This is a genomic window from Mesorhizobium sp. M0816, assembly GCF_040320005.1.
GTDB lineage: Bacteria > Pseudomonadota > Alphaproteobacteria > Rhizobiales > Rhizobiaceae > Mesorhizobium.
In genome coordinates this window covers 1-114,078 of the sequence record NZ_JAMYOT010000014.1, presented here as the reverse complement: position 1 = coordinate 114,078, position 114,078 = coordinate 1, and the positions used below count along the sequence as shown (strand labels likewise).

Genomic DNA, 114,078 nt, shown 5'->3' with positions numbered 1-114,078 from the left:
CGACACCAGATGCATGGCGATCGTGGTCGAGCCGATATCGCAGGCAAGTCCGTACGCCTCGTTCTTGAGGCCGGGCCACAAAGCGATGACCCGTGCGGTCTCGCTGTCGGTGTCCTTGTGGATGGCGGCGGTCGCGGTCCAGTTGCCTTTGCGCAAAATACCTTGCACCTGCGGCAACAGATGGAAGTCGAAATCGAGGCTCTTGAGGCCCCAGTCCTTCATCAGCGCGATCTTCAGACGGTCGAGGTCGCCGAGCGGCTTGTGCATGTCGGGTTCTTCGATCTCGACATAGCACATGCGGATTGCCGCATCGCGGGCGATGACCCTGGTGTCGGCGTCCTTGCGGATGGTCTGCGCGTTGATGACGGTGTCCTGCGGCACGTCGACGACGAGATCGCCGAGAATCTGCGCCGAGCAGGACAGCCGGCGGCGCTCGGGCAGGCCGCGTACGCGCTCGTAGCGCTCTTCCTTGGCGCCCTTGGGCGAGAGGTGATCGTTGGAGGAAACGATCTTGTGCTTGGCGAAATTGCCTTCCTGCACCTCGATCTGGCAACGCCCGCAAGTGGCACGCCCGCCGCACACGCTCTCGACATAGACACCGAGCTGGCGCGCGGCATCCAGAACCGGCGTGCCGACCGGAAACCGCCCGCGCTTGCCCGACGGCATGAACAGCACGAGCGGATCGGTGATGTTGACGGGAGAGTTCATACGTTCCAGACTTTACTTTCTACGCAGCTCGGGTCTTGGCTACGGCAGCGATGCCGCTGTGTCTCGGTTCCTCCCCAGTCCTAGGCCCCATATCGTGTCGGCCAAGACCTGGCTCAACCCCGCGCCATACGCGCTTCGCGGCCGCCGCGCCTGCGTCCGCCATTGCCATTGCCATCGCCCGGCGCGTTGACCTGCGTCCGGGCGGCAACGGCCTGGCCGCCTTCAGCAGGCTTGTAGTCCTTGTAGGTCCTGATCCAGTTGGTGCAGTTCTCGTCGGTGCCGTTCAGCACGTTGGCGCCGCGCACCGCTTCCATTTCCTGCGGCCGCACCGGGTTCATGATCGCCGAGGTCATGCCGGCGCCGATCACCATCGGGATGAAGGCGGCGTTGATGCCATGACGGTGCGGCAGGCCGAACGAGATGTTGGAGAGGCCGCAGGTGGTGTTGACCTTGAGCTCCTCGCGCAGCCGGCGTAGCAGGGCAAATACCTGGCGGCCGGCATCGCCCAGCGCGCCGATCGGCATGACCAGCGGGTCGACGACCACATCATGCGCCGGAATGCCGAAGTCGGCACAGCGCTGAACGATCTTCTTGGCGACGGCGAAGCGCACATCGGGGTCCATCGAAATACCGGTCTCGTCGTTGGAAATGGCGACGACGGGAACGTTGTATTTCTTGATCAACGGCAGGATGGCTTCGAGCTTTTCCTCCTCGCCGGTGACGGAATTGACCAGCGGCCGGCCCTTGGCGACCTTCAGCGCCGCTTCGATTGCCGCAGTCACGGAGGAGTCGATCGACAACGGCAGGTCGACCAGGCCTTGCACGATCTCCAGCGTCTGCACCAGCAGCGCCGGCTCGGTGGCGTTGGGATCGACTGCAGTGACGCCGGCATTGACGTCGAGCATGGTCGCCCCACAGGCGGCCTGCTCCAGCGCATCCTTGATGACGGTCTCAAAATTGCCGGCGATCATTTCGGCGGCCAGTTTCTTACGGCCGGTCGGGTTGATGCGCTCGCCGATCACGCAGAAGGGCTGATCGAAGCCGATGATGATTTCTCGTGTCGCCGAGGCGACGATGGTCCGGGTCATGAAATCTCTCCATCGTGATATAAAGAGTTCTTTATATCGTTATCTGTTTCTGATCAAGCGAATGCTGACGATTCGCGCTGTCAATGCGCGGTCTTGACCATGTCGACCTGGGTTTCAGTGAGGTCGTCATGCAGTATGTGGTCGAGCCGGTCGGCAACGAGCTGGTCGTCGCGGCGGATTTCGCGTTTCCACGGCCGGCGACCCTTCAGCACGCCGGATTCGTCGACGATCTCGGCGACGTATTCTTCCTGGCGGTAGGCCATCACATGGACGCCGGATACACCGGGAATTTCCTTCACCTCATTGATGATGTCGATGCAGAGCTGCTTGCCTTCCTTCTTCTGATCCTGGGCGCCTTCCAGGCGCTTGACGATCTGATCGGGAATGTGAATGCCCGGTACGTTGGAGCGGATCCATTTGGCCGTCTTGGCCGAGGCCAGCGGCCCGACGCCGCACAGGATGAAACATTTCTCGGTATAGCCGAGATCGCGGACCTTCTGCATGTAGGTGCGGAACATCGGTACGTCGAAGCAGTACTGGCTCTGCACGAACTGTGCCCCGGCGGCGATCTTCTTGCCCAGCCGATAGGGCCGGAAATCGATCGGCGGCGCGAACGGGTTGATGGCCGCGCCAAGGAAAAGCTGCGGCGGCGTCGTGAGTTTTCGGCCGGACAGGAATTTGCCGTTATCGCGCATAACGCGGCAGGTTTCGAGCAGCGACATGCAGTCGAGATCGAACACCGGCTTGGCGCCGGGCTGGTCGCCGGCCTGCACGCCGTCGCCGGTCAGGCACAGCATGTTGGCGACGCCCATCGCAGCACCCCCAAGCACGTCGCCCTGGATGGCGATGCGGTTCCGGTCGCGGCAGGCGATCTGCATGATCGGGGCATAGCCCATGCGGGTCAGCAGCGCGCAGATGCCGACCGACGACATGTGGCAGTTGGCGCCGGAAGCGTCGACGGCATTGATGGCGTCGACCCAACCGTCGAAAATCCTGGCGCGGTTGTAGACGTCTTCCGGATCGGCGCTGTCAGGCGGATTGAGCTCGGTCGTCACTGCGAACTCGCCGCGCCTGAGGACGCGTTCCAGCCGGCCACGCGAGGTGTGGCCGGGCAGGGGATCGAGCGGCAAATGGATGCCGGCCGGATTCTCGTCTGGCTGACGGCCGATCATGCCGACGCTCCGGTCTTCGTAGTATTCCGGGCCGCATTGCGGGCGGCCGCGGCCTGCGCGGTGACCCGCAGCCACGCGGAGGTTTCGCGCAAGGACTGATCCACCGGCTTCTGCACTTCCAAAATCTTGTCGCCATGCACCATGTTCCGCGAACCTTCCCAGGCTTTGACCCAGACGCAAGGCATGTCAGGCTCGACCTCGCAATTGCCGTTGGCGCGGACACCGCCGCAAGGGCCGTTGCGCAATTGCTTGGGGCAGTTCATTGGGCACGACATGCCGGTCGAGGAAAGGATGCACTGGCCGCACATGCGGCAGTCGAACATGAAACCCTTGACGCGCTTTTCGACGAATTTCACAGGCCCTTCGACACGGCTGTAGCCGATGCCCTTCCACAGCGGATGGAGGAGCAGGAACATGTCGGCGAATTTGCCATAGAACCATTCGAGCAGCCGCGAATGCCGCACAGACCAAAGGCGCACCGCGAAAGAGCGCTGCACACGCCGCTGTGGCGACACGTCGGCCGGCTTGTAGTCGGATTTCGGCGCCGCCTTCTTGACGATGGTCGCCTGGGTCACGCCGGCTTGAGCCGTCGTCGCCGGCATTGATTGGGGATCAGACATTTTCTTTGCCCCCCGCCTTGACCAGAGCGACCAGCCGCTCACGGTCGTATTTCGCATCAAGTTCCTGAAGAGCCTTCTCGGCCTCGGCTTCAAGATCGTCACTGACCGGGAGGGGTTCTGCCTTGCGCCATTCGGCAAGATAGTCGTCGGTGCCGCCAGCGCCGGTGCGCATGGCGCACATGTCGATCGCCTCGGTGAAGCGCAGCGGCAGTTCGCGCTTGGCGTTCTGCCGGCCCTTCTTGACGATGACCTGGGCGGGGATGTCGCGCCAGTAGACGACGATCAGATCGGCCATAATTTCCTGCTCCTGCAGAGCGCCGTGCGTCCAATCGGACGCACAAACGATGCTCTACCATTTAACTCCGCTGCATCGTGCTCTCCGAAGATCGATTCCGATCTTTTGGCCAATGCAGTGGTTTCGAGCATTGCCGGAAGCGCTGTTGGGCTGCTTGTTATGGGACGACGCGGGGGCCTTCAAAAGCGACGCAATCGACGGCCGCGGTTGAAAGCGGAGTTTCTTCCAGCACTGGTCAGCCGGCGCGGCCATCGTAGCTGCCGACCAGCTTCCTGTGGAAGCGCACGTAACCTCGTTCGGTCGTGCGTAAATGCTCCGCGACGATGTCATGGAAGCGCGGCAGGCGGTGGAAGGGAACGGCCGGATAGGAATGGTGCTCGGAATGGTACGGCATGTTCCAAGCCACGAAGCGCACCAGCCTTGTGGTGAAGGTGGTGCGGGTGTTCTCGAGCATGTTGGCGACATGCGGGCACAACGCGTGCTCGGCCAGCAGGTAGGCACGCAAAAACGGCTGTCCGACCAGCACCGGCAAGATCCAGACCCACAACAGCAGCGCCGACTGCGCGGCGAGCGATGCGGCCAGCAATGCCGCATGGCCGATCAGGAACAGCCGTGCTTCGGCAACCACCTTGCCGCGGCCCTTTTCCGGCACAAAGCCGTCGCGGTTGCGGCCCGCCGCATTGGTTGCGATCACACGGCCCATGGCGATCCAATAGGGGCCGCCTGACAGATAGCGCAGATATTGGCTGATGGTCTCCGGCTTCGGGGCCATCAGTTCGGGGTCGTTGTCCGGGTCGTGCGTATGGCGGTGATGGGCGAAATGGAAATAGCGGAACCATTCCGGCGGCAGCAGGATCAGGAAGCCGGCCACGGCGGCAACAGCGCGATTGAGCCACGCCGTCCTGAACGCCGTTTCATGGATGGTCTCGTGCAACAGCGTGAAGAAGAAGACGATCAGGATTCCCTGCGGCAAGACGAGCAGCGGCCAGAACGGGATGCGGGCGGCGATCAGCGCGCCTAGCAGGATAACCAGCCCGGCATGGACCGCCAGCCGGACAATGCCTGGCCGGTCAACCCTGGCGGTGAGGTCGCGACGGTCCTCGACCGAAAGGCCGGCAATGATGGTGCGGTGGTCGATGTCGCTCATGATGCAATGTTAGTGGCGGGTGGCTGTCCGGTAAATCGGCGCGTCACCAGACGCCGTTCCTTATCCCCGTCCAGAGATAAAACCATACCGTCGGATGATACCATTGTTTCGAAGGCAGGCCGGGATCCACCGTGCCGACCTTGCCGGCCAGCGCATCCCTGACCGCTTCGACGCAGATGTCGCGCGAGAAGGCCGCCTGCCGCAACGCGTAGCTTGAAATTGTGTCGCCCGGCTGCGGTTTGCCACGCGTCTGCCGCAGCACGCCGCCAGTGTCGACGCCGGCGTCGACCAGATGTACGGTGGTGCCGAAGTTCTCCGCATCGCCTGAAGCCAGCGCCCAGTAGCCGCCGTTCATGCCGCGATATTTCGGGGCGATGCCGGCGTGGTAGTTGAGGACCGGGCAAGGGATTTTCGCCAGCGTCTGCCGCGACAGCAAGCGGCAGCCGGCGAGCAGCACCACACCCGGCTGGATTTCCGCGATCGCCTGCAGGCACTCCGGCGCGTTGGCCGACGAGACATAAATGATCTTTTGCCCAGGCTTCGGTTCGGTTTGCAGCTTCTGCCCGGCGGCAAGCCGTGCTGCGTGGCCGGCGAAGAAGCGCTTGCCGAGGCGCGTCAGCACCATCGTGCCGAGTTGACCGATGGCCGAGGTCCAGCCTTGCCGCCGCGCCCGCGCGAGAAGCAATTGCTTTTTGGATTCAGGAGCTTCGAGGATGACGCTGACCGGGCCGAGTTGATCGGCGACGGCGTTGACGATCGCCCAGATATGCGGGCCGCCTTCGGTGACGACGACGATCGGCCGTTGGTTTGTTTTCGACAGTGCCATGCTCTGCGACCCCCCCCCGCAAAGAACCTGTTCTTTGCGCGCGAATGCTAGGCTGACCGGGTTAACCCCTGGTGATCGGGGCTCAGCGCTTGAATTCGAGGATATCGAGCTTCGATTCGTAATAGGGCGCCGGGAACTCGATGCGCCATTCACTGGCGCTGTTGCGGAAGGCATAGCCGACCTGATCGCTTTCCGGGCCGCTGCCGTAGGGCTTTGCCGGATCGTCGTTGACGTGGAAGGAACCGAGATAGATCGCGCGTTTCTCGCCATCGTCGAAGAAGCGGCCCTTGGTGCGCTGCGAGCCGGTGATCTTTTCCAGTCTCCAGCCGGAGCCGTCGTCACTCACCTTGCATTTGAACCAGCCATAGATGACGAGCGGGCTCAATCCGCCGGCCTTGATGGTGCGGCATTGCCATTTGCCGGTCAGGTCCCTGTCAGAGAAGGGAACCAGCGGCTTTGCCAGCAAAGCGTCGAGCTGCTTGACCTCGGCGGGATCGCCGGCCTTCGCCTCGTCAAGCGCTGCCTTGCGCGTCTCGCCATATTTGTTGAGCCGCGCCTTGTCGGCAGCCGTTATCAGCTTCTGCACCTCGCCATCGGCCAACGCGGGCATGGTCAAGCAGAGGACAGTTGCTGCGGCAAACATGAGGCGAGCGATCATCGGTGGCGTTTCCCTTTTGTTGGCTGGAGCAGGCTGTTTTCTTGTCTGGCGCATACCTTAATGTTTCGCCGCGTTCTGTCATCCGTGCCTGAGCATCGACAGCAGAAACGAGGTGCAAAAGAATGCGGATCTTGCTGACGGGATCGTCCGGTTGGCTGGGCAGCGCCTTGGCGCCGCGCCTGCGGGCTCTTGGTCATGACGTCACCGGCCTCGATCCCGTCCCATCCTCGGAAACGCGAATCGTCGGCTCAGTCGCCGATCGCGACCTGGTCATGAGGGCGGTCGAGGAGAACCGCATCGAGGCCATCATCCATAGCGGCGCGCTGCACAAGCCTGACATCGAACGTCATCGCAACGAGGATTTCGTCGAGACGAATGTGCGCGGCACGCTCAACCTGCTCGATGCGGCAGCAGCTTTTGGCGTTCAGCGCTTGGTGTTTACGTCGACGACATCGCTGATGATTTCCGAGTCCATACGCACCGGCTTCACCGGCGGGGCGCGCAAGGCGGCATGGCTGACGGAAGACATGTCGCCTGAACCGCGCAACATCTATGGCGTCACCAAGCTTTCAGCCGAACAGCTCTGCCGGCTCTATCATTTGCAGTTCGGCCTGCCGGTGATCGTGTTGCGCACCGCCCGGTTTTTTCCCGAGGCGGACGACATGGCGCACGTGATCGAACAGTCGGATGCCAACACCAAGGCCAATGAGCTGTTGTTCCGCCGGCTGACGGTGGAGGACGCAGCCGACGCCCACATCGCTGCCCTGGAGAAAGCGCCGCAATTGGGCTTCGACACTTTCATCATCTCGGCACCGACGCCTTTCCAGCCCGAAGATTGCGCGGCCTTGATCGCCGACGCGCCGTCGGTCGTCGCGCGCTATTTTCCGGATTATCCGGCACTCTACACGAAGAAAGGCTGGACGATGTTTTCGTCGATCGACCGGGTCTACGATGCGTCGCGGGCGAGGAAGCGGCTGGGTTTCGTCTGCAAGACGAGCTTTGCCGATGTGCTTGCCGCCCTGGCGATCGAATAGAAGCGCGGCTATCATCGCAAAACGTTTGCGCGGGGAGGTGCATGTTGGGGGTGACGATCCATTTTGAGGGACAGCTGCGCGAAGACGAGCACTACGCTGTGCTATTGCGGGAAGTGGAGGCGTTTGCTGTCACTCGAGGCTGGCCGTTTCGGAAAATAGACGAAGCCGAAATGGTTCTCCATCGGGTCGTTGATGAACGCAGCGTGGACTATCTCGGCCCGGTTATAGGAATAGAGCTTCTGCCGCATCCCAAGTCGGAGCCCCTTCGGTTCGAGTTCGACAGGCACCTCTTCATGCAGCAATTTTGTAAGACCCAGTTTGCCGGGTCGGACGCGCATATCGAAATCATCGAGCTGCTCCGCAAAGTTGCTCCTCTTTTCGACAAGCTCGATGTCTTTGATGAAGGCGAGTACTGGGAACTGGGCGACTCCTCAATTCTGCAAGTCAACCTCGACACCGTCGAAGCCCTGATTGCAGAGGCGTTGCGCAAGGATCCAACTGCAAGGGGACCGATCCGGTTAGAAAACGGCCGCGTTGTCGATTTCGTGTCGGATCCGCAACCGGCGAGCAAATAATCCGAAGCGGGGCGTCTAACGGACGTCCTCCGGATGTGAGGCCACCCGCTTAAGTTCGCCCGTCAGGTCACCATAGCCGGTCGAGCGCCGCTCATAAGCGAGGCCGAGCATTTTCGCCGCCTTTTCGGCGACCTTGTCGAGTTCCGGGTCGTCGGTCTGGGCGATATAGATCAGCTTCTCGTAATTGCCGAAATAGTCCTTGATCAGCTCCGGGTGCTTGTCCAGACCGAGCGGCTTCATGAAGAAGGCATCGAATTGCCGGCAGAGGAAATCGGTCATGTAGAACGACATCATGTCGTCATCGGCGACCTTCGCATAGGCATCCATGCCCTGGTAGAAGGCAAAGCAATGCGGCCCGGCCATACGCTCGACGCCGTGCTTCTCGCAGATCCGGTCGAGCAGGCCACCCGTGCCGCAATCGGCATAGCCGACGAATATGTGTCTGTAGCCGTCGGTCTTGGCCTTCTCGATAGCCTTGTCCATGGCCGGCGCGATGCGGTCCGGATAGAAATGGAACTCCGCCGGCAAGCAGGTCAGGTCGAGATGGTCGAGCCCGAGCTGCTCCTTGACCGCCAAAACTTCGCGCGCAATCATCCCGCAGGCGATGACGAGCAGCCTGTCGCCTTGATCGGATTGTTGTTTTCGCGCGGTAGTCATGGAACCAGTCTAATCCATCTTCGTTGCTGTCCAGCGAATTTATATCCTGAGGGAGACACCATTCATGAAATTGTTCCGCGTCGCGCCAATCGCTATTCTCGCCTGCGCCTTGGCTGTTTCGGCCTGCGCCAACACGGTGCGCGGCGTCGGTAAGGATATCAAATCCACTGCGAAGGCTGTTGACGATACCGTCAAGAAACCCTGATCCGCACGGCTCTAAATATTTGGGAATAAAAAAGCCGCACTGCAAGGCGCGGCTTTTCTCGTCGGTGCCGGACTTATTGGCTCAGGCCGAAGCGCGGACGTTGTGCTTGCGCTTCATGAAGTCCTTGGCGGTCTCGACCGCCACCGCGGCGTCGCGGCAATAGGCGTCGGCGCCGACGGCTTTGCCGAATTCCTCGTTGAGCGGTGCGCCGCCGACCAGCACGACATAGTCATCGCGAATGCCCTTTTCCTTCATCGTATCGATGACGACTTTCATGTAAGGCATGGTCGTCGTCAGCAGCGCCGACATGCCGATGATGTCGGGCTGGTGCTTTTCGATGGCATCGAGATATTTTTCGACCGCATTGTTGATGCCGAGGTCAATGACATCGAAGCCGGCGCCTTCCATCATCATGCCGACCAGATTCTTGCCGATGTCATGGATGTCGCCCTTGACGGTGCCGATCACCATCTTACCCTGCTTCGGCGCGCCGGTGGCGACAAGCAGCGGACGCAGGATGAACATGCCGGCCTTCATCGCGTTGGCCGACAGCAGCACTTCGGGAACGAACAGGATGCCGTCGCGGAAGTCCTCGCCGACGATGCGCATGCCCTCGACCAGAGCCTCGGTTAACACCTTGTAAGGCGCCCAGCCGCGCTCGAGAAGGATATTGGTGCCTTCCTCGATTTCTTCCTTCAACCCGTCATAAAGATCGTCGTGCATCTGCTGCACCAACTCGTCGTCGGAGAGTTCCGAAAGGATGATCTCGTCGTCGGCCATTTTTTCTCAGGCTCCTTGCCGGCTACAACTGTTGCGGCAGCTTAAAAATATCGCGTCAATACCTAACCCGCACGGGCCGGTTGTCCATAGCTGATTTGCGACTTCCCGCAAAACGAAAGCGACCGTAAATCTCTTGGAATTCTTGTCGATTTTGCGACAGGCGTTGGCGCTGGCGGGCCGTTTCGAATAGGGTGCATGGCTACGATCCGGCCAGAGACCGCAATATGCGGCCGCAAACGGATTTCAGGCCGGTGCAAGAGCCCGGCCGGAGTAAATCAGGCCAGAACGAAAGCCAGGGAAGAACGATTATGAGTGAGAACGCGCCGGTCGATCAGGAAGCGTCAAACGCACGGCGCGGGCGCGCTGCCAGCGGTGGCGCCGCAGCCCGACGGGCTGCACGTTCGGGCGGCGGCCCCGGCACACAGCTCACCTATATCAAGCGCAAGATCAACGTCTATGAAGTGCTGGACGAGGAAGGGCTGGCGCTGATCGAAAAGAACACCGACACGGTGCTGGAGGAGATCGGCATCATCTTCCGCGACGACGCCGAGGCGCTGCAGCTTTGGAAAGAGGCGGGCGCCGACGTCAAGGGCGAGCGGGTGCATTTCCCCAAGGGCCTCTGCCGCTCGCTGTTGAAGACCGCTCCGTCCGTCTATACCCAGCACGCCCGCAACGGCGAGCGCTCGGTGCAGATCGGCGGCAACGCGACAGTGTTCGCGCCGGTCTATGGACCGCCCTTCGTGCGCGATCTCGACGGCGTCAGGCGCTATGCGACGATCGAGGATTTCCGGAATTTCGTGAAACTCGCCTATATGGCGCCGTCGATCCATCATTCGGGCGGCACGGTTTGCGAGCCGGTCGACGTGCCGGTCAACAAACGGCATCTCGACATGGTCTACAGCCATATCAAATATTCGGACAAGCCGTTCATGGGCTCGGTGACCGCGCCCGAGCGCGCTGAAGATACGGTGGCGATGGCCAAGATCGTGTTTGGTGACGATTTCGTCGAGAACAACACGGTGCTGACCAGCCTGATCAATGCCAACTCGCCGATGGTCTTCGACGAGACCATGCTGGGAGCGCTGAAGGTCTATTCGCGCCACAATCAGGCCTGCATCGTCACGCCGTTCATCCTTGCCGGTGCGATGAGCCCGGTGACGGTCGCCGGCACGCTGACCCAGGTTTTGGCCGAGGTTCTGGCCGGGGCGTCGTTCACACAGCTGATCCGGCCGGGTGCGCCGGTGCTGTTCGGCACCTTCGCCTCGTCGATCTCGATGCAGTCGGGCGCGCCGACCTTCGGCACGCCGGAGCCGTCGCTGGTCTCTTATGGCGCGGCGCAGCTCGCGCGCCGGCTCGGCCTGCCGTTCCGCACCGGCGGTTCGCTCTGTGCTTCAAAAATCCCCGATGCGCAGGCGGCCTATGAAAGCGCCAACACGCTGAACTCGACGATCCTCGCCGGCACCAATTTCGTGCTGCATTCGGCCGGCTGGCTCGAGGGCGGTCTCGCCTCCTGCTACGAAAAGTTCATGATGGATATCGACCAGCTCGGCATGACGCAGAAGTTCTCCGAGGGTGTCGACCTGTCGGAAAACGGCCAGGCGATGGACGCCATCCGCCAGGTCGGCCCGGGCAGCCACTATCTCGGCTGCGATCACACCCAGGCCAATTTCCAGACCGCGTTCTACCGTTCCAACATCGCCGACAACAATTCCTACGAGCAGTGGCTGGCGGAAGGCGAAAAAACCGCACCCCAGCGCGCCAACGAGCTCGCCCGCCGCTGGCTGGAGAGCTACGAGGCGCCGTATCTCGACCCGGGCATCGACGACGGGCTGAAGGACTTCATCGCCAGGAAGAAGGCGTCGATGGCCGACGCCTTCACCTGAAAGGAGCCCGAATCAGGCGGGGCTAAAGTCGCCAACATCATCCACAAGGAAGTCTGGCGGAGTGCCTTCTCCGACCCGGACAAGAAGGGATGATCCCGAGCGCGGCATGACTGAAACAATCGCGGCTGCGCTTTCCGCCCACGGCCTTATGCTTCGCGGCGGCTTCAATTTTGCAGGTGGTGAAGAAACACCCTCCGGTCTCTCCGGCGCTGCCGCCAGATCCGTTCTGCTGGTGGGGCAGGCGGGCGCTGCGCCATGGCCGCATTTCCTGCGCTGGCTGGAAAGACAGTCACAGCCGATCGACGATCCGCTCGACAGATGGTCTCGCGAAGTGATCGGCGCGGTGGCCGGAAAATTCGGGGCGCGCGCCGTGTCACCGTCCGACAGGCCTTATCTGCCGTTCCAGCAATGGGCGATACGTGCGGAGGGGCTGAAGCCGTCACCGCTCGGCATTCTCATGCATCCGCAATACGGGCTCTGGCATGCCTATCGCGGCGCGCTGCTGTTCGAAAATGAGATTGCGCTCCAAGAACCCCACGACGTGATTCACCTTTGCGATACATGTTTGGAAAAACCTTGCCTGAAATCCTGTCCGGTCGAGGCTTATTCTGCGAATGGTTTTGCACATGAAACCTGTCTGGCCCATGTGCGCGGGCAAAACGGCGCGCCCTGCCGGACCGGCGGCTGCCTCGAACGCAACGCCTGTCCTTACGGTACCGATTATCGCTATCCGGCCGAGGTTCAGGCCTTTCACATGGCAGCATTCGCGCGTCTGTAGCGTCGCCGAATGCCGCACGAAATCTTGAAGCAGATCGCCTCATTACAGCTTGCCGCGACGGTCACCGCGGGTATCTATCGCACGTCAGATCAACGGAGCGGATGATGGCCACGCAAGCGATGCAGATCAAGACAAGCGACGGCATTGCCAAGGCCCGGCTGTTCCGTTCGGCGGCCCCAGCCAAGGCAGCGATCATCCTCTACATGGACGTTTTCGGTCCGCGACCGGCGCTTGATCAGATGGCGGAGCGGCTTACGGGCGAGGGCTATGCGGTGCTTGTGCCGGACCTTTTTTACCGCAACGCGCCCTACGGCCCTTTCGAAGCCAAGACTGCGTTCAGTGACGAGAGGAGCAAGGCCGCAATCACAGGTCTCGTCGGCGGCACGACCCAGGAGATTGACGATCCGCGACAGCGGCGCTTTCCTCGATGCGCTCGCTGCGCAAGGCCTGACCGGGCCGGTCGGCATTGTCGGCTACTGCATGGGCGGAGCGCGGGCGCTGAACGCCGCGGCCACCTATTCCGACCGCATCGCCGCCGCTGCCAGTTTCCACGGCGGCAATCTGGCCGGTGACGCCGCCGACAGTCCGTACCGGAAGGCAGCGTCAATCAAGGCAAGGATCTATATCGGCACTGCCGGTGTGGACCGCAGCTTTCCGCCGGAGCAATCGGCGCGGCTCGCCGAAGCACTGCGCGCCGCCGAGGTCGACCATGTCATAGAGAACTATGCCGGTGTGACGCATGGCTGGTGCATGCCGGACCATAGTGCCTTCGATGCAGCCGGCGCCGAACGCCACTGGAAGCGGCTGACGACGCTGTTTGCGGAGACGCTCGGCCAAGGCACGCCAACCATTACGACGTGACCGCCCGCCAAAAAATTCTTTCCATCGCCCCAAGGAACCGCCATTAGCCTTCGTCCAACAGGCAAATGATGGCGATGATGCTGGACGAAAGCGAAGCCTCCGACGCCGAACTGATCGGACGGGCGAAGGGCGGAGACCGGGGTGCTTTCGGCAAGTTGCTCGAAAGGCACTATGGTTTCGTCTATCGCGCCGCCTATCGTTGGTGCGGGAAAAAGGCCGACGCCGAGGACATCGCCCAGGAAGTCTGCGTCCGGCTCGGGCGGGCGATCCGCGACTATCACGGCAGCGGTGCCTTCACGACGTGGCTCTACACCATGACGCTGAATGCGGCGCGCGACATGATGCGCAAGACCGCCCGCGAGACGGTCAAGACCGAGGCCTATGGCGCCTATGCGCTGATTTCGGGGGAAATCTCGGCTGAGCCGGAAGACCCGGCCGAGGCGCTCTGGGCAGCGGTGCGCAAGCTGCCGGACAAGCAGCGCGATGCGGTGCTGCTGGTTTATGGCGAAGGGCTGAGCCACGCCGCCGCCGCCGAGGCGATGGCGATCTCGGAGACGACGGTTTCCTGGCACATCCATGAAGCGAAGAAACGGCTGAAGACGCTGATGCGTTCAGCCGGGGAAGTGTGACCATGGTCGACGACAACGAACTGAACAGACTGCGCGACATCGCAGCACCGGCGCCGGACGCGGACGCAAAGGCGCGTGCCCTCCAGGCCGCGCTGCGCGCCTATGACATGGAAGAAAAAACTTTGCCGGGCGCCCAAGGATCGGTGAGCGGGCTTCGTCTCACAGAGCGAGCACAAAGGCTCTGGAGCGAAATCATGCAAAAGAAACTCTTCGCCACGCCGGCCATTGCCGGGCTCGTTGCCCTGCCGATCGCCGGATACGCTACCATTTATATGCTGGGGGAATCCAAATTCGGCGGGCCCGAATTCGGCGGGGATAAGATCACCGAAACGCTGGCTGACAAACCGGCGACCGTCAAACCGCCGGTCGTTGCCGAAGCGGACAAGCAGAAGAAGGCGGACGCCGACAGTGAAAGCCGAGACACCGGCGAGGCGCTTGTGGCGCCGACATCGCCGCCGAAGGCGGAATCGACCGCGGTCGGCGGGCTGACGCAGCAGGATGTGCTCAGCCGCAATGCACCCGAACCGGCGCAGAGCGGCGAGTTCGCGTTGGATGGGGGTGCAAGCTCCGCGGCTCCGGCAGTCGATGGCGGCGCGCGGGTCGGACGCATGCCTGGCACGGTTGCCGAGCCCAAGCTGATGGCACAGCAGCCCGCCGCTGCGCCGGCCGACCAGATGCTGCCGCAAGAGGAAAACCGCGACCGTGTCGAGAATTTCAAGACCAACCCCGTGCATGCCGCACTTGAAGACCCGGTCTCGACCTTCTCGATCGATGTCGACACCGCTTCCTATTCCTTCGTCCGGCGCTCGCTGAAGGAAGGCTTTATCCCGCAGGCCGACACGGTTCGCGTCGAGGAGATGGTCAACTACTTCCCCTATGACTGGAAAGGCCCGGACTCGACGCCGTTCAACTCGACCGTCAGCGTCATGCCGACGCCGTGGAACGAGCACACCAGGCTGATGCATGTCGCCATCAAGGGTTTCGACGTGAAGCCGGCCGAGCAGCCCAGGGCCAATCTGGTCTTCCTGATCGATGTGTCGGGCTCGATGAACGAGCAGGACAAGCTGCCGCTCCTGCAGTCGGCCTTCCGGCTGCTGGTCAACAAGCTGAGACCTGACGACACCGTCTCGATCGTCACCTATGCGGGCGATGCCGGTACCGTGCTGGAGCCCACCAAGGCTTCGGAAAAGGACAAGATCCTCGCTGCCATCGACAATCTGACATCCGGCGGCTCGACGGCAGGCGAGGCCGGCATCAAGGAAGCCTACAGGCTGGCGCAGAAATCCTTCGTCAAGGACGGCATCAATCGGGTGATGCTCGCCACCGATGGCGACTTCAATGTCGGCCAGACCGACGACGACGACCTGAAGCGGCTGATCGAAAAGGAGCGCAAGACAGGCGTATTCCTGTCGGTGTTCGGCTTCGGCCGCGACAATCTGAACGACCAGATGATGCAGACCATCGCCCAGAACGGCAATGGCACTGCTGCCTACATCGATACGTTGGCGGAGGCCGAGAAGGTGCTGGTCGAGGATGCCTCCTCGACACTGTTCACCATCGCCAAGGACGTGAAGATCCAGGTCGAGTTCAACCCGAACAAGGTCTCGGAGTACCGGCTGATTGGCTACGAAACCCGCGCCTTGAACCGAGAGGATTTCAACAATGACCGGGTCGATGCCGGCGAGATCGGCTCAGGTCATTCAGTCACCGCGATCTACGAGATCACGCCTAAGGGCAGCGGCGGCGAACAGATCGACCAGCTGCGCTACGGCCAGGCCTCGGTGAACAATGGCGGTGTCGCCAATGCCGACGAATATGCTTTCGTCAAGATCCGCTACAAGCTGCCGAACGAGGACACCTCGAAGCTGATCACCACGCCGGTAACGTCAGCCAACGAGGTGGCGTCGTTCGACCAGGCCAGCACCGACCAGCGTTTCTCCGTTGCCGTTGCTGCTTTCGGCCAGAAGCTGCGCGACGAGGATGCGACCGCGAAGTTCGGCTACGACAAGATCATGGAGATTGCCACCGCCGCCAGAGGAGCCGACCCGTTTGGATACCGGTCCGAGTTCCTCTCGCTTGTGCGCCTTGCCTCGGCGCTCGGCGGTAACCGGTAGTGGCAATGACGGCCGGTTTCTTTCAGATGGGATCGTTCTGATAGGGGGAGCCGGCCTACGGGCGGGTGAGGCAGGCCGGCGAGGGAAACCTTGCCGGCCTTTTTTCGCGGCCGCACTGCTTCGCGCGGACTATGTCGCAGACGAAAGCGTCAGGCGCGTCCGCGGCGCCGCTCGCGGCGGGCTTCGCTGGTCTCGGCGGCATTGACCGTAGCCTGCTTGTTGCGCATCGGGCCGATGCGTTCGACGATCTGCTCGACGGTCGGGCGATCCGACTTGGTGTGCGCATCGAGCGCCTTGCGCATGGCGGCGAGGTGCTGGAACGAGGTGCCGCAGCAGCCGCCGACGATTTTGGCGCCGGCATCGACGGCGAGGCGCACATAGTCGGCCATCAGCTCGGGTGTGCCGGAATAGTAGATCTCGGCACCGCGAAATTCGGGAATGCCGCAATTGCCCTTGACGATCACCGTTGCTTCCGGCTTCGCCTCGGTCATGTCGAGCAGCGACGCGAGAATGTCGGAGGCGCCGACACCGCAATTGGCGCCGACACCGAGCGGTGTCTGCGACAGGCCATCGACGACGCCGTGGATGTCCTTCGGCAGCAGTCCCATCATGGTGCGGCCGGCGGTGTCGAAGGAGCCGGTATAGGTATAGGGCAGGCCGACGCGGATGGCGGCTTCGGCGGCGGCGCGGATTTCGTCAGGCGCCGACATGGTTTCGATCCAGGCGACTTCGGCGCCGCCGGCCTTCAGCCCCTCAATCTGCTCGGCAAAGGCTTCGACCGCCTCGTCATAGGTCATGGCGCCGAGCGGCACCAGCAGCTCGCCGGTCGGGCCGACGGAGCCGGCCACGATCACCTTGCGGCCAGCGTTGCCGGCGACGGCGCTTGCGATCTCGGCCGCGCGCTTGTTCAGCGCATAGACGCGGTCCTGCGCGTGGTGCAGCTTGAGCCGATGGCGGGTGCCGCCAAAAGAGTTGGTCAGGATGATGTCGGCGCCGGCATCGACAAAGTTCTGGTGCAGGCTGGTGATGGTGTCGGGCGCGGTCTCGTTCAAGAGCTCGGGAGCCTCTCCGGCCTCAAGGCCCATGGCGAACAGATTGGTGCCGGTGGCGCCATCGGCGAGCAGGACGCCCTTTTCGGCAAGCAGAGCGTCGATCGGATTGGTCATGTGAAATACGCCTTCGCGGAAGAATAACTGAGATAAGGATATAAAGAATTCTTTATGTGCCGTCAATGTCGGCGCGTAGAGCAACCGGTCAAAATCGCATCTCCGCCAGCTTTCGTGTGAAGCTGGCCGCTTCATGCGCGTTGACGTCCGCGGCACGGATCAGATTGTCGAAATGGCTGGTCAGGATGCGGATCGGCTGCGTGGCGTTCAGCACCAGATACATGTCGCCGACGTAAATGGCGGCGCGATAGGGTCCAAAGATGGTGTATGGGATCGAATAGCGCATCCGCCCGTCATAGAGAAACAGGCGGAAGGTGGGATAGAGGTCGTCGAGCAGCGTCGCCATATGGAGGAGCTGCTGGTGGCGGTCGGCCTCCGGAAAGCGGTCCCACACGCCCAGCCCACGCGAGAAGATCTCCAGCGTGTGGCGCGGCATACAGACTTCCATGTCGGTTTCGGGCCGGCGGTTATAGTCGATGCGGTACTGCGTTTCGCCGGCCTGTGCCTCGCGGCTCTTGTTGGCGATGACGGCTTCGTAGTCGACAAGCGCCTCGGTGCGCAGAAGGTCGGGAATGCCGGCCGGCACGTAGCGGATTTTCGTTCCCGCCGCCTCGGCATGCCAGCGAGCCAGCAGCGTGCGGTCGAAGCCGTCCGGCGCCTCCTCGATCTCAAGGCTCTCGCGGATTTCACCGGTGACGCCCTCATCGTGGCTGAGGCCGAGCAGCCAGTCGAGCGAGACTTTGAATTCGGCGGCGATGTTGAGCAGCGTTTCAGCACGGGGAAGGCGGGTCGAGGCGCCGGAGAGCAGCTGCGACAGTGCCGAACGGTCGATGCCAACCGCGGCGGCGAAGGCCGACTGGTTCAAATCGGACCTTGTCAAGAGCATTTTCAGGCGCTCGCGAAAGATCGTCGACAGGTCGCGCTTGTCCAAATCCCTACTCTCCCTACGTGAGCAAAATTTTGCGCCGAAGCGGTCTACATGGCGTTTCGAGCGTAAATGAATCTACGAGCTTGTTTACAATACATAACATATGCAGCTGAAAATGCGCAATCGCAACAGTTTGTGCGCTTTATCGCGTTGCGCCGACGCAACGCTCCTGACACAATGTTGTCAGGAATCAAACGGGTTCCGGCGACTGGAAGGCAGTGGTCGATAGCATGACGAGCATGGGCAACAGGCGACACGGCGCAGCGACCATCGAATGGCCGACCGTATTTCTCGCACTTCTATGCTACGGCGGCTGGCTCGCTGCCGGCTTTCTGCTCTGGCCATCCTACCCGCTGCTGGCACTCGCCTTTCTGACCCTGATTGCGGCGCTGCAATCCTCGCTGATGCACGAGGTCCTGCACGGCCACCCAACCCGGAATGCGCGGCTCAACGAAGCCTTTGTGTTCCTGCCGATTGGCCTTGTCTGGCCGTTTCGCCGATTCAAGACCATTCACCTGCGCCACCATGCGGACGAGCGCCTGACCGATCCGCTCGACGATCCCGAAAGCTATTACAAGGCGCTCTGGCAGCACGAGGAGCTGCCGTCGGCGATGAAATTCCTGCTGAAGGTCAACAACACGATGATCGGGCGTTTGGTGCTAGGCCCGTGGCTTTCCTGCATCGGCTTTTTCATCGACGACGCCAGGCAGGTTGCCGCGGGCGACAATTCCATCCGCAAGGCATGGCTGCTGCATGCGATCGGCCTCGTCGTGGTGCTGCCTGTCGTGCAGTTCGGCTTCGGCATGCCGTTGTGGCTTTACGTTCTGGTGCCGGTGTGGCTTGGGCAGTCGCTGATTTCGATCCGCACCTACGCCGAGCACCAATGGTCTGAACATCCGGAAGGCCGCACGATCATCGTCGAGCGCTCGCCGCTGTCCTTCCTGTTCCTCAACAACAATCTGCATTTCGTCCATCACAAGAGCCCGACGGTGGCCTGGTACAGGCTGCCGAAGGTGTTTCGCGACCGCCGTGACGAATGGCTGCGGATGAACAATGGCTACGCCTATCCGAACTATTTCGCGCTGCTCAAGGCCTATGCCTTCAAGGCGAAGGAGCCGGTCGTCCATCCCGTGCTGCGGCGCATGCCGGAACCAGGACGCGCATTCAAGCCGCGCGTCAGGGCACGCAGCCTCAATGGGCTTGGCAGCGCACCGGTACCCGCCGAGCCGCCGAAAGAATGATTCTTGCGTTGTTGCAGGCGGTGCCGCGCGGACGACGCTTTCCTGACCTTGTCAATTTCCCCGCATAACGGTCAAATCCCGGCATGAGTGAATTCATTGCGGCTTTGCCGATGTACGACTGGCCGGAAGCGCGGGACGATGTCGACGCGCAATGGGCGCGGCTGCGCGATGCTTTCAGACAAAAAGGCATCGATGCGCCGGAGACGATCATCCGCCGCACCGGCGATTTGCCCCCCGTGCCTGGCGGTATTCGCGATGATCAGGGAAAACCCATCGCGCCCGATCCGGCGACATTGCCGCCGGACGAACTGGATTTTCACCAGCTCTGGCTGCATCCGGCGCTGCTCTTTGCGCAAACCTGCTGGGGACCGATGGAACTCGGCCTGTCGCAGCGTGTCCAGCTCGTCGGCCAGCCGCGTTACGACGCCTTCGAGGGTGGACAGGGCGAACTCTATTCGAGCGCCATCGTCATGAGGGCGGGCGAGGCACCGCCGGCAAGGGCGCCGGCCGACGGCGGTGCCGTCATTCCGCTCGATCAGCTTCGCAGCAAGCGCTTCACCTTCAACAGCCTCGATTCCATGTCGGGCATCATCGCGCCAGCCCGCGACCTGCAAGCATTGGGCGAGAGTTTGGATATCTTTTCCGCGCTGAGCGAAAGCTGTGGGCACCGTGCTTCGATCGTTGCCGTTGCCGAGGGCAGGGCGGACGTCGCGGCGATCGATTGCGAGAGCTGGGCGCTGGCGCAGAGTTTCGAGCCGGCGGCGCAGAAGGTGACGGTCGTCGGCTGGACAAGGCGGCGCAAAGGCTTGCCGTTCATCACGGCCAGGACAACGCCGGAAACGATCGTCGCTGCGATGCGCGAGGCGATCGCCGCGCTCGCATAAAGCGCGTCGCGTTCGGTCGGCCTCATGCGACGCGCTTTAGATTCTTGTTTTATGCATGTCGTTTATCGCAAAGCCGCTGCACACTTTTGCGCGACATGCATTAGCGTCGCTCAGCCGCCAAGCAGCCGATTGTCGAGCGGGTAGGTCGAAAGCTTCTCGTTGCCGGTTTCAGTGATCAGGATCTGTTCTTCGATCTTGACGCCTTCGTAGCCGCCAAGCCGACCGATATAGCTCTCGACGCACAGCACCATGCCAGGTTCGAGCACTCCGTCCGGTGTGTCGTCGGTCCAGTCGCTAGCATGCGGCAAAGTCGGGTATTCGTCGGCAAGGCCGACGCCGTGATAGAGCACCCCGTAACGGGCCGGGAAGCAGTCTCCCGGTGGCACTGACGAGCGCTCGACGAGGTCGCGGAACGATATGCCCGGCCGCATCAGCTCCGTGTTGTGGGCGATCTGGTCGGCGGCGATGCGGAACAGGTCGCGCTGCTCCTGCGACGGCGGCGCGTCACCGCAAAGCCAGGTGCGCGAAAGGTCGGCGCAGAAGCCGTAAGGACCGATCAGGTCGGTGTCGAAAGCGACGAGCTCGCCGGCCTCGATCGTCCGCGACGAACACTCCTGGAACCATGGATTGGTGCGCGGACCCGACGACAGGAGCCGGGTTTCGATCCATTCGCCGCCGCGCGCGATGTTGCCGCGATGGAGTTCGGCCCACAATTCGTTCTCGGAGATGCCAGGCCTCAGCGCCTTCTCCATCTCGCCCATTGCCGCCTCGCAAGCGGCGATCGCCCGGCGCATGGCAAGGATTTCGTCGGGCGATTTGATCAGCCGCGCATTTTCCATCACCGCCTCGCCATTGCCGGTCGAGATGCCGAGGCGGGCGAGCTCTTCGATGCCCTCGGGATTGATGTGGTCGACTGCGATGCGGCGATTGCCGCCGCCATGTTCCAATACCAGGTCGGCGATGCCGGCTGCCCAGCGGCGGACTTTTTGACCGGTCAGCTCGCCGCTGTACAGATAAGCCCACGACACCGCCGGCCGCACCTCGTCGACGACGCCGGAATGATCGGAAAGGTGCTCGCAGGAGAAATAGTCGAACAGCACCACCGGGCCATCGGTGGCAACGAAACAATGCCTGGTCCGATTGTGTGCGACCCAGAGCTGCATGTTGGTTGCGTCGGTGGCATAGCGGATATTGACCGGATCGTAGAGCAGGGCTCCCGCATAGTCGCGGCGCTTCAGCTCGGCGCGGATGCGCTCGAGCCGGTATCGGCGCATGGCGGGCAGGTCAGGAGCAGCAATGCCCGCCGCCTGCCATTCGGCTTCCGCCAGCGCTCCATAGCCCAGCGCATGCTGGTTGAGTTCAGCGGCCTTCAGCTGCGATTTTTTGCGCAGCACATCATTCGAGCCGTCGGGCTCGAACGGCATGATCTTGCGGTGATGACGGGGCCGGTCAGTCGGGTTCCTGTCCACCCTCGGCTCCTCCGCTAACGCCTCCCTTGGGCGCCGTGGCTTCTCCCACCGCCATTCTCTTCAATCTTACATAGGCGCCGGCCCGGGCGGACTTGCCGGTGCCGCGCAACAGCGGAACCATCATTTGCCGTGGTTGGCCGTCCGGCTCATAGCCGGCCGCTTTGAGCTGCTCCAAAATGACCGGACGCGGATCGTCTCGGTCAAGCCAGACGAGTACGGCCGGCTCCTGCATCAGCGTTTCGAAATTAGGCACTTCCTGGTCAAGTGCGAGCAGTTTTTCGTCGACCAACCGCAGGTTTCCGACCCATGCACCATCAGATATTGCGGTTTTGACCGGTCCGTCCGCAGTCAGTTGGCGATAGAGGGCGGGGTAATCCACGCGGATCATCCGCGAGAGGCCACTGGTCCCGTTTATCTGGACGTACCAGGTGGCGGGCGCGAGCAGCACGGCGATGATCGCTCCAGCCGCGATCACCAGGAGCTGCGCATTCCTGCCCCGCGGCGCCAGCCGTTCCATAGTGGCGACGATGGCCAGCGGCAACATGAACAGGACCGGCAGCAGCCAGCGGTCCTTGACCACCGTCACGCCGGTGGCAAGTACAAGTATTGCCAGCATGGCCAAGCCGAGCGCCAAGGTACGCCACAACAGAATTTCCCTTGCCGGACCTTTCGGGAGCCGCTCCGAGAAACGGAACTTCGCCAGCCAGAAAGCCAGGGCGGAAACGAGCACCGGCAAGACCGCGAAATTGAAGGTGCCCATGATAAACTTGCCGGCGCCGACAAAGGCCGCCGCCACGCGCCCTTGTTGCGCGTCTATTCCGAACTTCTCGCCTCTCGACAATAAATCGGCGGGATGCATGAGGCTCCAATAGGTGGTCGGCGCCAGCACCAATATCGCGACCGCTATGCTGATGGCGAACTTCGGATCGAGGATCGCGCTGCGCCATTCGCGCAGCGACAGCACGGCCGCAACAAGGGCCACCACGAGGAAGACATCATTATATTTGGCAAGAATTGCCGCCGCGGTGGCCAGGCCAAACGCCGCATAGGCGATCATGCTTCGCCGCTCGAGAAGATAGGCCATGGCCAGCAGGAGCAGCGAGCAGAAGCCGACGACGGCGACGGAATGCGACAAGGCGCGCTGCGATTCCCAGACGATCTGCGGGATCGTAAACAGGCCGAACATGGCCGCCGCCGCTGTCGCTTTGGTGTAGCCGAACCGCCGCATGGCGGCGAACACGCTGCAGGCGGCAAGGAACAGCACGGAGTATTTGACGAGCTTCAGCGTGAAGATACTGGTGCCGAAAACATGCGCGGCCAGCCAGTTGATCCAGGTGTACAGGGGTGGTTGCGAGCCGCCATATCCAGCCCAGAGATACGGAACATAGATCAGCTGCTCCGCATCATCGATGCCGACGCCGGTTCCCGCCCAAGAGCTCAACAGGGACAGTATGATGGTCTGCAAGGCAAAATAAGCCGCGACCATGACGATCGTTGCCGGGAAGGGGCCGATCCGTCCCTCGGCCAGCCACTCGGCCCATCTCAGATTGTACTTCAATGAAATCTCATCGCCCTTGCCAGCAGAGTGTTGCCGGCTGCGCTAGCATGAAGAGTATGCTCCGCACAATGCGACCGGCTGGCTGCGCCTACGTCCTCATCTTTTCGCCGCTCGGGTCGAAGGGCGGTTCGACATTGATGCGTGCGGGACGCCGGTGCCCGAGGATTTCGATCTCGAACAGGCCGGCGCTCTCGTTCTCGGCAAGCGCTGCCGGTACATAGCCTTGCGCCATCGACTTCTCGACATAATGCGCATAGCCGCCGGAGGTGACCCAGCCGACCACCCGCCAGTCGCCGTCGACAATGCCGCGCACGGCAGACGCGCCTTCGGCGGCGTTCGAGCCGCGCACTTCCTTGCCGCCCGCGTCGAAGCGCGGCGCGCCATAGCCATGCGGCTTTTCCACGGTGCCGTAATCCTTGCCGCCGACCTTGGCCCAGATCGGCTCGTCGCCCATGACGTCTGCATCCGCGGCATCGACGATGAAGGAGACACGGCGCAGTTTCGGCCCTTCTGCCTGTTCCTTGGCCGCTGCTTCCCGGCCGATGAAGTCGTTCTTCTCCAGCTTGATGAAGCGGTCCATCGAGCCTTCGAACGGTCCGTAGATCGGACGTAGCTCGCGGAACCAGGTCGGGAAGTTCTTCTCAAGGCGCATAGAGAGCAAAGCCCGCATGCCGAAATCGACAAGCCCAAACTCTTCGCCAGCCTCCTTGATCGCCTTGTAGACCAGGCGCTGGTAGGCAGGCGCCATCCATATCTCGTAGCCGAGGTCGCCGGTGTAGGTGATCCGATTGACCATGCAAGGCGCGCCGCCGACCGCCATCTCGCGGAAATCCATAAAGCGGAAGGCCTTGGTCGAGATGTCGACATCGACCAGTTTCTGCAGCAGGTCGCGGGATTTCGGCCCGGCGATGGAGAGACCGACCAGCGTCTGGTCGAAGCGGTGGATGCGGATGCTTCCATCCTTTGGCAGATGCTTCTCGAACCAGCGCATGTGGTATTTTTGCGCTGCCGAAGAACCCCAGATCATGAAGCGGTCTTCCCCACCCCTTGGGCCCGCCTTGGCGATGGTGAAGTCGCCGATCAGTCTGCCGAACTCGTTCAGCATCGGCGTCAGCACGATGCGGCCGGTCTTCGGCATGCGATTGGTCATCAGCCGGTTGAGAAAGTCCTCGGCCCCCGGTCCGGAGACTTCGTATTTGGCGAAGTTGGCGATCTCGGTGACGCCGACCTTCTCGCGGGTGGCGCGCACCTCCTCGCCGATCGGGCGGAAATCATTGGAGCGGTGGAAGGACACGACGTCGTTCGGCTCCGAGCCTTTCGGCGCGAACCAGAGCGGGGTTTCGAGACCCCAGCTGTCGCCCATGACGGCGTTGTTGGCCAGCATGGTGTCGTAAAGCGGGGTCGTCTGCGCTGGTCTTGCCGCCGGTAATTCCTCGTTGGGAAAGCGGATGGAGAAACGGCGCGAATAATTTTCGCGGACCTTTGCGTTGGTATAGCGCAGCGTTGCCCATTCGCCGAAGCGCGCAACGTCCATGCCCCAGACGTCGAAGCCGGGGTCACCATGGACCATCCAGTTCGACAGCGCCAGGCCGACGCCGCCGCCCTGGCTGAAGCCGGCCATGACGGCGCAGGCGCACCAGAAATTGGTCAGGCCCTGCACCGGGCCGACCAGCGGGTTGCCGTCCAGCGCGAAGGTGAAGGGGCCGTTGATGATCTGCTTGATGCCGGCCTTTTCGATGCCGGGGAAATGCTTGAAGCCGATCTCGAGCGACGGCGCGATGCGGTCGATGTCTGGCTGCAGCAGCTCGTGGCCGAAATCCCAGGGCGTGTTGACCGGCGACCACGGCTTGCAGGCCTTTTCATAGGTGCCGAGCAGGATGCCGTTGCGTTCCTGGCGGGTATAGATTTCGCCCTTGAAATCGAGCACGCCAATCATCTCGCGGCCGGTCGACTTGTTGAATTCCTCGACCTCCGGCATCGGCTCGGTCAGGAGATACATGTGCTCCATGGCCAGCACCGGCAGTTCGACGCCGACCATGCGACCGATCTCGCGCGCCCACAGGCCGCCGCAGTTGACCACATGCTCGGCTTTGACTGTGCCTTGCTCAGTGACGACGTTCCAGGTGCCGTCGACCTCCTGCGTCAGTTCCACGACGCGGTTGCGCAGTACGATCTCGGCGCCTAGCTTCCTGGCGGCCTTGGCATACGCATGGGTGGTGCCGGAAGGGTCGAGATGGCCCTCGACTGGATCCCACATGGCGCCGACGAAATTCGTCTCGTCCATCAGCGGGAACATCGCCTTGGCTTCGGACGGCGTGATCAGTTCGGTGTCCATGCCGAGATAGCGGCCCTTGGCGTGGGCGAGCCGCAAGAAGTCCATGCGCTCGGGCGTGTCGGCCATCATCACGCCGCCGGTCAGGTGCAGCGAGCAGGATTGGCCGGAAATCTCCTCGATCTCCTTGTAAAGCTGCACCGTGTAGGCCTGCAGCTTGGCGACGTTGGGATCGCCGTTCAGCGTATGGAAGCCGCCCGCCGCATGCCAGGACGAGCCGGAAGTGAGCTCCGAACGCTCGATCAGCATGATGTCGGTCCAGCCAGCCTTGGCCAGATGATAGAGCACCGAGCAGCCAACGACCCCGCCGCCGATGACAACCGCTTTTGCATGAGATTTCATGAAGATAGATCCGTTTTTGAAGAGATTGAATCGAGTGAGCGGGGCGCGAAAACAAAGCGGAGATCGGATACAGCGATGTTTCCGGCCAGCCTGCCATCAAGACGGAGTGGGGGTCGACTACTCATCAGATGATCAGAAATCGGTCGGCGCGCCGCCTTCGGCCCGGCGCTTGTCGACGAAAGCGTTGAGCTCCTCCCGGATTGCCGGATCCATGTAAGGCTCTTCATAGGACGCCAGCCGTTCCTTCCACACGCGATTGGCCTTTTCGAGTGCCGTCGGCGACCCGGCCTCCGCCCAACTCTCGAAATTGCGCCAGTCCGAGATAATAGGCGCATAGAACGCGGTCTTGTAGCGGTCCTGCGTGTGCTGGGTGCCGAAGAAATGGCCGCCGGGGCCGACGGACTGTATGGCGTCGAAACCGAGTGCTTCCTCGGAAAGATCGAGCGGCGTCAGGAACTCGGCGACCATCTGCAACAGGTCTATGTCGAGGATGGTCTTCTCGTAGGAGCAGCGCAGGCCGCCTTCGAGCCAGCCGGCCGCATGCATCATCAGATTGCCGCCGCCCTGGATGGCGCCCCACAGTGAGAACACGCTTTCATAGGCGGCCTGCGCATCGACCGTGTTGGCGGCGCAGGTGTTGGAGGTGCGGTAGGGGATATTGTAGCGGCGGGCGAGCTGCCCGCCGACCAGCTGCGCCTTCATATATTCCGGCGTGCCGAAGGCCGGCGCGCCGGACTTCATGTCGACATTCGAGGTGAAGCCGCCGTAGCCGACAGGCGCGCCCTTGCGCACCATCTGCGCGAAGGCGATGCCTGACAGCGCCTCGGCATTCTGTTGCACCAGCGCGCCGGCAATCGTCACCGGCGCCATGGCGCCGGACAGGGTGAACGGGGTCACGATGACAACCTGGCCCTTGCTCGACATCTGGATGATGCCTTCCATCATCGGCACGTCGAGCTTGAGCGGCGAATTGGTGTTGATGATGGTGAATACCGACGGCTCTGCAAGCAACTGTTCATGGCTGATGCCGCGTGCGATCCTGGTGATCTCGATGCCGTCGACGTTGCGCTCCTTGCCGAGCGAATAGATGTGGAACATCTTGTCGGTCAGCGTGGCGAGGTCACGGATGCATTCAAGGTGGCGGACGGACGGATGGATGTCGATCGGCTCGACCGGATAGCCGCCCGTGCAGTTCAATATGTTGTGCATCTGCGCAAGCTTGAGGAAGTTGCGGTAGTCCTGCTGGTTGCCCGGCCGGCGGCCGCGATCGACGTCGGAGCAATTGGGCGCCGACGCCATCATCGAGATGATCAGATTATCGCCGCCGAAGCGCACGTTGTGCGCCGGGTTGCGGGCGTGGATGGTGAATTCCGGCGGGCAGTGCGCAACCAGTTCCAGGATCATGTCACTGTCGAAGCGCACCCGCTCGCTGCCTTCGCGGACATCGGCGCCATGCGCCTTCATGATGCGCCGGGCTTCGTCATGCAGCACGTCGACGCCGATTTCCCGCAGCACGCGCAGAGAGGCGAGGTGGATAGATTCCAGCTCGTCGTCGGAAACCAGCCGGGTCGGCGCCAGCGGGTTCTTCAACTGCCGAAACGGCGGCTGCTCGAACGCCGCCGATCCGCCGGCACGCTTTCCCGCGCGGCCGCCGCGACGGGCGCGGTCGTTTGCCAATGCAGGTTCGGCGGGCTGAAGGGCGGCGGTCATGATAGTCCTCGTACGCTGCGGCAATGCGGCGGCATAATGGACTGCCGGCCGGCCAGCCATTGCGGAGGCGGCGACCACTAGGACGAGGGAAGCGACATGCCTGAAGGGCAGCCGGAGGGATCGTCAGGCTCTTATCTCTTCCGGCTGGCGCAAGCGGTTTTCGTTGCCGGTGCTTACCGCGATGAAAGCGAAACGCTAGTCCTGCATCATGGACCGGGCGGAACAGGACAGCGGCGAGACAGTGCAATGGGCGGCAATCACCGGCGTGATCGCCACCGTCTCGGTGTTCGCCATCGCGCAAGGGCTGAGCTATCCGCTGTTGAGCTTCATCCTGCAGCGCCAGGGCGTCTCGCCGGCCATGATCGGCCTGTCGGCGGCAATGACGCCGATCGGCTTCATCGTCTCGTCGCCGCTGGTTCCGGCGCTGGCACGGCGTTTCGGGGCAGGGCGCACCGCGCTTACTTGCGCGGCACTTTCCGCGCTGGTGCTGGCGCTGATCGGCTGGACGCAAAATGTCTATCTGTGGTTTCCTCTGCGCTTTTTGATCGGCGCCGTCACCAACCCGCTCTACGTGCTGAGCGAAGTCTGGGTGATCGCACTGGCGCCGCCGACACGCCGCGGCCGCGTCATGGGCATCTATTCGACGATCATTTCGGCGGGCTTTGCGGCGGGACCGCTGTGCCTGCTTGCGGTCGGCACCATGGGATGGCCGCCGTTTCTGGTCGGCATCGCCGCATTTCTGTTTTGCGGCGCCTGCCTCGCCTCGGTGCTGGCACGGCTGCCGAGGGTCGACGAGAGCGGGCACCGCGTTTCGGTGCTGGGGTTCGTGCCGCAGGCGTGGCTGCTGTTATCGGCGGTGATCGTGGCCGCCGGTTTCGAACAGGCGGTGCTCGCCTTGCTGCCGGTCTATGGAACGCATTACGGCATTGCGGAAGCGCGCATGTCGGCGCTGCTGTCGGTGATGATCGCCGGCAACATCGCTATGCAGGTGCCGCTCGGCCTGCTGGCGGAACGACTGACGGCGCGGCTGGTGCGGTTCATCTGTGTTTCGATGACGGTGCTCGGATGCGTTCTGTTGCCGGTTCTCATCGAGACGCCGCTGATCTGGCCGTGCGTCTTCATCTGGGGCGCGGTTTCCTACGGCATTTACACGATGTCGATCATTGAACTCGGCGAGCGGTTCACCGGCTCGGCACTGGTCGCCGGCAACGCCGCCTTCTCGCTGATGTGGGGCGTCGGCGGCATCGCCGTGCCGCCGCTGGCGGGCAGCGCCATGGATGTTGTTGGCGCCGGCGGCCTGCCAATGACGCTCGGTGCCATTTGCCTGGCGCTGGCAGTTGTAACGGTCATTCGAAGACGGATGGTGTGAATGCCAGAAAGCCGCCGTTTCTGACGAATGACTTGAATGTAAGCGGCCCATGTCGATCTTGGCTATGTCGCCACCCGACTCAACCGGAGACCTCATGACCAAATCGAATACCAAGGGCCAGCCGGGTTCGGCGGCCGAAGACCCGTTTCTCTGGCTTGAGGACAGGAGGGGCAAGCAGGCGCTCGACTGGGTGCATCACCAAAATGCAGTTACGGTCGGGGAGCTGCAGGGTGATCCGTCCTATCAGATGTCGTTCGAGACGGCGCTCGACCTGATGACAGCCGAGGATAACATCGCCGTCGGGGCCGCTATCAACGGCTATGTCTATAATTTCTGGCAGGACCGGACGAACGTACTCGGCCTCTGGCGGCGCACCACCGTCGCCTCCTACAAGACCGACAAGCCGGAATGGCAGACGATCATCGACTTCGACAGTCTGGCGGCGAAAGAGGGGGTGAAATGGGTGTTCAGCGGCGCCAGCCGGCTCTACCCCGACTTCAGCCGCTGCCTGCTCAACCTGTCGCCGGATGGCGGCGATGCCAGCGAGATGCGCGAATTCGATATCGAAAGCAGATCGTTCGTCGATGGCGGCTTTCGCGCTCCTGCCTCGAAATCGAGCTTTAGCTGGCTGGACGAGGACACGGTTATCGTTTCCGCCGCCTTCGAGGAGGACGACAAGACCCAGTCCGGTTATCCGCGCGTGGTCAAGCTTTGGCGGCGCGGCACGACACTGGAAGCGGCGATGCCGATCTTCGAGGCGCTGAAGCAGGATCTTGCCGCCGGCGGGTCCGTCGAATTCGACGGCGACAAGCGTCATGTCTTCCTCGCCCGAACCATCGACTTCTTCGCCTCGCACAGTTTCCTGCGGCTGCCTTCCGGCGAGAACAGGCGCATCCCGTTGCCGGACGACGTCACCGATACAGCGCTGTTCAAGGGCCAGCTCGTCTTCGGCGTGCGTACCCCGTGGACTGCGCCGGACGGCACGCTTTGTAAGCCCGACGGGCTCTATTCACTCGATTTCGAGCGCTGGATCGAAACCAGGCTATTCGGATCCCTCGGTACCGTGCTCGAGCCGGCGCACCGTGTCTCGATCGCCGGTATTGCCCGCACGCAGGACCGGCTGTTCATCAATTTGATGGACAATGTGCGCGGCAAGGTCGTCGCCGGCAAGCGCAGCGACAGCGGCTGGGAGTTCAAGCCCGTGGCGTTGCCCGAAAACGGCAATGTCGGCATCAGCCATGCCGAGCATTTCGGTTCCAGCGTCTCCTTCTCCTTCACCGATTTCCTGACGCCGAGCTCGATCATCTGGTCGGACGACAACGCCGCGGGGCTGGCAACGGTGAAGTCGCAGCCGGCGCGTTTCGATGCGTCGTCCCTGGTCTCCGAACAGTTCGAGGCGCGCTCGAAGGATGGCACGATGATCCCGTACTTCGTCGTCAGGAGGCGCGACTTGCATGGACCCGTGCCGACATTGCTTTACGGCTATGGCGGCTTCGAAGTGCCGCTGCTGCCCGGCTATGCCGGCGTGCGCGGCAGGCTGTGGCTGGAGAAGGGCAATGCCTATGTGCAGGCCAACATCCGCGGCGGCGGCGAGTTCGGCCCGAACTGGCATCAGGCGGCGCTCAAGGCCAATCGCCAGAATGCCTTCGACGATTTCGCCGCGGTCGCGCAAGATCTGGTCAAACGCGGCATCGCCACGCCCGCCACGCTGGGCATCCAGGGCGGATCGAATGGTGGCTTGCTGACCGGCGTCTCGCTGACCCAGCACCCGGAATTGTTCGGTGCAGTGATCATCGACGTGCCGCTGCTCGATATGCTGCGCTACACCGAGCTGCCGCCCGGCGCGTCGTGGATGGCCGAGTATGGCGATCCGGAGAAGCCGGAAGGGGCAGCCTGGCTCGCCGCCTATTCGCCCTACCAGCATGTAGACACGGACGCAGCCTATCCGCCGGTGTTGCTGACGACCTCGACCGCCGACGATCGCGTCCATCCCGGGCATGCGCGCAAAATGGCGGCACGGCTGCAGGCGGCCGGCCACGGCAAGACGCTGTTCTTTGAGGAGACCGAGGGCGGCCATGGTGGACGCGGCGACCGGCGGCCGCAGGCCGCACAGGCGGCGATGAAGTACGTCTTCCTGCAGCGGGCCCTGACTGGCACCAATTGACTGGCGTCGCTTGACCGGCATGGCTTGAACTGAGGGCTCGAGGCAGCCTAAGGTACATGCATGGCTCGGCTGGCGAAATCGGGTTGCACATTTGGGGTGGCGGTGACGCCGTCGTCGCGCACGCTACGCGCCGAGCTGTTGCGGCTCTGCGCTCGCATCGGCTATTCGCCGCCCGCTGTCCTCTGACGAATCCGCCCCGGCGCGAAAGCTGCCGGATTGGTTCAAGAGGAAAGACCAGACATGACCTACCAGAATTATTCGCTGAAGCAGCTTCAGCAGATCGATGCCGCGCATCACCTTCATCCGTTCACCGACCACAAAGAGATGCGCGAGACCGGCTCGCGCATCATCACCCACGCCAACGGGCCGTTCATCTATGATGCCGAAGGGACGGAAATCCTCGACGGCATGGCTGGGCTGTGGTGCGTCAATGTCGGCTATGGCCGCGACGAGCTTGCCGACGCCGCCTACGCCCAGATGAAGGAATTGCCCTACTACAACTCTTTCTTCAAATGCTCGACGCCGACGCCGGTTCTGCTGTCGAAAAAGCTGGCGGAGATCGCGCCAAGGCACATCAACCAGGTGTTCTACGGCTCGTCCGGTTCGGAGGCCAACGACACGGCGCTGCGCCTGGTCCGTCACTATTGGGTGCTGGAAGGCAGGCCCGAGAAGAACCGCATCATCTCACGCAAGATGGGCTACCACGGCTCGACCATCGCCGGCGCCTCGCTCGGCGGCATGGATTTGATGCACAAGCAGCTCGGCGGCGCCGTGCCCAACATCGTCCATGTGATGATGCCCTATGCCTATGAGCTCGCACTGCCCGGCGAAAGCGACCATGATTTCGGCCTGCGCGCGGCAAAAGCGGTCGAGGACGCGATCCTCGAAGCCGGCGCCGACAAGGTGGCCGCCTTCATCGGCGAGCCGGTGATGGGGGCAGGCGGGGTGAAGATCCCGCCGATGAGCTATTGGCCGGAGGTGCAGCGCATCTGCCGCAAATACGATGTCCTGCTGATGCTGGACGAGGTCATCACCGGATATGGCCGCACAGGCGAGTGGTTCGCCGCACAAGCCTTCGATGTCGAGCCCGACACCATCACCACGGCCAAGGCGCTGACCTCTGGCTATCAGCCGCTGTCGGCGCTGCTGGTCGGCGACCGCATCGCGGCGACGCTGGTCGAAAAGGGCGGCGAATTCTATCACGGCTACACCTATGCCGGGCATCCTGTGGCCTGCGCGGTGGCGCTAAAGAACCTCGAGATCATCGAGCGGGAAGGCCTGGTCGAGCGCGTGAGGAACGACACCGGGCCTTACTTCGCCAGGGCGCTGCAGGAACGCCTCGGCGGCCACGATCTGGTCGGCGAGGTGCGCTCGTTCGGGCTGATGGGGGCGATCGAGATCGTCAAGGACAAGGTGACCAAGGAGCGCTTCCTGCCGGCCGGCAGCGCGGCGGTGATGGTTCGCGACCACGCGATTGCCCAGGGCATGATGCTGCGCGCCACCGGCGACACGATGATCCTGTCGCCGCCGCTGATCTGGACGCGCGAGACGATCGACATGGCCTGCGACCGCATCGCCACGGCGCTCGACCTGGCGCAAGCAGATTTGCGCAAGCATTAGGGAGGCGATCGCCGGGCGCTCCATGTCGGGCGGGCGCCCGGCGTTTGAATGGGCGCTCGCCAGGCGAGGATGCGAAACGCAAAAACCGCGCTCCATCGGAACGCGGCTTTGCCAGATACGCATGGCGCTTCGCCAACAATACACTTGCGAAACTAACGGCGAAACTTACGGGCTCCGGTACGCGAGACCTGATCCGGAGCGCCGGGCGGATGTCCGCCTCGCAATCCGTTTTAAACGCATATCGTTACTGCAGGGTTAGCAAGAGCTTAAGCAAACCTAAATTTGCCGGCTTTCCGCTTTGGGCAGATCGAAACCTGTGAACTTGGAGCTTACGCCGGGTCACCACGGAGGAAATTAATGATGCCGGAAAAATCCGCGCCGGCATTCCCTTGTGCGTTGAACAGCGCATAGAGCTGGGCTGCCTCGGCGCCGAGCGGCGTTGCTGCACCGACGCTCTGTGCGGCCTCCTGTGACAGTTTGAGGTCCTTCAGCATCAGTGCCGCGGCAAACCCCGGCTTGTAGCCTGTGTTGGCGGGCGATGTCGGCACCGGGCCGGGCACCGGGCAATAGGTGGTCAGCGACCAGCACTGGCCGGACGAGGTCGAGGCGACGTCGAACAGCGCCTGGTGCGACAGGCCGAGCTTTTCCGCCAGCACGAAGGCCTCGGCAACGCCGATCATCGAAATGCCCAAAATCATGTTGTTGCAGATCTTCGCCGCCTGTCCGGCGCCGGCGTCGCCGCAATGAACGATGCGGTCGGCCATCGGCTTGAGGATTGGTTCGGCCTTGGCGAAGGCATCCTTCGAACCGCCGGCCATGAAGGTCAGCGTGCCGGCCGCCGCACCGCCCGTGCCGCCAGAGACCGGCGCGTCGATCGTCAGCAATCCATGCTTGGCGGCGATGGCATGGGCCTTTCGGGCCGACTCGACATCGATGGTCGAGGAATCGATGAACAGCGCGCCTTTTTTTGCCTTGGACACTATGTCAGCGTAAACCGACAGAACATGCTTGCCGGCCGGCAACATGGTGATGACCGCATCGGCATCCTTCACCGCCGCAACGGCATTGGCCATGACGATGACGCCGTGCTCCCTGGCAATGACGAGGTTCTCCGGCACCAGGTCGAAGCCGTGCACGGCATACCCGGCCTTGACCAGGTTGGCGGCCATCGGATTGCCCATATTGCCGAGGCCGATGAAGGCGATGGTGGTCATAATGGCGCTCCGTGAGTGGAATAGTGAATAGTGAATAGTGAATAGTCAGTAGTCAGTAGTCAGTAGGGATCATGTATTACTCATGGTCTATATGATAGCCTCACCATTCACCATTCACCATTCACTATTCACTAAATTCTCTATCGTCCGATTAGGGCGCGAGCGATGATGACGCGCATGATCTCGTTGGTGCCTTCGAGGATCTGGTGGACGCGCAGGTCGCGCACCAGCTTCTCGATGCCGTAATCATGCAGATAGCCATAGCCGCCGTGCAGCTGCAGGGCGTCGTTGGCGATATTGAAGCCGGTGTCGGTGACGAAGCGCTTGGCCATCGCCGACCATTTCGAGGCATCCGGCGCGTTGCGGTCGAGCTTCGAGGCGGCGGTGTAGAGGAAGACGCGCGCTGCCTGCAGTTCGGTCTCCATGTCGGCGAGCTTGAACTGCAGCGCCTGGAACTGGTTGATCTTCGAGCCGAAAGCCTTGCGTTCGGCGGTGTAGGCGAGCGCCTTGTCGAGCGCCGATTGCGCGCCGCCGAGCGAACAGGCGGCGATGTTCAACCGGCCGCCGTCGAGCCCGGCCATGGCGATGCCGAAGCCGGCGCCCTCGACCGACAGCAGGTTTTCGACCGGCACCTTGCAGTCCTCGAAGACGACCTGGCGGGTCGACTGCATGTGCCAGCCCATCTTGCGCTCGTTGGCGCCGAAGGAAAGGCCGGACGCATCGTTCGGCACGACGAAGGTGGAAATGCCTTTCGGCCCGTCGGCGCCGGTGCGCGCCATGACGACATAGAGGTCGCTGTCGCCGGCACCGGAGATAAACTGCTTGGCGCCGTTCAGCACATAATCGCCGCCGGTTTTGACCGCGCGCGTCTTCAGCGCTGCCGCATCCGAGCCGGAGCCCGGCTCGGTCAGGCAGTAGCTGGCCAGCCATTCCATCGAGGTCAGTTTCGGCAGGAAGCACCGGCGCTGCTCGTCGCTGCCGAAGCGGTCGATCATCGATGCCGCCATGTTGTGGATCGAGATGAAGGCGGAAAACGCCGGATCGGCACGCGAAAGCGCCTCGAAGATCAGCACGGCGTCGAGCCGGCCGAGCCCCGAGCCGCCGACGTCGTCGCGGACATAGATGCCGCCAAGGCCGAGCGGACCTGTCTCGCGGATCACATCGGCGGGGAAATACTTGTTGCGATCCCAGTCGAGTGCGTTCGGCGCCACACGGTCGGCGGCGAAGGCTTGCGCCATCTCCTGGATGGCGCGCTGGTCTTCGTTGAGTTCGAACTGGCTGGTGCCCGCATCGACAGCGGCGTCCATGGCGTGCTCCCTGATGTTTCCGGCCTGCTGGCCTGTCGTTTTTGGCTTTGCGCGCCGTCCAATCTAGACCAATGATGCCGCCGCGCAACCCGACCGTCTCCATCCAACCGTCTGGGCAGCGGCTGTGTGCGAATGCGCTTTGGAGCAAAGTGTGACGACAACTTTCGACGAACTGCTTGGATGCTTCCATGCCTATCTCCAGACGTCCGACGATGCGCTGGTGCGCGACGCCGTGGCCCGAATCGACTGGGACATGCCAAGCCGGCCGCTCGAACCGCATGCACTGCCTTGTCTCGTCCAGCTCGGCCGGATCGTCGAACTCGCTCCCGCTGCGGCCAAGTCGCTGGCGCGGCTGGTTGCGGAGCGTCGCGGCGATCTGCGCTGGGGGCAAACCTATGGCGAGGCGGATTTCGGCAAGGTTTTCATCGACAATTACGGCTGGCTGGAGGTGTTCGGTACACGCGGCCATTTCGTCAATGAAGAGGTTGCGGCCGGCCTGCTGATCCTTGGACCCGACATCGTCTACCCCGATCATCACCATGTGGCGGAGGAGATCTACATCCCGCTGACCGGCGGCACCGAATGGCGCATGGGCGATGGCGGTTTTCACCTTCGATCGGCGGGCGAGGTGATCCATCATGCCTCTGACGTCAGCCACGCCATGCGCACCGGCAAGGAGCCGCTGCTGGCGCTCTATCTCTGGCGTGGTGGGCCGCTGGCGGCCAAGTCGACGATCACCGGAACCGTTGCGCAGGGCAGGGACTGACATGGCCAAAGCGATCATGCTGCAGGGCACGGGTTCGGATGTCGGCAAGACGGTGCTGGTTGCCGGCCTCTGCCGCGCGGCGAAGAAGCGCGGCTTGAAAGTGCGGCCGTTCAAGCCGCAGAACATGTCGAACAACGCGGCCGTCGCCGATATTCCGGGCGATTCAGGCGGCGGCGAGATCGGCCGCGCCCAATGGCTGCAGGCGATCGCCTGCGGCGTGGCGCCGACCGTCCACATGAATCCGGTGCTGCTCAAGCCGCAGACCGATGTCGGCGCTCAAGTCGTCGTGCAGGGCAAGGTGTTCGGCGAAGCGCGGGCACGCGACTACCAGGCGCTGAAGGCCCGGCTGATGGATGCGGTGCTGGACTCTTGGGCAAAGGTCGGCGAGGGCGCCGATCTGGTCATCGTCGAGGGCGCCGGCTCGCCGGCCGAGATCAATCTCAGGAGCCGTGACATTGCCAATATGGGCTTTGCGACGCGCGCCGGCGTGCCGGTGATCCTGGTCGGCGATATCGATCGCGGCGGCGTCATCGCCTCGGTCGCGGGCACCCATCTGATCCTGCCGGACGAGGACCGGCGCATGATCGTCGGCTATCTCATCAACAAGTTCCGCGGCGATGTCTCGCTGTTCGACGATGGCATCGAGGCGATCGAAAAATTCACCGGTTGGCGCTGTTTTGGCGTTGTGCCGTGGCTGAAGGCGGCGGCGCGGCTGCCGTCGGAAGACTCCGTCGTACTCGAACGACTGGCGTCCGGCGAGAAGCGCGCGCTGAAGATCGCCGTGCCGGTGCTCTCGCGCATCGCCAATTTCGACGATCTCGACCCGCTCAAGGCCGAACCGCAGGTCGAGGTGGTGTTCGTGCCGCCTGGTGAGCGCTTGCCCGAAGATGCGGGTCTGGTGGTCATTCCCGGCTCGAAGTCGACGATCGGCGATCTCCTGAAATTGCGCGAGAACGGCTGGGACCGCGACCTTGCCGCGCATAGGAAACGCGGTGGCCACATCGTTGGCATTTGCGGCGGCTTCCAGATGCTTGGTCATATCGTGCGCGATCCCGACGGCGTCGAGGGCAGCGTTACAGAAACGCAAGGCCTCGGGCTGCTCGACGTCGAAACGGTGATGGAGCCGGAAAAGACGGTGCGCAACGTCAGCGCGCGCTCGGTGCCGTTCGATCTGCCGCTCGAGGGCTACGAGATCCATCTCGGCCGCACCACAGGTCCGGATACGCTGCGGCCGTACGCCGTTATCAACGGCATCGATGACGGTGCTATCTCGGCCGACGGCAAGGTATCGGGCACCTATATGCACGGGCTGTTTTCCGCCGACGCCTTCCGGGCGAAATTCCTCGAAAGCCTCGGCGTCAAGGGCGGCGGCATCGACTACCGCGCCGAGGTCGAACAGGCACTGGACGAGATCGCAGCCGAACTGGAAACCCACCTCGACTGCGACGCGATTTTTGGGCTGGCGCGTTAGATACTTTGCTTGAGCATGATCTTGTCCGAAAACCGGTCTCCACTTTTCGGGATCATGCTTTCTCGTCAGCCTTCGGCCAGTAGGTGCCGAACGACCAGACATTGCCTTCCGGATCGCGGCATATGAATTCGCGGCTGCCATAGTCGCGGTCGGTTAGTTCTTCCAGAATCTCGGCGCCGGCGGTTTTTGCGCGCGCGTATGCCGCGTCTGCATCAGCGACCGCAATGTAGATCGACTTGCCGCCGCCCGAGCCGGGCGCGCCGACCATCTTGCCATAGGCATCGTCGCGCGCCGTGCCGAGCATGATGATCGAAGAGCCGAATGCGAGTTCGGCGTGGTGCACCACGTCGCCTTCGCCATGGCGGGCGCGGATGCTGAAGCCGAAGGCCTCGCACAGCCAGTCGATCATGTTGCCGGCATTTCTGTAGCGTAGTGCCGGGTAAATCCGCGGTGGTTCGGTGATGTTCGGCATGGCAGATCTCCTTCAACGGGTTGGTCGATCAACCCAGTCTGGGCGAAGGCCGGTTGCGCGTCTTGAAGAAATGTTACCTAGCGGCAAGCGCCGTCGGCGCGACGCCTGCCAGGTCGCGAAACTCGCGTACCAGATGCGCCTGGTCGGCATAGCCACAGTCGGCGGCGATGTCGGCCCAAGCGCTGTTCGCCTGTCTCGACAGGCCAAGCGCATGGTTGAAGCGGACGATGCGCGAGAGCGTCTTGGGTCCAACGCCGATCGCATCCGAAAATTTTCCGGCGAGATGCTTGCGGCTCCAGCCAAGTTTTTCGGCAAGCGTCGAGATGCGGGTCCGGCCACTCGTCGAGACGATCGTCTCATAGGCCCAGACCATTTCGACTTGAGTGCGGTCTGCGGTTACCAACCGATCCGCGACGAAGGCCTCAACGATGGCGAAGCGTGTGCTCCAATCCGGCAAATTGCCGAGCCTTTCGCGAAGTGCAATGCCGTCAACGCCGAGCACGTCATCCAGGCCGACCATGCGGTCGGTCAGTTCGCTCATCGGCCGCCCGAAGAAGCGACGAGCGCCGAGCGGGGTGAAATTGATCTGCACACAGCAGGCGCCGCCGAAGGATTCGATCACTACCGGCCCGGCATAAAGGCCGGCGGCAAAACTGGCGAAGCGGTCATTGTCGCTGGGGTCCCTGCCGAGCCCGATGGCAAAGGGTTCGGCAAAGCTGATGACCAGCGGCACGGTCAGCGAGGCATATTCGATGGCGCGAAAATGGCCTGGCATGGTTTCGCGAAAGCCGCACATGTCGGTGACGGCGCCCTGAAGCCGATGGCTCGGCGCGCGCCGCACCATCTCGAACCGATCGAGCCCTGGGCTTTCGTGGCGGCTGCCGTCTTCGCTGTCGGGCATGCGCTTTCCTTCCGCCACGCGACTTTAACAGACCATCCGTCGGAATCAAAAGCGCCCGGCTTTTGGCCGGGCGCTCCGAGTTGCCTGAGATTCGGAGTTGTCTGGACGTGTTTAAGCCCCGCGCATCAGGCAGCCGGCGGCCAGCACGATGTAGGCGATGACGACAATCCACGCGGCATTCAAAGGGATAAACGCAAGAACGCCAAGCGCGGCGAGAACGCCGATGATGGCGATGACAAGGGATATAATGAAAATAAGCTGGGTAGGCGCACTGAGATTCATGTTCGGTCCCTCCTCAACATGATTCGTACAGCGGCATAGTATCAGGCGCGCGGTCACACACCAATGAGCGCACGCAGGCGGCTTTTCCACCATTCGCACCCCGTTTGCGCAAATCCGATTCCGCGCTACCTTCCGAACGAATCGGAAGGGGCTGATGGCGATGGGATTGCTGGACCAGATACGCTCGATCTTCGACGGCGATCCTGGCGTGCGCAAGGTCGCGGACGATCCGGTGCTGTCGGCGGAGCTGCTCATGCTGTTCCGTATGATCCTCGCCGACGGGTCGGTCAGCGAAAGCGAAATGACCGCCTTCAGGCGTATCTGCCGGGACGCCTTCGGCATTCCCGAAACCAGCATCGACAGCGTCATCGAATATCTCAACGAATTCGGCTACGAGACCAACGGCTCGCAGGCCGTCGCGCAGTTCCGCGACCTCGACGTCGAACGGCGCAAGCTGCTCGCCCGCCACATGGCCGAAATCGCCAAGGCCGATTCGCAACTCGCCGGGAGCGAAATGCAGCTGTTGCGCCGCACTCTCGACCTGCTCGACATCAGCCCGGCCGATGTGGTGAAGCCGCAAGGCTGAGGCATCGGTTGACTGCTGACGTTCTGAACGTCATTTTGTCTGTCAGGATAACCTGTCACTGAAATTGCCGTGTCTCACTTACGGGGCGCAGTCCAGCACTGTCATCGCAATTCCCGTTTTGTACATCTGGCGAAAATTCTCTAGGTATCTAATTGCTCTGTTTCCCTTGGCGCATCCATCGCAAACTTCTTAAACTCTCCAATAATGCTCGATAAGTTCCTTGCCCCTCCGTGTCCCTTGAAGGTATCGTCCTTTACGGTCACATAAAACCAATCGATCTCGTCGTCATACTGAAAGCTTACGTCTGTAAAATTTCTTCCCTGGAGCTGCGTCCCGCGCAAATCTATTGAAACTTCCCATCCAGGATTGTCGATCGTATCAATTTTTACGCCGTATTGGTGTTCCCAATCGCCGTTGCACTGCCCTTGGTGCCACTCCTCCAACCACTCGAGCATCGATAGGTCGACCACTAGCCACTCCTGTTAGTCGGTTGGAACAGAAGGAGGTTATCGCCTCCTTTGTGGGATTTGGCTTTGCAGGGTCTCCGACGCACCGTTTCGCTGCCTTCTTAGCCATTCTAATGTCCGCCATTGTCGCCGGTCGAACCCTGGATTGGCAGCTTGCGCTGCCAACGGATTGGCAAATTTGTATACCTTGCTGCTATTGGTAGTATCCTTTTTGAAAGATTAGCACTGTCTCGACGGGCGCCATGGAATCTTCTTTTGCCAACGGGGCATAAATACTAACCCCTAGGCTAAGAGCGATTGCCCCATCAATTTCTTCTTCGATTTCTTGGCCCAATGAAATAAGTGCACGTTTCGCGATTTCAAACCCTGTTCCTAGAAATCGAACCCCATTCAGAGAAGGAGCGGCAGGACTCGTGAACTCGACCGCGTTCAATTTTCCTGATTTACTATAGTAACAAAATACCCCAATATTTTCGAAATAGTCGCAAGGAAACGTATCCCTGATAGATCGTTTGAATGTTCGAAAATTTGTCCCAAGACGCCGTCTAATCTGATTCGGGGACATTCCAAACTCTATTTCCCCGGCGCCTGTGAAAGGTATGATCTTGAACTCAGTCATCAAAAACCGTGCCCTACGGCTTCGTGCTCTTGACGAGCCGCCGGCTAATGGGTGTCACCGTAATTCGTAATGCGACCGTAGTGCGTAATTCCGGATCATGTCGTAATTCGGAGAGGAGATATGGAAAAGAGTGCGCTGTAATTCCTTACACAGCAATCAGTACGAACTGGTTTGGAAGTAAGGCTAATTGAGCGATGGTCTTCCCATTTTCGCTACTGAATTCAATCTCGTATGCCTCCTCGGGATAAGAATGCTCTTCAACAACGACTCCTAAAGCTCCGGCCTGAAGGGATTCTCCCAGCATATCACAAATCAATCTCACAACGTCGTTGATCTTTGGTTTCATAGCGGGACTCTACTTCACGAATAGTGTCATCAGCGACGGGACGTTTGAACCGGGGGCTAAAACTCCACCCGGTGCGAACCTCAACGGTGCCGGCCGGACCTGTAACAGTTACGTCCACCGTATATCGAGCTCCGTATTTATCAACAACCCGTCTGGCCGGAGGCATCGCGCACGCTGGTCGTGGTGTGGGTCAGCGTGCCCAGCGTGACGTCCCGGCGGGCGAGCTTGCCAAAGCCGTCATACTTGTTGCCTTGCGTTGCCCCAGGGTTGGTGGAGGTGAGCTGGCCGATGTTGTAGAAGCCGGACGCCGCTATGCGGGCAAGGCGGGCCATGTGGTCAATCTACGTGCAATGATAGCCGGGCGAACGCGATAAAAGTGCACCGAAATTGCGAAATTCTCTCCAGTTCCTGCCGCACAATAGCGGCCACTAAGTAATGACCCGCGTCATAACTAGGATCTGTGAATGGCAACTAACGACCTTGTGCACTGGCCCGATAATCCAACAACTCTTGCATTTCTACAATCTCTTCCCCGTATTGTCCCGTGACCTTAATGGTGTGGGTGTCAAGATCAACCAGACTCTTCAGGAACAAAATGGTGGGCCGCGCGTGCTCAATTGGAACTAAACCTAAAAGCCTTATCGCATAGAGCGAATTCGCATCCCCGCCTCCTTTTTGGGCCAAAGACATTTTCAATTCTTCCTGCAATTTTTCAATATCGTCGTAAATGCCAACATAAGAGTCCGTAAGCGATCGAGTTACTTGATCAAAATCTTTCGTTCTCTCGTCCAATTACAATGGAGTCGCAAGATTCTTATCAATCAATCTCGTCCATATAAAAGGTAAAGTGCACCAGTATCCTCATTAAATTCTTCATATTTCGTATTCCAGTCTATGAACTCCTTCGCAATTTGCGAGGTTACGCGTGATATACATTTCTCCTCAACTGCTCGCCAAGTGAACGGCCAATTATCGGCAAAGATTCCATTTGAACAGTTCAGTATCTCAGGAGTTGATGGCACAGTACAGGCCGATCCTCCGAAAACCAAAATTGCAACAAATCCGGCAATTTTCAATGCTATTTTAAAATGCATGATGGCAACTCCTCACGGACCAATTGGGAAATCATTTACCTGTAAACTCGCACTACCCACCTTATTCGGGCCGATTACATTCATAAGCGAGTTATAGTCTTTATTGTTCTCCACCAAACAACCCAGTGACCTCCCTCCTTCACCAGTCGTGGGGCTCCTCCCCGGATGAATAGTCCGCCCGATGCAAATTAGCCGCTGACGCCGCCAAAAAAGTTCCGCGCGGCATTGACGAGAGGCCGGCTAGTGGGAGTCACCGTAATTCGTAATTCACATCGTTACCGTCATTCCTTGATCAATGGGGTTTCAGCTGCTCGATCAGAATCAATTCGACGGCTTGATATCCGTGTAAACCGTCCTGCTCCAAATCGCCCGCCGAAGCTACGCTAGTTTGGCTCTCTAGCTTCGATGGATCAGACTCTGAGTATTTTCGAATAAGAATTCGGTTGGAAAGGCTTTCTTTGTGAACGAAGGTTGGCATAGGCCATTTGTCTTCTGCCCAGCTCTTCATTTGACCAATAATTGGCCAAGTTCCATTTATTAAACCGAGATCGCCACACCGTAGGCACCTGACTGCATTATCTGGACTAAGGTCATTTAATTCATCCGCCTTTGGCAATTCCAGACGCATTGGTCCAAATAGATATGCTAGAATAATCTTTCCCATTGGGGCCATATGAGCTACCAAGCCAAGCCCATAGCCACCTGATCTCAACGGAATGGCAAATAGGGTGCCTTCCTTGTAGGGGAGTTTTCTCACTTTAAGTTTCCCTTTACTACAGATGCCGGCGTGATGCGGAAGGCGCGAGTGGTGATTAGTTACGGCTTTGTTGGAGCGCCAAGCTCTCGTGTGTTTGGGGGCTATCCGTTGCTGTCAGTCGTTTTGCTTAGCTTAAGCGCGACGATGCGGAGAATACGCGGCAGGACAAAGCCGAACGGGCGAGGCAGAAAACATACATTAATACCGTAATTTCCAAACCTAAGTTCGCTAAATCTCCTTCGCGCGCAAAGGGACGATCAGGTCCGGGTTGCGCGATCGGCGATCGGCCCAATGGCCCCATATTTTTTCTACTTTCATAGGCTGGCCACAAACAGTCGTCTCCACCACGTCGCCAACCACCGGAGCCTCCTCGTAGGGCGAGCCACCGGTCTCGCCCCCGTCCTTCGGACCCCACAGTGGGAGAACGGAAGGCCCGTGCCCCTTGCGGCTCACCCCTGTTCCTGCAGCCTTTTTGCGATCGCCCGGTGCAGGTCCGGAGCGGCAGTGACCAGCGCCTTGGCGGCATCGGATTGCGGGTGGTCGAGCACTTCGCTCGTCCTGCCGCGCTCGACGATCTTGCCGTCATGCATGACCAGCACCTCGTCGGTGATGGCGCGGGCGACGGTCAGATCATGGGTGATGAAGAGGTAGGCGATGCCGAGCTTCTGGTTGAGCTCGGCGAACAAATCGAGGATCTGGGCGCGGATCGAGACGTCGAGCGCCGAGACCGGCTCGTCGGCGACCACCAGCTTCGGCCGGGTGATGATGGCGCGGGCGATCGACAGCCGCTGGCGCTGGCCACCCGAAAACTCATGCGGATACTTGTCCATGTCGCCTGGTGAGAGGCCGACCTCGTGCAGCGCATACGCCACCATCTCGCGCCGCGCGGCGGGCGCCGGCTTCTTCTCCAGCACATGCAGCGGCTCGGCCACCAATCTCTCGACCTTCTGGCGTGGGTCGAACGAGCCGTACGGGTCCTGGAACACGACCTGCATGTCGCGCCGTGCCGGCTTCAGCTCCGCCTCGCTCTTGCCGGTGAGGATATCGCCGCGGAAGCGGATGGTTCCCGATGTCGGCTTGTCGAGTGCCAGGACCATGCGGGCAAGCGTCGACTTGCCGCAGCCGGAACGGCCGACGAGCGCCACCGACCGGCCGGGCGCCATCGAGAAGGAGACATCGTCGACGGCGCGGATGGCAGCCGCGCGTTTAAACAGGGATATGCGCCGTCCCGGATAATCCCGCGTTACGCTCTCTACCTGAAGCAGCGGTTTGGCCGATCCGCTGTCGTGTGTGCGGGCTCGCGCCGGCACATGCATCGAGGCCTGCGCCAGCTGGCGCGTATAGGGATGAAGCTGTCCGGACAGAATGCGCGCCGTGTCGCCGGCCTCCATCACCTCGCCATGGCGCAGGATGGTGATGCGATCCGCCATCTCGGTCACCACGGCGAGGTCATGCGAGATAAGCAGCAGCCCCATGCGGTTTTCCGCAACAAGGTCGCGCAAAAGGTCGAGGATCTGCGCCTGCAGCACCACGTCGAGCGCGGTCGTCGGTTCGTCGGCGATCAGCAGCTTGGGCTTCAGCGCACAGGCGATGGCGATGACGACGCGCTGGCGCTGGCCTCCGGACAGCTCATGCGGATAACGCGACAGCGGGAACTGCGCCGCCGGCAAGCCGACCCGGTCGAGCATTTTTCGCGCCCGTTGCTCGGCGTCCGCGCGGCTCGCCCTGGTGTGCCAGCGAATACCTTCGGCAACCTGCTCGCCAATGGTCTTGACCGGGTTGAGCGCCGTCATCGGCTCCTGGAACACCATGCCGATGTCGTCGCCGCGCAGCGCGCACATCTGATCCTCGCTCGCCGCCAGAATATCGATGCCGTCGAAGGTAACGCGTCCGGTGGCGCGTGCCGCCCAGGGCAAGAGCTGCATCACGGTGAGCGCCGTCATCGACTTGCCGGAGCCGGATTCGCCGACCAGCCCCATGACTTCGCCGGGCGCGACGGACAGCTCGATGTCCCTGAGGATGGGCGTGCCGCCGATGGTCAGCGACAGCTTCTCGATTTCGAGCAGGCTCATCGCTGCCGCCGCGATTTCGGATCGAGAATGTCGGCAATGCCGTCACCAAGCAGGTTCAAGCCAAGCACGGTGACGACGATCGCCATGCCGGGAAAGATCGCCATCCATGGCGCCACCACCATGCGGGTCTGGGCGTCGAACAGCATGCGGCCCCAACTCGGCATCGGTGGCTGCGTGCCCAGCCCGACATAGGAAAGCCCGGCTTCGGCCAGTATGCCCAGCGCGAACTGGATGGTGCCTTGCACCAGCAGCAGCGTGGCGATGTTGGGCAGCACATGTTCGATACTGATCAGCGTCCTGCTCTTGCCGGCGGCACGGGCGGCGAGGATGAATTCGCGCGGCCAGATCGCCAGGGCACCGGCCCGGGCGACGCGCGCGAACACCGGGATGTTGAAGATGCCGATGGCAATGATGGCGTTGAACGCGCCCGGCCCGAAGATGGCGGTGATCATGATTGCCGAAAGAAGCGCCGGAAAGGCGAAGACCAGGTCGTTCAGCCGCATCAGCACGTCATCGGCGATGCCGCCGCGCGCCGCGGCAAAGGCGCCGAGCGGCACGCCGATGCCCATGCCGATCCCGACCGCCACCAGCGCCACGGCAATCGAGTTGCGGGCGCCGACCATGATCATCGACAGGATGTCGCGACCGAAATGGTCGGTGCCGAACCAGTGCGCCAATGATGGCGCCTGGGTCTTGTCGGAAATGACCAGTCTGGTGACGTCGTAAGGTGTCCACAAGAAGGAGAGGATCGCGACCGCGGCCACCAGTGCGGTGATGACAAAGCCGGCAAGGAACGAACGGTTTTTGAACGCCTTGGCCAGGATGCTGGCAAGGTTCTCGTCGGGGATGTCGATGTGCAGCGTCATTGCCGGCCTCTCAGGCGCGGATCGACCACCGCATAGGAGAGATCGACGACGAAATTGACGACGATGACGGCTGCAACCAGCAGCATGACGACGCTCTCGACCACGATCAGGTCACGCTGGTTGATTGCCTGGAACACCAGCCGCCCGAGGCCGGGCAAGTAGAAGACGTTCTCGATGATGATGGTGCCGGCAAGCAGGAAGGCGAATTGCAGGCCTAGAATGGTGACCACCGGGATCAAGGCGTTGCGCAGCGCATGCCGCCACAAGACAAGACGATAGGGCAGGCCCTTGGCGCGGGCGGTGCGGATGTAGTCCTCGTTCAGCACTTCAATCAGCGCCGAGCGGGTGACCCGGGCGAGGATCGCCGCCTGCGGCAGAGCGAGGGCGACCGCCGGCAGAAGCAGCGATTTCAGTGCCGGCCAGACGCCGGCGCTCCAGCCGGGAAAGCCGCCGCCAGGCACCAGCCGCAGCCAGACGGCGAAAAGATAGATCAGCATCAGCGCAAACCAGAAGTTGGGCACGGCGACGCCAAGCTGGGCGGCACCCATCGCGATCGTGTCGCCGGCGCGGCCGCGCCGGCTGGCGGAAAACAACCCGACCGGAATTGCAATAACTGTGGACAGCGCCAGCGCCATCAGCGCCAGCGGCAGCGAGACGACGAGACGCTCACGGACCAGATCGATGACCGGCACCGAATAGGTGTAGGAACGGCCGAAATCGAGGCTCACCAAGCCGCCGGCCCAATGCAGGTAGCGCAGCACGACGGGAGCGTTGAGACCCATCTGGTTGCGCAGCAATTCGATCTGGTCGGCACTGGCGTTCAGGCCAAGCATCAGCCGCGCCGGGTCGCCGGGAATGATCTCCAGCACGGCAAAAACGACCATCGAGGCCAGAACCAGCGTGACGACGGCGATGACGAGGCGCTTGAGGAGATAGGCGGTCATGAGGGGACCGGTGCAAGCGCCGGGCGAAGCTTGCGTTCCCGCCCACCCCCCTCTGTCCTGCCGGACATCTCCCCCTCAAGGGGGGAGATTGGCAGTTTCCACGCCGGCACTGTCCTTGCAACGCTAGTGGTTAGCGAAAGCGGGGGTGAGGGCTCAATCTCCCCCCTTGAGGGGGAGATGTCCGGCAGGACAGAGGGGGGTGTGACGGAGTGCAACTTTCGCCTTTCTGTCAGCGATCAATCCGTCCACTTCACCTTGGTCAGGTCGTTGGCCTGGATCGGGGCGTTTTCCCATAGGCCCTGCAGTTTGGCGTCCCAGACGCCGACCTTCGGCAGCTCGTAGAGGAAGCCGACCACGGCGTCATCGGCCAGGACCTTCTGCGCCTCGCCGAGCAGCGTCGTGCGCTTGGCCTCGTCGGAGGTAAGGTTCAGCTCGTCGATGATCTTGTCGAAGGCCGGGTTGTCGTAGTTGAAGTAATAGTCCTTGCGCGAATAGATATCGATGTCGTTAGGCTCGGTGTGGGAAACGATGGTCAGGTCGTAATCCTTCTTGGTGAAGACCTGGTCCAGCCATTGCGCCCATTCGACCGGGATGATCTCGAGATCGATGCCGATTTCGCGAAGCTCGGAGGCGATGATCTCGCCACCAAGCCGCGCGTAGGAGGGCGGCGGCAGCTTCAGCGTCGCCTTGAAGCCATTCTCCAGGCCGGCTTCCTTCAGCAACTCCTTGGCTTTCTCCACATTGTGCGGGTAGAGGCCGGTGAGGTCGACATAGGCCTTGCTGGCCGGCGACATGTGCGAGCCGATCGGCACGCCGAGGCCGGCCGAGGCGCCGTCGATGATCGCCTTGCGATCGAGCGCAAAGGAAATCGCCTGCCTGACCTGCAGCTTGTCGAAGGGCGGCTTCTTGTTGTTGATCGACAGGATGGTTTCACCCTCGGTCGAGCCGATTACCACCTTGAAGCGCGGGTCGTCCTTGACCTGGGCGACGCTGTCGGGGTCGAAGAAGGGAAAGGCCTGAACGTCGCCGGAAAGCAGCGCCGGAACGGCGGCGGCGGCATCCGGAATGATGCGGAACTCGGCCTTGTCGAGGAACACCGGGGCGCCCCAGTAATTTTCCGACTTGACCAGCGTGATCGACGAGCCCTTGGCCCAGTTCTGGAACTTGAACGGGCCGGTGCCAACAGGCTTTTCCTTGTTGGTGTCGGCGGTCTCAGGCGCCACGATCACCGCATCGCCCCAGCCCATATTGTAGAGGAACGAGCCTTGCGGGTTCTTCAGCGTGACCTTCACCGTCGCGGGATCGACGACCTCGACCTTGCCGATGGCGGCGAACAGACCCTTTTGCGCGTTGACGGAATTGTCGGCGCGGGCACGGTCGAGCGAGAATTTCACGTCGTCGGCATTGAAGTCGCTGCCATCATGGAATTTCACGCCTGTATGCAGCTTGAAAGTGTAGACCTTTCCGTCGTCGGAAATGCTCCAGCTTTCGGCGAGATCGGGCAGCACCTCGCCGTTCGGGCCGATGCGGGTCAGGCCCTCGAAGACATTGGCATAGAGTACCTCGTCGATTGCCGCGGCGGCACCCGCGGTCGGGTCGAGATGCGGGGGTTCGAGCGTAATGCCGATGACCAGGTCGGTGCGCGCGGCCATCGCCGAGGTTCCGGCGGCCAACGCCAGCGCCGCGGCGGCCAGAATGGTTTTCCACAATTTCATCGTGCAACTCCCCATATGCTAAAACACGTGCTCAAAACCCGGCGGATAGAAGCGTGAATTCGCCGCCGAGTAAATTGCGTTTCGTACCGTCCGCCGACGCCGGGAGGAATGTTTTTCCGCCCATGGCCGGATCATAGCGGGCCGGCGCCCCTCAGCAGCACGTCGAGGCCGATCGCCATCACCTTTGCCGAGTCCAGCATGTCGGCAATGCCGACCCATTCGTCGGGCCGGTGGGCGAGATCGAGAATGCCCGGGCCATAGGCGATGCAGTCATAGATGTGGCCGATGCGGGCGATGTGCTTCTGGTCATAGGTGCCGGGCGAAATCACATAATCCGGCTCGCGGTCGAATATCTCCATGATGCCTTGCGCGACCGCCTTCACCACCGGTGCGTCGCGCTCGGTCATCAGCGGCAGCACTTCCATCAGATCGCGGATTTCGTAATCGAACTTTTTGCGCTCGCGCTTCAGCCGTTCCAGGATATCGGTCACCTCGCTCTTGACCGTAGCGAGATCCTCTTCGAGCAGAAAGCGGCGGTCGATGGTCAGCCGGCAGGAATCGGGCACGTTGGGCGAGGGCAGGCCGGGCCGGAAATCCTCCGTCTGGCCGCCATGGATCGAGTTGATGTTCATGGTCGAGCGCTTTGCGCCTTCGGGCACGACCGGCATGCGCGTCATCTTGCGGTCGAGCGCCGGAAACAGCTCATCCTCGAAGGCCCGCAGCACGGCGCCCATATGGCGCACTGCGTTGTCGCCGAGGAACGGCATCGAGCCGTGCGCGATCTCGCCCTTGGTCTCGATCTCCGCCCACCAGACGCCGCGATGGCCAAGGCAGATGCGATCCTTGTTGAGCGGCTCGGGAATGATGACGTGGTCGACCTTCGGCCTGGAGAAATAGCCGAGCTTGGCCAGATGCGCGACGCCGCCAAAGCCGCCGGACTCCTCGTCGACCGTGCCTGAAATCTCGATGGCGCCGGGAAAATCGGGAAAGACCTCCATGAAGGCTTCAGCGGCGATGATCGAGGCGGCAAGCCCGCCTTTCATGTCGCATGCGCCGCGGCCATAGACCTTGCCATCCCTGACGATGCCGGCGAACGGATCGAGGCTCCAGCCGTCGCCGGGCTCGACGACGTCGATGTGCGAATTGAAGTGCACGCAAGCACCCGGCGCCCGGCCATCGAAACGGGCGACGACGTTGACGCGCGGGTAACGGTCAGTGTCGCCGGGCGTGCCTTCGGCACGGATGAATTCGATCTCAAAACCACGCTTCTTCAGCCGCGCGCCGATATATTCGGCACATGGCCGATAGGCTTCGCCGGGCGGATTGATGGTCGGAAAGCGGATCAGATCCGCAGTCAGTGCAACCAGATCATCGGCTCGGTCATCGATAGCCTTGAGGAGCCGTTCGTTCGGTTCGTTCATTCGGCGAATTGAGCAGCGGATGAGGGGGTTTTGCAAGCCCGATGGCGAATTGCGAGTCGATTGCGTGTCGTTACGGCAACTATTGCGGGAAATCGTTCAAATTCGCTGCTTTGGATTGGTGAAATCGTCAGGGAGTAGGTGTTAGCTCGCTGGCTTGCCATCAAAACGCTGGAGAACAGCGTGACGGCAGGCAGGCAAGGGGCATCAAAGGGGTTTGATTGCATGAAAAACACTATTCTCATGGCAGCGGCATTGATGGCGATGCTGTTCGGTTCGTCGTTCGAGAGCCGGGCGGCCAGCCTGGTCGCGAACATCGATATTTCCTCGCAGACGATGACGGTAAGATACGGGCTTTCGTATTACCGGTGGAGCGTTTCCACCGCCCGCAAAGGCTACATCACGCCGCGCGGCAGCTATCGCCCACAGCGGACGGCCCGGATGTGGTATTCGCGCAAATACGACATGTCGCCGATGCCCTATTCGGTGTTCTTCCGCGGCGGCTATGCTATCCACGGCACCGGCGCGATCCGGCAATTGGGGCGCCCGGCATCGCATGGCTGTGTGCGCCTCCACCCCAGCAACGCCGCCGCGTTCTATTCGATGGTGCGCAAAGCCGGCTTCGGTAATACGCGGATCCTCGTGACGAATTAGGGCCTGCTCCTCGGCCCGCAATAAAAAACCCGCCGGAGCGGCGGGTTCGTCGGGGCCAAATGGCACCATACTGAAATTAGTAGCATAGCTGCCGGCACAAAGCAAGAACAAAATAGGGCCTGTGCCCAAAAAGATCGTTCCGCTCAGGCGGCTTTGTCGCGCACTGTCGCCGGCCGACGCTTTTTGCGGCCGCTGATCTCCCAGCGCTTGTGGAACCACATCCACTGGCCGGGGTCTTCTCGCACCCAGCGCTCGACCACGTCGTTGAGAAGCTGGGTGGTGGCGCGGACGTCGACACTGCCGCCGGCGGTGCGCGGCAAGGTGAGCTTGTCCTCGATCTCGAGCCGGAAACGGTTGTTCGGCAGGCGCACGCAGCGCGCCGGGTAGACATCGCAATCGTAGTGCCGCGCCAGGGTGCCGAGAACCCGGTTGCTCTCGCAGGGGCGGCCGAAGAATGTCGTCTCGAGCCCGCCCGTGAATTTCTGGTCGACCAGCACGCCGATATTGCCGCCTTTCTCCAGGATGGCCGCAAGCGCGAACGAGGCACCGGTCGAAGACGGCAGCAGCGATCCCATGCTCGAGCGGCGGGTCGAGAGGATGTAGTCGGCGAGGTAAGGGTTGTTGGGCGGGCGAAACAGCGCCGTGATGTTCATGCCGAAGGTCGCCGCCGCCACGGGCAGCAGCTCGAAATTGCCGAGATGCCCAGTGAAGACGATATGCGGCTTGTCCTCGCCGGCAATGCGCACGAAATGCTCCACGCCCTTGACCTCGACACGGCCCGGCTTCGTCGCGGTGGGATCGTAGTCGAACAAAGCATCGAGAAAGATGTATTCGGCGGCCAGGCGGGCCATGTTGCCCCACATGTCGGAAGCGACCGCCTCGATCTCGGCATCGCTTTTTTCCGGATAGGCCTTGCGCAGATTGTCGACGGCAACCTGATGGCGCGCCACCCAAGGGCCGATGCGGCGGGCGGCGCGGTCGGCGAAATTGAGCGCCCTGTCGGGCGGCAGCAGGCGCAGCGCGGAGATGATGATCATCGCGACGCGCGCGACCAGCCAGTAGTTGAACTGGCGAAGCCGCCTGCCATAGCGGAATCCCACGTCCCTGCGGATCTTCCTGAAGGCGTTGCCGATCATTTCAGCCGACGCGCAGGATGATCTTGCCGAAGACGTCGCGGCCTTCCATGCGCTTCAGCGCCGCATCGATGCCGTCGAAGCCAACCTCGGTGTCGATCACCGGCGCGACAAGACCCGCCGCCATCTTCTGCATGGCGTCGGCCATGTTTTCCATGCGGCAGCCGAACGAGCCTAGCAGCTTCAGCTGCTGCTGGAACAACTGCATCAAATTGATCTGCGTCGACACGCCGGAGGTCGAGCCGCAGGTGACCAGCCGACCGCCGCGTTTGAGGCACAGCATCGAGGCGGCAAATGTGTCGGCGCCGACATGCTCGAACACCACGTCGACGCCCTTCTTCTTGGTCAGCTTGCGCACGACGCCTTCGAAGCGGTCGTCGCGGTAATTGATGACGTGGTCGGCGCCGAGCCCCTTGGCCTTGTCGATCTTGTCGTTCGAGCCGACGGTGGTGATGACCGTGCAGCCCATCTTCTTGGCCAGCTGAATCGCGGCGGAGCCGATGCCGGAGCCGCCGGCATGGACCAGTATCGTCTCGCCGGGCTGCAGCCGGGCATTGTCGAACAGCATGTGCTCGACCGTGCCGAAGGTGACAGGCGCCACCGCCGCGCCGATTTCGCTCACGCCGGGCGGAGCCGGGACCAGAAGGCGCGCCGGCAGGTTGATCTTTTCCTGCGCAAAGCCGTCGAGATGGAAGCCGTGCACGCCCGAAACATGCTCGCAGAGATTGTCGCGGCCTTCGCGGCAGGCGCGGCAAAGACCGCAGGTGCGGGCGCCATAGATCGACACCAATTGCCCGGTCACAAGGCTGGAAACGCCTTGGCCGACCGCCTCGACCTCGCCCGAGGCCTCGGCGCCGACAACCAGCGGCAGCTTGCGCTTGGCGAAGGCCATGCCGCGCCAGCCCCAGACGTCGATATGGTTCAGCGCCACGGCCTTGATGCGCAGCGTCACCTCGCCGAGCAAAGGCGGCGGCGGCGGCGGCAGGTCCACCGTTTCAAGGCGGCGGTCCTCGATAAGTTGCAATGCGCGCATGCCAGATCCCAGGTTGCGCATGACCGAGAACCGTTTCGGAAGGGATCATGCGCACGACAACAGTGCTAGAGCGGAACGGTCGCTTAGACCGGTTCCCGCGCCATGACAAGGCAGGTGTTCTGGCCGCCAAAGCCGAAGGAGTTCGACAGGACGGTGCCGACCTCGGCATTGCGCTTGGTGTTCGGCACCACGTCGAGGACGATTGCCGGGTCGGGATTGTCGTAGTTGATGGTCGGCGGAATGACGCTTTCGCGCATCGTCATCAGCGAAAATGCGGCCTCGACGGCACCGGCAGCCGATAGGGTGTGGCCGATCATCGATTTGTTCGACGAGACCGGCATTGACGAGATCCGCTCGCCGAACACCGTCGACAGCGACAAATGCTCCATCTTGTCGTTTTCGGGCGTCGAGGTGCCATGGGCGTTGACATAATCGATCCCGTCCTCGCTCAAGCCGGCATCGGCAAGAGCGGCGCGCACCGCCGCGATCGCCGGCGAACCGTCCGGCTTGGAGCGGGTGCGATGGAAGTCGTCGGCCTTTTCGCCGCAGCCGCGCAATATGCCGAGAACGGTGGCGCCGCGGGCAAGTGCTGCCTCCAGCGATTCCAGCACAAGGGCGCCCGAGCCTTCGGCCAGCACGAAGCCGTCGCGGTCCTTGGAGAAGGGTTTTGAAGCCTTTTCGGGGATGTCGTTATGTGTGGAGAGCGCGGACAGAAGCGAGAAGCGGATCAGCGCCTCGGCGGTCGCCGAGCCGTCGGCGCCGATCGACAGCGCCCTGTCGCATTCGCCGCGGCGGATCGCCTCGACGCCGAGCTGGATCGCCGTGGCGCCCGAAGCGCAGGCTGTCGACAGCGTGATCGGCAGGCCGCGCGTGCCGAAACGGTCGGCAAGCCGGTCGGCAATCGAGCCGAACTGGGTGGTCTCGAAGATGTCGAGTTCCCTGAGGCCGCGCGCTACCCGCAGCAGCCTTTCGGCACCGGAATCGTGCCTGTCTGAATTATTGGGCTTGTCGGAATTGTAGAGCGAAAAGCGCTCGCTCCAATCGAGCTCGACCGGCGGCGAAGCGAGGAAAAGCGGTCCGCCGAAATCGCCGGCATCGAGGCCGGCCTCCGACATAGCTTCCTGGGCGGCGGTTTCGGCAAGCTCATAGGTGAGGAGACTGGCGCCCTTGGAGCTCGACGGCAGGAAATCGACCATGCCGGAGATGCGGGTGTTGAGATGATCGACCGGGAAGCGGGTGATCGGATGGATGCCGGATTTGCCTGACGTAAGTGCCGCCCAATTGTCGGCTTTGCCGACACCGAGCGACGTCACCACGCCGATGCCGGTGACGGCGACGATGGGCCTGCCCATGTGGTCGTTCAGATTGGCCATTTGTTGTCCAAAAACCTGTTTCTCTTGGAGCGTCGGATCGCCCGAAAACCGCGCCACACGTTTCGGTCCGATGCTCTAGGCGGCTTTGATCAGCGCCATGCCCTCGAATTGGTGATAGCCGATCGCCGTTGCAAGGACGGTCTTCGGGACACCGGCAAACGGTTTTTCGACTGTGGCGTCGAACACAGGGTAGGCGGCCTTGCGGTCGACAGCCAGTGCCGCCAGCGCCACGGCAAAGGGGAACTGCGCTTCCTTCATGTGGCCGGTCAGCGTCGAAAAGCCGCGTGCGGCGATCGCCGGATTGGCGTCGAGCGCCGATTTCTCGGCGGCGGTCGCGGCATGGGCGCCCGAAGCGCCGGAGATCGCCAGCAGTTCGCCATTCGGCAATGCGGCCTGCTTCAGCAGCGCGGCGATCTCGCCATCGAGTTCGCCCCGCCGGCGCCTGGCGCGGCCGGACAGGATCGGGCCGAGTTCCGCATAGATCTTCCGGCCACGGCTTTCCGCATGCTCGCGCTGCTCCAGGACGAGAAACGCGCCGCCGGATCCGGTCACCACGCCGCCGCCCTCGGCACCTTGCCTTTGCCAGACCGGCGTCCACGGACCGCGATGCAGGTAGCCGGCCAGTTCATAGCCGAGCAGCATGTCGGAGTGTTCGGTCTGGAAAGCGCCGCCGACCAGTATATGCGTCGACTGGCCGGAGCGGATGCGCGCGGCCGCCGTCTCGACAGCGGCAACGCCGGCACCTTCCTCGCCCATGAAGGTGCGCGACGATCCCGTCACCTTGTGGACGATCGAGATGTTGCCGGCGAGCAGGTTGGAGAGCTGTGCCAGAAACAGCGTCGGGCGCAATTCCGTGGTCAGCTTCTCGTTGAGCAGCACGTCGCGGTCATTGCGGCTTTCCGATGCCGCGAGAATGGCCGCGTCGACCGCCTCGTCGCGCTCGCCGCCGCCGGCGGCCACCACCATGTCCATGGTCGCGCAGAGTTCGTCATTGCCCTTGATGCCGGCATCGTCGAGCGCAAGGCCGGCCGCATAGGTGCCGAGCCTCTGCCAGGTCTCCATCTGCCGCTGGTCGCCACGCTTGGCGATCTGCAGGTTCCAGTCGATCTCCGGCAGCGGGTGGACCGTATAGGGCGAGAAGCGCGAGGCCTCCAGAACCGGTTCAAGGCGCGGCTGGACGAGCTTTTGCCAATGCGCATCCGGACCCTCGCCCAACGACGAGACAAGGCCGATGCCTGATATGACGACGTCGCGGGGGTTCATGGGCGGCTGTTGTGGGTGAGGGCGCGGCAAGCGCTGTGCTTAGATGGCGTTCTTGGCGGCGACGAGCGCGTCGATCTTGGCGCACAGGTTCTTCATGACGAAATAGTCGTCGGTCGAGGCCTTGCCGTCGTTGACCTCCTGCGTCCACTTTTCCAACGGCACCTTGATGCCGAATTCCTTGTCGATGGCAAAGACGATGTCGAGGAAGTCGAGGCTGTCTATGCCGAGATCGTCGATGGTGTGGCTTTCGGGCGTGATCGTCTCGATGTCGATCTCGCTGGTGTCGGCGATGATCTTGGCGACTTTGTCGAACGTGGTGGACAAGGGCTTTTCCTTCGATTGCGGGCGGAATCTGTCCGCATGTGTTTTGGGCTGTCTAATCGGTTTTTCCGGGCAGGAAAAGGCCTGATACGCCGGGCGCAGATGGGATTGCTGCCCAGGCAGAGCAAGATGAGATCGGAATCCAACCACGGCTTCTCGTGGCAGTGGCATTTCGGCAACACCTATCTCGCTCGACGCGAGGAGCGACCGGCCCGGTCAGAAGGTAACGCGGCCGAGCACGCGCAGTCCGTCGCCTTGCGGCTCGACGACCACGGCTTCGCCTTCGCGCGGCGAGATGCCGGTCAATTCCTTGATGTCTTCGAGATGCGTGACCATGACCAGATTGTCGGAGCCGGAATAGCCGCGGATCTCTGCCAGGATCGCAGCGATCTGAGCGGCCTTCTCCTTTTCGTCGGTCTTCAGCAGGTCAAGCGGTGCGAACGGCTCCGGCTCGCTTTCGAAAGCGATGCGGGCGGTCTCGAGGCAGCGGCAATAACGGCTGGACAGCACGCGCTCGACCGGTGCCGCGCGGGCGCCAAACAGCGCGCCGATCTTGCGCGCCTGTTGCTTGCCGCGCTCCGAGAGATTGACCTGGGTGGTGCATTTGCCGAGGTCGAAATTGGCCGCATCGGTGGTGCCTGTGACCATGGCATGGCGAAGCAGCACGACATGCCCGCCGTCGCGCAGCAGCGCCCAGCCGGCTTCCGTCGCATGGGCTGTGGCGGAAACGGCAAGCAACAGCAGCGCCAGCACAAATCGAAGCATCAGACATCCTTTTCGGGTGACCGGCAGGCAGGTCCCCGGTGACCGGCATATAGGGACGGCAAAGCCGGCTGAAAGACAAGCCGAGTGCAACCTGCGGCCGAGACGCCTATTTCTTCGCTATCTGCTTCTTCACCAGATCGATCTTGCGGTCGGTCAGCGGGATGGGGAGTGTATAGCCAGCATCGGTAAAGCCCTGCTTGGCGTTCTCGAAGAATTCGATCGCCTTTTGGTATTCGGCATTGCCACCGCCATAGCTGCCGCGGTTCCAGTGGACGTCGCCGAGATTGTTCTGCTCGAAGGCCCATTGCATCGGCTGGCTTTCGCGGGTGAAGACCTTGAGCGTTGCCTCGAAGGCGGCTTCGGCTTCGTCCAGATATTTGCCGGTGCGTTCGAGATTGCCTAGATTGATCAGGCTCATGCCGATGCCGTTCTGCGCGTTCGCCCAGTCGACGGGCGAGGTCTCGAAGGTCAGCACCTCCAGCGCTGCCCGGCGCGCGGCGATCGAAGCGGCCAGTTTGCGGGGATCGGCCTCGCTCATGCTCAGCCATTGCAGCGCCGAGCCTAGACCGGCCTGCGCCAGTGCCCATTGCCGCGGCGTCGTCTCGCGCTTGTATTCGCGAAGTGCATCGCGATAGGCCTCGATCGCCTCCTCGTAATGCACCGGCTTGTCGGTCACGCCGCCGAGCAGTTGCAGCGTGTTGCCGAGATTGTAGTGGGTCATCGCCCAGTCGAGCGGAAACTCCTTCTTGGTGTAGACGCGCCGTGCCGCCCGGTATGCGGCCGCCGATTGCTCAAGCCTGGCAGGATCGCGCGTGCGCTGGCCGAGCGTCTGGTAGATCGAGCCGAGATTGTTCTCCGCCGAAGCCCAATCCGTCGGAAAACGTTGGCGTGTGAATATGGTCAGCGCGTCGCCATAGGCGGCAGCCGCCTCTTCGAGCAGGCCGGTGCCGAGATCGAAACGGGCAGCACTGCTCAGCGCGTTACCCAGATTGAGACGGCTGCTCGCCCAGGAGAGCGGGAAGGTGTCGCGTGTGCGGATTTCGAGCGCGGCGCGGAATGCCGCGGCTGCCTCGTCGATTTTTGCCTTGTCGTTGCGTTGCGTGCCGAGAGACACCAGCGTGTTGCCGAGATTGTTCTGGACCATCGCCCACTGAACGGGCGCCTTTTCGCGCGTGTATTCTTCAAGCGCCAGCCGGTAGGCGGCCTCGGCCTCGGTCAGGCGCTCGCCGTCCGGTTCGCGCTCCGAAAGCGCGTAAAGCGCAAGGCCAAGGTTGCTTTGCGAGGCGGCCCAGTCCAGCGGGACTTTGTCGCGGGGCGCTTCTCCAGCGTGGCGCGCATCGCCACCACCGCCTCATTCAGGCGTTTCGGGTCGCTCTCGCGTTCGCCGATCTTCAACAGCACATTGGCCAGGTTGTTCTGGGCCGCGGCCCAGTTGATGTCGTCCTTCTCGCGCTCGAACACGGCAAGCGAATCGCGAAAGATTTTCGCTGCCTCTTCCAGCCGGTCGGTTTCGCGCTCGCGCTCGCCGATCGTCTGCAGCACCACCGCCATGTTGTTGCGGGTGATCGCCCAGTCGCGGTTCTGCTCGCCATTGGGGATGAAGTTCAGGATGACGCGGTAGGCGTCGATAGCGTGCTGCAGCGCTTGCCTGTCGCCGGTGGCGTTGCCATGCGCGTTGAGCGCTTCCGCCTCCTGGTTCTTGTAGTTCCAGCGCAGCCTGTCGTCCCATCTCTCGACCAGCGAGAAGGCCTCGCCGTAGTCGTTGGCGGCCGACAGATAGTCGAAGACCAGCGCCGAAGCGTCGGCGCGCCTGGCATAGATCGCCGCGTCGGCAAGACGCTTCTGCCTGACCAGATCCTCTGCCCGATCGACCACGCCGCTGGCCTGCTCGACCCGGCCCACCGCCTGGTCGAGGAAGTTGCGCGCGGTGACGATGGCGCCCTGGCCGATCGCTTTGTCGGCCGAGGCGACGAGGCGGCTGATCTCGGGGTCGTCGGTGCGCAGCGCGTTGCGCTCGGAGATCATCTTCTTCAGGCGCTCGGCCTGCGCATCGAGCAGCTTTTGCAGGTCGGTGGGGTCCTCCGGCATCTTTTCGGTGCCGAGCGCCTTCAGCACGCCATAAAGCGCGTCGAGCGGCACGCCGTCCTGCAGCGAGGCCAGTTCGACCTGTGCCCGCTTGGGGTTCGGCAACTCGGCGATCGTCAGCAGCAATTGCCGCCGCTCGCCGGTGATCAGGTCGTCGTCGCCGGTCGGCTCCTGCGGTGCAACGCCGAAATAGAGCAGCCGGCGCAGGCTTTCATTGACCCATGGCCGCTGCCTTGCCTTGGTGTCGAGATAGACCTCCTCGGCCACCATGCGCATGACCGAGCCGAACTCGGTGCCCTTCATTGCCGCTAGGTGGCGCAGAAGTGCCGCTGCGTAGGGGCTGTTTTCGCCGACGATGCCGTCGAGTGCCGGCCGCCCCGGCTCGGCGGCAAAGCCGATCACCGTTCCCAGATTTTCCGTCGCGGTCGCGTTTGCCAGTGCCCTGGCACCGCGCACCGGCTCCAATCCGCCGGCGCTGATCGGGGAGGCCGAGGCCGTCGGCGCCCGGCGCAGCACCGCATCCGCCGGAAACGGGTTGGTGCGGCAGGCATCGAGCAACATGATCGTTACCGGCACGGTCGTCTTCAATTCGTCCATGACGGCGGAGATCGGCACCAGGGCCTGATCGGCGTCCTTCAATGAAGAAACGTCGGCGTCGACCGGCACCAGATAGTTTTCGCCGCCGGCCTCGATGCCGTGGCCGGAATAGTAGATCAAGGCGACGTCGGCGTCCTCTGCATCCTCGGCGAAACGCTCGAGGTCGCGCTTCAGCTTTGCCGTGTCGCGGTCGGTTACACTGCGCGCGTCGAAGCCGAGGTCGGTCAGCATCTTGGCGATGTCGCGGGCGTCGTTGGCGGGGTTGGGAAGAGCCGCTATGTGCTGGTATTTCGACTGGCCGACGATCAGCGCCACACCCTTGAGGCTCGCCGGCTCCGCGGCATGAGCCGAGGTCACCACGAGGCAAAGCATGGCGCCGACGAAAGCCGTCAGCCACGCCTGCTTGAAGAAGTGCTGATTTCCGACAAGGCCCATTCGCCGCGTGTCCCCCGACAACCCTGTATAGCGCTGGCATCCAACCATGAGCAAATTCGGGCAAGATCCGAGCGGCCGGATTGTTGGCCGGTACATTCGCGAGGGAAGGGCGATTGCGCCGCCGCCGGGGCTCGCCTATCACGGGAAAAATGTCTCCGCTTACCGAAACCGTCCTCTTCGTTTTCAGTCTTGTCGGGCTCGGCTATCTTGCCGGGTTGACCGGTTATTTGAAGTCGGCGAGCGGCGAGGGCGTATCCGAATTCGCCATCAACGTGGCAATGCCGCTTTTGCTGTTCCAGACCATGGTAAAGGCCGATTTCCACGGCGTGGCGCCGTGGTCGCTATGGGGGGCTTATTTCGCGGCGGTCGCGCTTACCTGGGCTGCCGGCCATCTGGTCATTACGCGCATTTTCGGACGAGACGCCCGCGCCGGCGTCGTCGGCGGCGTATCGTCGTCCTACTCCAACGTCGTCCTGCTCGGCGCGCCCTTCATGATCGGCGTGTTCGGGCCGGCCGGGTTCGAAGTGCTGTCACTGCTCGTCTCCATTCACCTGCCGGTGATGATGATGGCCTCGATCATCCTGTTCGAGATGTTCGGCCGCGGCGGCAGCGAGCCTGTGCATCCGCTCCGCGTCGTCAGGAGCTTTCTCAGGAGGGTATTCATCAATCCGCTGATCATCGGCATACTGGCCGGGCTGGCGTGGCGCTTCACCGGTGCGCCGCTGCCGGTGCTTGCGACGCGGCTGAGCGACGCGCTGGCCGGCACGGCCGCCCCGGTGGCGCTGTTCGCCATGGGGCTCAGCCTGCGCCGTTTCGGCATTTCCGGCAATGTAAGGCCGGCGCTGGCGCTGTCGGCGCTGAAACTGTTCCTAATGCCGGCGCTGGTTCTCGGCCTGGTCTGGCTGATCGGCCTGCCGCCATTGACGGCCAAGGTGGCGGTCATGGTTGCGGCGTTGCCGTCCGGCATCAATTCCTATCTCATCGCGGTGCAGTTCAACACCGGCCAGGCGCTGGCGTCGAACCAGATGACCATCGCCACCGCCTGTGCGGTCGTGACCACTGCGTTTTGGCTGACCGTGGTCGTCCATGTTTTTGGATAAGAGCCCGGGTTTTTGGATAAGAACCCGGCTGCATCGCTCTCGCTTTGGCTGGCCCAAACCCTATATGCCATCTTGTGATTGCTTGCGGGGCTTGCCCTGGGCTAAGAGCAGTGGCTCTAGCGATGCTATCGCGCACGTCCATTCACGAAATCAGCGACCGGCCCGCCAGGTGCCGAACGGAGGCGAGATCATGCTTCAGAAAACCAGCCATTTCATGCGGCAGGCCAATCTCATCAATGGCGAATGGGTGCAGGCCGATTCAGGCCAGACGGTCGACGTCAACAATCCTGCCACCGGCCTCAAGATCGGCACCGTGCCGAAGTCGGGCAAGGCCGAGACCCGCCGCGCCATCGAGGCCGCCGACGCTGCCTTCAAGACATGGCGCAAGACCACCGCGCTCGAACGCTCGAAGCTGTTGCGCAAGCTGCACGACGCGATGATGGACAATCAGGACGTGCTGGCCGAACTACTAACCATCGAGCAGGGCAAGTCGCTGTTCGAATCGAAGGGCGAGATCGGCTCGGCCGCGTCCTACATATTGTGGTTCGCCGAGGAAGGTCGCCGCACCTATGGCGACGTCGTGCCGTCGCCCTGGGCTGACCGCCGTATCCTGGTGACCAAGGAACCGGTCGGCGTCGTCGCCGCCATCACGCCGTGGAATTTCCCATCCTCGATGCTGGCCCGCAAGCTTGGCCCGGCGCTTGCCGCCGGCTGTACCGCCGTGGTCAAGCCGGCGTCGCAGACGCCTTATTCCGGCCTTGCCTGGGGCGCGCTTGCCGAGGAAGTCGGCTTCCCCAAAGGCGTAATCAATATCCTGACCGGCGCTGCCGGTGAGATCGGCGACGAGATCTGTGCCAACCCGCTGGTCAAGAAGATCACCTTCACCGGCTCGACCGAGGTCGGCAAGATCCTGATCCAGAAGTCGTCGGTGACCGTCAAGAAAGTGTCGATGGAGCTCGGTGGCAATGCGCCGTTCATCGTCTTCGACGACGCCGACATCGAGCGGGCCGTCGCCGGCGCCATCACCGCCAAGTACCGCAATTCCGGCCAGACCTGCGTCTGCACCAACCGCTTCCTGGTGCAGGCCGGCATCTACGACCGGTTCGTCGAAAAATTGGCTGCTGCGAGCAACGGACTGAAGGTCGGTTCCGGCCTCGAAGACGGCGTCCAGCAGGGGCCGCTGATCGACGAAAAGGCGGTGGAGAAGGTCGAGGAGCTGATTGCCGACGCTACCGCCAAGGGCGGCAAGGTCGTCGCCGGCGGCAAGCGCCACGCGCTCGGCGGCTCGTTCTTCCAGCCGACGGTGATCGCCAATGCGACGCCGAAGATGCGCTTCATGAAGGAAGAAATCTTCGGCCCGGTGGCGCCGGTATTCAAGTTCGAGACCGAGGAAGAGGCCGTAGCACTCGCCAACGACACCGAGTTCGGCCTGGCCTGCTATTTCTACACCGGCGATCTCGGCCGCGCCTTCCGGGTCATGGAAGGGCTGAAATACGGCATGGTCGGCGTCAATGAAGGGCTCATCACCACCCCTGAAGCGCCGTTCGGCGGAGTCAAGGAATCGGGCCTCGGCAAGGAAGGCGGCCATCAGGGCATCGAGGATTATCTCGACACCAAATATGTCTGCATCGGCGGACTTGGTCTCTAGAAGCCCGATGCGGTAATACCGAAAACGATCCTGGGCCGCTTCGAAAGGCCAGGCTGGCATCGAGCAACGAACTTGCGAGCATGGCGATGAAGGACGGCGAGGTTTTCGGCACGACGCAGGCGGGCGAGGCCGTCCGCCGCTTCACCATTCGGGGCGGCGGCCTGACCGCCAACATCATCGGGCTGGGTGCGATCATCCAGGATCTGCGTCTGGCCGGGCACGACGCGCCGCTGGTGCTCGGCTATGATCGTTTCGAGCACTATGAGACGGACACCGCCTTCTTCGGCACCGTCGTCGGGCGCTATGCCAACCGTATCCGCGACGGCCGCTTCACGCTTGCCGGGAAACGCTACCAGACCGAGCGCAATTTCCTCGAAAAGCACACGCTGCATGGCGGTTCGCAAGGTTTTTCGCGCCGGGCCTGGGCGGTTTCGCTGCATGGCAGGGATTTTGTCACGCTGACATTGCACGACCCCGACGGCACGATGGGCTTTCCCGGGGCGCTCGACGTGACCTGCACCTACCGGCTCAAGATCCCGGGCACGCTCAGCGTCGAACTGACCGCCACCTGCGAGGAGCCGACGCTCTGCAACCTCACCCAGCATTCCTATTTCAACCTGGACGACGGCGGCGCCGGCGACATTCTCGATCACCGGCTGATGCTGAATGCCGGCGCCTATCTGCCGGTCGACGCGGATCTCATTCCGACAGGCACGGTAAAGCCGGTCGACGGCACGCCCTTCGATTTTCGCCAGGCGCGGCCGCTGCGCATGGAGACCGAGGGCGAGCAGCTCCCTTACGACCAGAATTTCTGCCTCGCCTCGACGCGCGGGCCGCTGAAGCAGGCGTCGTGGGCGCAAGGCGCGAATTCCGGCGTCGAGATGGAGCTCTGGACCACCGAGCCAGGTGTCCAGCTCTATACCGACCAGTATCTGGCACCGTCCTCGCCTGGACTGGGCGGACGCCAGTACAAGGCCTTTTCGGGCTTCTGCCTGGAGCCGCAAATCTGGCCGGATGCGCCGAACCGGCCGTATTTCCCGCAAGCCACGCTGTGGCCGGGCCAGATCTATCATCACGTGACGGAATACCGGTTCAGGCTGCCTTAGGGCATGACCCCCGGAAACCGGCATGGTTTTGCTGCGCTGACCTCCGGTTCGGAAAGGATCATGCAAAATTCAAAGTGTTATAGCGTCCTTTGCGCGTCCAATGACGCGCGGCGCTCTGGAGTCAAAACGCAATCACTCTGAACGACCGACTTCGAACCCTCTCGGACCTTTGACGCCGAGAGCCCTGACGACGCAAGTTGACCCGTTGAAGACGTTCATCCGCACCCGGTCGAAAGTCAGGAACGGCTGACGAGCGGTCATTCACCGCGCGGCCAACGGCGCGTTCTGGCTCCGACGCTTCCATGGGTGTAGGGTTGTGCCATAAAGAGGCGCATATGGCGGTTCCCCCTCTCAATCGGAAGCTGCTGGCGATCCTGGCGGCCGATATGGTTGGCTACTCGAAGGCGATGGAGGCCGATGAGGCCGGAACCATTGAGCGATTGAAAACCGTTCGTTCCGAGGTGTTCGACCCCGCCATCTCCCAGCACCATGGCCGCGTCGTCAAGTTGATGGGCGATGGCGCGCTTGTCGCCTTCGAAAGCGTGGTCGACGCAGTCGCCTGCGCAGCGGAAATCCAAAGCGCGGCGGCCGCGCGCAATGAAGGTCTGCCAGAGCCTGAGCGCATCGTGTTCCGCATCGGGGTCAATCTGGGCGACGTTGCGCTGGTTGACGGCGATGTCTATGGCGACGGCGTCAATGTCGCCGCGCGGTTGCAGCAACTCGCTGAGCCGGGCGGCGTGATCGTATCGGGCACGGCCTTTGACCATCTGCAGGGCAAGCTTGATTTGCCCCTCGATTTCGCCGGCGAGCAGCAGGTCAAGAACATCAGCCGCCCCGTGCGGATGTACCGACTGAGGCTCGATGGCAAGCGGGTGCGTTGGACCTTACGCAAGGCGATGCCGCGCTGGACCAGGACGACTGCAGCGGCCATCGTCGTGCTGGCTCTGGCGGGTGGAGGGACCTGGTGGTTCTTTCAGCCCGCGCCGCTGGGGGCCAAGCCATCGGTCGCGGTGCTGCCCTTCAATAATTATGGCGGCGACGAGGCCACCGGGCGTTTGGCCGATGGCTTGACTGAGGATATCATAACCGACCTCGCGCGGTTTCCCGAACTTGAGGTCGTGGCCCGGAATTCGACGGAAGTTTACAAAGGCAAGCCGGTGGATGCCCGCCAGGTAGCAAGTGCGCTCCATGTCGGCTTCGTACTAGAAGGCTCTATCCAGCGGCAAAATGGGCGGGTGCGGGTCACCGCGCAGTTGATCGATGCACAAACCGGCAACCATCTTTGGTCGGATCGTTGGGACCGGCCTGCTGAGGACGTTTTCGCCGTCCAGACCGAGATCGCAGAGCAAGTCACCAACCGTCTGGGCGGCGGCGTAGGGTTGATTCAGGCGGCCGGGCGGGCCGCGGCCAAACGTAAACGACCTGAAAACCTGAATGCTTATGATTATTATCTGCTCGGGACCGAGAAGATTGAAAAGATCACCATAGCGGATGAGGAGGAGGCCATCGCGCTTCTCAACCGCGCCGTTGAGCTGGACCCCGGGCTGGCCCGGGCCTGGGTAGAACTTTATCATGCTCATGGTATATTGGCTGGCTTCGGTATCAATCCCGAGAGCGAGATCAAGGCGGCTGCCGATGTGGCCGAACGCGCGGTGCGGCTCGATCCAAGTGACGCTGAGGCACACGCCGTGTTTGGTATGAGCCTCAGCCAGAAGGGCGACAACGCCCGCGCCAAGGCTGAGCTGGACACGGCCCTTCGTCTAGCTCCCGGTTCGTCCGAAATCCTGACATTCTATACCGGCTTTGCGGCACGCTTCAATGAACCCGAACGCGGCGCTCAGATGGTCGACCAAGTAATGCGGCTCGACCCGAACTACCCGATGTGGACGTCCAACTTCTTCGCCCCTGCCTATTTTATGGCCGGCCGATATGAGGACGCGTTGAAGATGCTGGAGCGCATGACGCCTAACAACTACGACAAGTGGAAGTGGGTGGTGCTTAGCAGCTCCCTTGCGGCTCTGGGTCGAATGGATGAGGCGAATGCTTCGGTTAGGGAAACTCTCAAGCAGTACCCGGACCTGACCGTCGAGAGCATGATTAATGAAGTGGGCTTGAGCACTAAAGAGCGCAGCCGGTTTATTGAAACAATGCCGCTCGCCGGCTTTCCGGCTTGCGCCAAGCCCGAGGCGCTGGCGAAACTCGCCAAACCTGTGCGATTGTCGGAATGCGAGGCGGGGGAGGCGAAGCCTCTCGGGCAGCCATAGAACACCCCTGTGCAAAGAAAGGCGAGGGCCGCTGCTCGCCAGCGCGCGAACGGCGCGCGTTGCCAGGAACGACCGCTGTGCATCGAAAGCGACAGTTCACTGGCCAAACGATGAATGGCGGCAAGTGGCGCTTAAATTTGGATCCTTATCGGCTGCCGGAGAGCCAATCGCTCTCGAGTGCAGGCACTCCGGTGGAGTCCAGACCGTTGGATTGGACCCTCGACCTCTACAAAAGCTCACTGAGCTTCGGGTCGGGCTACGACGGCATTCCGAAGCGATCGCTTCGGCGAGAAGTCGTCGTTCTCAATCGGGCGAAGGGGGAGACATCGGCGAAGACGGCATAAGGGAGGATGGGCCAGACCGAGCCGACGGAAAGGTCGTAGCCATTGGAGCGCATAGCGCCTGGCCGGGAGGCCGCCGCCAGCCAGACTTACGCGGCGCGTCGTTGAGCGAGGTGGAGACCCGAACGGGCTCGACGAGGGTCCACGGCGGTCACAATGTGGTGGTGGTGATCGCAGTAGACGCGATCCGGCGAAGTTGGCCCAGCACAAAAACGATAGCCGCCGGGTACTGACGGGTCTTCGCTCACCGGGAAGCGGCACTGATAGAGGCCTAGCTGAATGAGAGGGACGTCTCTCGAAGTTAGTCTGATATTTTCAGGCATGATGGTTTCCTAGTTCACAGCAATTGCCGGCTGACGGCCGCAGTGCGACCCGTCGGGGCGAGCTTCTCTCGTTTGGGAGGGCTACGGACCATATGGTGTTGGTAGCACCGTCAATGAAGCCCGACGCCCTGCTTCTGAAGCCAATAGTTTGCGACTTAAGGCCACACCCGCGAACGCATTGGCAATCTACCATCGTGTCCCCGAGGCACCCGCCCGCCGGTGTTTGTCGGCGGCGGGGCACTGGCTTGTGGCCCCCTATGAGACGCGCTCTGCCGACACCCTCGTTCACAGTCCGGACCACCTCATGCCGGGTCGCTCTAGCCGCCAAAACCCAAATCACTCTAAGACGACCGAGTTCCGACCCTTGCAGTCGATCAGTTGCGAGCGTCGCATGACGCGATCTGACCCTGAGCTGCCCTTCGTCAGCCCATTTCACTGCCCGATAGCCGACATTCGCGGCAATCGGCACTGATCCCTTGCTGACCTTCTCCAAGACGATCCCCAAGGGCAAGTCGTGGCCCCAATGGGGACAATCGACAGGCGCGATCACCCTATGTAGCTGCTTGACGATCGAGCCTCGAAGTCAGCCTGATAGACTTTTGAAATGGGCGGCATAAAATTCGCTTTTCTGCTTTCAATGAAAGCAACGCGAAATGGCCGAAGAACGCGCCCAACGCCGCCTTGCCGCCATATTGGCTGCCGACGTGGTGGGCTACAGTCGACTTCTGGACCTGGACGAGCAAGGAACGTTGGCCGCTTTAAGGAGGAGGAGGAAGGAAATCCTCGAACCACTCGTCCGCGACCGTCATGGCCGTATTGTGAAAGTGATGGGTGATGGCGTTCTGGTCGAGTTCGGAAGCGCGGTGAACGCCGTGTCATGCGCCGTGGACCTTCAGAAGCGGATGGCGGCCGCAAACGAGGGTGTGACCGCCGACCGGAGAATCTACCTGCATATCGGCATCAATCTGGGCGATGTCGTTGTCGAGGACGGCGATCTGTTCGGCGACGGCGTCATTGTCGCAGTGCGGCTCCAGGCAATGGCCGGGGCAGGAGATGTCTGTGTGTCCGGCAGCGTCTACGACCAAGTCAAGCGGAAGCTCGATTGCGGCTTCGACGAACTTGGTCCGCAAGCGATCAAGAACGTCACCGAACCAGTGTCTGTCTACCGGATCCGGCTGTCGACCGCATCGGACGATGGCGGGCTCGCGGAGAAAGCGCCTCTGCAGCTCCCCGCCAAGCCCTCCATTGCCGTCCTCCCCTTTATGAACATGAGCAATGATCCGGAGCAGGAGGCATTTGTCGATGGCCTCACCGAAGACTTGATCACGGATCTGTCGAGGACAAGCGAGTTGTTCGTCATCGCCAGCAACTCGGCATTTGCATACAAAGGCAGGCACGTGGATGTGCGTCGCATCGCGCGAGAACTGGGAGTTCGCCATCTTCTTGAAGGTAGTGCACGGCGGGCCGCTGGACGGGTGCGTATCAACGCCCAACTGATCGACGCGATCGCGGGTGACCACCTTTGGGCCGAAAGATTCGACCGGAGTCTAGAAGATATCTTCGCCGTTCAGGACGAGGTGACCGGCAAGATTGTCGAGGCTCTGGTTGGCCGCCTGACCACCGCGCCGGCGCGCAACAGACCGAGCAACCTGGAGGCCTATGATCTCTGTGTGCGTGCCCGGGCCCTTGGCCTGCAAACGGCGCTCACCGCGAAAGAGGCCATTTTGCTGCTAGACCGGGCAATCGCGCTCGACCCGGAATACGCGGAGGCGCACCGTTGGCTGGCACTCAACCTCTGGCTGGGCTGGGAGTTCTGGGACGAACCGATGGACCCCAACCGCGCAAGAGCGCTCGCCGAAGCACAGCTGGCGGTCGAACTCGACCCGAACGACGCCGGGAACAGATGGGTATTGGGCGTCATACTGGGACATGAGAGTCGCTGGGTGGAATCGGATGCCGAATTCGATGCTGCCCACGAGCTGGACCCCAACCACGCCGACGCTTGGGCAATGCAGGCCGAGTTGACGACGGAAAAGGGGCGACCTGCCGAAGCCATAGAGCAGGTCCGCAGGGCACTGCGACTCAACCCTCACCCGCCCGGTTGGTATTACTGGATGTTGGGCCAGGCCCAATATGCCATGGGCGACTACGAATCCGCGATCCAAACGCTGCGCAGGCCCGAAACCTATCGCACGACTTCACGACGCCTGCTTGCAGCAAGCCTTGCGCAACTTGGCCGTTTGGAGGAAGCGCGCTGGGAGGCGAAAATGTTCATGATAAGCAATCCGCACTTCACCATCCGGCACTGGTCGGATTCGCAGCCATTCCCAGCCGAAGACGTGCGACGGCATATCGTGGAGGGCTATCGCATGGCGGGGCTGCCAGAATGACTGTCATTGGCTATACCTTCGGCCTGCTGTCGACAGGCGTCCCAAGGGCTGCCGCAGCAGCGAACATTTGGTCTTCTGACGGAACGAAATTCGCCATATCGTGCGTTTGTTTCGCCTCACGGTGTGCTTGAACATGGCCAGTGAAGACTTTCGGCACCGGATAGCGCGACGCGAGGACCTCGCTTCCATGATTGCGCTCATGGATGCAGCGATCTCCGAACTCCAGAAACCGTTTCTCGACGATGACCAGATCCGATCCAGCCGCGCAATCATGGGGCTGGACACGCAGCTTGTCGATGATGGCACCTATTTCGTCGTGGAGCACGACGGCGTCCTGGCAGGGTGCGGTGGCTGGAGCCGGCGCCCGACCATGTATGGTGGTGATCAGTCACCGGGACGCAACGCGGCACTGCTTGATCCAGCCACGGACGCGGCGCGTATCAGAGCCATGTATACGCATCCGGACTTTGTCCGGCGAGGCGTCGGCCGCCTTATCCTTTCGCTGTGTGAACGTGCCGCTAAGGCTGAGGGCTTCCGCCGTGCCGATCTGGCAGCCACGATGGCAGGAGAGCCGCTCTATCGAGCCTGCGGCTACCAACCCGCCGAGAAATTCGTCGATGACCATGGCGGCGCTCCGGTTCCGATCCTGATGATGAGCAAGACGCTCTGAGCTACGCTCAAAGGCCACTCGCTCGCGGCCGGCACTCGCTCCAGCCAGTATGGCAGGAGGAGGATGCTGGAGATTGAACCAGGCCATCTCGAACGAAACAGTACTTCGCCTGTACTTCCGCTCCATGGTCGAGTCGCGACCGACGTGGAGGTTTTCGCGAACGTCTCGAGATGGCGCACGTGGTAGGGTGGCGCGTTGAGTTTAACCGGATCAAACGACCATCCGCTTCGGGTCCGCATCAGGTCGTAGCGAGAACGACCGCAATGGTGAAGCGCCATGATTGTCAGCAAATGGCGCTCTGTGCTCATTCCCGCCGACTAATTCAAACGGCAAGTTCCGCCCATCTGGGCCATTGGCGGCAGCCAGTCTGATTGAGTTTTGACCCTAATCCTCAAACGCGGCCCTCAGCGTTTCGAACGTCGCAAACACGCCCAATGCAGCGCCCTCGGGATTCTTGGTCGGTGGCAGAGCTTCAGCTATCCGGCGCACCAAGGTCGTCTCAGAACCGGCTGGAGCGTTCTTTCGGCTGAGGCGACTTCAAGCCGTGACAGGAGCATTCCGGATCAGCGGGAAGTCGCGCGGCGGTCTCCAGCGCGACCCGCGAGGCTGTCATGGAGAGACTGGGCAGCACGTCCTCCTGCAGCAATTTCTGGCGATTGCGATCCATATAGTCGTTGAAGCCCGCCGTCACGAACGCGCAAGGCACGAAACACGCGCCGATCTCGCGCGACAAGGTCGCCTCAGGGGCGATGGAATGGTTGAGTACATCCGCCCCCATGCCCCGATATGCCAAGGCTTCGGCAGGCGTTGTCAGCCGGGGCCCATAACAATGGGCAGCCACCAACTGCTGTTCGATGCCATAAACGCGGCATTCGGCTGGCCAATGACGGCGGGCCGTTTCGACCAGAACCGCCGCACATCTTGGACACACGATTTGCTTGCCCGAACAGTCGAAGCTCTGGCGGTCAGGAAGCAGTGAAAACGGGGTCTGCGTCAGTTCGATGATGTCGGCGGCCACGACCATGTCGCCCGGCTGGATCGCCTTGTTGACGGCGCCTACAGTCGAGCAGGCGAGAACTTGCCGTACACCCGCCCGCATCAATACCCAGAACGCGCGGCGATGGCAGGAATGGTCGATACGGTCGCGGGGATTGCCGTGCGAATACATGCACAGCGCGCGTTTTGCTCTCCCTTCCGCTGTGATCGACGCATCGAACTCGAGCAGCTTCCAGTTGTCGGTGCGACCGAAAGGTGTTTCAAAACTCATGTCGCGCCGCAAGGTGCGCACACCATCGAATTCGACATCTTCCGGGAAGGCAAGCCCCCAGTTTGCCGACCCGGTGATGATGGCCAACCCTACCTGAGGGATGTCCGTCGAATGATCCGTCAGATCGTCGGCTGCATGGTAATTGGTGGGCATGTTTCCAGTCTCGGTCAGGATTTTTGGCGAAGGGTCACAATCAGGACCACGGCCACGACGATGACGGTCCACAATGTCGAGATCGCCGCAATGGTCGGATCGATCTGATCGCGCAGCGACAGGAACATAAGCTTCGGCATCGTGCTATTGCGACCACTTGCGATGAAGATCGAAATCACGGACTCGTCGAGCGAAGTCAGGAACGCCATTAATGTCGCCGACAGCAAGCTGATCCGAAGTTGCGGAACGATGATTCCGCCAATGGACCTGGCCCAGTTTGCACCGAGGCTGCGCGCCGCCTGAACCTGGTTCCAGTCAAAGCGGGCGAGAGCGGGTAGCAACACAATGCAGGCGACCGGAACGGCCAGCACCACATGTCCGACCAGCACACCGAATAGCGTTCCGATCAGATGTTGTGCGGCCAACACAAAGAAGAGACCGATCGCAAGCAGGATACCTGGGGTGATCGAGGGGGTCAGCAGGACGCTCTGGATGGCCGCAGCGGTCTTTCCGCCCAGCCGATTCATTGAAATGCAGGCGAGCAGCGCGAAAGGCACCGCGATCAACGCCGTCAACGTCCCAAGGATCAAACTCGTTCTGAGCGCGGCCATCCACGTTGCCGAGCCGAAGAAGTTCTCGTACCAGCGCAACGAGTAGGCGTGCGGCGGAAACTCGAGGAGATTCGACGCCGAAAAGGAAAGCGGCACCACCACGAGCGTCGGCAGCATCAGAAATGCCATGATAAGAGCGGCAAAGCTCCAGAGCAAAATGCGGGCGAGCCTGTTTTGCGGATAGGCTTCAAGCATGGGAGGCTTCCACGGTGTTCTGGGCCACCAGACGGCGTGCCGCCAGCAACATCACACCGATCAGCGCCATAAGTACGAGGAGCAGAATGCCCAGGACGCTTGCCGATCCCCAGTCCTGAAAGGTCGATAGTGTACGCTCGATCCGGGTAGAGAGCGGATTTACCTTGCCGCCGCCAAGCACCGCCGGCGTGATGAAAAAACCTATGGCGTAGATGAGGACGATGATCGAACCCGAGAAGATGCCGCCCGCCGAAAGCGGCATAATGACTGTGCGGATGACCTGCCTGAGAGTGGCTCCCATGCTCGCAGCCGCGCGAATGAGATTTGGGTCGATATCGCGCATCGCAGCATAAACAGGCAGCAGAAAAAGTGGCAGCATGTAGTGCACCATGCCGATGAGCGTTCCCGTGAAGTTGTAGACCAGCGGCAATGGCTCCGCCGTCAGGCCTGAACCGGTCAAAGCCGCGTTGATCAGGCCGTCGCGCCGCAAGAGCACGAGCCAACCATAGGTACGCACCAGAATAGAGGTCCACAGCGGCAGCATGACGAACGCCATGAGCACGTTGGCCAGCCTTGGTCTGATGCTGGCCAGAGCCAGCGCCAGAGGGGTACCGAGAACAATGCAGGCCGCCAGCGTACCCAAGGACAGTTCGAGGGTCGTGACGAGCGCCGACCATGTCAGTCCGCTCGAAAGGACCTTCTCGTAATTGCCGACGGTGTACTCACCCCCGGTGGTCAGGAAGGATTGCCGGATGATCCAAAGGATGGGCAGTATCGCCGCCAGTCCAACGATGAACAGCGCCGGGAGCGAAAGTGAAAGAAAAAACCGCCGCTCGCGCCGCGCATCCGCAGCGAGCGCCGGGTCCCGGACGACGATCACGCCATCGCTCCCGGTATCGCGTGAACCTTCGCTGCTGGTGCATATGCGGTCATCCGCTGACCGGCGGCAAGCTCGGCGCAGCCGCCGGCCAGCGCTGCCGGAATGCAGACAAGAACCTCTTGCCCGCCGTCAAGCGCCAGCGTCAAAAGCCAGTTCTCGCCGCGGAACGCTTTGGCGCGCAGTATTCCTTCGAGAGCCACTCCGTCTCCCCCGACGAGCTTCGCATCAAGATGGAAGCTTTCGGCGCGGATCATCAGAGTTTCGCGTGATGCTTCGGCGCCGTCGATTCTGCGCGCTGAGCCCGGGGCCACAATGTTGGCCTCGCCCATGAACTCCGCGACGAAGCGGGTCGATGGACGATCATAAATCCGCTGCGGCGTATCTATCTGCTGGATGCGGCCAGAATTCATCACCGCAATCCGGTCAGACATAATCAGCGCTTCGCGCTGGTCGTGGGTTACATAGATTGTGGTGATCCGTAGATGATCATGCAGACGCCGGATCTCATACTGCATGCTCTCGCGCAGGTTCTTGTCGAGCGCCGACAGCGGCTCGTCCATCAACATCACGCGCGGTTCGAAGACGATAGCCCGCGCCAATGCCACCCGTTGACGTTGGCCGCCGGATAGTGCGGCAATATTGCGCTCCGCCAGACCATCCAGCTTCACGCGGGCCAAGGTATCAAGCGCCCGCTGACGCGCCTCCGCTCTCGGTACCTTGCGCAGCACCAGCGGATACGCGACGTTCGCCATGACATTCATGTGGGGAAACAAGGCGTAATTCTGGAATACTATGCCGATGTCTCGTTTGTTGGGCGGCAGGCGGGTGATGTCTCGATCGCCCAAGAAAAGTTTACCGGAATCCGGCCGGACAAAACCGGCCAGAGCCATGAGTAACGTGGTCTTGCCCGATCCCGATGGCCCTAGCAGCGTGAGGAATTCGCCAGCCTGGATGTCGAGCGAAACATCATCCAGTGCGACGTAGGACCCATAAGCCTTGTGCACGCTTTCGATGGTGATCGCGAGCGACTTCATCATGTGCTCCAGCCTTGAAGCGCGTCGCGTTCGACTGGCTTCACGCGACGCGCTTTAGGTTCTTGTTTTCATGCATGTCGTTGTCGCGCGCTGCACATTTTTGCGCGACATGCGTTAGAGCTGAGAGTCAGCGGGCCATCATTTCATCGAAGGCTCTTTGGGCAGCCTCGCCATTCTTGACCCACCATTCTGAATTGGAAAACACCGAAGTGCCAGCATTTTCAGGCGCGGTCGCAAGGGTCTTCAGACGGTCCTCGGGAATAAGGCCACCCTCATATGCCGCAGGATTGACGGGGCCGTAGGCAATGAAATCGGTCAGCTTGGCAACCCGCGCGGGCTGCGTCATCGCTGCGATGAGTTTCATGGCGGCCTCCTTGTTCGGCGCTCCCTTCGGCACCCCAAGGCAGTCCGTGCCGATGACCGAACCCTTGAACGTGTAGTCAGCCGCGCCGCCATCGGCTTTCACGGTTTGGGCCCGTCCGTTCCAGGTAATGACCAAATCCGCCTCACCATCTTTCAGCAACTGCGCGGACTGAGCCCCCGAGGTCCACCACACGGCGACGTTTGGTTTGATCGCTTCAAGCCGCTTGATGGCGCGCTCTAGCCCTTCCGGCGTGCTGAGCACGGAATAGACGTCCGCCGGTGCCACGCCATCGGAGAGAAGCGCGATCTCGATCGAGTCTTGCGCATTGGCGCGCAACGCGCGACGGCCAGAAAATTTGGCAACATCCCAGAATTCCGCCCACGTCTTCGGCGGGTTCTCGCCATAGGTCTTGGTGTTCCACGACATGACGGTGCCATAGGAGTCAAACGGATAGCAGTAGTCGGACTTTGCACCTACCGGCACGGATTTCGGATCGATGATCTTGTAGTCGAGCGGCTCCAGCAGCGATTGTGCGGCCGCCTGGGCACCTTCCGGTGAGCCCAGGTGAATGACGTCGGTCGTGACCGCACCCGAGGTGACCTGCATCTTCAAGGCGGCCAGGCCGTCGCTTAGGGTCTCCTCGCGGACATCATAGCCAAGCTCTTTTGCAGCAGGGCCCCACATGGCTTCCTTCATGGCGTTACCATAATCCCCACCTGCGGTCGTGATGGTGACTGTTTGCGCATGAACGGGCAGGGCAGCCGAGATTGCGAATGCTGTTAAGGAAATGCGTAGCCAAGACATAGGTTCTCCTCCCCAACTTTATCAAACATCGCTCAAAAGAGCCATTATTTTGTAATCGTAACGTTACGATTGCATCTCAATGCGCTGGAGTCAAGCTGCTTCCTACGGGAGTTTCGATTGACCGGGATGTCGAATTCGGTAACGTTATGGCGGTCAGCAAATCAGCCGGCGCTTTCGCAAATGAAGTCGGGCGAACAATGGCCAATCTAAAGCAGATCGCCGCGGAACTTTCCCTCTCGGTGACCACGGTGTCCCGCGCTCTGAAGGATGGGCCGGAGGTGCAGCCCTCGACCATAGCCCGCGTCAAGGAGGCGGCTAAGCGGGTCGGCTATTTACCAAATCATCATGGTCGCGCGCTCAAAACCGGTCGAACGCAGACGCTGACGGCAGTACTCCCGATGGAAACACGAGACCATCTGTCCGATTTGTTGAAGCTTCCTTTGATCGAAGGCATGACGCTGGCGGCGCGGCAAGCCGGTTATAGTCTGTCCATCTATTCCACCACTCCCGACGACGATCCCGTTGAGAGTGTGCAGCGCCAGCTTCAGGCGCGCAACGCAGACGGCCTGATCATCACGCGTCTGGTGTCGGCTGATCCGCGCGTCAAGCTGCTGCTGGACAAACGCATGCCGTTCGTCGCGTTTGGAAGAACCGACCTGGATATCGCGTATCCTTATGTCGATGTCGATAATGAACAGATTGCCTACGAGGCGACCCGGCGGCTCATGGATAAGGGCTGTCGACGCATTGCGCTGCAACTTCTCGTTCCGGAGGACCAGACGAGTGCCATGCGTCTTTCCGGGTATGGAAGGGCAATGGCCGAGGCTGGTATTCCGATCGACCAATCGTTGATCGGTCATGGCATGTTCACCATGGAATCGAGCGCAGGCTGGTTCGATCGCTTGCTGGCGTCATCAGATCCGCCAACGGGCTTGGCGTGCGCCAACGAACTGGGCCTTCTGGGAGCGTTGCACGCTCTCGGCAAGCGGGGTCTTACACCTGGCCGCGACGTCCACATCGTCACCCGTGACAGCACGCGGCTGGCACGCTTCCTGCCGGCAAAGATCGGAGTTCATTCCGTGGATATGGCGGGTGTTGGACGCAAACTTATCGAAGTCCTGGAGAGCCGGATCATCAATCCGCTTGGGCCGGTGGAGACAGTCTTGGTGCAAGGCAGATTCGAGCCGGCCGAATAATCCGGGCTGCCCTCAGGAGGCCACCTCGTCTTGAACCGGCCGGATCAGCGCCTTTGCGGCAGCTGCTCCCGCCGCTAGGATACGATCCGATAATTCCGTTCCTTCCACGGCGCGCGCGAGTTGGAGCGCGCCGATGAGCGTTGCAAACATGCCCAACGCAGCGCCCTCGGGATCGTTCGTCTGCGGCAGAGCTTCAGCTATCTGGCGCACCAGGGATTGAGCGCGCTCGGCATAGAGGGCTCGCGTTTCAGGCGGCTGCCGCGCGATTTCCGGCAACAACGCGGCCGAAGCGCAACCCTTTCCAGGATTGTCCCGGTGCTCGGCCGATAGATACGTCTCTATGGCCATTTCCGGACCGCCGGCGGCCAATGCTTCCTGCACTTGATGCGACTGCGCGTCCAAGGCCACCGCGACGCTTTCACGGACGAGCTCCGCCTTCGACTGGAAGTGCGGATAGAAGGCGCCGTTCGTCAGCCCGGCGTCGCTCATGATGGTTGCCAGCCCGGACGCCGCGATGCCGTCAGATCGAAAACGTTCGGCGGCGACCTCCATGATCCGGCTGCGTGACGCGTCTTTTCGGCCCTTTTCGTAGCGCATAGTCTTTCTTCCCTGTCCTGCTATTGCATTATGCTCATAATCTGATATTACTACCATAATTCAATTCGTGGAAATAAGCTAGACCTCTCGAACCTGGAACATCAAAAATGAATGGGAATTCTGAAAAGACCGCAATCGTGACCGGAGCCTCCTCGGGCATCGGCCGCGCCAGCGCCGAGGCCTTGGCGCGGGCGGGTTTCACTGTCTTCGGGACAAGTCGCCGCAAGACCAGTAATGGTCCGGGCGGAGTGACCATGCTGGCATGCGACGTGACCGATGATGCGGCCGTCAATGCGCTCGTTGCCAACGTGCTCGCGCAGACCGGCCGGATCGATCTCCTGGTCAACAATGCTGGTGTCGGTCTGCTAGGCGGCGCCGAGGAATCCTCGGTCGCACAGGTACAAGCTCTATTCGACGTCAATCTGTTCGGCGTCATGCGGATGACCAATGCGGTGTTGCCGTCGATGCGGCGGCGCGGCGAAGGGCGCATCATCAATATCGGCTCGATCCTGGGACTGGTACCCGCGCCATACTCAGCTCATTACTCGGCGGTCAAGCACGCGCTCGAAGGCTATTCGGAATCGCTCGACCACGAGGTGCGCGCCTTCAACGTCCGCGTTTCCGTCATCGAGCCGGCATTCGTCCGCACCGTCTTCGACCAGAACGGCATCGAGCCGGATTCGCTGTTGAAGGAATACGATCGGGCTCGAGCCGGGCTCAAGGCGCTGCTGGGCGATGTGATGCCCAAGGCCGATCAGCCGGAAGTGGTGGCGGATGTGGTTGTCAAGACAGCGACCGATGCCCGTCCGCGGCGGCGCTATACCGCTGGCAAGGCAGCGCGCCAGGTCAGCCTGCTGCGCCGCTTTGCCCCCGCGGGGATTTTCGACAAGAGCCTGCGCAAGCAGTTCCGACTGCCGGTCTGAACAACGGCGAGCCAGACGATTTCACGCACATGCGACTAGCAACTACGACACATTTGGCCAGGCCCTACGAAACGGAGGCGCCAAGCATGACACATAGATCCAATCGGTCGCCGCGTTCACCGGCGTTGTTCCAGGACGCGCCAACGCGCTCCGTCGATGTCGGCGGCATAGCTTTTGCGTACAGGGAACTCGGGCCTAGGACGGGCGTGCCAGTGATCCTGCTCAACCATCTGGCTGCTCAGCTGGACAATTTTGATCCGCGCATCGTCGATGGCCTCGCTGCGACCCGGCGGGTAATTGCCTTCGACAATCGCGGCATCGGCGCTTCGGGTGGCAAAACTCCGTCGACCATTTCCGGCATGGCGCGGGATGCAATCGCCTTTGTCCGGGCGCTGGGGTTCGAAGAAGTCGATCTCTTCGGCTTTTCACTCGGCGGCTTCGTGGCGCAAGAGATTGTGCTGACCGAGCCCAAGCTTGTGCGCAAACTCATCCTGGCTGGCACGGGGCCGGCCGGTGGGCAAGGCATCGACAAGGTGACGCCGCTGACGATCGTGGACATGATCAAGGGCGCGCTGACTTTTCGGGATCCGAAGTACTATCTCTTCTTCACAAGAACGACGAATGGGCGCCGCGCCGCAAACGCATTTCTGGAACGGCTGAAGGAGCGCCGGAATAACCGGGACAAGGCGATATCGCTGAGCGCGTTCGGCGCGCAACTCAAGGCGATCAAGGCCTATGGACTCCAGGCGCCTGAAGACCTGAGCACCATCCGCATTCCCACTTTGGTTGCGAATGGCGACCAGGACAGGATGGTGCCGAGCAGCAATACCTATGATCTCGCAGGGCGTATCCCGGGGGCGCATCTGGTTATCTATCCGGATGCCGGGCATGGCGGGGTATTTCAGAACTACGCCGATTTTGTCCCGAAAGCCCTGTCCTTCCTCGAGGCTGAGGCCTTGCCGCAGGGCGGCTATGCAGCTGAAAACGTTCGGCTTGTTTCGTCCCGAACAACAACAGACATTCTTAGAAAGTAACTGCCATGAAGGCATTCGTTGTCGATAAGTATAACAAGAAGGGCATTCTGCGGCTGGCCGAAATGCCGGAGCCGGAGCTCCAGGACAGCGATGTCTTGGTCGAGGTCCATGCCGCAGGGGTGAACCTGCTCGATTCCAAGATCAGAACCGGGGAATTCAAGCTCATCCTGCCTTATCGCCGGCCCTTCATCCTGGGCCACGACGTGGCTGGGAAGGTTGTTCGCGTGGGATCGAAAGTCCGCAAGTTCAAGGCCGGCGACGATGTCTATGCGCGGCCGCGCGACGGCCGGATTGGGACATTCGCCGAATTCATTGCCGTGAATGAGGCCGACGTAGCCTTGAAGCCCGAGAATCTCAGTATGGAAGAGGCGGCGTCGATTCCCCTGGTCGGTCTCACCGCCTGGCAGACGCTCATCGAACGGGCAAACCTGAAGAAGGGACAGAAGGTCTTCATTCAGGCTGGTTCCGGCGGCGTCGGGACATTTGCTATTCAGTTGGCCAAGCACCTCGGCGCGACCGTTGCGACAACCGCGAGCGCGGCGAGTGCCGATCTGGTCAAAAGTCTCGGCGCCGATGTCATCGTCGACTACAGGAAAGACGACTTCGAGAAAGTTCTGTCGGGCTACGATGTCGTCTTGAACAGCCAGGACGCCAAGACACTGGAAAAATCCCTGAGCGTGCTGAAACCGGGTGGCAAGCTCATCTCCATCTCCGGTCCACCGGATGCCGAATTTGCCAGGGAAAAGGGGCTGAACTTGATGCTGAGGCTGGCGCTGCGCTTCCTGAGTCGCGGAATTCGGGCCAAAGCCAAGCGCCGCGGCGTGCAGTTTTCGTTCCTTTTCATGTGGGCGCAGGGCGATCAGCTGAGCAAAATCACCGCTCTCATCGAAGCCGGCGCGATCCGCCCGGTTGTGGATCGGGTCTTTCCATTCGAAGCGACCAATGACGCCCTGGCCTATGTCGAAACAGGACGCGCTAAGGGCAAGGTCGTCATCAAGGTCAGATAGCAGTTGCCTCGAACGCTGCCCTCAGCGTCTCGAACGGCGCCAGGGCGCCGCGCACCTGCACGACGGCGGCGGCAACGCGATGGGCGCGCAGCACCGCCTCTGCCGGGGCATGGCCGGCAAGTCGGGCGGCGAGGTAGGCGCCGTTGAAGGAGTCCCCGGCGCCGGTGGTGTCGACCGGCGCGGCGACATGCACCGCCGGAACCGATTGCAAGGTTCCGTTTTGCGCGATCAGCGCCGGTTCCTCACCGTTCTTGACCACGACTTCGCCGGCCAGCTTTCGCAGCCGTTCAGCTGTTTTCTGCGGTGTCGTATCACCAAACAGCATCTGCTCGTCGGGAAAGGTCGGGAGCGCGATGTCGGCGACGGCGAGCGCCTCGAGGATCGCGGCCTGCGCTTCCTCGCTTTGGCGCCATAGCCGCGGCCGGTAATTGGGGTCGAAGGCAATCAGCGAGCCGGCCGCGCGCGCCTTGGCCACGGCCGTCAGCAGCACCGTGCGTGCGTCGTCGTCGAGGATTGCCAAAGTGATTCCGGAAAAATAGACAAGCGCCTGGTTTTCAAGGCTTTTCTGCAAAGCGGCTGGGTCCGAAGCCAACTGCCTTGCGGCCGCATCGGCCCGCCAATAGGTGAAAGAACGTTCGGCGCCGGTCAGCGTGATCGCATAGAGGCCGGGGCGGGCGCCCGCTATCACCGGGCTGGCGCCGATGCCGATGCCGCTCTCGGCCAGGAACTTGATCTGGTCGCGTGAGAACGGGTCGTCGCCGAAGGCCGACACATAGGTCGCCCGCCGCTCGCCGCTCAAGGCATGCAGCGCCCACAAAGTGTTGAACGTGTCGCCGGCAAAGCCCATGCGCCAGTTCGGCCCGGCCTGGCCCGAAAGCTCTAGCATGCACTCGCCGATCGAGGCGATGCCGTTTCCTGCCATGAAGCACTCCTCCATCCCTGCAATTGCGGTGCTGTAGCTTTTTGCAGCCGGCAGCGCCATGCTTGGCGACGGCGGATTCTTGCACTGGGCGCGATTTCCCACAGGGGCGTGGGACGCGATCTGCCCAGCGAAACGTTATCCGCAGAACAGGAATGGGTTTGGCATCGTTATGGCGTTATCTTCTTGGAGGCCTCGGCCTGGCTGCCTTGCTCGCCGGCGTGCTGGCAATCGTCTATCTGACGGCGCCGCGTGCGCCGCAACCAAGCTCGGATGTCGGCCGTTCCAAGACGACGGCGAACAAGCTGTTCGCGGCGACTTTCGAGCCCGAGAAAGGCGTCATCCGGCAGGGCGAACTGGAATCCTGGCTGCTCACGCTCAAAACCGTCGAGGGTGCGCCGGTGGAAGGTGCTGCGATAACGATTTCCGGCGGCATGCCGCAGCACAAGCACGGTCTGCCGACCAGCCCGCAGGCGACCGATTACCTCGGCGCGGGGCGCTATCGCATCGACGGGGTCAAATTCACGATGAGCGGGTGGTGGCAATTGCATTTTGCCATTTCCGCTGCGGCCGGTTCGGACACTGTCGTCTTCAATGTGGTGCTGTGAGCCATAGATGAGCCGGTTTCCCAGTCTTCTCGCGTTGGTGGTGGTGGCCGTGCTTGCCGGCTGCGGCAGACCGGAGTTTTCCGATGCCGAAAAGCAGACCATCGCCTCACTGGCCCTGTCCAAGCTGCCGCCGCTGAAGCCCGATACCACCAATCGCTTCGCCGATGTGCCGGCCGCCGCGGCACTCGGCTCGACGCTGTTTTTCGACACCGGGATGAGCGGCGACGGCACGGTATCGTGCTCGACCTGCCACAAGATCGACCGGCAGTTCCAGGACGACCTGCCGCAAGCGGTCGGCGTCGGCCGCACCAACCGTCGTACCATGCCGTTGGCCGGCGTCGCGCATGATCCCTGGTTCTTCTGGGACGGGCGGCGCGACAGCCTGTGGGCGCAAGCGCTGACACCGCTCGAAAATCCGCTGGAGCAGGCCGGCAACCGCGCCGCCTTCGCACATTACATCAAGGCCCGCTTCGGCGAGCGCTACGAGCGCATCTTCGGGCCGCTGCCTGACCTTTCGGGCGTGCCGGCCAATGCCGGCCCGTTCGGCACCGATGCCGAGAAGGCGGCCTGGAACGCCATGCCCGCCAGCCAAGCCGAGGAGGTCAACCGCGTCTTTGCCAATATCGGCAAGGCGATCGCCGCCTTCGAGCGCTCGATCGCGCCGCCGCAGACACGCTTCGACCGCTTTGCCCTCGACCTGGCTGCGGGCGCCGAGCCGAAAGGCGACGCCGCCTTTTCGTCGGAGGAAATCCTCGGCCTGAAATTGTTCATCGGCAAGGCCAATTGCGTGACCTGCCACAACGGCCCGCGTTTTACCGACGGCAGCTTCCACAATACCGGCGTGCCGCCGGTCGCGGGCCTGCCGCCGGATCGCGGCCGCGTCGAGGCGGTGGCGCAGGTCGAGGCCGATCCGTTCAACTGTTTCGGCGCCTTTCGCGACGGCGATGCCAGCGCCTGCCGCGAGTTGCGCTTCATGGTCAAGACCGGGCCGGAACTCGTCCGCGCCTACAAGACGCCGTCGCTGCGCGGTGCCGCCACCCGTCCGCCCTACATGCATGCCGGGCAGTTTTCCTCGCTCGACGAGGTGGTGGCGCATTATTCCAAGGCGCCGGCAAGTGTCGAGGGTGTGTCAGAGGTCCACCCGCTGCAGCTTTCGGACCACGAGCGCGCGGCGCTGGTGGCGTTTTTGAAGACACTGGCGGAGTGACGTTGGGTTTGCCGGGACGTGAAGATAGATTTCGACTTTCCCGACTTGAAGCAAATTAAAAAGGTGGCAATCACAAAGCCTCGAGATTAGCTGAGACATCTCTCCACTTCGTCATCCCAGGGTCTGCGCCGCGTCGCTTCGCTCCTTGCTCCGCCCTGGGATGACGAAGGGATGGTGGGGATAGGCTAGTCGCCAGCGTTGGATCGGCCGCTGATATCGGTCTGTATGCAGAGATACTCACCGATCCTTCACCGTCTCCATCGCGACAAACGTCGAGGTCTGGGCTACGTGCGGCAGGGCGGAGATGCGCTCGCCAAGCACGCGGCGGTAGGCGGCGATGTCGGTGGTGCGGACCTTCAGCAGATAGTCGAAGCTCGATGCCATCATGTGGCACTGCTCGATCTCCGGCACCGCCTGCACGGCGCGGTTGAAGGCGTCGAGCGCGGCCGAGCGGGTGTCGGACAGTTTCACCTGGACGAAGGCGACATGGCCTTCGCCCATGCGCTCACGGTCGATGATCGCCTGGTAGCCCCTGATGAAGCCGTCCTTCTCCAGCCGTTTGACTCGTGCCTGCACCGGCGTCTTCGACAGGCCGACTTTAGCCGCCAGGTCCGACATGGAAAGCCGGCCATTGCTGCCCAGAGCCGACAGGATGTTCCTGTCGATCCGGTCCAATTGGTCTTCTGTCACTGGATTCCTGGTCGAATTGGAGGTGATCAGTCCTAATGATAGATCGATCGATCTGTTCTGTCGACTTCTTTGGACCGACTGCAATCCCTACTTATGTTAGCTTGCGCCGTTCGGTCCGGTGACCGCCGGCCCGCTCCCTTATGCTCGCTCTACAGGACCGCCATGCCAGCGCTCGACACCATCCGCCAGCAGATCCGTGCTAATTATTTGCCCGACGAAGACCAGGCGGTGAAGCGGCTGGCCGAGGCGGCCGGGCTGTCCGCGCAAGACCGCAAGGCGATTTCGGCCCGTGCCGCCGATCTAGTGCGGGCGGTGCGCGGCTCGTCCGATCCGCGGCTGATGGAGGTCTTCCTGTCCGCCTATGGCCTCTCGACCAAGGAGGGCGTGGCGCTGATGTGCCTGGCCGAGGCGCTGCTGCGCGTGCCCGACACCGAGACGATGGACGACCTCATCGCCGACAAGATCGCGCCGCACGACTGGTCGGCGCATTCGGGCGGCTCGAGCTCGATCTTCATCAATGCATCGACCTGGGCGCTGATGCTGACCGGCCGCGTGCTCGACGAAGGCGAGGGCGGCATCGAAGGCACGCTGCGCGCCATGGTGCGCCGGCTCGGCGAGCCGGTCATCCGCAAGGCGGTCGCGGCGGCCATGCGCGAGATGGGCGAGCAGTTCGTGCTTGGCCGCACGATCGCCGAGGCGGTCAAGCGCGGCCGGCCGATGACGCAGAAGGGCTATCTCTATTCTTTCGACATGCTGGGCGAGGCGGCCCGCACCGAGGCCGATGCGCTGCGCTACCTCAAGGCATATGCCGATGCGATCTCTTCGCTCGATGCCGGCGCCAACGGCCCCGACATCCGCCAGAACCACGGCATTTCGGTAAAACTGTCGGCGCTGCATCCGCGCTATGAAGTGACGCAGAAGGAAAAGATGCTGCCCGTCATGGCCGAGCGGCTTTGGTCGCTGGCGCTGGCGGCGCGCCATTCGCGCATGGGCCTCAACATCGACGCCGAGGAGGCCGACCGGCTCGACCTGTCGCTCGACGTCATCGAACGGGTACTGGCCGAGCCGGAGCTTGCCGGCTGGAACGGCTTTGGCGTCGTCGTCCAGGCCTACGGTCCGCGCGCGGCCTTCACCGTCGACTGGCTCTATGCGCTGGCGAAGAAATACGATCGCACCATCATGGTGCGGCTGGTCAAGGGCGCCTATTGGGACACCGAGATCAAGCGGGCTCAGACGCTCGGGCTCGACGGCTATCCGGTTTTTACCCGCAAAGCCAACACCGACGTCTCCTACCTGGCCTGCGCGAAGAAGCTTTTGTCGATGACCGACCGCATCTATCCGCAATTCGCCACCCACAACGCCCACACCGTCGCCGCCATCCTGTCGATGACGACGGAGCGCGATACATTCGAGTTCCAGCGGCTGCACGGCATGGGCGAAGCACTGCACGAGACGGTGCGCAAGGCCGAAGGCACGCGCTGCCGCATCTATGCGCCAGTCGGCGCTCATTCCGACCTGCTCGCCTATCTGGTCCGCCGGCTGCTCGAGAACGGCGCCAATTCCTCCTTTGTCCACCAGCTCACCGACGAGGAAGTCGAGCCGGAGGATATTGCTCGCGACCCGCTCGACACGGTGGAGAAACAAGGCCCCGCGGCCAATCCGGCGATCGTGCCGCCGTCGGCGATCTTTGGCCCCGGCCGGCGCAATTCCAAGGGCTTCGATATCACCGACACGCCGACGCTGGCGGCGATCGACAAGGCCAGGGCCGAGTTCGCCGGGCCGGACCGCTGGCACGCCAAGCCGGTCAGCCGCGCCGCCGGCTACGGCAAGCAGCGTCCGGTGGTCAATCCTGCGAAACCTTCGGAAGTGGTCGGCACGGTCAGCGAGGCCGGCGCCAAGCAGGTCGAGACCGCCGTGCGCATCGCCGTCGAGGCACAACCGGCATGGGCAAGACGCCCGGTCGCCGAGCGCGCTGCCATCCTCAACCGGGCGGCCGATCTCTACGAGGCGAACGCCGTCGAGTTCTTTGCGCTCGCCGCCCGCGAAGCCGGCAAGTCGCTCGCCGACGGCGTTGCCGAGGTGCGCGAGGCGGTCGATTTCCTGCGCTACTATGCGGCCGAGGCCGCCAATGCCGAGGCGGGCACCGAGGCGCGCGGCGCCATCGCCTGCATCTCGCCGTGGAATTTTCCGCTCGCCATCTTCACCGGCCAGATTGCAGCGGCACTCGTCACCGGCAATTCGGTGATCGCCAAGCCAGCCGAACAGACGCCGCTGATCGCCTTCCGCGCTGTCCAGCTGCTGCGCGAGGCCGGCGTGCCGGAAGACATCATCCAGCTTCTGCCCGGCGACGGCCCCACGGTCGGCGGCCCGCTGACCGCCGATCCGCGCATTGCCGGCGTCTGCTTCACCGGCTCGACCGAGGTCGCCAAGCTAATCGAAAAGCAGCTCGCCGACACCGCCGCGCCTGACGCCATGCTGATTGCCGAGACCGGCGGCCTCAACGCCATGATCGTCGATTCCACCGCACTTCCCGAACAGGCGGTGCGCGACATCCTCGCCTCCGCTTTCCAGAGCGCCGGCCAGCGCTGCTCGGCATTGCGCATTCTCTACGTGCAGAAGGACGTCGAGAAGAAGATGCTTGAGATGCTGAAAGGCGCGATGGAAGCGCTCAGCCTCGGCGACCCGTGGCGGATATCGACCGATGTCGGCCCGGTCATCGATGACGAGGCGCAAGCGTCGATCCGTGACTATTGCACCAAAATGGGCCTGCAGGGCCGGCTGATCGCCAAGCTCGAAGCGCCGAAGGACGGCCGCTTCGTTGCGCCGCACGTCTTTCGGGTCAAGGGCATCGAGGAGTTGGAGCGCGAGGTGTTCGGGCCGGTGCTGCATGTCGCCACCTTCGATGCCGACGAGATCGATGCGGTGATCGCTGCGATCAACCGCAAAGGCTATGGCCTGACCTTTGGCCTGCACACCCGCATCGAAGGCCGCGCCCAGCATTTCGTCGATGGCATCCATGCCGGCAACATCTACGTCAACCGCAACCAGATCGGCGCCGTCGTCGGCGCGCAGCCGTTCGGCGGCGAGGGCCTTTCCGGCACCGGGCCGAAGGCCGGTGGCCCACATTATCTCCGGCGCTTCCGCAAGGGGCCGGAAGCCGGCACCCATCTTGCCGAAGGCCGCAAGGTGACGGCGACCGAGCTCGCCGACAATCTGCCGGACCCGGCCTTTGGCGGCTGGTCGACGCGGCCGGATCGCGTCGCCATCCTGAGGAAACATCTGCGCGGCAAGGGTGCCGCGGCTATCGGCACTGCCGCCGGCATCGATTTCGGCCAGGTCGACCTGCCCGGGCCGACCGGCGAGGCCAACACGCTGTCGCTGTCGCCGCGCGGGCGCGTGCTGTGCCTCGGTCCCGACGCGGATACGCTGCTTGCGCAGACGATCCAGGCGCTGGCCGCCGGCAATGCCGTGCTCGCCGTCGCACCCGGCGCGCCGGCGGCACTTTCATCATTGACCGGCAAGGGCCTGCCGCTGGCGGCGATCGACGGCCGGCCGGACCCGGTCGAAGCGCGCTCGCTGCGGGTCGATGTCGTGGCCTTTTCCGGCACGCCCGAGGCCGCGCGCATCGTGCGCAAGGTCATCGCCGAGCGCGCCGGCCCGATCGTGCCGCTGATCAGCGAAGTCTATTATCCGGCCGCCTACGCCCACGAGCGCGCAGTCTGCGTCGACACCACGGCGGCGGGCGGCAATGCCAGCCTGCTGGCCGCGGCCTGAGGGTTTCGCCAGGGCTCGCGTGTCGCGGGCAGGGCAAATCGCTTGGGGTTGCGCTGTCCCTCACCCTTACCCTCTCGCTGTGAAGAACGGGGAGAGGGGTCGCCAGCGTTGCGTCCACGCCCCTTCTCCCCGGGGCGGCGCCGACTTTGATGCCTGATGAGAGCGATAGCTATCTGATACCGAGCGGCACTTCGAACTGCCAGGCCGAGCGACCGGCTCCGTCTGGAATAGGGGGAAAGGGAGAAGCCCGGCGGACTGCGTCGAGTGCGGCCTTGTCCAGCGCGGCAACACCCGAACTGCCCGTCAGCCTGGCCGACCGGACGCTGCCGTTCGAGCCGACGGTAAAGGCAACCGTAGCTGTGCCGGTGGCGCGCGTGCGTGTCGAATTGAAGGCCCGCACCAGTTTTGACCTGATCTTGCCGGGATAGTTCGTGACGGCTGCATTGCCGATGCCTGATTTGCCGCCCCTGCTGGCGGTCAGGATCTTGCCGTCCTTCCTGGCGTCGGCCATGCCGCGCGCGACATCCGTTTCGTCACGGCCGCCGGAGCCGGCTTTTTTCTTCTTGGTGTCGGCTTTGGCCGCAGCCTTGCCCGCCTTCTTGCGCAGGGCCGGCTTTTCAGGCTCGTTTGGTTCGACCTTCCTGGCCGGCTTGCTCTTTGCGGTTGCCTTCTTCGGCTGCCTGGGCTCAGGCTTGTTCGGCCTCGGTTCTTCCGCCGCGACGACGGTCTCGGCCGTCTCAACCGTTTCGGCCGGCGCCGGGTCGGCTGGTGCCGGTGCGCTTGTCTCGGCAGGCTCGGCCGTTTCGGCCGCGCTGACTGGCGGCGGCACGGCATTGTCGTCGGCAGGCACCAGCCTGTCGGTCGCAAGAACGTCGGGCGATGGGTCCTGGCGCGCCGGCTGGACAGGTTGCGCAGGCTCAGTCCGGTCGGCAACGGCAGCGGTTTCCATGGCGGCCTCGTTGACCGGCTCAACCACTTCTTTGTCCGATGTCTCCGCCGCATCGGTGACCGGCTGGAGCGTCTCCTCTGCCGCGGCCGCCTGCGCCTCGACCGTTTCGACCGGCTTGGCGTCGAGCATGGTCACCATCGTCACGTTGGCCACTTCCGGATCGTCTCCGACATCGCCGGCCGCCTGCTGCGGGTCGGCGCCGAGCAGCATTTCGCCTTGCTGGTCGGCACCTTCGATGCTTGGCCGGTCGTCCGGCAGCGTGAGGAAGGCCAGCGCCACCGCCACGTGGAATGCGCAAGAGCAGGCGATCGCCACCGTCCAGTTGCGGCGCCGCCGCGTCTGTCGTGCCTGCCGCAATGGCTCCATAGGTACCGCAGTCAAGTCGCCGTCGGCATCGGCGATGTAACTGTCTTCCGGCCTGTCGCGCGGCGAAACACGCAGCGCCCCGCGCGGGATGGCGAAATCCGGATCGTCCGGTTCCGGCGGCAGGAAACCGGCCAATGGCCACGCGACGGGGTTTCGTGCGAATGCGGGTTCCGGTCCCAAAATTCAGACCCCGAAGGCGATGCCGGTCCTGGTCTGCGTCTTCAGCCCGCGCATGCAGGCATTCGGCTCGGCGCCGGCGCATTCCGTGGCGCTGTTGATCAACACGCGGCTGACCTTGCCGCAATCCGTGCCGGCAAGATCGAAACGCGTCACCTTGGTCTTGCCTGCCGGCAGCTCCTTGAAATCGAGTACCGTCAGCCGGTCGACAACGCCGGCCCCGTTGAACAGCGCGATCTCGAACGCCGCCTTGGAAAGACCGGCGCCGAGATTGTTGGTGACCACGAAGGTAAGGCGGCAGCCCTTGTCGGAAGGCTGCGCGCCATTGAGCTCGAGGATCAGCGCCGGTGCTTGCTGCTGTGTCCATGCCGGAGCCGCCGCAAGCAATATTGCCAGCACCGCGGCGAACAGACGAAGGGATGCCGTCATGCCTGTCATTGTCGTCAGCCTCCAAACCTCATCGTCGCCGCCAGCTTCAGGGTGACGCCGGGCTCGTAGACGACGCTCGTCGTCGATGCGTTCAGCGGGTTGGCGTATTTGACGTCGAACAGATTGTCGGCGCGGAAATCGACCTTGAAATTGTCGGTCGCCTGGTAGCTGGCGAAGGCATTGACCAGTGTATAGTCCTTGGCCACCGGGTTGCCCTGCGGCTTGCCGTTGTACTGCACCTCGCCGCCGATGGTCAGCCTGTCCTCGAGGAAGCGAAAGCCGAGTTGCCCGGTGATCTGGGAGGAGGGGACGGTGACAAGGTCTGCCCGTTCGCCTTCATAGGAAATCGTGTGGCCATCGGTGAACGACGCCGAAAGCCCGGCAAAGCCCCAGGCGGCATCATAGACGCCCTCCATCTCGAAGCCGTGGATCCTGGCCTTGGCGAAATTCTGATACTGGAAGCAGATCGGTATGCCCGGACCGAACGGGCAGCCGCTGGTCGGGTCGAACGGCGAGAGCGTCACGCCGTCGATGTAATCGTCGACATTGTTGTTGAAATAGGCCGCCTTCAGCCGCAGCGCGTCGTCGGCCTCAATGACGCCGTTGGTACTGTAATTGACGCCGAATTCCACGGTCTTGCCGGTTTCAGGCTTGAGATCGGGATTGGGGAGGAACGGGAAGCTGACGCCGGCCGGATGATTGCCGCTGATCAGGGTCTCCGACAGCGACGGAGAACGGTAGCCTTCCGCATAGGTGCCGTAGAATTGCAGGCCGGAAAGGCTGGCGGTTTCGAAGGGCGAAATGCCCACTGTGATGCGTGGCGACAGCCGGTCGCCAGAGGTTTCGCCGACATCACTGTCGAGCTTATAGCTGTCGTAACGCAGCCCGGCGATGACCTCGAGCCAGTCCCAGGTGAGCTTGTCCTGAACGTAAGCGCCGGAGACGTTCCTGTTGCCCGAGGGCGTATAGAAGCTGTCGCCGCCCGCCGTGCCGCCTGTCTCGACATCGTCGCCAACCCAGTCGCCGCCATAGGTCAGCTCATGCGCGATTCCAACGGTCTCGAATCTCGACGTGTTCCAAATGTCGATGCCGGAGGTGCCGATGTCGAACGTCGATTTCGAACCCGCCGGCAAAACCACGGGCAGACCGGTGACCGGATCAAACCGGTTTTGCGCCACAAGGGTCGTCAGATCGAGCTTGGTCTTGTTGTAGGACGCGTTGATGTGGAGGTCGAGCCAGCTCTTGTCTTCGTCGGTGATGTTGTAGCGGGCCGTGAAGGTATTCGCCTTCAGGTCGGCGTCGTTCACCGGCGCGCTGCCGCTGGTCTCGGTCCATCCGTCGTTCGAGCCGATCCAGCCCAGCTTCAGCTCGCTGTTTTCGCTGGGGCGGATGGTCGTCTTGAGGAGGCCGCTCAAGACGTCGAAGCCGGTGCCCGCTACAGTGTCGCCGCCGCCATGCTTGTAGTCGTCATAGTCGCGGTAGACGATATTGCCGAGCACGTCCCAGTTCTCGTTGATCCGATAGGCGCCGGTGGCGCTGGTGGTCCAGCCTTTGCCGTTGGTTTCGTAGCGCCCAGTTGCGGATACCGCCCAGGTCTCGTCCGGCTTGAGGAAATCCTGCGCATCCTTGGTGTCGAAAAATACGACGCCGCCGATCGCCCCGGAGCCATAGGTGTTGGCGACCGGGCCGCGGATCACATCGACGGATTTGATCAATTCGGGATCGATGTAGAAGGTCGATTGCGTACCGTGATCCGAGCGCTGGAAATTCTGGCGGGCACCGTCGACGATGACGGAGACGCGGCCGAAATCCTGCAGGCCGCGGATGTTGATGCTGGAACTGACACGCCTTGCGTCGGCCTGGACGGCGACACCCGGCACACCGAACAGCATTTCGTTGGGCGTCGTCGCCATGCGGCGCTCGAGCTGTTCCTCGTCGACATGGCTGGCTGAAGCAAGCGACTCGATCGCCGTCTCGCCGGTACGGCTGAGGATCAGGATCTTGTCGAGCAGTGTGGTACCCGCCGGGGCCGGCTTTACCTTTTCGGGCTGTTGAGACGGGTCAGTCTGCTGCTGGTCGGCTGCCGGTTGGGCGGCCTGCTGGGCGCCGGCCGGTGTTGCGAGCAGCGGGATCGCCGCCGCGCCGGCCAGCAACGCGGCCATTTTGCTTGTCATAGAACAATGTGTCAGGCCGCTGCCCGCCAGCCGTCCCCAATTCGCCAACCCCATGCTGCAACTCCAAGAATCCATGTTCGATGCTGGCTGGCTTGGGGCTCGCTGGCATTTTTCATCGCGTCCGGCGTCTTAAATGTTGACTCATTTACTCCGGTATTGCACTGCTAGATAACATGATTATTCGAGTCAAGAATTGAATCGGCATTTCACGCAGGCGCCGAGCCAGATGCCCGGCACAGGAAAAGGGATCGAACCAATGAACACGCACAATCCCAGCGACTTTCGCTATCGCGTCCGCCGTTCCGACGAAAATTCCGTCCGTTTCGACCGGATCCAATCGGCCGTGAGAACGCTGTCCAGCAACACGCTGTTCCAGGGCGAGCACGAGATCGGCATCGAGCATCATGGTGCGCTGTACCGGCTGAAGATCACCCGGCAGGGCAAGCTCATCCTCAACAAGTAGGTGGTAGAAATGGACCAGCGCGTAAAACCCGCCCCACACGAGATCCGGCGGGCACGGGCAGACAATCCGAAAATGCGCGAGCGCGACCTCGCCGCCCAGCTCGGTATTTCGGAGGCCGAACTGGTCGCCGCGCATTGCGGCGACGGCGTCGTGCGCGTCGAGCCGCGTGTCAACGACCTTTTGACTGGCCTCGAAGCTGTCGGTGAGGTGATGGCGCTGACCCGCAACGAAAGCGCGGTGCACGAGAAGATCGGCGTCTACGACAAGGTCGTCACCGGCAATCACAATGCCATGGTGCTCGGTGAGAATATCGACCTGCGCATTTTCCCAAAAGTCTGGGCGCACGGCTTTGCCGTGGAAAAGCGCGATGGCGCCGACATCCGCCGCAGCCTGCAGTTCTTCGATACCGCAGGCGAGGCGGTACACAAGGTGCATCTCAGGCCAGCCTCCAACCTTTACGCCTATCAGAAACTGGTGGCCGGGCTGGAATCGCCGAACCAGGAGCCGACGGTGGCGATTTCAGCGGGCACGGCCGACGAGACCGAGACTGCGGACAACCCGGCGAGCATCGACGATCTGCGCGACCGCTGGAGCCATCTGACCGACGTGCATCAGTTCTTCGGCATGCTGAAGACACTGAAGATCAGCCGCCGACAGGCGGTGCGCATGGTCGGCCAGGACTACGCCTGGCTGGTCGACAAGGATGCGGTGAACGCCATGCTCAACCACGCCGCTGCTGGCGCCATGCCGATCATGTGCTTTGTCGGCAATCGCGGCTGCATCCAGATCCATTCCGGCCCCGTCGCCTCGATCAAGCCGATGGGACCATGGCTCAACGTGCTCGACGAGACCTTCCATCTGCACCTGCGGACCGACCACATCGATGAGGTCTGGGCCGTGCGCAAGCCGACCAAGGACGGCTATGTCACGTCGCTCGAAGTCTATGGCGCCGACGGCAAGATGATCATCCAGTTCTTCGGTAAGCGGCATGAAGGCGAAAGCGAGCGCGAAGACTGGCGCTTTCTGGCCGAAAACCTGCCGCGTATCCCAAGCCCGACCGCAGCTTGAGGAAAACGACGATGGTTCTTTTCTCCAGGCTGGCATCGGTCTCCAGGTCGGCGCTTGGTCCTGTGGCCGCTGTTTTCCTGGCCTTCGCCGCGCTGATGACGGCTCAAGCCGCCGAGGGCATCGCGACTTTCGCCGATCGCTCGAGGATCGTGGCTATTGGCGGCTCGATCACCGAGATCGTCTACGCGCTCGGTGAACAGGATCGTCTTGTCGCGCGCGATTCGACCAGCCGCTATCCGCAAGCGGCGGCGGAACTGCCTGATGTCGGCTACATGCGCCAGCTGTCGCCGGAGGGTGTGCTGTCGGTCAATCCGTCGGGCATATTGGCCCTGCACGGCAGCGGACCGAAGGAAGCCGTCGACGTCTTGAAGAAATCAAGCATCCCGTTCATCGAGGTGACCGAGCGCTATGATAATCAAGGCATTCTCGAAAAGATCCACATCGTCGGCAAGGCGCTCGGCACCGAGGCCAAGGCCGATGCGCTGGCGGTCCAGATCGATGCCAGGCTGAAGGCAGCCGAAAAGCAGACCGCCTCGATCAAGGATCGCAAGCGCATCCTGTTCGTGCTGTCGATGCAGGGCGGCAAGCTGCTTGCCGCCGGCAGCGACACCGCCGCCGACGGCATCATCAAGCTTTCGGGCGGCATCAACGCCGTCGACGGCATTGCCGGCTACAAGCAATTGTCGGACGAGGCAGTCATCACCGCCAGGCCCGACGTGATCCTGATGATGAACAATGCCGGACCGGCCACCGCGGATGACGAATTGTTTTCGAACCCTGCCGTGGCTTCGACGCCGGCGGGTGCCGCCCGCAAGCTGATCCGCATGGACGGCGGCTATCTGCTCGGCTTCGGCCCGCGCACGGCCGACGCCATCCACGACCTCGCCGTCTCGCTCTATGGCGGCCAGGTCACGGATTGAGCGCGATGGCCGATCATTCGATCGCCGGTGCGGCGGGCATCATGGCGACGGCAGCCGAGGGTGACCGTTCGCGGCGCGCCCGCCTCGTCGTCGTGCTGCTCTGCGTCGGGCTGGCTATCGCCGTGCTGTTGTCGCTGACCTCCGGCGCATCCGATGCCTCGGCCATCGGCGTCATGCATGACTGGCTGTTCGGCGCGTTGCCCGGCGACGCGGCGTTGAGCGCCCGCGACCACCTGATCATCCATGACATCCGTCTGCCGCGCATCATTATGGGCGTGCTGATCGGCGCATCGCTTGCCGTCTCCGGTGCCGTCATGCAGGGGCTGTTCCGCAATCCGCTGGCCGACCCCGGCCTGATCGGCGTTTCGGCCGGATCGAGCCTCGGTGCGGTCGCCGTCATCGTGCTTGGCTCGACCATGCTGGCGCCGCTGACTTCGGCGCTCGGCACGATGGCTTTGCCGCTGGCTGCGTTCTGCGGCGGGCTGGCGACGACATTGCTGCTCTATAAGGTCGCGACACGGCAAGGCCGGACCTCGGTCGCCACCATGCTGCTCGCCGGCATCGCGCTGGCGGCGCTTGCCATGGCGCTGACCGGCATCCTGATCTTCATGGCCGACGACCGGCAATTGCGCGACCTGACCTTTTGGCAGCTCGGCTCGCTGGGCGGCGCAACCTGGCAGAAGATCGGCTCGGTCGGGCCGGTCATCGTGCTGGCGCTGGCGGCAATGCCGTTCCTGGCGCGCGGCCTCAACGCGCTGGCGCTCGGCGAGGCCACGGCCGGCCATCTCGGCATTCCGGTGCAGCGGCTGAAATACACCGCGATTGTCGGCGTCTCGGCAGCGGTCGGCGCATCGGTCGCCGTCAGCGGCGGCATCGGTTTCGTCGGCATCGTCGTGCCGCATCTGCTGCGTCTGCTGATCGGCCCCGATAACCGTTATTTGCTGCCGGCATCGGCGCTGCTTGGTGCGGCGCTGCTGCTGTTGGCCGACGCCGTCGCCCGCACCATCGTCGCCCCAGCCGAATTGCCGATCGGCATCGTCACCGCGGTCGCCGGCGCACCGTTCTTCCTGTGGATCCTGCTGCGCAAGCGCGGCGTCATCGACCTGTGAAAGTTTGCCTATGATCGAAGCGCGGGATGTCTCGGTGGCGATCGGCGGCAAGGGCATTGTCGCCAATGTCGATTTCGAGGCGCGGCCCGGCGAAATCGCGGCCATCGTCGGCCCCAACGGTTCGGGCAAGACGACCTTCCTCCGAGCACTGTCCGGCGATCTTGGCTATTCGGGAGAGGTCACCGTCAACGGCCGCAATCTATCGGCGATGAAGCCGGTCGAGGCGGCGACGGTGCGCGCGGTGCTGCCGCAGGCGACGACGCTGTCGTTTCCGTTCACCGTGCGCGAGATCGTCAGGCTGGGCCTGGTCGGCGGGCGCTCCGGCGCGCTGTCCGGCGAGGACCAGCGCCTGCCCGAACGGGCGCTGGCTCGCGTCGACCTCGACGGTTTTGCCGGCCGCTTCTACCAGGAGCTGTCCGGCGGCGAGCAGCAGCGCGTGCAGCTTGCCCGCGTTCTGTGCCAGGTGTGGGAGCCGGTGCTCGACGGCAAGCCGCGCTATTTGTTCCTCGATGAGCCGGTGTCCAGCCTCGACATCAAACACCAGCTGATCATCATGGACATCGCGTGCGATTTCGCCAGACGCGGCGGCGGCGTGGTCGCTATCCTGCACGACCTCAATTTGACGGCGATGTATGCCGACCGGATTTTCGTCATGCATCGCGGCAGGCTCGCCGCTACAGGTTCGCCGCAACAGGTGCTCAGCGACGAGCTGATCGAAAAGGTCTTCGATTGCCGGCTGAAGGTCGGTGTGTTGCCGGCCGCAAACATGCCGTTCGTATTGCCGCAGTCGGTCTGTTGATATCCAGGTGATGCCGGCCCGCAAATGGCGATTTCCTGCGCTTCCGGTACTCACGTACCCAAACGTACGCTCCGTTCCGGTTCTCGGAACCCACCATTTTCGGCTTGGCCTGACCTGAATCTCAACAGACCTCACCAACTGAGATGCGACCAGAAATCAGGCGGCCGGCGCCCTTTGCACCAGCATGTCGATGCCGAGCAGGTGCCGCACATTCGGGCGCGCCGCCACCAGATCGGCGATCGTGTAGCGCGACAGCACGGCGAAGAAGGCGTTGAGCGCTTCGCGCAATGCCGAATTCAGCGCGCAGCTATCGACCAGCGGACATTCGGCGGCGTCGTTCTCGAAGCACTCGGCCATGGCAAAGCTTTCCTCCGTTACCCGCACGACATCGAACAGGCTGATTGATTCGGCCGCGCGGCCGAGCCTGACGCCGCCATTCCTGCCGCGCACCGTTTCGATCAGGCCGTTTTCGACCAGCGGCTGCAGGATCTTGAACAGGAAAAGTTCCGATACCGAATAGGCGGCGGCGATCTCGGGGATGCGGCTCAACCGCTCGGTGTTGGCGGCGCAATACATCAGAATGCGCATGGCGTAGTTGGTCTGACGGGTAAGCCGCATTGTGTCCTCACATAACAGTGGTTGGCGTCAATATGGCCTATAGTTTGGAACAATTCCAGACTGGCGCTGCATAATAGATGAATTCCGGCGTCAAGTTTGCGTGCACGATTGCGCGCACCGGAACCAGCGGCGCGCTTTCTGGGGCAGGCGACACTAGATAAGTTCGCATACACGATCAGGAGCGGCCCATCATGTCACGACCAGCCCCGGCATTTGCATCCGTCGCGTCCGTCCGGTTCGACGCCGATGCCGACGCCAAGCTTTCGGCGCTCAGGCGCACCAAGTTCGTTGCCGCCGCAGCGCTTGCGTTTTGCGTGCTGGTCTTTGCGGTGGCGAAATCGCTCGAGAGCCGGCATGCGTGGTTGGGCTTCGTCGCCGCTTTCGCCGAGGCGGCGACGATCGGCGGCCTGGCGGACTGGTATGCGGTGGTGGCGCTGTTTCGGCGGCCGCTTGGCCTGCCGATCCCGCATACGGCCATCATCCCGGAAAACCAGAATCGCATCGCCGACAATCTCGGCCGCTTCATCGAGGTGAATTTCCTGGCGCCGGAACCGGTGCGCGAAAAGCTCGCCGAGGTCGACTTTTCCGCGCTGGTCGCGGACTGGCTGGCCGACCCGAACCGCGCCGCCGATTTGTCGCGCTTCGTCGGCCGGCTGGTGCCGCAGACGCTGGCGGCGGTCGAGCAATCCGGACTGCGCGGCTTCGTCACCAGCCGTATGCTGGAGCAGATCGAAAAGGTGCCGCTGGCGCCGCTCGCCGCCGAGCTGCTGTCGGCGCTGACTGACGATCGCCGCCACCAGAAATTATTCGACGAGTTCACCAAGGTGGTCGGCCGCTTCCTGAGCGACGAGCAGGCGCTGGCGACGATGCGCGAGAAGATCCGCGAGGAACTGCCGTCGCTGTTCAACCTGTTTCGCGCCGACGCCTATCTGTTGAAGAAGATCATTGCGTCGGCCGGCTCGCTGCTCGATGAGGTGCGGGCCGATCCGCACCATCCGATGCGAGCCGAATTCGACCTTTTCGTCGAAACCTTCGTCGAGCGGTTGAGGACATCCAAACAATATGCCAGGCGCGCTGAAAAGCTGAAGCGCGATTTCCTTGCCCGGCCAGAGCTCAGCGCGCTGGCCGGCGATATGTGGGACAGCCTGCGGCTGTTCATCGAACAGGACGCCAAGGCGCCGAATTCGATGATCCGCGACCATCTCGCCACCATGTTCGTCGAGGTCGGCCGCCATCTTGCCGACGACGCGCAGATCAGGGCCGACATGAACCAGGGGTTCATCGTGGCGCTGGCGTCCTTCGTCGAAAGCCAGAAGAGCGGCGTGTCGAAGTTCATCGCCGACCAGGTCAAGCGCTGGGACCTCGCGCAACTGACAAGGCTTATCGAAATGAACATCGGCAAGGACCTGCAATATATCCGCTTCAACGGCATGATCATCGGTGGCCTTGCCGGGCTCGTGCTCTACACTGCCGAACGGCTGTTTCTTGTCGGCTGACTCGTCCGAATGGACCGCTGAGCTTCGCTGCACTATCTTCCGTGCAGTGGCGGCGTTCACGGCAACAAGGGGAGAGAACCAGCATGGCAAAACGACCGGAGTCCGAGTCCTTCATCGACATGTTCGGCAAGTTCGGCCGCGACCTGAAGCTGCCGAATGTCGACGTCGAGGCGATCCTCGCCCACCACGCCAAGAACCTGGAAGCGCTGGAGAAGTCGGCACGGGCGAGCGCCGCTGGAGCCTCGGCGCTGTTGTCAAGGCAACGCGAGATGCTGCAGGACACGCTGCGCGAAATCACCGACATGGCACAAAGCTACAGAGCGCCCGGCAATCCGCAGGAAATGATGCAGAAGCAGGCGGCGTTCGCCAGAAAATCCTTCGAGACCGCGCTGAAGAATGCCGGCGAGATGGCCGAACTGGCGAGGGCGTCCGGCACCGAATCGATCGAAATCCTGCGCAGCCGCATCAAGGAGGCGATGGAGGAGATCCGCGCCGGCCACGACAAGAAATAAGCTGTTCCCCAGCAGCACGCTTGCCGGCGGCGAAGACTGGCGGTTCGCGGCCGAAGATTATGGGCTGGAATCGCACTGGCGAATTGACAGGGGCGGCCCGTCGTGGTCCGGAACAGGCAAGCGATCGGGAAAGCAGGAATGACGCAGATACGGCCGAGGACGCCGCCGACCTTCGAGCAACTCAGGGCGATGGCCGGGCAGGAATTAGGCGTCTCGGACTGGACGCTGGTCGATCAGCACCGCATCGACCAGTTTGCCGAATGCACGGGCGATCATCAATGGATCCATGTCGATCCCGAGCGGGCGAAGCGGCAAAGCCCGTTCCGCACCACGATCGCGCATGGCTATCTGACCCTGTCGATCATCGGCGCGCTGGCGCTCGAGATGGGGATCGTACCCGAAAACACGCAGGCCGCGTTCAACTACGGTTTTGACAAAGTGCGTTTCGTGGCACCGGTCAGAGTCGGCTCGCGAATCAGGCTGCGCACCACGCTGTTGTCGATGGAAGACAAAGGTCCGGGGCAGTATCTGATGAAGGCCGCCAATACGGTCGAGATCGAAGGCGAGCAGAGGCCGGCGCTGACCGCCGAGACGCTCGTCATGCTTTACGCACGCCGCAAGCGGGCCGGCACCTGAGAGTTCAGCCTCAGTTTTGCGGCAGGGCAATCAACGCGACATCGCCTGTTCAAGCGCCCTGAAAATCCGGTCATCTCCGGACTGCGCGACGTTGAAGCGCATGAAACGGCTGGCCGACCGGGACAGGCTGAACGCATTGCCGGGCGCAAGCACGACGTTGGCCGACAGGGCATGGCGGGCGACATCCGCGGCATCTATCCCCTCCGGCAGCCTGCACCATAGAAACATGCCGGCCGGCTGATCTATCCATGGCACGATGCCGATCGCCCTGAGGCGGGTGCCGGTTTCTTCCATGGCGCGCGAGAGCCGCGCGCGCAGCAGATCGACGTGCTTGCGATAGAGGCCGTCCTTCAGCAGCGTCAGTACCAGTTCGGATGCAAGCCGACCGCTGCCAAACGATGTGGCGATCTTGAGATCGGTCAATCCTTCCATCCAGTCGCGAGGAGCGGCGATGAAGCCGCAGCGCACCGATGCCGACAACGTCTTGGAAAAGCTTCCGATATGAATGACCCGGCTGAGGCCGTCGAAGGCCGCCAGCCTGGGCGCCGGCGTGTGTTCGAAATCGGCGAAGATATCGTCCTCGATGATCGTCAGCCCCGACTGGTCGGCGAGCTTCAGCAGCCGATGGGCAACGACCGGGGACAATATAGCGCCGGTCGGATTGTGGAGCGCCGAATTGGTGATGTAGAGGCGCGGCCGATGCTCGTTCAGTGCCTGCGCGAACAGCTCGATGTCCGGACCCGAGCGCGTGTAGGGGACGCTGATCACCTTGGCCCGATGGGCGCGCAACAGGGCATGGAAGTTGAAGTAGCAGGGATCGTCGACCAACACCGTGTCACCCGGTTCGAGCAGGAACCGGCACAGCAGGTCGATCGCCTGAGTGCCCGATTCCGTCAGCATGATCTGGTCCGGAGAGGCTTCGATGCCGTGCTCGGCCATGCGCCGCGCCAGCAGATGGCGTAGCGCCGGCAAGCCGAGCGGCGTGCCGTAGTCGGTCAGCGCGGCGTCGTCGGCGCGGGCCGTCGTCCGCAGTGCCCGGCGCAATCCAGCATCGGGCATCCATGTTGCCGGCAGCCAGCCGCAACCCGGTTTCAGGACGCCGTCGCCGGCTTCCAGCGATTGGCGCGAGACCCAGAGCGGGTCGACGGCACGGTCAAGCCTGGGGCCGATCTCGGCCAGCGACAACGGAGCCAACGGTCCGGCGGCATAGAAACCCGAGCCCGGCCGCGAGCGGATCATGCCTTCCGCCGCAAGACGCTCATAGGCTTCGACCACGGTGGATTTGGAAACCTGCATGGCTTTGGCGAACGCCCGGATCGAAGGCAGCCGCGTTCCCGGTGTCAGGCTGCGCGCGGCGATCCTGTGCCTGATCGTCGCCATGACGCTTTCGACAAGCGTCCGGCTGCCCTCATCTGTTGTCGTCTGCTCATCCATCCGTACTGCTCGCCCTACCATGACGGTTTTGTCAAACTGTACCTGATTGTCTCTGGCGGAGCCAGACGCCCGGCCCGATAGAGGGCGAAATCAGCGGGGCATCGATGGACAAGGCGGCGAGTAGTTGGGCGGCGAGTAGTTGGGCGGCGAGTGGTTGGGCGGCGAGTGGCTGGATCAACGGGTTCATAGGCGTGCTGATCTTCAGCGGTTCGCTTCCGGCGACGCGCGTGGCGGTGATGGATTTCGATCCGGTGTTCGTAACGGTCGCCCGTGCGGCTTCGGCGGGCATCCTCGGCCTGGCGCTGCTGCTCGTTTTTCGTCAGAAGCGCCCGGAGCGGCGAGATCTGTTCCCGCTGGCGATCGTGGCGCTTGGCGTCGTGGTCGGCTTTCCCCTGCTGACGGCGCTGGCGCTCAAGCACGTCACGTCGGCTCACTCCATCATCTTCGTCGGCCTGTTGCCGTTGGCGACCGCGATCTTCGGCATGGTTCGAGGCGGCGATCGCCCGAAGCCGGCGTTCTGGCTGTTCTCGTGCCTCGGTAGCGCCCTTGTCGCCAGTTTTGCAGTCACGCAAGGCCTGTCGGTCTCGCCGCTCGGCGACATCTTGATGCTGGCCGCCATCATCATGTGCGGATTGGGCTATGCCGAAGGAGCGGCACTGTCGCGCAAGCTCGGCGGTTGGCAGGTAATATCGTGGGCGCTGGTGCTGTCGCTGCCGGTCATGCTGGCGCTGACGTTCATCACCATGCCGCCGTCGCTCGAAAGTGCCGGCAGGGGCGCGTGGATCGGCCTGGCCTATGTGTCGCTGTTCAGCATGCTGATCGGCTTCGTGTTCTGGTATCGCGGCCTGGCGCAAGGCGGCATCGCCGCGGTCGGGCAGTTGCAACTGCTGCAGCCCTTCTTCGGCCTGGGGCTGGCGGCAGCGCTGCTGCATGAGCAGGTCAGTCCCGCCATGATCGCCGTCACCGCCGCCGTCGTGCTTTGCGTTGTCGGTGCCAAGAGATATGCGAGATAGGTGCGCCGGCTGCCGGAGTTGCATGCGAACCGGGTGGAATCCTCAAGGATGCTTGGCAACGATATCTGTTCGCCCGGCAGTGGCGCGGGCTGAAAATACCGCAAGGATCAGCGCCATCAGCACCAGGCCCGTCGCCACCTGGAAAGTGACCTGCATCCCTCGTGCCGCTGCCGCAGGTGCCAACACTGCCAAGCCAGTGCCTTCCCCAGCCGATGCGAAGGCGAACACCGCGCCCATCACCGACGCACCGGTGATCAGGCCGAGATTGCGCGACAGATTGAGCAGGCCGGAGACGACGCCACGCTGGTCGGGTGCGACGCCCGTCATCACGGCCGAATTGTTGGAGGTCTGAAACAGGCTGTAGCCGGTGCAGACGATGATGATTGGTACGACATAGCCGGCAATACCGAATTCCGCCCGCGACAGAGCAAAGGTGCCAATAGCGAGATCGAACAGGCCGACGATCATGATCCGGTTCGCCCCGAAACGATCGACCAGGCGTCCGGCCGGCAGCGCCGCCAATGCGGTAATCAGAGGGCCGGTCGACAGAACCAGCCCGACCATGGCTGCGTCTAGCCCAAGCGCGCGCGACAGATAGAATGGTGCGACCACCAGCGTCGCCATCATCACCGTGGCGACGATCAGGTTCATGGCGAGGCTTGCGTTCAACGCCTGGTCGCGGAACCTCGCAGGCTGGATCAAAGGGTTCTGGACCCTTGTCTGCGCAATGACAAACAGCAGGCCAGCCACGGTGGCGGCAATCAGCAAGCCGACATTGAGAGAACCAAAACTGCCACGCCCAAGGGTCATGGCGAGCGCATAGGCGGCTAGCGTCAGCGCGAGCAAAGCCGTGCCGATCCCGTCGAAACCGCGCCGACCTGGCGTCTTTTTTCCGGCCGGCAGGAAGCGCCAGGCAAGCGCAAAGGCCAGCACCCCCAACGGCAGATTGATGAGGAAGATCGCGCGCCAGCCGAGGCCGGCGATCAACAGTCCGCCAAGCGAGGGGCCAAGCGTGGTGCCGATCGCCGACATGGCGCCGAGCAGGCCCATGGCGCTGCCGGTTTTATCCCGGGGAACCGTGTCGGCGACAAAGGCCAGCGTCAGAGCCATCATAATGGCCGCGCCGAGCCCCTGTGCCGCCCGTGCAGCGATCAGCAGCCAGAGCGTCGGCGCGAGCCCGCAAAGCACCGATGCGAAGGTGAACAGGGCAATGCCGCCGAGCAATAGCGGTCGGCGGCCGAATATGTCGGCGAGCCGCCCGACGCTGACGATCAAGGTGGTGATGGCGAGCAGATAGGCCAGGACGACCCATTGCACGAGCTGGAACGATGCGTCGAACGCCTGCATCAGCGATGGCAGCCCGACGCTGGCGATGCTGGTGGCGAGCGACGACAGCAGCGTTGAAAGCGACAGGCTTGCCAATGCCCATCGGGTCGAGCGTGCGCTCACCGGGGCAACTTCGTCCCAGGTCTTTTCAGCGGTCGACGCCAAGGTGAACTCCTTTGCCGGCAGCCCCCAATCGGAGCTGTCGGACGCTATTCCCTCGCATGATGTGGCGGAAGGCGCAGTATTTGCATCTTATTCGTGCACGGAACGCCACATCACGGCTGAGCTGTGCTATGGTCCTTCCATGTCGTCACCCGATCTCAATCTGCTTGTCGCCCTCGATGTGCTGCTGAGCGAGGGCAGTGTGGCGCGTGCTGCCGCGCGGCTGCGCCTCAGTCCCTCGGCGATGAGCCGGACCTTGGCCCGGTTGCGCCAGGCGACAGGCGACCCATTGTTGGTCCGGGCCGGCCGTGGCCTGGTTGCGACGCCGCGCGCGCTCGAATTGCAGCAACGGGTAGGTCGAGTCGTTCAGGATGCGGAAGCGCTGCTGCGCCCGGCCAAGCTCCTCGACCTCTCTGCTCTCGACAACGTCTTCACGCTGCGCGCCAACGAAAGTTTCGTCGAGGAGTTCGCACCGCGTCTTCTGACCCGTGTCGAAGCGGATGCACCTGGCGTGCGGCTGCGGTTTGCGCCGAAATCCGACAAGAACGACATGTCGTTGCGTGACGCGGCGGTTGATCTCGAAATCGGGGTTGCCAATGAAACGAGCCCTGAAATGCGCATTCAGGCGCTGTTTCGCGACCGCTTCATCGGTGCGGTGCGAACGGGTCACAGGCTGGGCGAGGGCCCAATGACGCCGGAACGCTATGCGGCCGGCCGCCACATCAGCGTTTCGCGGCGTGGCCGCGAAAAGGGCCCGATCGACGAGGCCTTGAAACTGCTCGGTCTCCAGCGGACGATCGTGTGCATGGTTTCCAGCTTCTCGGCCACGCTCGCCATGGCGCGCGCCTCCGATCTGATCGCCAGCGTCCCCGAGCGGCACACGCTGGGCGCGCGCACGGGCATGTACAGCTTCCCGTTGCCGGTCGATATCGAGGAGGTCACCATTTCGATGCTGTGGCATCCGCGACTCGATGCCGATCCGGCACAACGCTGGCTGCGAGCCTGCGTGCGCGAGGTCTGCGCGTCGTTTCGCTGATCCAGACTCAGGGCGTGATCTAGAATCTGGTCACCACGCCGATGCCGATGCCTTCGAAGCCGCCCATCGCCATCAAAGCGGCCGGCGCTTCCTCGAGGCTGATCTTTTTGCCGACCAGCAGTTCGGGTTTGAGCTTGCCGGTGCGGATCATCTCCATCATCGCCTGGTAGCGAAACGCCTGCATACCGTGGCTGCCGCGGATTTCGAGCTCGAATGCGATCACCTTGTCCATCGGAATCTGCGACCTGGCATGGTCGCCGAGCATCAGGCCGACCTGCACGTGGCGCCCGCGGCGGCGCAGGTTTGCGATCGAGTTGAACGAGGTACTGGGGTGGCCGAGCGCGTCCATCGACATGTGCGCGCCGCCATTGGTGATTTGCTTGACCGCCTTGACCACGTTCGGCGTCTTTGCCGCGTTGATCGTCGCCACCGCGCCGATCTTTTTGGCAAAGTCCAGCTTCTCGTCGGTGAGGTCGATGGCGACGACATTGGCGCCCATGGCGCTGGCGATCATGATCGCCGACAGGCCGACGCCGCCACAGCCGTGCACCGCCACCCATTCGCCGGGCGTCACCCGGCCCTGGTCGACGATGGCGCGGAACGAGGTGACGAACCGGCAGCCGAGGCTGGCGGCGGTGGCGAATTCCATCTCGTCGGTCAAGCGCACGAGATTGGTGTCGGCATGGTCGATGGCGACATATTCGGCGAACGACCCCCAGGCGCTGAAGCCTGGCTGGAACTGGTGCTCGCAGACCTGGTGGTTGCCCGAGGTGCATTCGAAACAGCGGCCGCAGCCGACGGCGAAAGGCACAGTGACACGCTCACCGGTCTTCCAGCGGGTCACCTGCTTGCCCACCGCGGCGACGACGCCGGCAAGCTCGTGGCCGGGCACATGCGGCAGGCGGATGCCGTCGTCGTGGCCCATCCAGCCATGCCAGTCGCTGCGGCAAAGCCCGGTCGCCTCGACCTTGATGACGACGCCTTCTGGCGCCGGCGTCGGATCCGGCACGGTCTGGATCGTCGGCGCCTCGCCGAATTTTTCGAAGACGACGGCTTTCATCGGCAGTTCCTCATCACTTCATGCAATTTGCGGTCTACTCGGCATCGATCTGGTTCTCAGGCGCGGCCTTCTGGAACGCCGGCAGCGCCATGCAGGCGGCATTGATGCGCGAGATCGTCGGGTAGGGCGTCATGTCGACGCCGAAGCGGGCATTGCTGGTGACCTGTGCGACCAGGCAGATGTCGGCCAGCCCCGGCGTGTCGCCATGGCAGAATGTCTTGGTCTCAGGCGAGGAAGCCAGAATCTTTTCAAGCGGCTGGAAGCCTTCGTTGACCCAGTGCCGGAACCAGTTGACGACATCCTGGTCGCCGGCGCCGAACAGTGTGCGCAGCGAGGTCAGCACGCGCAGATTGTTCACCGGATGGATGTCGCAGGCGATCATCTGCGCCAGCATCCTGACGCGGGCGCGGCCAGGCGCATCCTTGGGCAGCAGCGGCGGCTCAGGCGTGGTCTCGTCGAAATATTCGATGATCGCCAGCGATTGCGTCAGCAGCGTGCCGTCGTCCAGGACCAGTGCCGGCACCAGCCCTTGCGGATTGACCGCGAGGTAGGCGGGTTCGAGATGCTCGCCGTGGCGCAAATGATGCGGCACGTAGTCGTAGGACAGGCCCTTCATCTCCAGCGCGATCCGCACCCGGTAAGAGGTCGAGGAGCGGTAGTAGTTATGGAGGACGATGTCGCTCATCGGATCGGTTGGCCGATGGTCAGTTCGATTTCGCCGATGCCGTCGACGCCACCGGTGATCTTTTCGCCCGGCCCGACGGCGCCGACGCCAGCCGGTGTTCCGGTGAAGATCAGGTCGCCGGGCTTAAGCTCTAGCGCCTCGCTGCAAATCGAGACGATGTCGGGAACCGGCCAGATCAGTTCGGCGAGGTCGCCGTCCTGCCTGATCTCGCCGTCGACCGCGAGCCAGATGCAGCCCTTGTCGGGATGACCGGATTTTTGCGCCGGAACCAGCGGGCCGCAGGGCGCTGAACGGTCGAAGGCTTTCGACCAGTCCCACGGCCTTGCCGCCTTTTTCGCCTCGTCCTGAAGGTCGCGGCGAGTCAGGTCGACGCCGACGCCGTAGCCCCAGACATGGTCCAGCGCCCGCTCGCGCGGTATGCGAAAGCCGGCTCTGCCGATCGCGACGACCAGCTCGATTTCGTGATGCAGGTTTTGGGTCAGCGGCGGGTAGGGGATCGTGGTGCCCGAACCGACTGCCGCGTCGACCACTGCGTCGCCTGGTTTGGTGAAGAAGAAGGGAGGGTCGCGCTCGTCATTGCCGAGCTCGCGGGCATGGGCTGCGTAGTTGCGGCCGACGCAGAAGATCCGGCGCACGGCAAAACGCTCCGGCGAGCCGGCCACGGCCACCGACGGGGTTGCGGGCAGGGGAAGGACGAAGCCGGTCATGCACTGTCTTTCACTGGATCTGTCGCCGGCACATTCGGCCGATTTGGACCACCCGGCAAGGTATTCCATCTCAGAAGAGCTACGCCTGCCGCGCGGCGCCGCGGAAATCGCCTGTACATTGTGCTTTAGCCGGAAACCAAAACAGAATGGCAGAAACTTCGGAATCAGGACACTAGGAAGTGCAATAGCGTCGAACCAATAGCGGACATGGGGCGGAGGCCCTTTTAATGCCGCAAATCTCCATGGATCGAAGCTGGATTGGCTATTTTGAACTTAGCCCATCAGAGACCATCCGGCGCGTTACGATTTCGGTGATCGTCCGAGTCTCCACCGATCCGTTTGTCGCCGTCGTCCTCCAACTTCGTTATCTTGGTCCGCCGCCGCACTACTCCGGCGGAGTCCACATCGAACGTGATCGCTATCGTCCCGGAAACCTTTTCACTCGATCGCGCGCGCAGAGCATCAGCTAACGTCAGTGCCTTCTTGGTAATCTCGGCAACAACAACATCCGACGCAGCTTGATCCCGACGCACATGCTCAGGATCAACTGACATTTCTCCGATAAAAGTAGAACCGTCGGATCCAACTGAAGTCTTTTTGAGTGTTGTCGGCTCGGACGCTTGAGGATCGTTATATATTGCGCCGTCCCGAAGATCATTCGGCCTCAGATCAAATGCCTCAACGCTTTGAAGCGTCGATTGCGGATCGCATTCGATTTTAAAAGCGTTCCATGTGAAGATCCAATGGCCACAAGCGGCGCGTGTAAGTCCGGCCCTCTTCAGCCAGCCTTCGATCCGTCCCTCCAGTTCGGGACCGTTGAGCAACTGCGTCGGCCCGGAAAACGGCCTGAAGATGCGCACGGGAAACTGCCAATTACTGGTGCGGTCCTGTGCCGTGGCGTCCTTCGAAAGGTCATATTCAAGTTCCAGACCGTCGCTGCGAACATTAAGCACCCGCTCTACTAACGTGTCTCGATCAGTGGAACTGCCGGTCGATCCGTTACTGTCCTTTTGAGCAGACTCTGCGTCCCTGCTAATCTCGTAAACAACGCCAGCCCGATCGCTGCTGAGCGCGTCCTGCTGGGGGGCGGCCATCCCCGGCGAACCTGAACCGACATTCGCCGCCAGCAGCAAGATGGCCTTCGCACCCAAAACCTGTCTGGCAAACTGCATCCGTGCCCCTTTTCAGTTCTGAACCGCACTATGCCGCAACAATCAGCCCGAGAGAATAGCGGACGGGCGGCGATTGACGCTGTATCGCGAGAAGCCGCCGGACGGCAAACCACCCCTCACTCGTTGTCCGCCTTACCGGCCAACCACGCCGATAGCGGCCAATTTTTGGTGCGAACGGTGGCCAATCTGCGTGTCGCTGACAAACCTCTGTAGTCATTTGACCAGCAGAGGAGCTATCGATGTCGAATGCCAATCACCACTGATCGCTGAACTCAGGGTCGTTCTGATCCGCCAACGATACAGGCCCGGTGGTGGCCGGAAACTACTGCGCCTATGCGCGAGAGTTCCTTGACTACCTTCAATTACGGTCTTCAATGCACCATTTCCTTTTCTCTGCCTGCGGTGTCCGTCCCCTACTTCGGGCGTGTCGTTATCTCGCACTTGCACAAAGTTCTGGTGCGCTGCAATATAGCCGGAGGAATGCGGCCTCCAGCCCGCCTTTCGCAGGTTCAATGAAGGGACCGGCATGACGGACATCTCCGCGACGCGTCTTGTCGTGTCCAGGCCTGTCGCCGATAGCTCGGCAAGAACCAGGCTTGCCTATCTCGACGGCTGGCGCGGCCTGTCGATCGCGCTGGTGCTGATCGGCCATTTCTTCCCCGTTCCCGGCATCAATCTCGGCGTCCTTGGCGTCGAATTCTTCTTCGTGCTCAGCGGCCGGCTGATGGCCGAGATCCTGTTTGTCGAATACTATCCGCTGAAGAAATTCTTCAAGCGCCGGTTCTCCCGCATCTACCCGGCACTGCTGATTTTTGTCGTCGCCGCGATGGTTGCCTTGTCCGGCACATTCATCGCCTTCAAATGGAAGGCGGCGCTGACGGCGCTGACGTTCACCTACAACTATGCCGGAATTCTCGTCACCCGCGCCGGCGCGCTCGACCATATCTGGTCGCTCTGCGTCGAAGAGCATGCCTATATCATCCTGGCGATGATCAGCGTCGTCGTCTCGGGGCGGTCCCGGGTCATCGTGTTGCTCGGCGCGTTGTCGGTGCTGGCCATGGCAAACGGCGCCATCTCCTACCGGGTGCTCGCAATCGGCTACGAGGGCACCTATTGGCGCACCGACGTGCACATCGCCTCGATCCTGCTGTCGGCGGTGTTATGCCTGCTCAAGGCCGACGACAGGCTGCCGGCGCTGCTCAAGGGGCCGCATGTTGCCCTGGCGGCCACAGTCGTGGCTGTGCTCCTTTTCATGGCTGCCGTGCCAACCCCGATCCACTATCTGGTCGCGGTGCCGCTGCTGGCGCTCGCCGTCAATTTGCTCGACTTCAGCAGCCGGTATCTGACCGGGTTTCTATCGTCCCTGCCGATGACGATGCTGGGGCTGTGGTCGTATTCGCTCTATCTTTGGCAGCAGCCCTTTTATCAATTCGTCGACATAAAAGGCAGTTCGCCGTGGTTGATGCTTGCGGCGGCGTTCGCTTGCGCGCTGTGCAGCTACTACATCATCGAAAAGCCGGCCCGCTACTGGCTGAACCGCAATTGGTAGGGCGAACGGCGCCCGCCGTTCAGCCGGCGATCCGTCTTGCATAATACCGCACGGCTTTCCTGCCGCCGTGGATTACCGCGTCACCCACTTCCGCAAAGCCGAGTGCGGCATGGAAGGCGTCCGAAGCCGGATTGGGTGGCTCGGCATTGACTTCGCAGGTGACGATCGCCTGGCCCGCGCGTGACGCCTGTTCGAACAGATCCTCATACAGCCGGCGGGCATGGCCGCGCCCGCGCGCTGCGGCGGCGACCACGACGCGATCGACATAGACGAACCGCGGGTAGCGCTGGCGAAACCACAGGAAGTTAGGGCTGTCGTAGCTCGCGTGCTGGTCGAAGGTCATGATGAAGGCTTCGAGCGCACCGATACGGCGCGCGTAAAACGCTTCGCCGAGCAGGAAGGACAGGCGCTCAGGTTCGAGCCATGATAATTCCGCAGCGTGCTCGTTGTTGAGCGCGAGGATGGCGGGCTCATCCTGCGGCGAAACCCGTTCGATCGGCAAACGCATTTCGATCATGTTTTTGTTCGATCTTCCAGGATCATGTCCGGGCAGCGGCGATGGTCGCCGCCACCAGCGCCTCGTCGGTCACGGTGTTGCGGTATTCGCGGTCGAGGTCGGTGCCGCCCATGCCGACTTTCGGGTTGCGGTAGCGCATGGCACTCGGCACGTCCTTGAGCGCGGCGAAGTGCATTTCGCTCAACCCGGTTTTCCTCCGCACCTTGCTGATGTTCTCGGGATCAAGCCCGCCGCAGCCGAGGATGATGATGCGGTCGCCGGCCTGCCTGACAAGATCGGCGAGCAGGTCCGCGCCTTCCAGTGCCGTGTCGCGCTGGCCGCTGGTCAGCACGCGGCCGACCTTGCAGCGGATCAGCGCTTCCAGCGCCTCGGTCGGGTCGCGGGTCATGTCGAAGGCGCGGTGGCAGGTGACGTTCAAGCTCCCCGCTGCCTGCGCCAGTTCGCTCATGCGCTGCTCATCGATCGTGCCGTCGGCATTAAGGCAGCCGATAACGACACCGGCGACGCTAAGCTCGGCAAGCGCACGGACATCGGCGAGCATCGAACGATATTCGGCTTCGCTATAGAGAAAATCGCCGCCGCGCGGCCGCACGATGACGTGGAACGGGATCGTCGCCAGCTCGAGCGCCGTGCGCACCGTGCCGAAGCTCGGCGTGATGCCGCCCTCGATCAGGCTGGCACAGAGCTCGACACGGTCGGCGCCTGCGGCTTGCGCGGCCAGCAGGCCGTCTATGCCTTCGACGCAGATCTCGATCAGCGGCAGGCGAGGGCGTTCGGTCTCGGTCATGGGCGATCCGTCGATGATTTCAGCTGGCCAGCGGTAGCATCGGGCATGGTGCGATGAAAGCCGGAAGTGTTGGCTCAATGTGCTTGCGGGCGCCTGCCATTCCGCCGCTTGACACATTCATAACTTAAGCGTTATACGTAACTCATAGCTGGTTGGTTATTGGTTCTCATGGAGAGCGCGTTGTTGATAGCCCAGCCAAACCGCAAACAACGGGTCCGAAGTCATGACTGAAGCAACCACAATCGAAACCAAATCCATTGTCGTCGAGCGTCTGATCCCGCATGCGGCTGAAAAGATATGGCGCGCACTGACCGTGCCGCATCTAGTTGCCGAATGGCTGATGGAGAACGACTTTGCGCCTGAGCAAGGCCATCGCTTTACTTTTCGCGCGACGCCGGTGCCTGGCTGGTCCGGCGTGACGAACTGCGAGGTGCTGAAGATCGAGCCGCACGCCTGCTAGCCTACAGCTGGGGCGACGGCACCGAATCCGACAGCGGTCTGAAGACCGTGGTGACATGGTCGTTGACGCCCGAAGGTACCGCGACGCGGGTGCGCATGGAGCATTCCGGGTTCCGGTCCGAGGACGAGCGCGGCTACATCGGCATGGGAAGCGGTTGGCCGCGCATTCTCGAGCGGCTTGAGCGGGTGACTGCCTCGCAAAGCTGAAGATCCCGGCGCTCGCCTTGCCGCAACGCGGCGGCCGGCGAACTGACACAACCAAGAAATATCGAGACCCCGGATGTTCGTCGTCCGGGCTTGAAAAAACACGCCCGAAGGAGATTACTATGCAAGCACGATTGAAAAACCCGGTGATGCTCATTCCCGGCGCCTTGCAGGCGCTGCTCGCGCTGGACAAGTCGACAGAGACTGCCGACCTGTCCTATGTGACGCGCAAGCTCGTCCATTTACGCGCCAGCCAGATCAACGGATGCAGCCTCTGCGTCGACATGCATGCGCGCGAATTGAAGAAGGCCGGCGAAAAGGACGAGCGCGTCTTCACCGTGTCCGCATGGCGGGAGACACCCTACTTCACCGACGCCGAACGCGCCGCGCTGGCACTGACCGAGGCGGCAACCCGGTTGGCCGACCGGCCAGACGCGGTAACGGATGCGGTCTGGGATGAAGCCGCCCGGCACTATGACGAAAAGGCGCTTGCCGCCCTGGTCGTCCAGATTGCCCTGATCAACGCATTCAACCGGCTCAACGCAACCACCAGGCAGATGGTCGGCGCCTGGGGCTGAACGGGGCCGGGTTCTCGAAAAGCCACATCAGATCCGCAGCTTGTGCGAATTCGCGCGGACGAAGTCGATGAAGGCCCGCAGCTTCGGCGGTACCAGGCGGCGGCTCGGATAATAGAGGTGGAGCGGCTCGTAAGCTGGACAGAAAGGTTCCAGCACCTTGACCAGCGCGCCTGAGGCGAGAAGCGGCGCGGCGAGGCCCTCGACGGCGAAGGCGAGGCCAAGCCCTTGCGCGGCGGCGGTAATGCACAGCGGAAGCGTGTTCACGACCAGACATGCGTCCGGCGTGAATGCGACTTCGCGTCCCTCCACGATGAACTCCCAGGGTGAAATCGTGCTGGTGCGGGTGAGGGCGAATGCGATGCAGCGATGGGCGGCGAGGTCTGCCGGCCGTTTCGGTGTGCCGTTGCGCGCCAGATAATCGGGGCTGCCCACCACGACCATCTGCAGGGGCCCGCCCAGGCGCGCGCCGATCATATCTCTCTCGAGAAGCTCGCCGATGCGCAGGCCGGCATCGAAGCCGTCGGCGGCGATGTCGACGAAGCTGTCGTCGAAAATCAGACTAAGCCGCACTTCGGGATAAGCATCCATGAACGGCCGCATCAATGGCTCTATCAGCAGCGGCGCGGCGATCCAGGGCAAGCTGAGGCGCAGCGTGCCGGCGGGACGGTCGCGGCTCTCGCGCAGAGCCGCACCAGCCGCCCAGATGTCTTCGGCTGCCGGGCGCACGTGGTCGAGGTAGTGGGCGCCAGCCTCGGTCAAGCCAACGCTGCGGGTCGTGCGGTTGAGCAGCCGCACCCCCAGACGCTCCTCGAGCCCCTTGACCGCCTCGCTCAACGAGGCCGGAGCGACGCCGAGCTCGGCGGCGGCGCGGGTGAAGCTCCTGGCCTCGGCGACTTTCACGAAGGCGACGATGCCGCTGAATTGGTCGAGGCGCATTGTAAGGATTTTCCAAATAGCCCTGTCGAACTCTACTGGTTTTTCCGGCGAACAAAAGGCGTCATGTTGGGTCCGACGAACGAGCCTCGGTGTTGGGAACGGCTCGAACGGGCAAGGAGACAGAACCGATGACAAGGCTCGCTTTACTCGCCGCCGGCACTCTTCTGGCGGTGTCTGCCGCCCCGGCGCACAGCGGGCCACTGGAAGACCGCAATATCCAGCTCGTCAAAGACTATTACGCAGCTTACGCGACCGGCAATCCCGAGGCCGTGCGGCCCTTCCTCGCACCCGACATCGTGTGGCGCATTCCCGGTCATCATCCGCTCGCCGGCGACAAGCGCGGGCCGGACGAGGTGGTCGCCTTCTTCCGCGGCCTGGCCGACGGCAAGTTCAAGGCCGGGCCGATCTTCTTCCAGGCGCAGGGCGACCTCGTCGTCGACGTCCATCGCGGCTGGTCGAATGTCGGCTCAGGTCCCGAGATCGACCAGCTCTACGCGCTGATGTTCCGCATCAAGGACGGCAAGATCGCCGAGGCACAGAATTTTTTGACCGACATGTACCAGTCGGACGCTTTCTACTGGGCGCATTACCGGCTGAAGCCGCTGCCCGGCCGACTGGCTGGCGAGCGCTGAGACGGCGGTCTTTCTCGCAACGCGCAGCGCTTCTCACTCCAAGCCAAAGGAAATTTGCGATGCTTAAAACCCTGACACTTGCCGTAGCAACCACCGCCGCGCTCGCCGCCTCCAATGCCGTCGCCGCACGGCGCGTCGAGCGCGTCACATTCTCCTCGCATGGTGAGCAGCTTGTCGGCGACATCTATCTGCCAGAGGATCTGGACGCGGCAAAACCTCGGCCGGCGCTGGTCGTGACCGGCGCCTGGATGACGGTGAAGGAACAGATGCCGGCCCGCTACGCCCGCGAGATGGCCGATCGCGGCTTCATCGCCTTGACCTTCGATTTTCGCGGCTGGGGCGAAAGCGGCGGCATGCGCCGCCAGTACGAGGACCCTAGCGCCAAGATCGCTGACATCGAAGCGGCCGTCGCCTATCTCGCGACCCGGCCCGAGACCGACAAAGACCGCATCGGCGGGCTCGGCATCTGCGCCAGCTCCGGCTATATGGTCACCGCTGCGGCAGGAAACGCCGCGATCAAGTCGGTCGCCCTCGTTGCGCCCTGGTTGCAGGATGCCGAAGTGGTCGAGCAGACCTATGGCGGCAAGGAAGGCGTCGCCAGGCTTGAAGCCACGAGCGATGCGGCCGAGGCCGAGTATCGCCGCACCGGCAGACAGGCGTTACTGCCGGCCGCCAGCCTGAGCGACGAGCGCGCGGTCATGTTCAAGATGCCCTATTACACCGAGCCCGATCGCGGCATGATTCCGGCCTGGCGCAACGAGGCCGATCCGGCGTTCTGGCGCGGCTGGCTGAGGTTCGACGCGATCCAGGCCGCCCCGCGCCTGCGTCAACCCTTTCTGATGGTGCATAGCGAGGCTGCCGCCATTCCGAGTGGTGCGCACAAATTCTACGCGGGGCTGACCAGCTCCAGGCAGGAACTGTGGCTCGACAACGTCACCCAGTTCGATTTCTACGATCGTGCCGCGCCGGTGAAGGCGGCTAGCGATGCCGTCGCCGCTCATTTCCGCGCAACGCTGGGCGGTGCGGGGGAGGCGGGACAATGACCTTCGTCACCCGCCGGTATGTCCTGGTCTCGGCGGTTTCAGCCGCGGCAATTTCCGCTATCTCGGCGCCCGCCGCCGGGGGCGGGGGGGGGGGGGGGGCGGGGGGGCGCCCGCAGCGGGGGAGACGGGCGGGGGGGGGGGGGCGGGGCGGCCCGGCGGGGGGGAGGGGGCGGCGGGGGGGCGGGGGG

105 protein-coding genes and 2 pseudogenes (1 of these 107 only partly in view) are annotated in these 114,078 nt (G+C 62.5%); 45 read left to right on the top strand and 62 right to left on the bottom strand.

From position 1 onward, the window contains the following. From NKI17_RS22020 to NKI17_RS21985, 8 genes are all read right to left on the bottom strand, one after another. A protein-coding gene (locus tag NKI17_RS22020; RefSeq protein WP_023676517.1) for an ASKHA domain-containing protein crosses the window boundary here: on the bottom strand, window positions 1-708 show its 5' portion. The gene continues 1,362 nt to the left of window position 1, outside the view; 708 of the gene's 2,070 nt are visible here — the first part of the coding sequence; it begins with the start codon at window positions 706-708; its stop codon lies off the left edge, out of view. 113 nt (window positions 709-821) lie between these two features. Continuing rightward, on the bottom strand, window positions 822-1,796 hold the full coding sequence (locus NKI17_RS22015; protein ID WP_023676516.1) for a methyltetrahydrofolate cobalamin methyltransferase: 975 nt from the start codon (window positions 1,794-1,796) through the stop codon (window positions 822-824). Window positions 1,797-1,876: 80 nt separating this feature from the next. Beyond that, window positions 1,877-2,968, bottom strand: a complete 1,092-nt coding sequence (locus NKI17_RS22010; protein ID WP_023676515.1) for a methylenetetrahydrofolate reductase — start codon at window positions 2,966-2,968, stop codon at window positions 1,877-1,879. Next, complete coding sequence (locus tag NKI17_RS22005) at window positions 2,965-3,588, bottom strand: methylenetetrahydrofolate reductase C-terminal domain-containing protein (RefSeq protein WP_352454616.1); 624 nt, start codon at window positions 3,586-3,588, stop codon at window positions 2,965-2,967. The genes NKI17_RS22010 and NKI17_RS22005 overlap by 4 nt, the downstream gene beginning before the upstream one ends. Beyond that, window positions 3,581-3,883 carry a virulence factor gene (locus tag NKI17_RS22000; protein ID WP_352452105.1) on the bottom strand — a complete coding sequence of 101 codons (303 nt, stop codon included), beginning with the start codon at window positions 3,881-3,883 and terminating at the stop codon, window positions 3,581-3,583. The genes NKI17_RS22005 and NKI17_RS22000 overlap by 8 nt, the downstream gene beginning before the upstream one ends. Before the next feature lie 235 nt (window positions 3,884-4,118). Then, a complete protein-coding gene (locus NKI17_RS21995; protein ID WP_352587653.1) occupies window positions 4,119-5,030 on the bottom strand; it encodes a fatty acid desaturase in 912 nt (303 codons plus the stop codon). A gap of 43 nt (window positions 5,031-5,073) precedes the next feature. Continuing rightward, entirely contained in the window at window positions 5,074-5,856 is a 783-nt protein-coding gene (locus NKI17_RS21990; RefSeq protein ID WP_352587656.1) for a formyl transferase, read from the bottom strand. 82 nt (window positions 5,857-5,938) lie between these two features. Then, entirely contained in the window at window positions 5,939-6,514 is a 576-nt protein-coding gene (locus NKI17_RS21985) for a DUF4893 domain-containing protein (protein WP_023676510.1), read from the bottom strand. A gap of 122 nt (window positions 6,515-6,636) precedes the next feature. Here NKI17_RS21985 and NKI17_RS21980 point away from each other — a divergent pair, with 122 nt between their 5' ends. Both NKI17_RS21980 and NKI17_RS21975 read left to right on the top strand, forming a co-directional pair. Continuing rightward, window positions 6,637-7,548 (top strand): NAD-dependent epimerase/dehydratase family protein, encoded by a 912-nt coding sequence (locus tag NKI17_RS21980; RefSeq protein WP_352906798.1) that lies wholly within the window; start codon window positions 6,637-6,639, stop codon window positions 7,546-7,548. Between the two features lie 44 nt (window positions 7,549-7,592). Continuing rightward, entirely contained in the window at window positions 7,593-8,123 is a 531-nt protein-coding gene (locus NKI17_RS21975) for a hypothetical protein (protein ID WP_156937334.1), read from the top strand. Window positions 8,124-8,138: 15 nt separating this feature from the next. Here the strand turns inward: NKI17_RS21975 and NKI17_RS21970 are convergent, their stop codons facing one another. Continuing rightward, window positions 8,139-8,780 (bottom strand): DUF1638 domain-containing protein, encoded by a 642-nt coding sequence (locus NKI17_RS21970; RefSeq protein ID WP_023676508.1) that lies wholly within the window; start codon window positions 8,778-8,780, stop codon window positions 8,139-8,141. Window positions 8,781-8,844: 64 nt separating this feature from the next. Here NKI17_RS21970 and NKI17_RS21965 point away from each other — a divergent pair, with 64 nt between their 5' ends. Then, entirely contained in the window at window positions 8,845-8,985 is a 141-nt protein-coding gene (locus NKI17_RS21965; protein ID WP_023676507.1) for an entericidin A/B family lipoprotein, read from the top strand. 81 nt (window positions 8,986-9,066) lie between these two features. Here NKI17_RS21965 and NKI17_RS21960 read toward each other — a convergent pair whose 3' ends face one another. Beyond that, window positions 9,067-9,765, bottom strand: a complete 699-nt coding sequence (locus NKI17_RS21960) for a cobalamin B12-binding domain-containing protein (protein WP_023676506.1) — start codon at window positions 9,763-9,765, stop codon at window positions 9,067-9,069. Window positions 9,766-10,073: 308 nt separating this feature from the next. Between NKI17_RS21960 and NKI17_RS21955 the strand changes: the two genes are divergently transcribed. The 5 genes and pseudogenes from NKI17_RS21955 to NKI17_RS21935 all read left to right on the top strand — a co-directional run bounded on the left by NKI17_RS21955 (window position 10,074) and on the right by NKI17_RS21935 (window position 16,030). After that, the gene (locus tag NKI17_RS21955; protein ID WP_292654762.1) at window positions 10,074-11,648 is read left to right on the top strand and encodes a trimethylamine methyltransferase family protein; all 1,575 of its coding nucleotides are present in this window, start codon (window positions 10,074-10,076) and stop codon (window positions 11,646-11,648) included. 148 nt (window positions 11,649-11,796) lie between these two features. Then, a complete protein-coding gene (locus NKI17_RS21950) occupies window positions 11,797-12,426 on the top strand; it encodes a hypothetical protein (protein ID WP_352568944.1) in 630 nt (209 codons plus the stop codon). 104 nt (window positions 12,427-12,530) lie between these two features. Then, window positions 12,531-13,287 (top strand): annotated as a pseudogene (locus NKI17_RS21945) (dienelactone hydrolase family protein). 68 nt (window positions 13,288-13,355) lie between these two features. After that, window positions 13,356-13,916: an RNA polymerase sigma factor gene (locus NKI17_RS21940; RefSeq protein WP_352452095.1), complete on the top strand. Its 561-nt coding sequence runs from the start codon at window positions 13,356-13,358 to the stop codon at window positions 13,914-13,916. Between the two features lie 2 nt (window positions 13,917-13,918). Continuing rightward, window positions 13,919-16,030, top strand: coding sequence for a vWA domain-containing protein (locus NKI17_RS21935; RefSeq protein WP_352906797.1), 2,112 nt, complete (start codon window positions 13,919-13,921; stop codon window positions 16,028-16,030). Window positions 16,031-16,179: 149 nt separating this feature from the next. On the opposite strand, the gene bmt is transcribed toward NKI17_RS21935, so the two are convergent. Together bmt and NKI17_RS21925 are read right to left on the bottom strand one after the other, a co-directional pair. After that, complete coding sequence (bmt, locus tag NKI17_RS21930; protein WP_352568941.1) at window positions 16,180-17,196, bottom strand: betaine--homocysteine S-methyltransferase; 1,017 nt, start codon at window positions 17,194-17,196, stop codon at window positions 16,180-16,182. Window positions 17,197-17,284: 88 nt separating this feature from the next. Next, entirely contained in the window at window positions 17,285-18,127 is an 843-nt protein-coding gene (locus NKI17_RS21925; protein ID WP_352454605.1) for a helix-turn-helix domain-containing protein, read from the bottom strand. Window positions 18,128-18,354: 227 nt separating this feature from the next. Between NKI17_RS21925 and NKI17_RS21920 the strand changes: the two genes are divergently transcribed. Next, on the top strand, window positions 18,355-19,365 hold the full coding sequence (locus tag NKI17_RS21920; RefSeq protein ID WP_352568940.1) for a fatty acid desaturase: 1,011 nt from the start codon (window positions 18,355-18,357) through the stop codon (window positions 19,363-19,365). Window positions 19,366-19,448: 83 nt separating this feature from the next. Further along, complete coding sequence (locus NKI17_RS21915; protein ID WP_352454603.1) at window positions 19,449-20,249, top strand: phosphate/phosphite/phosphonate ABC transporter substrate-binding protein; 801 nt, start codon at window positions 19,449-19,451, stop codon at window positions 20,247-20,249. A gap of 110 nt (window positions 20,250-20,359) precedes the next feature. Here NKI17_RS21915 and NKI17_RS21910 read toward each other — a convergent pair whose 3' ends face one another. The 4 genes from NKI17_RS21910 to NKI17_RS21895 all read right to left on the bottom strand — a co-directional run bounded on the left by NKI17_RS21910 (window position 20,360) and on the right by NKI17_RS21895 (window position 27,660). After that, window positions 20,360-21,673, bottom strand: coding sequence for a M24 family metallopeptidase (locus NKI17_RS21910; RefSeq protein WP_352568998.1), 1,314 nt, complete (start codon window positions 21,671-21,673; stop codon window positions 20,360-20,362). A gap of 25 nt (window positions 21,674-21,698) precedes the next feature. Then, on the bottom strand, window positions 21,699-23,276 hold the full coding sequence (locus NKI17_RS21905; RefSeq protein WP_352568939.1) for an ArnT family glycosyltransferase: 1,578 nt from the start codon (window positions 23,274-23,276) through the stop codon (window positions 21,699-21,701). An 88-nt stretch (window positions 23,277-23,364) separates the two neighbouring features. Further along, complete coding sequence (locus NKI17_RS21900) at window positions 23,365-25,950, bottom strand: GcvT family protein (protein ID WP_352568937.1); 2,586 nt, start codon at window positions 25,948-25,950, stop codon at window positions 23,365-23,367. Between the two features lie 132 nt (window positions 25,951-26,082). Continuing rightward, on the bottom strand, window positions 26,083-27,660 hold the full coding sequence (locus tag NKI17_RS21895) for a trimethylamine methyltransferase family protein (protein WP_023676493.1): 1,578 nt from the start codon (window positions 27,658-27,660) through the stop codon (window positions 26,083-26,085). A 208-nt stretch (window positions 27,661-27,868) separates the two neighbouring features. Here NKI17_RS21895 and NKI17_RS21890 point away from each other — a divergent pair, with 208 nt between their 5' ends. From NKI17_RS21890 to NKI17_RS21880, 3 genes are all read left to right on the top strand, one after another. Then, on the top strand, window positions 27,869-29,029 hold the full coding sequence (locus tag NKI17_RS21890) for an MFS transporter (RefSeq protein ID WP_352568936.1): 1,161 nt from the start codon (window positions 27,869-27,871) through the stop codon (window positions 29,027-29,029). 94 nt (window positions 29,030-29,123) lie between these two features. Further along, window positions 29,124-31,193: a prolyl oligopeptidase family serine peptidase gene (locus tag NKI17_RS21885; protein WP_352568935.1), complete on the top strand. Its 2,070-nt coding sequence runs from the start codon at window positions 29,124-29,126 to the stop codon at window positions 31,191-31,193. Window positions 31,194-31,433: 240 nt separating this feature from the next. Further along, complete coding sequence (locus tag NKI17_RS21880) at window positions 31,434-32,813, top strand: aspartate aminotransferase family protein (protein WP_352568934.1); 1,380 nt, start codon at window positions 31,434-31,436, stop codon at window positions 32,811-32,813. A gap of 329 nt (window positions 32,814-33,142) precedes the next feature. Here NKI17_RS21880 and mmsB read toward each other — a convergent pair whose 3' ends face one another. Both mmsB and NKI17_RS21870 read right to left on the bottom strand, forming a co-directional pair. After that, window positions 33,143-34,027 (bottom strand): 3-hydroxyisobutyrate dehydrogenase, encoded by an 885-nt coding sequence (mmsB, locus tag NKI17_RS21875; protein WP_352906796.1) that lies wholly within the window; start codon window positions 34,025-34,027, stop codon window positions 33,143-33,145. Between the two features lie 140 nt (window positions 34,028-34,167). Then, window positions 34,168-35,334, bottom strand: coding sequence for an isobutyryl-CoA dehydrogenase (locus NKI17_RS21870; protein WP_352906795.1), 1,167 nt, complete (start codon window positions 35,332-35,334; stop codon window positions 34,168-34,170). Window positions 35,335-35,485: 151 nt separating this feature from the next. On the opposite strand from NKI17_RS21870, the gene NKI17_RS21865 reads away from it, so the two are divergent. Next, window positions 35,486-36,100, top strand: a complete 615-nt coding sequence (locus NKI17_RS21865; protein ID WP_352692716.1) for a dimethylsulfonioproprionate lyase family protein — start codon at window positions 35,486-35,488, stop codon at window positions 36,098-36,100. Between the two features lies 1 nt (window position 36,101). Further along, window positions 36,102-37,571, top strand: a complete 1,470-nt coding sequence (locus NKI17_RS21860; protein ID WP_352692715.1) for a cobyric acid synthase — start codon at window positions 36,102-36,104, stop codon at window positions 37,569-37,571. 52 nt (window positions 37,572-37,623) lie between these two features. Here NKI17_RS21860 and NKI17_RS21855 read toward each other — a convergent pair whose 3' ends face one another. The 3 genes from NKI17_RS21855 to NKI17_RS21845 form a co-directional block, all read right to left on the bottom strand. Further along, window positions 37,624-38,043, bottom strand: coding sequence for a VOC family protein (locus NKI17_RS21855; RefSeq protein WP_352692714.1), 420 nt, complete (start codon window positions 38,041-38,043; stop codon window positions 37,624-37,626). A 73-nt stretch (window positions 38,044-38,116) separates the two neighbouring features. Further along, a complete protein-coding gene (locus tag NKI17_RS21850) occupies window positions 38,117-38,944 on the bottom strand; it encodes a helix-turn-helix domain-containing protein (RefSeq protein WP_352692713.1) in 828 nt (275 codons plus the stop codon). A gap of 111 nt (window positions 38,945-39,055) precedes the next feature. Beyond that, the gene (locus NKI17_RS21845; protein ID WP_023676480.1) at window positions 39,056-39,226 is read right to left on the bottom strand and encodes a hypothetical protein; all 171 of its coding nucleotides are present in this window, start codon (window positions 39,224-39,226) and stop codon (window positions 39,056-39,058) included. A gap of 154 nt (window positions 39,227-39,380) precedes the next feature. Here NKI17_RS21845 and NKI17_RS21840 point away from each other — a divergent pair, with 154 nt between their 5' ends. Continuing rightward, window positions 39,381-39,812: a TerB family tellurite resistance protein gene (locus tag NKI17_RS21840; RefSeq protein ID WP_023676479.1), complete on the top strand. Its 432-nt coding sequence runs from the start codon at window positions 39,381-39,383 to the stop codon at window positions 39,810-39,812. A gap of 140 nt (window positions 39,813-39,952) precedes the next feature. Here the strand turns inward: NKI17_RS21840 and NKI17_RS21835 are convergent, their stop codons facing one another. The 12 genes from NKI17_RS21835 to NKI17_RS21780 form a co-directional block, all read right to left on the bottom strand. Further along, window positions 39,953-40,282, bottom strand: a complete 330-nt coding sequence (locus NKI17_RS21835) for an immunity 53 family protein (protein WP_352692712.1) — start codon at window positions 40,280-40,282, stop codon at window positions 39,953-39,955. A gap of 190 nt (window positions 40,283-40,472) precedes the next feature. Beyond that, window positions 40,473-40,898: a hypothetical protein gene (locus tag NKI17_RS21830; RefSeq protein WP_352692711.1), complete on the bottom strand. Its 426-nt coding sequence runs from the start codon at window positions 40,896-40,898 to the stop codon at window positions 40,473-40,475. A 145-nt stretch (window positions 40,899-41,043) separates the two neighbouring features. Continuing rightward, complete coding sequence (locus NKI17_RS21825; protein ID WP_023676476.1) at window positions 41,044-41,244, bottom strand: DUF4926 domain-containing protein; 201 nt, start codon at window positions 41,242-41,244, stop codon at window positions 41,044-41,046. Between the two features lie 140 nt (window positions 41,245-41,384). After that, window positions 41,385-41,576, bottom strand: coding sequence for a hypothetical protein (locus tag NKI17_RS21820; protein ID WP_023676475.1), 192 nt, complete (start codon window positions 41,574-41,576; stop codon window positions 41,385-41,387). Between the two features lie 139 nt (window positions 41,577-41,715). Further along, a complete protein-coding gene (locus NKI17_RS21815; RefSeq protein WP_352855010.1) occupies window positions 41,716-42,036 on the bottom strand; it encodes a hypothetical protein in 321 nt (106 codons plus the stop codon). Window positions 42,037-42,065: 29 nt separating this feature from the next. Further along, window positions 42,066-42,338, bottom strand: coding sequence for a hypothetical protein (locus tag NKI17_RS21810; RefSeq protein WP_352855009.1), 273 nt, complete (start codon window positions 42,336-42,338; stop codon window positions 42,066-42,068). A gap of 292 nt (window positions 42,339-42,630) precedes the next feature. After that, a complete protein-coding gene (locus NKI17_RS21805; protein ID WP_023676473.1) occupies window positions 42,631-43,095 on the bottom strand; it encodes an Imm26 family immunity protein in 465 nt (154 codons plus the stop codon). 449 nt (window positions 43,096-43,544) lie between these two features. Then, entirely contained in the window at window positions 43,545-45,167 is a 1,623-nt protein-coding gene (locus tag NKI17_RS21800; protein ID WP_352906794.1) for an ABC transporter ATP-binding protein, read from the bottom strand. Beyond that, entirely contained in the window at window positions 45,164-46,033 is an 870-nt protein-coding gene (locus tag NKI17_RS21795) for an ABC transporter permease (protein WP_352906793.1), read from the bottom strand. Before NKI17_RS21795 ends, NKI17_RS21800 begins: the two co-directional genes overlap by 4 nt. Further along, window positions 46,030-46,977: an ABC transporter permease gene (locus tag NKI17_RS21790; RefSeq protein WP_352906792.1), complete on the bottom strand. Its 948-nt coding sequence runs from the start codon at window positions 46,975-46,977 to the stop codon at window positions 46,030-46,032. The genes NKI17_RS21795 and NKI17_RS21790 overlap by 4 nt, the downstream gene beginning before the upstream one ends. Before the next feature lie 236 nt (window positions 46,978-47,213). Beyond that, window positions 47,214-48,692, bottom strand: a complete 1,479-nt coding sequence (locus NKI17_RS21785) for an ABC transporter substrate-binding protein (RefSeq protein ID WP_352906791.1) — start codon at window positions 48,690-48,692, stop codon at window positions 47,214-47,216. Between the two features lie 131 nt (window positions 48,693-48,823). Continuing rightward, the gene (locus NKI17_RS21780; RefSeq protein ID WP_352906790.1) at window positions 48,824-50,113 is read right to left on the bottom strand and encodes an acetylornithine deacetylase/succinyl-diaminopimelate desuccinylase family protein; all 1,290 of its coding nucleotides are present in this window, start codon (window positions 50,111-50,113) and stop codon (window positions 48,824-48,826) included. 222 nt (window positions 50,114-50,335) lie between these two features. On the opposite strand from NKI17_RS21780, the gene NKI17_RS21775 reads away from it, so the two are divergent. After that, window positions 50,336-50,764: a L,D-transpeptidase gene (locus NKI17_RS21775; protein ID WP_352906807.1), complete on the top strand. Its 429-nt coding sequence runs from the start codon at window positions 50,336-50,338 to the stop codon at window positions 50,762-50,764. A 143-nt stretch (window positions 50,765-50,907) separates the two neighbouring features. Here the strand turns inward: NKI17_RS21775 and NKI17_RS21770 are convergent, their stop codons facing one another. The 8 genes from NKI17_RS21770 to NKI17_RS21735 all read right to left on the bottom strand — a co-directional run bounded on the left by NKI17_RS21770 (window position 50,908) and on the right by NKI17_RS21735 (window position 59,769). Further along, window positions 50,908-51,900 carry a lipid A biosynthesis lauroyl acyltransferase gene (locus tag NKI17_RS21770; protein WP_352906789.1) on the bottom strand — a complete coding sequence of 331 codons (993 nt, stop codon included), beginning with the start codon at window positions 51,898-51,900 and terminating at the stop codon, window positions 50,908-50,910. A 1-nt stretch (window position 51,901) separates the two neighbouring features. Further along, window positions 51,902-52,930: a zinc-binding dehydrogenase gene (locus tag NKI17_RS21765; RefSeq protein WP_352906788.1), complete on the bottom strand. Its 1,029-nt coding sequence runs from the start codon at window positions 52,928-52,930 to the stop codon at window positions 51,902-51,904. Between the two features lie 83 nt (window positions 52,931-53,013). Further along, a complete protein-coding gene (locus NKI17_RS21760) occupies window positions 53,014-54,303 on the bottom strand; it encodes a beta-ketoacyl-ACP synthase (protein ID WP_352704555.1) in 1,290 nt (429 codons plus the stop codon). Window positions 54,304-54,378: 75 nt separating this feature from the next. Further along, entirely contained in the window at window positions 54,379-55,566 is a 1,188-nt protein-coding gene (locus NKI17_RS21755) for a beta-ketoacyl-ACP synthase (RefSeq protein WP_352618470.1), read from the bottom strand. A gap of 39 nt (window positions 55,567-55,605) precedes the next feature. Then, a complete protein-coding gene (locus NKI17_RS21750) occupies window positions 55,606-55,890 on the bottom strand; it encodes an acyl carrier protein (protein ID WP_023676462.1) in 285 nt (94 codons plus the stop codon). Between the two features lie 213 nt (window positions 55,891-56,103). Continuing rightward, window positions 56,104-56,652 carry a histidine phosphatase family protein gene (locus tag NKI17_RS21745; protein ID WP_023676461.1) on the bottom strand — a complete coding sequence of 183 codons (549 nt, stop codon included), beginning with the start codon at window positions 56,650-56,652 and terminating at the stop codon, window positions 56,104-56,106. Window positions 56,653-56,758: 106 nt separating this feature from the next. Beyond that, the gene (locus tag NKI17_RS21740; protein WP_352786966.1) at window positions 56,759-57,796 is read right to left on the bottom strand and encodes a tetratricopeptide repeat protein; all 1,038 of its coding nucleotides are present in this window, start codon (window positions 57,794-57,796) and stop codon (window positions 56,759-56,761) included. A gap of 71 nt (window positions 57,797-57,867) precedes the next feature. Next, on the bottom strand, window positions 57,868-59,769 hold the full coding sequence (locus NKI17_RS21735; protein WP_352906787.1) for a caspase family protein: 1,902 nt from the start codon (window positions 59,767-59,769) through the stop codon (window positions 57,868-57,870). A 149-nt stretch (window positions 59,770-59,918) separates the two neighbouring features. Here NKI17_RS21735 and NKI17_RS21730 point away from each other — a divergent pair, with 149 nt between their 5' ends. The 6 genes from NKI17_RS21730 to NKI17_RS21700 all read left to right on the top strand — a co-directional run bounded on the left by NKI17_RS21730 (window position 59,919) and on the right by NKI17_RS21700 (window position 69,611). Beyond that, the gene (locus NKI17_RS21730; RefSeq protein ID WP_352906786.1) at window positions 59,919-60,869 is read left to right on the top strand and encodes an AEC family transporter; all 951 of its coding nucleotides are present in this window, start codon (window positions 59,919-59,921) and stop codon (window positions 60,867-60,869) included. A 190-nt stretch (window positions 60,870-61,059) separates the two neighbouring features. Continuing rightward, on the top strand, window positions 61,060-62,517 hold the full coding sequence (locus NKI17_RS21725; protein ID WP_352454576.1) for an NAD-dependent succinate-semialdehyde dehydrogenase: 1,458 nt from the start codon (window positions 61,060-61,062) through the stop codon (window positions 62,515-62,517). Between the two features lie 80 nt (window positions 62,518-62,597). Beyond that, complete coding sequence (locus NKI17_RS21720; protein WP_352906785.1) at window positions 62,598-63,623, top strand: aldose epimerase family protein; 1,026 nt, start codon at window positions 62,598-62,600, stop codon at window positions 63,621-63,623. Between the two features lie 335 nt (window positions 63,624-63,958). Next, window positions 63,959-65,887, top strand: a complete 1,929-nt coding sequence (locus tag NKI17_RS21715) for an adenylate/guanylate cyclase domain-containing protein (protein ID WP_352568919.1) — start codon at window positions 63,959-63,961, stop codon at window positions 65,885-65,887. 1,317 nt (window positions 65,888-67,204) lie between these two features. Further along, entirely contained in the window at window positions 67,205-68,941 is a 1,737-nt protein-coding gene (locus NKI17_RS21705) for an adenylate/guanylate cyclase domain-containing protein (protein ID WP_352795320.1), read from the top strand. Between the two features lie 187 nt (window positions 68,942-69,128). Continuing rightward, window positions 69,129-69,611, top strand: coding sequence for a GNAT family N-acetyltransferase (locus tag NKI17_RS21700; RefSeq protein WP_352697837.1), 483 nt, complete (start codon window positions 69,129-69,131; stop codon window positions 69,609-69,611). 499 nt (window positions 69,612-70,110) lie between these two features. On the opposite strand, the gene NKI17_RS21695 is transcribed toward NKI17_RS21700, so the two are convergent. From NKI17_RS21695 to NKI17_RS21675, 5 genes are all read right to left on the bottom strand, one after another. Continuing rightward, window positions 70,111-70,899: a phosphorylase family protein gene (locus NKI17_RS21695; protein WP_352906806.1), complete on the bottom strand. Its 789-nt coding sequence runs from the start codon at window positions 70,897-70,899 to the stop codon at window positions 70,111-70,113. A 146-nt stretch (window positions 70,900-71,045) separates the two neighbouring features. After that, window positions 71,046-71,837: an ABC transporter permease gene (locus NKI17_RS21690; protein WP_352568915.1), complete on the bottom strand. Its 792-nt coding sequence runs from the start codon at window positions 71,835-71,837 to the stop codon at window positions 71,046-71,048. Beyond that, window positions 71,830-72,717 (bottom strand): ABC transporter permease, encoded by an 888-nt coding sequence (locus NKI17_RS21685; protein WP_352568914.1) that lies wholly within the window; start codon window positions 72,715-72,717, stop codon window positions 71,830-71,832. The genes NKI17_RS21690 and NKI17_RS21685 overlap by 8 nt, the downstream gene beginning before the upstream one ends. Beyond that, window positions 72,714-73,751, bottom strand: a complete 1,038-nt coding sequence (locus NKI17_RS21680; RefSeq protein WP_352568997.1) for an ABC transporter ATP-binding protein — start codon at window positions 73,749-73,751, stop codon at window positions 72,714-72,716. Before NKI17_RS21680 ends, NKI17_RS21685 begins: the two co-directional genes overlap by 4 nt. A 127-nt stretch (window positions 73,752-73,878) precedes the next feature. Beyond that, complete coding sequence (locus NKI17_RS21675; RefSeq protein ID WP_352568912.1) at window positions 73,879-74,919, bottom strand: ABC transporter substrate-binding protein; 1,041 nt, start codon at window positions 74,917-74,919, stop codon at window positions 73,879-73,881. 146 nt (window positions 74,920-75,065) lie between these two features. Between NKI17_RS21675 and NKI17_RS21670 the strand changes: the two genes are divergently transcribed. Further along, complete coding sequence (locus tag NKI17_RS21670; protein ID WP_352568911.1) at window positions 75,066-76,115, top strand: LacI family DNA-binding transcriptional regulator; 1,050 nt, start codon at window positions 75,066-75,068, stop codon at window positions 76,113-76,115. Window positions 76,116-76,127: 12 nt separating this feature from the next. Here the strand turns inward: NKI17_RS21670 and NKI17_RS21665 are convergent, their stop codons facing one another. Further along, window positions 76,128-76,712: a TetR/AcrR family transcriptional regulator gene (locus NKI17_RS21665; RefSeq protein ID WP_352568910.1), complete on the bottom strand. Its 585-nt coding sequence runs from the start codon at window positions 76,710-76,712 to the stop codon at window positions 76,128-76,130. A gap of 107 nt (window positions 76,713-76,819) precedes the next feature. Here NKI17_RS21665 and NKI17_RS21660 point away from each other — a divergent pair, with 107 nt between their 5' ends. From NKI17_RS21660 to NKI17_RS21650, 3 genes are all read left to right on the top strand, one after another. After that, on the top strand, window positions 76,820-77,635 hold the full coding sequence (locus NKI17_RS21660) for an oxidoreductase (RefSeq protein ID WP_352568909.1): 816 nt from the start codon (window positions 76,820-76,822) through the stop codon (window positions 77,633-77,635). Window positions 77,636-77,721: 86 nt separating this feature from the next. Further along, the gene (locus NKI17_RS21655; RefSeq protein ID WP_352568908.1) at window positions 77,722-78,669 is read left to right on the top strand and encodes an alpha/beta fold hydrolase; all 948 of its coding nucleotides are present in this window, start codon (window positions 77,722-77,724) and stop codon (window positions 78,667-78,669) included. Between the two features lie 5 nt (window positions 78,670-78,674). Next, the gene (locus NKI17_RS21650; protein WP_352568907.1) at window positions 78,675-79,676 is read left to right on the top strand and encodes an NADP-dependent oxidoreductase; all 1,002 of its coding nucleotides are present in this window, start codon (window positions 78,675-78,677) and stop codon (window positions 79,674-79,676) included. Here NKI17_RS21650 and NKI17_RS21645 read toward each other — a convergent pair. Next, window positions 79,669-80,598 carry a sugar kinase gene (locus tag NKI17_RS21645; RefSeq protein WP_352568906.1) on the bottom strand — a complete coding sequence of 310 codons (930 nt, stop codon included), beginning with the start codon at window positions 80,596-80,598 and terminating at the stop codon, window positions 79,669-79,671. The genes NKI17_RS21650 and NKI17_RS21645 overlap by 8 nt on opposite strands. 158 nt (window positions 80,599-80,756) lie before the next feature. Between NKI17_RS21645 and NKI17_RS21640 the strand changes: the two genes are divergently transcribed. Both NKI17_RS21640 and NKI17_RS21635 read left to right on the top strand, forming a co-directional pair. Continuing rightward, on the top strand, window positions 80,757-81,203 hold the full coding sequence (locus NKI17_RS21640) for a FixH family protein (RefSeq protein WP_352568996.1): 447 nt from the start codon (window positions 80,757-80,759) through the stop codon (window positions 81,201-81,203). 7 nt (window positions 81,204-81,210) lie between these two features. Then, window positions 81,211-82,410, top strand: coding sequence for a cytochrome-c peroxidase (locus NKI17_RS21635; RefSeq protein WP_352644741.1), 1,200 nt, complete (start codon window positions 81,211-81,213; stop codon window positions 82,408-82,410). Between the two features lie 237 nt (window positions 82,411-82,647). Here NKI17_RS21635 and NKI17_RS21630 read toward each other — a convergent pair whose 3' ends face one another. Then, window positions 82,648-83,100, bottom strand: coding sequence for an Lrp/AsnC family transcriptional regulator (locus tag NKI17_RS21630; protein ID WP_352568904.1), 453 nt, complete (start codon window positions 83,098-83,100; stop codon window positions 82,648-82,650). Between the two features lie 162 nt (window positions 83,101-83,262). On the opposite strand from NKI17_RS21630, the gene putA reads away from it, so the two are divergent. After that, window positions 83,263-86,874 (top strand): bifunctional proline dehydrogenase/L-glutamate gamma-semialdehyde dehydrogenase PutA, encoded by a 3,612-nt coding sequence (gene putA, locus NKI17_RS21625; RefSeq protein ID WP_352568903.1) that lies wholly within the window; start codon window positions 83,263-83,265, stop codon window positions 86,872-86,874. A gap of 169 nt (window positions 86,875-87,043) precedes the next feature. On the opposite strand, the gene NKI17_RS21620 is transcribed toward putA, so the two are convergent. Genes NKI17_RS21620 through NKI17_RS21610 form a run of 3 tightly spaced genes read right to left on the bottom strand, consistent with a single transcriptional unit; the run spans window position 87,044 to window position 91,023 of the window. After that, window positions 87,044-88,324, bottom strand: coding sequence for an energy transducer TonB family protein (locus NKI17_RS21620; protein WP_352568902.1), 1,281 nt, complete (start codon window positions 88,322-88,324; stop codon window positions 87,044-87,046). A 48-nt stretch (window positions 88,325-88,372) separates the two neighbouring features. Beyond that, entirely contained in the window at window positions 88,373-88,804 is a 432-nt protein-coding gene (locus tag NKI17_RS21615) for a hypothetical protein (RefSeq protein WP_352568901.1), read from the bottom strand. 5 nt (window positions 88,805-88,809) lie between these two features. Continuing rightward, window positions 88,810-91,023, bottom strand: a complete 2,214-nt coding sequence (locus NKI17_RS21610; RefSeq protein WP_502894570.1) for a TonB-dependent hemoglobin/transferrin/lactoferrin family receptor — start codon at window positions 91,021-91,023, stop codon at window positions 88,810-88,812. 202 nt (window positions 91,024-91,225) lie between these two features. Here NKI17_RS21610 and hemP point away from each other — a divergent pair, with 202 nt between their 5' ends. Genes hemP through NKI17_RS21585 form a run of 5 tightly spaced genes read left to right on the top strand, consistent with a single transcriptional unit; the run spans window position 91,226 to window position 95,328 of the window. Next, a complete protein-coding gene (hemP, locus tag NKI17_RS21605) occupies window positions 91,226-91,432 on the top strand; it encodes a hemin uptake protein HemP (RefSeq protein WP_352587787.1) in 207 nt (68 codons plus the stop codon). Window positions 91,433-91,441: 9 nt separating this feature from the next. Then, window positions 91,442-92,500 (top strand): hemin-degrading factor, encoded by a 1,059-nt coding sequence (locus NKI17_RS21600; protein WP_352754841.1) that lies wholly within the window; start codon window positions 91,442-91,444, stop codon window positions 92,498-92,500. Between the two features lie 11 nt (window positions 92,501-92,511). Continuing rightward, on the top strand, window positions 92,512-93,420 hold the full coding sequence (locus NKI17_RS21595; protein WP_352587793.1) for a heme/hemin ABC transporter substrate-binding protein: 909 nt from the start codon (window positions 92,512-92,514) through the stop codon (window positions 93,418-93,420). Window positions 93,421-93,425: 5 nt separating this feature from the next. Next, window positions 93,426-94,529 carry a FecCD family ABC transporter permease gene (locus tag NKI17_RS21590; protein WP_352635557.1) on the top strand — a complete coding sequence of 368 codons (1,104 nt, stop codon included), beginning with the start codon at window positions 93,426-93,428 and terminating at the stop codon, window positions 94,527-94,529. Window positions 94,530-94,539: 10 nt separating this feature from the next. Continuing rightward, on the top strand, window positions 94,540-95,328 hold the full coding sequence (locus tag NKI17_RS21585; RefSeq protein ID WP_352635555.1) for a heme ABC transporter ATP-binding protein: 789 nt from the start codon (window positions 94,540-94,542) through the stop codon (window positions 95,326-95,328). Between the two features lie 156 nt (window positions 95,329-95,484). Here NKI17_RS21585 and rirA read toward each other — a convergent pair whose 3' ends face one another. Next, a complete protein-coding gene (gene rirA, locus NKI17_RS21580) occupies window positions 95,485-95,946 on the bottom strand; it encodes an iron-responsive transcriptional regulator RirA (RefSeq protein ID WP_023676431.1) in 462 nt (153 codons plus the stop codon). A 191-nt stretch (window positions 95,947-96,137) separates the two neighbouring features. Between rirA and NKI17_RS21575 the strand changes: the two genes are divergently transcribed. The 3 genes from NKI17_RS21575 to NKI17_RS21565 all read left to right on the top strand — a co-directional run bounded on the left by NKI17_RS21575 (window position 96,138) and on the right by NKI17_RS21565 (window position 98,590). After that, entirely contained in the window at window positions 96,138-97,442 is a 1,305-nt protein-coding gene (locus NKI17_RS21575) for a DUF445 domain-containing protein (RefSeq protein ID WP_352454554.1), read from the top strand. Window positions 97,443-97,525: 83 nt separating this feature from the next. Continuing rightward, the gene (locus NKI17_RS21570; protein ID WP_352454553.1) at window positions 97,526-97,954 is read left to right on the top strand and encodes a phasin family protein; all 429 of its coding nucleotides are present in this window, start codon (window positions 97,526-97,528) and stop codon (window positions 97,952-97,954) included. A gap of 138 nt (window positions 97,955-98,092) precedes the next feature. Further along, a complete protein-coding gene (locus NKI17_RS21565) occupies window positions 98,093-98,590 on the top strand; it encodes a MaoC family dehydratase (protein ID WP_292664992.1) in 498 nt (165 codons plus the stop codon). 30 nt (window positions 98,591-98,620) lie between these two features. On the opposite strand, the gene NKI17_RS21560 is transcribed toward NKI17_RS21565, so the two are convergent. Further along, complete coding sequence (locus tag NKI17_RS21560) at window positions 98,621-100,024, bottom strand: aminotransferase-like domain-containing protein (RefSeq protein ID WP_352568891.1); 1,404 nt, start codon at window positions 100,022-100,024, stop codon at window positions 98,621-98,623. A gap of 104 nt (window positions 100,025-100,128) precedes the next feature. On the opposite strand from NKI17_RS21560, the gene NKI17_RS21555 reads away from it, so the two are divergent. Further along, window positions 100,129-101,037, top strand: a complete 909-nt coding sequence (locus NKI17_RS21555) for a DMT family transporter (protein ID WP_352568890.1) — start codon at window positions 100,129-100,131, stop codon at window positions 101,035-101,037. Window positions 101,038-101,079: 42 nt separating this feature from the next. Here NKI17_RS21555 and NKI17_RS21550 read toward each other — a convergent pair whose 3' ends face one another. Next, window positions 101,080-102,528, bottom strand: a complete 1,449-nt coding sequence (locus NKI17_RS21550; RefSeq protein WP_502894569.1) for an MFS transporter — start codon at window positions 102,526-102,528, stop codon at window positions 101,080-101,082. Window positions 102,529-102,667: 139 nt separating this feature from the next. Here NKI17_RS21550 and NKI17_RS21545 point away from each other — a divergent pair, with 139 nt between their 5' ends. Next, on the top strand, window positions 102,668-103,561 hold the full coding sequence (locus tag NKI17_RS21545) for a LysR family transcriptional regulator (protein ID WP_352568889.1): 894 nt from the start codon (window positions 102,668-102,670) through the stop codon (window positions 103,559-103,561). A 19-nt stretch (window positions 103,562-103,580) separates the two neighbouring features. On the opposite strand, the gene NKI17_RS21540 is transcribed toward NKI17_RS21545, so the two are convergent. The 4 genes from NKI17_RS21540 to NKI17_RS21525 all read right to left on the bottom strand — a co-directional run bounded on the left by NKI17_RS21540 (window position 103,581) and on the right by NKI17_RS21525 (window position 107,185). Continuing rightward, on the bottom strand, window positions 103,581-104,621 hold the full coding sequence (locus NKI17_RS21540) for a zinc-dependent alcohol dehydrogenase family protein (protein ID WP_352568888.1): 1,041 nt from the start codon (window positions 104,619-104,621) through the stop codon (window positions 103,581-103,583). A gap of 34 nt (window positions 104,622-104,655) precedes the next feature. Then, a complete protein-coding gene (gene maiA, locus NKI17_RS21535; protein ID WP_023676422.1) occupies window positions 104,656-105,306 on the bottom strand; it encodes a maleylacetoacetate isomerase in 651 nt (216 codons plus the stop codon). Continuing rightward, window positions 105,303-106,013, bottom strand: a complete 711-nt coding sequence (locus NKI17_RS21530; RefSeq protein ID WP_352568887.1) for a fumarylacetoacetate hydrolase family protein — start codon at window positions 106,011-106,013, stop codon at window positions 105,303-105,305. The genes maiA and NKI17_RS21530 overlap by 4 nt, the downstream gene beginning before the upstream one ends. 281 nt (window positions 106,014-106,294) lie before the next feature. Further along, window positions 106,295-107,185, bottom strand: a complete 891-nt coding sequence (locus NKI17_RS21525; RefSeq protein WP_352906784.1) for a hypothetical protein — start codon at window positions 107,183-107,185, stop codon at window positions 106,295-106,297. Between the two features lie 526 nt (window positions 107,186-107,711). Here NKI17_RS21525 and NKI17_RS21520 point away from each other — a divergent pair. Next, the gene (locus NKI17_RS21520; protein ID WP_352906783.1) at window positions 107,712-108,734 is read left to right on the top strand and encodes an acyltransferase family protein; all 1,023 of its coding nucleotides are present in this window, start codon (window positions 107,712-107,714) and stop codon (window positions 108,732-108,734) included. A gap of 19 nt (window positions 108,735-108,753) precedes the next feature. Here NKI17_RS21520 and NKI17_RS21515 read toward each other — a convergent pair whose 3' ends face one another. Together NKI17_RS21515 and NKI17_RS21510 are read right to left on the bottom strand one after the other, a co-directional pair. Continuing rightward, window positions 108,754-109,242 (bottom strand): GNAT family N-acetyltransferase, encoded by a 489-nt coding sequence (locus NKI17_RS21515; protein WP_352906805.1) that lies wholly within the window; start codon window positions 109,240-109,242, stop codon window positions 108,754-108,756. Between the two features lie 31 nt (window positions 109,243-109,273). After that, window positions 109,274-110,038, bottom strand: a complete 765-nt coding sequence (locus NKI17_RS21510; protein WP_352906782.1) for a copper homeostasis protein CutC — start codon at window positions 110,036-110,038, stop codon at window positions 109,274-109,276. 223 nt (window positions 110,039-110,261) lie between these two features. On the opposite strand from NKI17_RS21510, the pseudogene NKI17_RS21505 reads away from it, so the two are divergent. Next, window positions 110,262-110,704 (top strand): annotated as a pseudogene (locus NKI17_RS21505) (SRPBCC family protein). A 119-nt stretch (window positions 110,705-110,823) separates the two neighbouring features. Further along, entirely contained in the window at window positions 110,824-111,279 is a 456-nt protein-coding gene (locus NKI17_RS21500; protein ID WP_352568883.1) for a carboxymuconolactone decarboxylase family protein, read from the top strand. 27 nt (window positions 111,280-111,306) lie between these two features. Here NKI17_RS21500 and NKI17_RS21495 read toward each other — a convergent pair whose 3' ends face one another. Continuing rightward, window positions 111,307-112,215 carry a LysR family transcriptional regulator gene (locus NKI17_RS21495; RefSeq protein ID WP_352906781.1) on the bottom strand — a complete coding sequence of 303 codons (909 nt, stop codon included), beginning with the start codon at window positions 112,213-112,215 and terminating at the stop codon, window positions 111,307-111,309. A 128-nt stretch (window positions 112,216-112,343) separates the two neighbouring features. Here NKI17_RS21495 and NKI17_RS21490 point away from each other — a divergent pair, with 128 nt between their 5' ends. Continuing rightward, window positions 112,344-112,847 carry a nuclear transport factor 2 family protein gene (locus NKI17_RS21490; RefSeq protein ID WP_352906780.1) on the top strand — a complete coding sequence of 168 codons (504 nt, stop codon included), beginning with the start codon at window positions 112,344-112,346 and terminating at the stop codon, window positions 112,845-112,847. A 59-nt stretch (window positions 112,848-112,906) separates the two neighbouring features. After that, window positions 112,907-113,890, top strand: coding sequence for an alpha/beta hydrolase (locus NKI17_RS21485; protein ID WP_352906779.1), 984 nt, complete (start codon window positions 112,907-112,909; stop codon window positions 113,888-113,890). Window positions 113,891-114,078 lie beyond the last annotated feature (188 nt).

Bases quoted from the DNA above. Each gene is read 5' to 3' on its own strand.
- NKI17_RS22015 (WP_023676516.1), bottom strand. From the start codon at position 1,796: ATGACCCGGACCATCGTCGCCTCGGCGACACGAGAAATCATCATCGGC.
- NKI17_RS22010 (WP_023676515.1), bottom strand. From the start codon at position 2,968: ATGATCGGCCGTCAGCCAGACGAGAATCCGGCCGGCATCCATTTGCCG.
- NKI17_RS22005 (WP_352454616.1), bottom strand. From the start codon at position 3,588: ATGTCTGATCCCCAATCAATGCCGGCGACGACGGCTCAAGCCGGCGTG.
- NKI17_RS22000 (WP_352452105.1), bottom strand. From the start codon at position 3,883: ATGGCCGATCTGATCGTCGTCTACTGGCGCGACATCCCCGCCCAGGTC.
- NKI17_RS21995 (WP_352587653.1), bottom strand. From the start codon at position 5,030: ATGAGCGACATCGACCACCGCACCATCATTGCCGGCCTTTCGGTCGAG.
- NKI17_RS21990 (WP_352587656.1), bottom strand. From the start codon at position 5,856: ATGGCACTGTCGAAAACAAACCAACGGCCGATCGTCGTCGTCACCGAA.
- NKI17_RS21985 (WP_023676510.1), bottom strand. From the start codon at position 6,514: ATGATCGCTCGCCTCATGTTTGCCGCAGCAACTGTCCTCTGCTTGACC.
- NKI17_RS21980 (WP_352906798.1), top strand. From the start codon at position 6,637: ATGCGGATCTTGCTGACGGGATCGTCCGGTTGGCTGGGCAGCGCCTTG.
- NKI17_RS21970 (WP_023676508.1), bottom strand. From the start codon at position 8,780: ATGACTACCGCGCGAAAACAACAATCCGATCAAGGCGACAGGCTGCTC.
- NKI17_RS21965 (WP_023676507.1), top strand. From the start codon at position 8,845: ATGAAATTGTTCCGCGTCGCGCCAATCGCTATTCTCGCCTGCGCCTTG.
- NKI17_RS21960 (WP_023676506.1), bottom strand. From the start codon at position 9,765: ATGGCCGACGACGAGATCATCCTTTCGGAACTCTCCGACGACGAGTTG.
- NKI17_RS21955 (WP_292654762.1), top strand. From the start codon at position 10,074: ATGAGTGAGAACGCGCCGGTCGATCAGGAAGCGTCAAACGCACGGCGC.
- NKI17_RS21950 (WP_352568944.1), top strand. From the start codon at position 11,797: ATGCTTCGCGGCGGCTTCAATTTTGCAGGTGGTGAAGAAACACCCTCC.
- NKI17_RS21940 (WP_352452095.1), top strand. From the start codon at position 13,356: ATGGCGATGATGCTGGACGAAAGCGAAGCCTCCGACGCCGAACTGATC.
- NKI17_RS21935 (WP_352906797.1), top strand. From the start codon at position 13,919: ATGGTCGACGACAACGAACTGAACAGACTGCGCGACATCGCAGCACCG.
- bmt (WP_352568941.1), bottom strand. From the start codon at position 17,196: ATGACCAATCCGATCGACGCTCTGCTTGCCGAAAAGGGCGTCCTGCTC.
- NKI17_RS21920 (WP_352568940.1), top strand. From the start codon at position 18,355: ATGACGAGCATGGGCAACAGGCGACACGGCGCAGCGACCATCGAATGG.
- NKI17_RS21915 (WP_352454603.1), top strand. From the start codon at position 19,449: ATGAGTGAATTCATTGCGGCTTTGCCGATGTACGACTGGCCGGAAGCG.
- NKI17_RS21910 (WP_352568998.1), bottom strand. From the start codon at position 21,673: ATGCCGTTCGAGCCCGACGGCTCGAATGATGTGCTGCGCAAAAAATCG.
- NKI17_RS21900 (WP_352568937.1), bottom strand. From the start codon at position 25,950: ATGAAATCTCATGCAAAAGCGGTTGTCATCGGCGGCGGGGTCGTTGGC.
- NKI17_RS21895 (WP_023676493.1), bottom strand. From the start codon at position 27,660: ATGACCGCCGCCCTTCAGCCCGCCGAACCTGCATTGGCAAACGACCGC.
- NKI17_RS21890 (WP_352568936.1), top strand. From the start codon at position 27,869: ATGGACCGGGCGGAACAGGACAGCGGCGAGACAGTGCAATGGGCGGCA.
- NKI17_RS21885 (WP_352568935.1), top strand. From the start codon at position 29,124: ATGACCAAATCGAATACCAAGGGCCAGCCGGGTTCGGCGGCCGAAGAC.
- NKI17_RS21880 (WP_352568934.1), top strand. From the start codon at position 31,434: ATGACCTACCAGAATTATTCGCTGAAGCAGCTTCAGCAGATCGATGCC.
- mmsB (WP_352906796.1), bottom strand. From the start codon at position 34,027: ATGACCACCATCGCCTTCATCGGCCTCGGCAATATGGGCAATCCGATG.
- NKI17_RS21870 (WP_352906795.1), bottom strand. From the start codon at position 35,334: ATGGACGCCGCTGTCGATGCGGGCACCAGCCAGTTCGAACTCAACGAA.
- NKI17_RS21860 (WP_352692715.1), top strand. From the start codon at position 36,102: ATGGCCAAAGCGATCATGCTGCAGGGCACGGGTTCGGATGTCGGCAAG.
- NKI17_RS21855 (WP_352692714.1), bottom strand. From the start codon at position 38,043: ATGCCGAACATCACCGAACCACCGCGGATTTACCCGGCACTACGCTAC.
- NKI17_RS21850 (WP_352692713.1), bottom strand. From the start codon at position 38,944: ATGCCCGACAGCGAAGACGGCAGCCGCCACGAAAGCCCAGGGCTCGAT.
- NKI17_RS21845 (WP_023676480.1), bottom strand. From the start codon at position 39,226: ATGAATCTCAGTGCGCCTACCCAGCTTATTTTCATTATATCCCTTGTC.
- NKI17_RS21840 (WP_023676479.1), top strand. From the start codon at position 39,381: ATGGCGATGGGATTGCTGGACCAGATACGCTCGATCTTCGACGGCGAT.
- NKI17_RS21830 (WP_352692711.1), bottom strand. From the start codon at position 40,898: ATGACTGAGTTCAAGATCATACCTTTCACAGGCGCCGGGGAAATAGAG.
- NKI17_RS21825 (WP_023676476.1), bottom strand. From the start codon at position 41,244: ATGAAACCAAAGATCAACGACGTTGTGAGATTGATTTGTGATATGCTG.
- NKI17_RS21820 (WP_023676475.1), bottom strand. From the start codon at position 41,576: ATGGCCCGCCTTGCCCGCATAGCGGCGTCCGGCTTCTACAACATCGGC.
- NKI17_RS21810 (WP_352855009.1), bottom strand. From the start codon at position 42,338: ATGCATTTTAAAATAGCATTGAAAATTGCCGGATTTGTTGCAATTTTG.
- NKI17_RS21800 (WP_352906794.1), bottom strand. From the start codon at position 45,167: ATGAGCCTGCTCGAAATCGAGAAGCTGTCGCTGACCATCGGCGGCACG.
- NKI17_RS21795 (WP_352906793.1), bottom strand. From the start codon at position 46,033: ATGACGCTGCACATCGACATCCCCGACGAGAACCTTGCCAGCATCCTG.
- NKI17_RS21790 (WP_352906792.1), bottom strand. From the start codon at position 46,977: ATGACCGCCTATCTCCTCAAGCGCCTCGTCATCGCCGTCGTCACGCTG.
- NKI17_RS21785 (WP_352906791.1), bottom strand. From the start codon at position 48,692: ATGAAATTGTGGAAAACCATTCTGGCCGCCGCGGCGCTGGCGTTGGCC.
- NKI17_RS21780 (WP_352906790.1), bottom strand. From the start codon at position 50,113: ATGAACGAACCGAACGAACGGCTCCTCAAGGCTATCGATGACCGAGCC.
- NKI17_RS21775 (WP_352906807.1), top strand. From the start codon at position 50,336: ATGAAAAACACTATTCTCATGGCAGCGGCATTGATGGCGATGCTGTTC.
- NKI17_RS21770 (WP_352906789.1), bottom strand. From the start codon at position 51,900: ATGATCGGCAACGCCTTCAGGAAGATCCGCAGGGACGTGGGATTCCGC.
- NKI17_RS21765 (WP_352906788.1), bottom strand. From the start codon at position 52,930: ATGCGCGCATTGCAACTTATCGAGGACCGCCGCCTTGAAACGGTGGAC.
- NKI17_RS21760 (WP_352704555.1), bottom strand. From the start codon at position 54,303: ATGGCCAATCTGAACGACCACATGGGCAGGCCCATCGTCGCCGTCACC.
- NKI17_RS21755 (WP_352618470.1), bottom strand. From the start codon at position 55,566: ATGAACCCCCGCGACGTCGTCATATCAGGCATCGGCCTTGTCTCGTCG.
- NKI17_RS21745 (WP_023676461.1), bottom strand. From the start codon at position 56,652: ATGCTTCGATTTGTGCTGGCGCTGCTGTTGCTTGCCGTTTCCGCCACA.
- NKI17_RS21740 (WP_352786966.1), bottom strand. From the start codon at position 57,796: ATGGTCCAGAACAATCTCGGCAACACGCTGGTGTCTCTCGGCACGCAA.
- NKI17_RS21735 (WP_352906787.1), bottom strand. From the start codon at position 59,769: ATGGGCCTTGTCGGAAATCAGCACTTCTTCAAGCAGGCGTGGCTGACG.
- NKI17_RS21730 (WP_352906786.1), top strand. From the start codon at position 59,919: ATGTCTCCGCTTACCGAAACCGTCCTCTTCGTTTTCAGTCTTGTCGGG.
- NKI17_RS21725 (WP_352454576.1), top strand. From the start codon at position 61,060: ATGCTTCAGAAAACCAGCCATTTCATGCGGCAGGCCAATCTCATCAAT.
- NKI17_RS21720 (WP_352906785.1), top strand. From the start codon at position 62,598: ATGGCGATGAAGGACGGCGAGGTTTTCGGCACGACGCAGGCGGGCGAG.
- NKI17_RS21715 (WP_352568919.1), top strand. From the start codon at position 63,959: ATGGCGGTTCCCCCTCTCAATCGGAAGCTGCTGGCGATCCTGGCGGCC.
- NKI17_RS21705 (WP_352795320.1), top strand. From the start codon at position 67,205: ATGGCCGAAGAACGCGCCCAACGCCGCCTTGCCGCCATATTGGCTGCC.
- NKI17_RS21700 (WP_352697837.1), top strand. From the start codon at position 69,129: ATGATTGCGCTCATGGATGCAGCGATCTCCGAACTCCAGAAACCGTTT.
- NKI17_RS21690 (WP_352568915.1), bottom strand. From the start codon at position 71,837: ATGCTTGAAGCCTATCCGCAAAACAGGCTCGCCCGCATTTTGCTCTGG.
- NKI17_RS21680 (WP_352568997.1), bottom strand. From the start codon at position 73,751: ATGAAGTCGCTCGCGATCACCATCGAAAGCGTGCACAAGGCTTATGGG.
- NKI17_RS21675 (WP_352568912.1), bottom strand. From the start codon at position 74,919: ATGTCTTGGCTACGCATTTCCTTAACAGCATTCGCAATCTCGGCTGCC.
- NKI17_RS21670 (WP_352568911.1), top strand. From the start codon at position 75,066: ATGGCGGTCAGCAAATCAGCCGGCGCTTTCGCAAATGAAGTCGGGCGA.
- NKI17_RS21665 (WP_352568910.1), bottom strand. From the start codon at position 76,712: ATGCGCTACGAAAAGGGCCGAAAAGACGCGTCACGCAGCCGGATCATG.
- NKI17_RS21660 (WP_352568909.1), top strand. From the start codon at position 76,820: ATGAATGGGAATTCTGAAAAGACCGCAATCGTGACCGGAGCCTCCTCG.
- NKI17_RS21655 (WP_352568908.1), top strand. From the start codon at position 77,722: ATGACACATAGATCCAATCGGTCGCCGCGTTCACCGGCGTTGTTCCAG.
- NKI17_RS21650 (WP_352568907.1), top strand. From the start codon at position 78,675: ATGAAGGCATTCGTTGTCGATAAGTATAACAAGAAGGGCATTCTGCGG.
- NKI17_RS21645 (WP_352568906.1), bottom strand. From the start codon at position 80,598: ATGGCAGGAAACGGCATCGCCTCGATCGGCGAGTGCATGCTAGAGCTT.
- NKI17_RS21635 (WP_352644741.1), top strand. From the start codon at position 81,211: ATGAGCCGGTTTCCCAGTCTTCTCGCGTTGGTGGTGGTGGCCGTGCTT.
- putA (WP_352568903.1), top strand. From the start codon at position 83,263: ATGCCAGCGCTCGACACCATCCGCCAGCAGATCCGTGCTAATTATTTG.
- NKI17_RS21615 (WP_352568901.1), bottom strand. From the start codon at position 88,804: ATGACAGGCATGACGGCATCCCTTCGTCTGTTCGCCGCGGTGCTGGCA.
- NKI17_RS21610 (WP_502894570.1), bottom strand. From the start codon at position 91,023: ATGGGGTTGGCGAATTGGGGACGGCTGGCGGGCAGCGGCCTGACACAT.
- hemP (WP_352587787.1), top strand. From the start codon at position 91,226: ATGAACACGCACAATCCCAGCGACTTTCGCTATCGCGTCCGCCGTTCC.
- NKI17_RS21600 (WP_352754841.1), top strand. From the start codon at position 91,442: ATGGACCAGCGCGTAAAACCCGCCCCACACGAGATCCGGCGGGCACGG.
- NKI17_RS21595 (WP_352587793.1), top strand. From the start codon at position 92,512: ATGGTTCTTTTCTCCAGGCTGGCATCGGTCTCCAGGTCGGCGCTTGGT.
- NKI17_RS21590 (WP_352635557.1), top strand. From the start codon at position 93,426: ATGGCCGATCATTCGATCGCCGGTGCGGCGGGCATCATGGCGACGGCA.
- NKI17_RS21585 (WP_352635555.1), top strand. From the start codon at position 94,540: ATGATCGAAGCGCGGGATGTCTCGGTGGCGATCGGCGGCAAGGGCATT.
- rirA (WP_023676431.1), bottom strand. From the start codon at position 95,946: ATGCGGCTTACCCGTCAGACCAACTACGCCATGCGCATTCTGATGTAT.
- NKI17_RS21575 (WP_352454554.1), top strand. From the start codon at position 96,138: ATGTCACGACCAGCCCCGGCATTTGCATCCGTCGCGTCCGTCCGGTTC.
- NKI17_RS21570 (WP_352454553.1), top strand. From the start codon at position 97,526: ATGGCAAAACGACCGGAGTCCGAGTCCTTCATCGACATGTTCGGCAAG.
- NKI17_RS21565 (WP_292664992.1), top strand. From the start codon at position 98,093: ATGACGCAGATACGGCCGAGGACGCCGCCGACCTTCGAGCAACTCAGG.
- NKI17_RS21560 (WP_352568891.1), bottom strand. From the start codon at position 100,024: ATGGATGAGCAGACGACAACAGATGAGGGCAGCCGGACGCTTGTCGAA.
- NKI17_RS21555 (WP_352568890.1), top strand. From the start codon at position 100,129: ATGGACAAGGCGGCGAGTAGTTGGGCGGCGAGTAGTTGGGCGGCGAGT.
- NKI17_RS21545 (WP_352568889.1), top strand. From the start codon at position 102,668: ATGTCGTCACCCGATCTCAATCTGCTTGTCGCCCTCGATGTGCTGCTG.
- NKI17_RS21540 (WP_352568888.1), bottom strand. From the start codon at position 104,621: ATGAAAGCCGTCGTCTTCGAAAAATTCGGCGAGGCGCCGACGATCCAG.
- maiA (WP_023676422.1), bottom strand. From the start codon at position 105,306: ATGAGCGACATCGTCCTCCATAACTACTACCGCTCCTCGACCTCTTAC.
- NKI17_RS21530 (WP_352568887.1), bottom strand. From the start codon at position 106,013: ATGACCGGCTTCGTCCTTCCCCTGCCCGCAACCCCGTCGGTGGCCGTG.
- NKI17_RS21525 (WP_352906784.1), bottom strand. From the start codon at position 107,185: ATGCAGTTTGCCAGACAGGTTTTGGGTGCGAAGGCCATCTTGCTGCTG.
- NKI17_RS21520 (WP_352906783.1), top strand. From the start codon at position 107,712: ATGACGGACATCTCCGCGACGCGTCTTGTCGTGTCCAGGCCTGTCGCC.
- NKI17_RS21515 (WP_352906805.1), bottom strand. From the start codon at position 109,242: ATGCGTTTGCCGATCGAACGGGTTTCGCCGCAGGATGAGCCCGCCATC.
- NKI17_RS21510 (WP_352906782.1), bottom strand. From the start codon at position 110,038: ATGACCGAGACCGAACGCCCTCGCCTGCCGCTGATCGAGATCTGCGTC.
- NKI17_RS21500 (WP_352568883.1), top strand. From the start codon at position 110,824: ATGCAAGCACGATTGAAAAACCCGGTGATGCTCATTCCCGGCGCCTTG.
- NKI17_RS21495 (WP_352906781.1), bottom strand. From the start codon at position 112,215: ATGCGCCTCGACCAATTCAGCGGCATCGTCGCCTTCGTGAAAGTCGCC.
- NKI17_RS21490 (WP_352906780.1), top strand. From the start codon at position 112,344: ATGACAAGGCTCGCTTTACTCGCCGCCGGCACTCTTCTGGCGGTGTCT.
- NKI17_RS21485 (WP_352906779.1), top strand. From the start codon at position 112,907: ATGCTTAAAACCCTGACACTTGCCGTAGCAACCACCGCCGCGCTCGCC.